General features: G+C 71.9%; 102 protein-coding genes, 3 pseudogenes and 1 riboswitch (1 of these 106 cut by a window edge). Of the genes and pseudogenes, 51 read left to right on the top strand and 54 right to left on the bottom strand.

Annotation, left to right across the window (positions count from 1 at the left end; genetic code table 11):
- Positions 1-513: 513 nt before the first annotated feature.
- Positions 514-1,155 carry a DNA-3-methyladenine glycosylase gene (locus tag ACZ4SW_RS04045; RefSeq protein ID WP_468237617.1) on the bottom strand — a complete coding sequence of 214 codons (642 nt, stop codon included), beginning with the start codon at positions 1,153-1,155 and terminating at the stop codon, positions 514-516.
- A gap of 196 nt (positions 1,156-1,351) precedes the next feature.
- Between ACZ4SW_RS04045 and ACZ4SW_RS04050 the strand changes: the two genes are divergently transcribed.
- The 3 genes from ACZ4SW_RS04050 (at position 1,352) to ACZ4SW_RS04060 (ending at position 3,390) form a co-directional block, all read left to right on the top strand.
- A complete protein-coding gene (locus ACZ4SW_RS04050; RefSeq protein WP_468237619.1) occupies positions 1,352-2,134 on the top strand; it encodes a sporulation protein in 783 nt (260 codons plus the stop codon).
- A 45-nt stretch (positions 2,135-2,179) separates the two neighbouring features.
- The gene (locus tag ACZ4SW_RS04055; RefSeq protein ID WP_468237622.1) at positions 2,180-2,719 is read left to right on the top strand and encodes a YbhB/YbcL family Raf kinase inhibitor-like protein; all 540 of its coding nucleotides are present in this window, start codon (positions 2,180-2,182) and stop codon (positions 2,717-2,719) included.
- Between the two features lie 164 nt (positions 2,720-2,883).
- Positions 2,884-3,390, top strand: a complete 507-nt coding sequence (locus ACZ4SW_RS04060; RefSeq protein WP_468237624.1) for an HNH endonuclease — start codon at positions 2,884-2,886, stop codon at positions 3,388-3,390.
- Between the two features lie 124 nt (positions 3,391-3,514).
- Here ACZ4SW_RS04060 and ACZ4SW_RS04065 read toward each other — a convergent pair whose 3' ends face one another.
- The 3 genes and pseudogenes from ACZ4SW_RS04065 to ACZ4SW_RS04075 form a co-directional block, all read right to left on the bottom strand.
- Positions 3,515-4,486 carry an SPFH domain-containing protein gene (locus ACZ4SW_RS04065; protein WP_468237627.1) on the bottom strand — a complete coding sequence of 324 codons (972 nt, stop codon included), beginning with the start codon at positions 4,484-4,486 and terminating at the stop codon, positions 3,515-3,517.
- A 129-nt stretch (positions 4,487-4,615) separates the two neighbouring features.
- Positions 4,616-5,068 carry an NfeD family protein gene (locus ACZ4SW_RS04070; protein WP_468237629.1) on the bottom strand — a complete coding sequence of 151 codons (453 nt, stop codon included), beginning with the start codon at positions 5,066-5,068 and terminating at the stop codon, positions 4,616-4,618.
- A 325-nt stretch (positions 5,069-5,393) separates the two neighbouring features.
- Positions 5,394-5,924: pseudogene (locus ACZ4SW_RS04075) on the bottom strand (ABC transporter ATP-binding protein); the annotation flags it as partial.
- A gap of 151 nt (positions 5,925-6,075) precedes the next feature.
- Between ACZ4SW_RS04075 and ACZ4SW_RS04080 the strand changes: the two are divergent.
- Positions 6,076-6,858 (top strand): hypothetical protein, encoded by a 783-nt coding sequence (locus ACZ4SW_RS04080; protein WP_468237632.1) that lies wholly within the window; start codon positions 6,076-6,078, stop codon positions 6,856-6,858.
- A gap of 237 nt (positions 6,859-7,095) precedes the next feature.
- On the opposite strand, the gene ACZ4SW_RS04085 is transcribed toward ACZ4SW_RS04080, so the two are convergent.
- The 3 genes from ACZ4SW_RS04085 to ACZ4SW_RS04095 form a co-directional block, all read right to left on the bottom strand.
- Positions 7,096-7,338, bottom strand: coding sequence for a chaplin (locus ACZ4SW_RS04085; protein WP_468237634.1), 243 nt, complete (start codon positions 7,336-7,338; stop codon positions 7,096-7,098).
- A 116-nt stretch (positions 7,339-7,454) separates the two neighbouring features.
- Entirely contained in the window at positions 7,455-8,096 is a 642-nt protein-coding gene (locus ACZ4SW_RS04090) for a response regulator (protein WP_468237636.1), read from the bottom strand.
- Positions 8,089-9,234 (bottom strand): GAF domain-containing sensor histidine kinase, encoded by a 1,146-nt coding sequence (locus ACZ4SW_RS04095; protein WP_468237639.1) that lies wholly within the window; start codon positions 9,232-9,234, stop codon positions 8,089-8,091. Before ACZ4SW_RS04095 ends, ACZ4SW_RS04090 begins: the two co-directional genes overlap by 8 nt.
- A 188-nt stretch (positions 9,235-9,422) precedes the next feature.
- Here ACZ4SW_RS04095 and ACZ4SW_RS04100 point away from each other — a divergent pair, with 188 nt between their 5' ends.
- The 3 genes from ACZ4SW_RS04100 to ACZ4SW_RS04110 all read left to right on the top strand — a co-directional run bounded on the left by ACZ4SW_RS04100 (position 9,423) and on the right by ACZ4SW_RS04110 (position 12,216).
- A complete protein-coding gene (locus tag ACZ4SW_RS04100; RefSeq protein ID WP_468237642.1) occupies positions 9,423-10,118 on the top strand; it encodes an SDR family NAD(P)-dependent oxidoreductase in 696 nt (231 codons plus the stop codon).
- Positions 10,115-11,164, top strand: a complete 1,050-nt coding sequence (locus ACZ4SW_RS04105) for an S-adenosylmethionine:tRNA ribosyltransferase-isomerase (protein WP_468237645.1) — start codon at positions 10,115-10,117, stop codon at positions 11,162-11,164. The genes ACZ4SW_RS04100 and ACZ4SW_RS04105 overlap by 4 nt, the downstream gene beginning before the upstream one ends.
- Before the next feature lie 335 nt (positions 11,165-11,499).
- Positions 11,500-12,216 (top strand): transglycosylase SLT domain-containing protein, encoded by a 717-nt coding sequence (locus ACZ4SW_RS04110; protein WP_468237648.1) that lies wholly within the window; start codon positions 11,500-11,502, stop codon positions 12,214-12,216.
- A 99-nt stretch (positions 12,217-12,315) separates the two neighbouring features.
- Here ACZ4SW_RS04110 and ACZ4SW_RS04115 read toward each other — a convergent pair whose 3' ends face one another.
- Positions 12,316-14,829 (bottom strand): ABC transporter ATP-binding protein/permease, encoded by a 2,514-nt coding sequence (locus ACZ4SW_RS04115; protein ID WP_468237650.1) that lies wholly within the window; start codon positions 14,827-14,829, stop codon positions 12,316-12,318.
- 239 nt (positions 14,830-15,068) lie between these two features.
- Here ACZ4SW_RS04115 and ACZ4SW_RS04120 point away from each other — a divergent pair, with 239 nt between their 5' ends.
- Both ACZ4SW_RS04120 and serB read left to right on the top strand, forming a co-directional pair.
- On the top strand, positions 15,069-16,952 hold the full coding sequence (locus ACZ4SW_RS04120) for a streptophobe family protein (RefSeq protein ID WP_468238495.1): 1,884 nt from the start codon (positions 15,069-15,071) through the stop codon (positions 16,950-16,952).
- A gap of 166 nt (positions 16,953-17,118) precedes the next feature.
- Positions 17,119-18,330 (top strand): phosphoserine phosphatase SerB, encoded by a 1,212-nt coding sequence (gene serB, locus ACZ4SW_RS04125; protein WP_468237652.1) that lies wholly within the window; start codon positions 17,119-17,121, stop codon positions 18,328-18,330.
- 67 nt (positions 18,331-18,397) lie between these two features.
- Here the strand turns inward: serB and ACZ4SW_RS04130 are convergent, their stop codons facing one another.
- The 4 genes from ACZ4SW_RS04130 to ACZ4SW_RS04145 all read right to left on the bottom strand — a co-directional run bounded on the left by ACZ4SW_RS04130 (position 18,398) and on the right by ACZ4SW_RS04145 (position 20,934).
- Positions 18,398-18,916, bottom strand: coding sequence for a SixA phosphatase family protein (locus ACZ4SW_RS04130; RefSeq protein ID WP_468237654.1), 519 nt, complete (start codon positions 18,914-18,916; stop codon positions 18,398-18,400).
- A 148-nt stretch (positions 18,917-19,064) separates the two neighbouring features.
- Positions 19,065-19,277: a hypothetical protein gene (locus ACZ4SW_RS04135; protein ID WP_468237657.1), complete on the bottom strand. Its 213-nt coding sequence runs from the start codon at positions 19,275-19,277 to the stop codon at positions 19,065-19,067.
- Between the two features lie 168 nt (positions 19,278-19,445).
- Positions 19,446-19,562, bottom strand: coding sequence for an SGM_5486 family transporter-associated protein (locus ACZ4SW_RS04140; RefSeq protein WP_468237659.1), 117 nt, complete (start codon positions 19,560-19,562; stop codon positions 19,446-19,448).
- Between the two features lie 55 nt (positions 19,563-19,617).
- Entirely contained in the window at positions 19,618-20,934 is a 1,317-nt protein-coding gene (locus ACZ4SW_RS04145) for a CynX/NimT family MFS transporter (protein ID WP_468237661.1), read from the bottom strand.
- 88 nt (positions 20,935-21,022) lie between these two features.
- Between ACZ4SW_RS04145 and ACZ4SW_RS04150 the strand changes: the two genes are divergently transcribed.
- The gene (locus ACZ4SW_RS04150) at positions 21,023-21,712 is read left to right on the top strand and encodes a FadR/GntR family transcriptional regulator (protein ID WP_468237664.1); all 690 of its coding nucleotides are present in this window, start codon (positions 21,023-21,025) and stop codon (positions 21,710-21,712) included.
- 7 nt (positions 21,713-21,719) lie between these two features.
- Here ACZ4SW_RS04150 and ACZ4SW_RS04155 read toward each other — a convergent pair whose 3' ends face one another.
- The 3 genes from ACZ4SW_RS04155 to fabG all read right to left on the bottom strand — a co-directional run bounded on the left by ACZ4SW_RS04155 (position 21,720) and on the right by fabG (position 23,823).
- Positions 21,720-22,088, bottom strand: coding sequence for a hypothetical protein (locus ACZ4SW_RS04155; RefSeq protein ID WP_468237666.1), 369 nt, complete (start codon positions 22,086-22,088; stop codon positions 21,720-21,722).
- A 242-nt stretch (positions 22,089-22,330) separates the two neighbouring features.
- The gene (fabI, locus tag ACZ4SW_RS04160) at positions 22,331-23,098 is read right to left on the bottom strand and encodes an enoyl-ACP reductase FabI (RefSeq protein ID WP_389001674.1); all 768 of its coding nucleotides are present in this window, start codon (positions 23,096-23,098) and stop codon (positions 22,331-22,333) included.
- Positions 23,099-23,103: 5 nt separating this feature from the next.
- Entirely contained in the window at positions 23,104-23,823 is a 720-nt protein-coding gene (gene fabG / locus ACZ4SW_RS04165) for a 3-oxoacyl-[acyl-carrier-protein] reductase (protein WP_468237668.1), read from the bottom strand.
- 219 nt (positions 23,824-24,042) lie between these two features.
- On the opposite strand from fabG, the gene ACZ4SW_RS04170 reads away from it, so the two are divergent.
- Together ACZ4SW_RS04170 and ACZ4SW_RS04175 are read left to right on the top strand one after the other, a co-directional pair.
- On the top strand, positions 24,043-25,605 hold the full coding sequence (locus ACZ4SW_RS04170; RefSeq protein WP_468237670.1) for a TldD/PmbA family protein: 1,563 nt from the start codon (positions 24,043-24,045) through the stop codon (positions 25,603-25,605).
- Positions 25,602-26,996, top strand: a complete 1,395-nt coding sequence (locus ACZ4SW_RS04175; RefSeq protein WP_468237673.1) for a metallopeptidase TldD-related protein — start codon at positions 25,602-25,604, stop codon at positions 26,994-26,996. The genes ACZ4SW_RS04170 and ACZ4SW_RS04175 overlap by 4 nt, the downstream gene beginning before the upstream one ends.
- Before the next feature lie 67 nt (positions 26,997-27,063).
- Here the strand turns inward: ACZ4SW_RS04175 and ACZ4SW_RS04180 are convergent, their stop codons facing one another.
- Positions 27,064-27,339, bottom strand: coding sequence for a GlsB/YeaQ/YmgE family stress response membrane protein (locus tag ACZ4SW_RS04180; RefSeq protein WP_468237676.1), 276 nt, complete (start codon positions 27,337-27,339; stop codon positions 27,064-27,066).
- A 267-nt stretch (positions 27,340-27,606) separates the two neighbouring features.
- Between ACZ4SW_RS04180 and ACZ4SW_RS04185 the strand changes: the two genes are divergently transcribed.
- Together ACZ4SW_RS04185 and ACZ4SW_RS04190 are read left to right on the top strand one after the other, a co-directional pair.
- Complete coding sequence (locus ACZ4SW_RS04185) at positions 27,607-28,005, top strand: DUF3099 domain-containing protein (RefSeq protein ID WP_468237678.1); 399 nt, start codon at positions 27,607-27,609, stop codon at positions 28,003-28,005.
- Positions 28,006-28,218: 213 nt separating this feature from the next.
- Entirely contained in the window at positions 28,219-28,437 is a 219-nt protein-coding gene (locus ACZ4SW_RS04190) for a hypothetical protein (protein ID WP_468237681.1), read from the top strand.
- 15 nt (positions 28,438-28,452) lie between these two features.
- On the opposite strand, the gene moaA is transcribed toward ACZ4SW_RS04190, so the two are convergent.
- The 3 genes from moaA to ACZ4SW_RS04205 form a co-directional block, all read right to left on the bottom strand.
- Entirely contained in the window at positions 28,453-29,442 is a 990-nt protein-coding gene (moaA, locus tag ACZ4SW_RS04195; protein ID WP_468237683.1) for a GTP 3',8-cyclase MoaA, read from the bottom strand.
- A 155-nt stretch (positions 29,443-29,597) separates the two neighbouring features.
- Positions 29,598-31,217, bottom strand: a complete 1,620-nt coding sequence (locus ACZ4SW_RS04200; RefSeq protein WP_468237685.1) for a solute symporter family protein — start codon at positions 31,215-31,217, stop codon at positions 29,598-29,600.
- Complete coding sequence (locus tag ACZ4SW_RS04205; protein WP_468237687.1) at positions 31,214-31,570, bottom strand: DUF485 domain-containing protein; 357 nt, start codon at positions 31,568-31,570, stop codon at positions 31,214-31,216. Before ACZ4SW_RS04205 ends, ACZ4SW_RS04200 begins: the two co-directional genes overlap by 4 nt.
- 288 nt (positions 31,571-31,858) lie before the next feature.
- Between ACZ4SW_RS04205 and ACZ4SW_RS04210 the strand changes: the two genes are divergently transcribed.
- Positions 31,859-33,385 carry a S8 family peptidase gene (locus ACZ4SW_RS04210; RefSeq protein ID WP_468237690.1) on the top strand — a complete coding sequence of 509 codons (1,527 nt, stop codon included), beginning with the start codon at positions 31,859-31,861 and terminating at the stop codon, positions 33,383-33,385.
- Between the two features lie 120 nt (positions 33,386-33,505).
- Complete coding sequence (locus ACZ4SW_RS04215) at positions 33,506-34,933, top strand: CoA transferase (RefSeq protein WP_468237693.1); 1,428 nt, start codon at positions 33,506-33,508, stop codon at positions 34,931-34,933.
- A gap of 86 nt (positions 34,934-35,019) precedes the next feature.
- On the opposite strand, the gene ACZ4SW_RS04220 is transcribed toward ACZ4SW_RS04215, so the two are convergent.
- The 3 genes from ACZ4SW_RS04220 to ACZ4SW_RS04230 all read right to left on the bottom strand — a co-directional run bounded on the left by ACZ4SW_RS04220 (position 35,020) and on the right by ACZ4SW_RS04230 (position 37,353).
- Positions 35,020-35,655, bottom strand: coding sequence for a lysoplasmalogenase (locus ACZ4SW_RS04220; protein ID WP_468237696.1), 636 nt, complete (start codon positions 35,653-35,655; stop codon positions 35,020-35,022).
- Positions 35,652-36,533, bottom strand: coding sequence for a sterol desaturase family protein (locus ACZ4SW_RS04225; RefSeq protein ID WP_468237698.1), 882 nt, complete (start codon positions 36,531-36,533; stop codon positions 35,652-35,654). Before ACZ4SW_RS04225 ends, ACZ4SW_RS04220 begins: the two co-directional genes overlap by 4 nt.
- A gap of 109 nt (positions 36,534-36,642) precedes the next feature.
- Positions 36,643-37,353: a VIT1/CCC1 transporter family protein gene (locus ACZ4SW_RS04230; RefSeq protein WP_468237701.1), complete on the bottom strand. Its 711-nt coding sequence runs from the start codon at positions 37,351-37,353 to the stop codon at positions 36,643-36,645.
- Positions 37,354-37,638: 285 nt separating this feature from the next.
- Here ACZ4SW_RS04230 and ACZ4SW_RS04235 point away from each other — a divergent pair, with 285 nt between their 5' ends.
- The 5 genes from ACZ4SW_RS04235 (at position 37,639) to ACZ4SW_RS04255 (ending at position 42,428) form a co-directional block, all read left to right on the top strand.
- On the top strand, positions 37,639-38,616 hold the full coding sequence (locus ACZ4SW_RS04235; protein WP_468237704.1) for a DEDDh family exonuclease: 978 nt from the start codon (positions 37,639-37,641) through the stop codon (positions 38,614-38,616).
- 80 nt (positions 38,617-38,696) lie between these two features.
- Positions 38,697-38,930: a hypothetical protein gene (locus tag ACZ4SW_RS04240; RefSeq protein ID WP_103845200.1), complete on the top strand. Its 234-nt coding sequence runs from the start codon at positions 38,697-38,699 to the stop codon at positions 38,928-38,930.
- Positions 38,931-38,977: 47 nt separating this feature from the next.
- Entirely contained in the window at positions 38,978-39,802 is an 825-nt protein-coding gene (locus ACZ4SW_RS04245) for an SURF1 family cytochrome oxidase biogenesis protein (protein WP_468237706.1), read from the top strand.
- A gap of 80 nt (positions 39,803-39,882) precedes the next feature.
- A complete protein-coding gene (locus ACZ4SW_RS04250) occupies positions 39,883-41,667 on the top strand; it encodes a glycoside hydrolase family 15 protein (RefSeq protein WP_468237709.1) in 1,785 nt (594 codons plus the stop codon).
- Between the two features lie 5 nt (positions 41,668-41,672).
- Positions 41,673-42,428 carry an SDR family oxidoreductase gene (locus ACZ4SW_RS04255; protein ID WP_468237711.1) on the top strand — a complete coding sequence of 252 codons (756 nt, stop codon included), beginning with the start codon at positions 41,673-41,675 and terminating at the stop codon, positions 42,426-42,428.
- A 448-nt stretch (positions 42,429-42,876) separates the two neighbouring features.
- Here ACZ4SW_RS04255 and ACZ4SW_RS04260 read toward each other — a convergent pair whose 3' ends face one another.
- The 3 genes from ACZ4SW_RS04260 to ACZ4SW_RS04270 form a co-directional block, all read right to left on the bottom strand.
- Complete coding sequence (locus ACZ4SW_RS04260) at positions 42,877-43,668, bottom strand: enoyl-CoA hydratase/isomerase family protein (RefSeq protein WP_468237714.1); 792 nt, start codon at positions 43,666-43,668, stop codon at positions 42,877-42,879.
- A gap of 163 nt (positions 43,669-43,831) precedes the next feature.
- Positions 43,832-44,053, bottom strand: a complete 222-nt coding sequence (locus tag ACZ4SW_RS04265) for a helix-turn-helix domain-containing protein (RefSeq protein ID WP_030578326.1) — start codon at positions 44,051-44,053, stop codon at positions 43,832-43,834.
- Positions 44,054-44,420: 367 nt separating this feature from the next.
- Positions 44,421-46,019, bottom strand: a complete 1,599-nt coding sequence (locus tag ACZ4SW_RS04270) for an ABC-F family ATP-binding cassette domain-containing protein (RefSeq protein WP_468237716.1) — start codon at positions 46,017-46,019, stop codon at positions 44,421-44,423.
- A 426-nt stretch (positions 46,020-46,445) separates the two neighbouring features.
- Here ACZ4SW_RS04270 and ACZ4SW_RS04275 point away from each other — a divergent pair, with 426 nt between their 5' ends.
- On the top strand, positions 46,446-46,859 hold the full coding sequence (locus ACZ4SW_RS04275; RefSeq protein ID WP_468237719.1) for a VOC family protein: 414 nt from the start codon (positions 46,446-46,448) through the stop codon (positions 46,857-46,859).
- 6 nt (positions 46,860-46,865) lie between these two features.
- On the opposite strand, the gene ACZ4SW_RS04280 is transcribed toward ACZ4SW_RS04275, so the two are convergent.
- From ACZ4SW_RS04280 to ACZ4SW_RS04290, 3 genes are all read right to left on the bottom strand, one after another.
- Positions 46,866-48,275 (bottom strand): hypothetical protein, encoded by a 1,410-nt coding sequence (locus ACZ4SW_RS04280; RefSeq protein ID WP_468237722.1) that lies wholly within the window; start codon positions 48,273-48,275, stop codon positions 46,866-46,868.
- 201 nt (positions 48,276-48,476) lie between these two features.
- Positions 48,477-49,604, bottom strand: coding sequence for an alpha/beta hydrolase (locus ACZ4SW_RS04285; RefSeq protein WP_468237724.1), 1,128 nt, complete (start codon positions 49,602-49,604; stop codon positions 48,477-48,479).
- A gap of 99 nt (positions 49,605-49,703) precedes the next feature.
- Positions 49,704-50,429 (bottom strand): class II aldolase/adducin family protein, encoded by a 726-nt coding sequence (locus ACZ4SW_RS04290; protein WP_468237727.1) that lies wholly within the window; start codon positions 50,427-50,429, stop codon positions 49,704-49,706.
- Between the two features lie 256 nt (positions 50,430-50,685).
- Here ACZ4SW_RS04290 and ACZ4SW_RS04295 point away from each other — a divergent pair, with 256 nt between their 5' ends.
- Together ACZ4SW_RS04295 and ACZ4SW_RS04300 are read left to right on the top strand one after the other, a co-directional pair.
- On the top strand, positions 50,686-51,996 hold the full coding sequence (locus tag ACZ4SW_RS04295) for an inorganic phosphate transporter (RefSeq protein WP_468237730.1): 1,311 nt from the start codon (positions 50,686-50,688) through the stop codon (positions 51,994-51,996).
- Positions 51,997-52,009: 13 nt separating this feature from the next.
- Positions 52,010-52,225, top strand: coding sequence for a hypothetical protein (locus tag ACZ4SW_RS04300; protein ID WP_468237732.1), 216 nt, complete (start codon positions 52,010-52,012; stop codon positions 52,223-52,225).
- 85 nt (positions 52,226-52,310) lie between these two features.
- On the opposite strand, the gene ACZ4SW_RS04305 is transcribed toward ACZ4SW_RS04300, so the two are convergent.
- Positions 52,311-52,619: a hypothetical protein gene (locus ACZ4SW_RS04305; protein ID WP_468237735.1), complete on the bottom strand. Its 309-nt coding sequence runs from the start codon at positions 52,617-52,619 to the stop codon at positions 52,311-52,313.
- Positions 52,620-52,876: 257 nt separating this feature from the next.
- A riboswitch (cobalamin riboswitch) is annotated at positions 52,877-53,017 on the top strand.
- Between the two features lie 100 nt (positions 53,018-53,117).
- On the opposite strand from ACZ4SW_RS04305, the gene ACZ4SW_RS04310 reads away from it, so the two are divergent.
- From ACZ4SW_RS04310 to cobI, 7 genes are read left to right on the top strand one after another with little or no spacing between them, the layout of a single operon-like run.
- Entirely contained in the window at positions 53,118-54,074 is a 957-nt protein-coding gene (locus ACZ4SW_RS04310; protein WP_468237737.1) for a cobalamin biosynthesis protein, read from the top strand.
- The gene (locus ACZ4SW_RS04315) at positions 54,071-55,579 is read left to right on the top strand and encodes a cobyric acid synthase (RefSeq protein WP_468237739.1); all 1,509 of its coding nucleotides are present in this window, start codon (positions 54,071-54,073) and stop codon (positions 55,577-55,579) included. Before ACZ4SW_RS04310 ends, ACZ4SW_RS04315 begins: the two co-directional genes overlap by 4 nt.
- Entirely contained in the window at positions 55,576-59,229 is a 3,654-nt protein-coding gene (gene cobN, locus ACZ4SW_RS04320; RefSeq protein ID WP_468237742.1) for a cobaltochelatase subunit CobN, read from the top strand. Before ACZ4SW_RS04315 ends, cobN begins: the two co-directional genes overlap by 4 nt.
- Positions 59,226-61,298 carry a putative cobaltochelatase gene (locus ACZ4SW_RS04325; protein WP_468237744.1) on the top strand — a complete coding sequence of 691 codons (2,073 nt, stop codon included), beginning with the start codon at positions 59,226-59,228 and terminating at the stop codon, positions 61,296-61,298. Before cobN ends, ACZ4SW_RS04325 begins: the two co-directional genes overlap by 4 nt.
- Complete coding sequence (cobO, locus tag ACZ4SW_RS04330) at positions 61,298-61,906, top strand: cob(I)yrinic acid a,c-diamide adenosyltransferase (RefSeq protein WP_468237747.1); 609 nt, start codon at positions 61,298-61,300, stop codon at positions 61,904-61,906. Before ACZ4SW_RS04325 ends, cobO begins: the two co-directional genes overlap by 1 nt.
- Complete coding sequence (locus tag ACZ4SW_RS04335; protein WP_468237749.1) at positions 61,903-63,447, top strand: cobyrinate a,c-diamide synthase; 1,545 nt, start codon at positions 61,903-61,905, stop codon at positions 63,445-63,447. The genes cobO and ACZ4SW_RS04335 overlap by 4 nt, the downstream gene beginning before the upstream one ends.
- Positions 63,444-64,175 carry a precorrin-2 C(20)-methyltransferase gene (gene cobI / locus ACZ4SW_RS04340; RefSeq protein WP_468237750.1) on the top strand — a complete coding sequence of 244 codons (732 nt, stop codon included), beginning with the start codon at positions 63,444-63,446 and terminating at the stop codon, positions 64,173-64,175. Before ACZ4SW_RS04335 ends, cobI begins: the two co-directional genes overlap by 4 nt.
- An 11-nt stretch (positions 64,176-64,186) precedes the next feature.
- Here the strand turns inward: cobI and ACZ4SW_RS04345 are convergent, their stop codons facing one another.
- The gene (locus ACZ4SW_RS04345; protein WP_468237752.1) at positions 64,187-64,918 is read right to left on the bottom strand and encodes a ZIP family metal transporter; all 732 of its coding nucleotides are present in this window, start codon (positions 64,916-64,918) and stop codon (positions 64,187-64,189) included.
- A gap of 95 nt (positions 64,919-65,013) precedes the next feature.
- Between ACZ4SW_RS04345 and cobM the strand changes: the two genes are divergently transcribed.
- From cobM to ACZ4SW_RS04385, 8 genes are all read left to right on the top strand, one after another.
- Positions 65,014-65,832, top strand: a complete 819-nt coding sequence (gene cobM / locus ACZ4SW_RS04350; protein WP_468237754.1) for a precorrin-4 C(11)-methyltransferase — start codon at positions 65,014-65,016, stop codon at positions 65,830-65,832.
- The gene (gene cbiE / locus ACZ4SW_RS04355) at positions 65,829-67,076 is read left to right on the top strand and encodes a precorrin-6y C5,15-methyltransferase (decarboxylating) subunit CbiE (RefSeq protein ID WP_468237756.1); all 1,248 of its coding nucleotides are present in this window, start codon (positions 65,829-65,831) and stop codon (positions 67,074-67,076) included. The genes cobM and cbiE overlap by 4 nt, the downstream gene beginning before the upstream one ends.
- Positions 67,073-68,755: a precorrin-3B C(17)-methyltransferase gene (gene cobJ, locus ACZ4SW_RS04360; RefSeq protein ID WP_468237758.1), complete on the top strand. Its 1,683-nt coding sequence runs from the start codon at positions 67,073-67,075 to the stop codon at positions 68,753-68,755. The genes cbiE and cobJ overlap by 4 nt, the downstream gene beginning before the upstream one ends.
- The gene (locus ACZ4SW_RS04365) at positions 68,752-69,336 is read left to right on the top strand and encodes a precorrin-8X methylmutase (RefSeq protein ID WP_468237761.1); all 585 of its coding nucleotides are present in this window, start codon (positions 68,752-68,754) and stop codon (positions 69,334-69,336) included. Before cobJ ends, ACZ4SW_RS04365 begins: the two co-directional genes overlap by 4 nt.
- On the top strand, positions 69,333-70,280 hold the full coding sequence (locus ACZ4SW_RS04370) for a sirohydrochlorin chelatase (RefSeq protein ID WP_468237763.1): 948 nt from the start codon (positions 69,333-69,335) through the stop codon (positions 70,278-70,280). Before ACZ4SW_RS04365 ends, ACZ4SW_RS04370 begins: the two co-directional genes overlap by 4 nt.
- Entirely contained in the window at positions 70,270-71,343 is a 1,074-nt protein-coding gene (cobC, locus tag ACZ4SW_RS04375) for an Rv2231c family pyridoxal phosphate-dependent protein CobC (RefSeq protein WP_468237766.1), read from the top strand. The genes ACZ4SW_RS04370 and cobC overlap by 11 nt, the downstream gene beginning before the upstream one ends.
- A gap of 238 nt (positions 71,344-71,581) precedes the next feature.
- Positions 71,582-72,196 carry a DUF1326 domain-containing protein gene (locus ACZ4SW_RS04380; RefSeq protein WP_468237769.1) on the top strand — a complete coding sequence of 205 codons (615 nt, stop codon included), beginning with the start codon at positions 71,582-71,584 and terminating at the stop codon, positions 72,194-72,196.
- Positions 72,193-72,942, top strand: a complete 750-nt coding sequence (locus ACZ4SW_RS04385) for a DUF2182 domain-containing protein (protein ID WP_468237771.1) — start codon at positions 72,193-72,195, stop codon at positions 72,940-72,942. The genes ACZ4SW_RS04380 and ACZ4SW_RS04385 overlap by 4 nt, the downstream gene beginning before the upstream one ends.
- Positions 72,943-72,981: 39 nt before the next feature.
- On the opposite strand, the gene ACZ4SW_RS04390 is transcribed toward ACZ4SW_RS04385, so the two are convergent.
- From ACZ4SW_RS04390 to ACZ4SW_RS04405, 4 genes are read right to left on the bottom strand one after another with little or no spacing between them, the layout of a single operon-like run.
- Positions 72,982-74,073, bottom strand: a complete 1,092-nt coding sequence (locus ACZ4SW_RS04390) for an amidohydrolase family protein (protein WP_468237773.1) — start codon at positions 74,071-74,073, stop codon at positions 72,982-72,984.
- A gap of 21 nt (positions 74,074-74,094) precedes the next feature.
- On the bottom strand, positions 74,095-74,889 hold the full coding sequence (locus ACZ4SW_RS04395) for an amino acid ABC transporter ATP-binding protein (RefSeq protein WP_468237775.1): 795 nt from the start codon (positions 74,887-74,889) through the stop codon (positions 74,095-74,097).
- A complete protein-coding gene (locus ACZ4SW_RS04400) occupies positions 74,886-75,731 on the bottom strand; it encodes an amino acid ABC transporter permease (RefSeq protein ID WP_468237778.1) in 846 nt (281 codons plus the stop codon). Before ACZ4SW_RS04400 ends, ACZ4SW_RS04395 begins: the two co-directional genes overlap by 4 nt.
- Positions 75,728-76,579: a transporter substrate-binding domain-containing protein gene (locus tag ACZ4SW_RS04405; RefSeq protein WP_468237780.1), complete on the bottom strand. Its 852-nt coding sequence runs from the start codon at positions 76,577-76,579 to the stop codon at positions 75,728-75,730. Before ACZ4SW_RS04405 ends, ACZ4SW_RS04400 begins: the two co-directional genes overlap by 4 nt.
- Positions 76,580-76,800: 221 nt before the next feature.
- On the opposite strand from ACZ4SW_RS04405, the gene ACZ4SW_RS04410 reads away from it, so the two are divergent.
- The 5 genes from ACZ4SW_RS04410 (at position 76,801) to thpD (ending at position 81,469) form a co-directional block, all read left to right on the top strand.
- On the top strand, positions 76,801-77,916 hold the full coding sequence (locus ACZ4SW_RS04410; RefSeq protein ID WP_468237783.1) for a pyridoxal-phosphate-dependent aminotransferase family protein: 1,116 nt from the start codon (positions 76,801-76,803) through the stop codon (positions 77,914-77,916).
- Between the two features lie 329 nt (positions 77,917-78,245).
- Complete coding sequence (gene ectA / locus ACZ4SW_RS04415) at positions 78,246-78,794, top strand: diaminobutyrate acetyltransferase (RefSeq protein WP_468237786.1); 549 nt, start codon at positions 78,246-78,248, stop codon at positions 78,792-78,794.
- Between the two features lie 55 nt (positions 78,795-78,849).
- Entirely contained in the window at positions 78,850-80,121 is a 1,272-nt protein-coding gene (gene ectB, locus ACZ4SW_RS04420; protein WP_468237790.1) for a diaminobutyrate--2-oxoglutarate transaminase, read from the top strand.
- A gap of 39 nt (positions 80,122-80,160) precedes the next feature.
- On the top strand, positions 80,161-80,559 hold the full coding sequence (locus ACZ4SW_RS04425; RefSeq protein WP_468237793.1) for an ectoine synthase: 399 nt from the start codon (positions 80,161-80,163) through the stop codon (positions 80,557-80,559).
- Between the two features lie 13 nt (positions 80,560-80,572).
- A complete protein-coding gene (thpD, locus tag ACZ4SW_RS04430) occupies positions 80,573-81,469 on the top strand; it encodes an ectoine hydroxylase (RefSeq protein ID WP_468238497.1) in 897 nt (298 codons plus the stop codon).
- 204 nt (positions 81,470-81,673) lie between these two features.
- Here the strand turns inward: thpD and ACZ4SW_RS04435 are convergent, their stop codons facing one another.
- The 4 genes from ACZ4SW_RS04435 to ACZ4SW_RS04450 form a co-directional block, all read right to left on the bottom strand.
- Positions 81,674-82,759 carry an aminotransferase class V-fold PLP-dependent enzyme gene (locus ACZ4SW_RS04435; protein WP_468237796.1) on the bottom strand — a complete coding sequence of 362 codons (1,086 nt, stop codon included), beginning with the start codon at positions 82,757-82,759 and terminating at the stop codon, positions 81,674-81,676.
- A gap of 63 nt (positions 82,760-82,822) precedes the next feature.
- On the bottom strand, positions 82,823-83,539 hold the full coding sequence (locus ACZ4SW_RS04440) for a DsbA family oxidoreductase (protein WP_468237798.1): 717 nt from the start codon (positions 83,537-83,539) through the stop codon (positions 82,823-82,825).
- Between the two features lie 77 nt (positions 83,540-83,616).
- Positions 83,617-84,129: a GNAT family N-acetyltransferase gene (locus ACZ4SW_RS04445; protein WP_468237800.1), complete on the bottom strand. Its 513-nt coding sequence runs from the start codon at positions 84,127-84,129 to the stop codon at positions 83,617-83,619.
- Positions 84,126-85,121 (bottom strand): GlxA family transcriptional regulator, encoded by a 996-nt coding sequence (locus ACZ4SW_RS04450; protein WP_468237803.1) that lies wholly within the window; start codon positions 85,119-85,121, stop codon positions 84,126-84,128. The genes ACZ4SW_RS04445 and ACZ4SW_RS04450 overlap by 4 nt, the downstream gene beginning before the upstream one ends.
- Before the next feature lie 88 nt (positions 85,122-85,209).
- On the opposite strand from ACZ4SW_RS04450, the gene ACZ4SW_RS04455 reads away from it, so the two are divergent.
- Positions 85,210-86,571: an MFS transporter gene (locus tag ACZ4SW_RS04455; protein WP_468237805.1), complete on the top strand. Its 1,362-nt coding sequence runs from the start codon at positions 85,210-85,212 to the stop codon at positions 86,569-86,571.
- Here ACZ4SW_RS04455 and ACZ4SW_RS04460 read toward each other — a convergent pair.
- On the bottom strand, positions 86,566-87,174 hold the full coding sequence (locus ACZ4SW_RS04460; protein ID WP_468237808.1) for a DUF1349 domain-containing protein: 609 nt from the start codon (positions 87,172-87,174) through the stop codon (positions 86,566-86,568). The two genes, ACZ4SW_RS04455 and ACZ4SW_RS04460, sit on opposite strands and share 6 nt — an antisense overlap.
- Positions 87,175-87,321: 147 nt before the next feature.
- On the bottom strand, positions 87,322-88,851 hold the full coding sequence (locus ACZ4SW_RS04465) for an aldehyde dehydrogenase (NADP(+)) (RefSeq protein ID WP_468237811.1): 1,530 nt from the start codon (positions 88,849-88,851) through the stop codon (positions 87,322-87,324).
- A 132-nt stretch (positions 88,852-88,983) separates the two neighbouring features.
- Between ACZ4SW_RS04465 and ACZ4SW_RS04470 the strand changes: the two genes are divergently transcribed.
- From ACZ4SW_RS04470 to ACZ4SW_RS04480, 3 genes and pseudogenes are all read left to right on the top strand, one after another.
- A complete protein-coding gene (locus ACZ4SW_RS04470) occupies positions 88,984-89,757 on the top strand; it encodes an IclR family transcriptional regulator (protein ID WP_200423233.1) in 774 nt (257 codons plus the stop codon).
- A gap of 3 nt (positions 89,758-89,760) precedes the next feature.
- Positions 89,761-90,266: pseudogene (locus ACZ4SW_RS04475) on the top strand (GNAT family N-acetyltransferase).
- 99 nt (positions 90,267-90,365) lie between these two features.
- Positions 90,366-91,826, top strand: a complete 1,461-nt coding sequence (locus ACZ4SW_RS04480; RefSeq protein WP_468237813.1) for a peptidoglycan D,D-transpeptidase FtsI family protein — start codon at positions 90,366-90,368, stop codon at positions 91,824-91,826.
- A gap of 112 nt (positions 91,827-91,938) precedes the next feature.
- On the opposite strand, the gene ACZ4SW_RS04485 is transcribed toward ACZ4SW_RS04480, so the two are convergent.
- Entirely contained in the window at positions 91,939-93,390 is a 1,452-nt protein-coding gene (locus ACZ4SW_RS04485; protein ID WP_468237816.1) for an NCS2 family permease, read from the bottom strand.
- A 255-nt stretch (positions 93,391-93,645) separates the two neighbouring features.
- Here ACZ4SW_RS04485 and ACZ4SW_RS04490 point away from each other — a divergent pair, with 255 nt between their 5' ends.
- The 3 genes from ACZ4SW_RS04490 to ACZ4SW_RS04500 all read left to right on the top strand — a co-directional run bounded on the left by ACZ4SW_RS04490 (position 93,646) and on the right by ACZ4SW_RS04500 (position 97,383).
- On the top strand, positions 93,646-94,203 hold the full coding sequence (locus ACZ4SW_RS04490; protein WP_468237818.1) for a SigE family RNA polymerase sigma factor: 558 nt from the start codon (positions 93,646-93,648) through the stop codon (positions 94,201-94,203).
- Complete coding sequence (locus ACZ4SW_RS04495; protein WP_468237821.1) at positions 94,200-95,048, top strand: hypothetical protein; 849 nt, start codon at positions 94,200-94,202, stop codon at positions 95,046-95,048. The genes ACZ4SW_RS04490 and ACZ4SW_RS04495 overlap by 4 nt, the downstream gene beginning before the upstream one ends.
- A gap of 124 nt (positions 95,049-95,172) precedes the next feature.
- Complete coding sequence (locus ACZ4SW_RS04500) at positions 95,173-97,383, top strand: glycoside hydrolase family 43 protein (protein WP_468237824.1); 2,211 nt, start codon at positions 95,173-95,175, stop codon at positions 97,381-97,383.
- On the opposite strand, the gene ACZ4SW_RS04505 is transcribed toward ACZ4SW_RS04500, so the two are convergent.
- From ACZ4SW_RS04505 to ACZ4SW_RS04565, 13 genes and pseudogenes are all read right to left on the bottom strand, one after another.
- The gene (locus tag ACZ4SW_RS04505; protein WP_468237827.1) at positions 97,376-98,170 is read right to left on the bottom strand and encodes an HAD family acid phosphatase; all 795 of its coding nucleotides are present in this window, start codon (positions 98,168-98,170) and stop codon (positions 97,376-97,378) included. The two genes, ACZ4SW_RS04500 and ACZ4SW_RS04505, sit on opposite strands and share 8 nt — an antisense overlap.
- Positions 98,171-98,270: 100 nt before the next feature.
- Positions 98,271-99,383 carry a right-handed parallel beta-helix repeat-containing protein gene (locus ACZ4SW_RS04510; RefSeq protein ID WP_468237829.1) on the bottom strand — a complete coding sequence of 371 codons (1,113 nt, stop codon included), beginning with the start codon at positions 99,381-99,383 and terminating at the stop codon, positions 98,271-98,273.
- Between the two features lie 45 nt (positions 99,384-99,428).
- Positions 99,429-100,463 (bottom strand): pectinesterase family protein, encoded by a 1,035-nt coding sequence (locus ACZ4SW_RS04515; RefSeq protein ID WP_468237831.1) that lies wholly within the window; start codon positions 100,461-100,463, stop codon positions 99,429-99,431.
- 1 nt (position 100,464) lies between these two features.
- Entirely contained in the window at positions 100,465-101,586 is a 1,122-nt protein-coding gene (locus tag ACZ4SW_RS04520) for a pectinesterase family protein (RefSeq protein ID WP_468237834.1), read from the bottom strand.
- A gap of 2 nt (positions 101,587-101,588) precedes the next feature.
- Positions 101,589-102,911, bottom strand: coding sequence for a pectate lyase family protein (locus ACZ4SW_RS04525; RefSeq protein WP_468237836.1), 1,323 nt, complete (start codon positions 102,909-102,911; stop codon positions 101,589-101,591).
- A 30-nt stretch (positions 102,912-102,941) separates the two neighbouring features.
- Positions 102,942-103,739, bottom strand: a complete 798-nt coding sequence (locus tag ACZ4SW_RS04530; protein ID WP_468237839.1) for a rhamnogalacturonan acetylesterase — start codon at positions 103,737-103,739, stop codon at positions 102,942-102,944.
- Between the two features lie 109 nt (positions 103,740-103,848).
- The gene (locus ACZ4SW_RS04535) at positions 103,849-105,186 is read right to left on the bottom strand and encodes an ABC transporter substrate-binding protein (RefSeq protein ID WP_468237841.1); all 1,338 of its coding nucleotides are present in this window, start codon (positions 105,184-105,186) and stop codon (positions 103,849-103,851) included.
- Between the two features lie 62 nt (positions 105,187-105,248).
- Positions 105,249-105,407, bottom strand: a pseudogene (locus tag ACZ4SW_RS04540) (DUF6807 family protein); the annotation flags it as partial.
- Complete coding sequence (locus tag ACZ4SW_RS04545) at positions 105,404-106,615, bottom strand: Gfo/Idh/MocA family protein (RefSeq protein WP_468237843.1); 1,212 nt, start codon at positions 106,613-106,615, stop codon at positions 105,404-105,406. The pseudogene ACZ4SW_RS04540 and the gene ACZ4SW_RS04545, both read right to left, overlap by 4 nt.
- Positions 106,612-107,484, bottom strand: coding sequence for a carbohydrate ABC transporter permease (locus tag ACZ4SW_RS04550; RefSeq protein WP_468238500.1), 873 nt, complete (start codon positions 107,482-107,484; stop codon positions 106,612-106,614). The genes ACZ4SW_RS04545 and ACZ4SW_RS04550 overlap by 4 nt, the downstream gene beginning before the upstream one ends.
- A gap of 8 nt (positions 107,485-107,492) precedes the next feature.
- On the bottom strand, positions 107,493-108,428 hold the full coding sequence (locus ACZ4SW_RS04555; RefSeq protein ID WP_468237846.1) for a carbohydrate ABC transporter permease: 936 nt from the start codon (positions 108,426-108,428) through the stop codon (positions 107,493-107,495).
- Between the two features lie 211 nt (positions 108,429-108,639).
- The gene (gene araD / locus ACZ4SW_RS04560) at positions 108,640-110,361 is read right to left on the bottom strand and encodes an L-arabinonate dehydratase (RefSeq protein ID WP_468237849.1); all 1,722 of its coding nucleotides are present in this window, start codon (positions 110,359-110,361) and stop codon (positions 108,640-108,642) included.
- Positions 110,358-111,079, bottom strand: partial view of a dihydrodipicolinate synthase family protein gene (locus ACZ4SW_RS04565; protein WP_468237852.1) — the 3' portion only. Its footprint extends 187 nt past the window's final position; the window shows 722 of its 909 coding nt (coding positions 188-909); the start codon falls outside the window, past its right edge; the stop codon is at positions 110,358-110,360. The genes araD and ACZ4SW_RS04565 overlap by 4 nt, the downstream gene beginning before the upstream one ends.

Raw genomic sequence — 111,079 nt, forward strand, 5'->3', positions numbered from 1 at the left:
GGGCTATCCCGGTGACACACACGGGAGCGGAACAATCGGAGGAATGATCCGACTGTTCACAGCGTCCTCGCTGTGTTTTCTTCAAAGGAACCTCGCCCCAGCCATCTCGGCTGGAGACGGGGTATCAACATATCTGGCGTTGACTTTTGGCACGCTGTTGAGTTCTCAAGGAACGGACGCTTCCTTCGTACTCACCCTCTCGGGCTTTCCTCCGGGCGCTTCCCTTCGGTGTTTCCGACTCTATCAGATCTTTTCTCGATCCGATTCCCGGTCGGCGGGATTGTCTCGGGCCTCGGCCTTTTCGGCCCCGGCCTTTCGACATTCACTACGTTAGCCGATTCCCGTCGTAACTCATAATCGAGTTCTCCGAGTTCGAATTCCGGGCATGCAGGCACGCCGAAATCCGCCCTCTGAGAGGGAGTCGCAGGTAGTGGGTTGGCCGCCTCGGCTGCTGGCTGAACGCCGTAACCGTTCCAGCGGCTCGGGCTACATTACGCATCCTCCAGGGACGCGTCAACTCCGCCGCCGCCGGGGCGTATGGGCCCGATAGGGGCTCACCGTCGGGTCGTCGGCCACCCAGAAGCGCCACGGGTGGACGGCTCCGTCGCCGGCGACGCCGGTGCGTGGGCCGTTTCGTACCTGGTCAGAAGGCACCGGCGCACCGGTCAGCATGCGCAGTGGAGTCTCTCCGGTGGTGCAGGCGTCCGTGCCGTCGAGAGCTCGGTCCACGCCCAGGGCCGTGGCCAGGCGGGCCGGGCCTTTGGCCAGTTCTTTGTCGTTACGGGCCGAGAGTCGTCGCTTCCGGGCGAGCTCGGCGCCCTCGACGATCTCGCCGGCCCGGAGCAGTACGGCACTCGCCCTGCCCACCGGACCGCACACCAGGTTCATGCAGTGCCACATGCCATAGGTGAAGTAGACGTACACATGACCGGGCGGACCGAACATGACGTCGTTGCGGGGTGTGCGGCCGCGATAGGCGTGGGACCCCGGGTCGTTCGGGCCGTCGTACGCCTCGACCTCCGTCAGGCGCAGCGCGATCGGGCCGTCGGGTGTGGTGCGGACGAGGATGCGCCCCAGGAGGTCGGGCGCGACCTCGAGTACAGGCCGGTCGAAGAACTCCCTGGGGAGGGGCGTACGGTCGGGGGTCGCGATCATGGCGTACGAGCGTAGTCCAGATGGGTGTGTGCCCAAGGGTGGTCGAGGGTCCTCGTCCTTGGAAGGGTTGGACGGTGGGACGCGGAACCGGCTCCTGGCCGGATCGCGTGTCTACGGATCCACGGATCGCACAGGTCTGCGGATCGCACGGATTACGAGGCTACGGGGCACGACGTTGCCTGGGAGGGAAGATTTCATGGGGTTCAAGCGGCTGCTCGCGAGCCTGGGGGCCGGCGGGGCGTCGGTCGAGACGGTGCTGACCGAGGTCAATGTCGTGCCGGGCGGTGTCGTCCAGGGCGAGGTGCGGATCCAGGGCGGCTCCGTGAATCAGGCGATCGAGGGCCTCAACGTCGGTCTCCAGGCCAAGGTCGAGGTCGAGAGCGGCGACGAGGAGTACCGCCAGAACATCGAGTTCACCAAGGTGCGGCTCGGTGGTGCCTTCGAACTCCAGGCGGGGGCGGTGCACGCCGTGCCGTTCGGGCTGGAGATTCCGTGGGAGACCCCGATCACCATGATTGACGGGCAGGCGTTGCGCGGGATGCACATCGGGGTGACGACCGAGCTGGAGATCGCGCGGGCCGTGGACTCCACCGACCTGGACCCGATCAACGTGCATCCGCTGCCCGCGCAGAAGGCCATCCTGGACGCGTTCATCCAGTTGGGCTTCCGCTTCAAGAGCGCGGACATGGAGCGCGGGCACATCCGGGGGACGCGGCAGTCGCTGCCGTTCTACCAGGAGATCGAGTTCTTCCCGCCGTCGCAGTACCGTGGCCTGAACCAGGTCGAGTTGAGCTTCGTGGCCGACGGGTACGAGATGGACGTCGTCCTGGAGATGGACAAGAAGCCGGGGCTGTTCAGCGAGGGCAGCGACTCGTACCGGGCCTTCAAGGTCGGTCTGAACGACTTCCAGGGCACCGACTGGGCCGCGTACCTCCATCAGTGGCTGTCGGAGGTCGGAAGCAAGCGCAGCTGGTTCTAGGCTCGGATGTGGAATCGGTTGATCCACTGACTGGGAGGTACCGAGGTGACCGAGCTCAAGAGGCCGCCGCTGCCGCACGACTTCCATCCGCCCGTGCCCTCGTTCACGGTGACGAGCGAGGACGTCGAGGCGGGTGCCAGGCTCAAGGACGCTCAGGTCCACTCCGCCGGGAACACCTCGCCGCAGTTGCGCTGGGAGGGCTTCCCACCGGAGACCAAGAGCTTCGCCGTGACGTGCTACGACCCGGACGCCCCGACGGGGAGCGGGTTCTGGCACTGGGTGCTGTTCGACATCCCGGCCTCGGTCACCGAGCTGCCGGCGGGTGCGGGCAGCGGGAAGTTCGAGGGACTGCCCGAGGGTGCGGTGCACGCGCGCAACGACTACGGGACGAAGGACTTCGGCGGTGCGGCGCCGCCGCCCGGGGACGGACCGCACCGGTACGTGTTCACGGTGTACGCCGTGGACCGGGAGAAGCTCGGCCCGGACTCGGACGCCTCTCCCGCCGTGGTCGGCTTCAACCTGCGGTTCCACGCGCTGGCGCGCGCCCAGCTCATCGGTGAGTACGAGAATCCCGCCGAGGGCTGACGCAGGCCCCCGTAAGACTGACGTTCATTGAACGTTTGCCCGCCTCTGGTCTTGGAAGTGATCAGAGGCGGGCATTTTTTATTTCGTTGTCCATCTCGGCGTGCCCGGCCAGAGTTGATCCAGCCCGCCACGGGGTGGGCAGGTGCACACAGGAGGTGGGCTGGATGCGTGACACGCTGGTGCTGAACGCGAGTTTCGAGCCGCTGTCGACGGTGACGCTGAACCGAGCCGTCGTTCTGGTGCTGCAGGCCAAGGCCGTGGTCGAGCAGGCCCACCCCGAACTCCGTATGCGGGGCGCGGATGTGGACATACCGGCGCCCCGGGTCATCAGGCTGTGCAGATACGTACGGGTGCCGTTCCGAAGACAAGCTCCGTGGTCGAGGCGGGGTGTCCTGGTGCGGGACAGGCACAGGTGCGCCTACTGCGGGAGGCGGGCGACGACCGTGGACCACGTGGTGCCGCGGTCGCAGGGTGGTGGCGACACCTGGCTGAACACGGTCGCCGCGTGTGCCGAGGACAACCACCGCAAGGCGAACCGGACTCCGGAGGAGGCCGGGATGACACTGCTGCGGCAGCCGTTCGAGCCGACGCCGGCGGACGCGATGCTCTTGGCGCTCGGGCAGGACGACTTGGAGGCGCTTCCGGGGTGGCTGTCGCAGAGCGCGGCGTGAGCGCTCCGCCGGCCGAACCGGCACTCCGCGGGTGGTTCGTGGGCTGCGGTCAGTACGTGGTCGGTCGCGCAGTTCCCCGCGCCCCCTTCGGGGCGCGGGACGCCGCCGACCGGCCGGACGCCGCTCAGTCGATGGACGGCTTCTCGCGGCGTTCCGTGCCCGTGCCGCCGTTGGTGGCCGAGGATCCCGAGGAGCCGCTGTTGCCACCGGATCCGCCTGCGAGGGGACCGAAGTTGCCCATGGCGCCGGACAGTCCCTTGAGGGCGTCGCCGATCTCGCTGGGGACGATCCAGAGCTTGTTGGCGTCGCCTTCGGCGATCTTCGGGAGCATCTGCAGGTACTGGTAGGAGAGCAGCTTCTGGTCGGGGTCGCCGGCGTGGATGGCCTCGAAGACCGTACGGACGGCCTGGGCCTCGCCCTCGGCGCGCAGGGCGGCGGCCTTGGCCTCACCCTCGGCCTTGAGGATCGCGGACTGCTTCTCGCCCTCGGCGGTGAGGATGGCCGCCTGGCGCGTGCCTTCGGCGGTGAGGATGGCGGCGCGCTTGTCACGGTCGGCGCGCATCTGCTTCTCCATCGAGTCCTGGATGGAGGTCGGGGGCTCGATGGCCTTCAGCTCGACGCGGTTGACGCGGATGCCCCACTTGCCGGTGGCCTCGTCGAGGACTCCGCGCAGGGCCGCGTTGATCTCCTCGCGGGAGGTCAGGGTGCGCTCGAGGTCCATGCCGCCGATGATGTTGCGCAGCGTGGTGACGGTGAGCTGTTCGATGGCCTGGATGTAGCTGGCGACCTCGTAGGTGGCGGCCCGGGCGTCGGTCACCTGGTAGTAGATGACGGTGTCGATGTTGACGACCAGGTTGTCCTGGGTGATCACCGGCTGCGGTGGGAACGGCACGACCTGTTCACGCAGGTCGATGCGGTTGCGGATGGAGTCGATGAACGGGACCACGATGTTCAGGCCCGCGTTCAGTGTCCGTGTGTAGCGGCCGAAGCGCTCGACGATGGCCGCGCTCGCCTGGGGGATGACCTGGATCGTCTTGATCAGGGCGATGAAGACCAACACCACCAGAATGATCAGGACGATGACGACCGGTCCCATCGTGATTCCCTGCTTCCTTCTCCGCCTCGGCGCCTGTGGGATCTTACGGTTGTTGAAGATCTTGCTGGTCGAGTGTGACAGACCGTCGTGTACCTCGTGGGCTGTTCGGCGCAGTTGCGTCGTTCGAGGTCACATGATGATCGCCGTGGCCCCGTCGATGTCCACGACGTCGACTTCCTGGCCCACGTCGTAGGCGAGTTGGCCATCGAGCGGCCGGGCGGACCAGACCTCGCCGGCGAGCTTGATGCGGCCGCCGCTCGCGTCGACGCGCTCCAGGACGACGGCCTGCCTGCCCTTCAACGCCTCGATGCCGGTGGCGAGTTGGGGCCGCTGGGCGTTGTGCCGGGCTGCGATGGGCCGGACCACGGCGATGAGCGCGACCGAGACGACGGCGAACACGGCGACCTGGAAGACCGCGTCGCCGCCGAGGCCACCGACCACGGCCGCCGCGACGGCGCCGACCGCGAGCATTCCGAGCTCCGGCATCGCGGTGATCACCAGTCCGATGCCGAGCGCCGCCGCGCCGATCAGCCACCACACCCACGCGTCGATGTCCACACGGTCATGGTAGGCCGCGGACATGGTCGCGCACAGGGCGCACAGTGGGGCGGAACCGGCTCCTCGCGGAGGTTTCGGAAGGTCAGGACAGGGGCAGGCCCTGGGCGGTCCAGCGCTCGCCGACCTGCTCGACGACGAGCGGGAGGCCGAAGCAGAGGGAGAGGTTGCGCGAGGTCAGCTCGAGCTCCAGGGGGCCGGCCGCGAGCACCTTGCCCTGGCGGATCATCAGGACGTGGGTGAAGCCGGGGGCGATCTCCTCGACGTGGTGCGTGACCATGATCATGGAGGGGGCGATCGGGTCTCGGGCGAGGCGGCCGAGCCGGCGTACGAGGTCCTCGCGGCCGCCGAGGTCGAGGCCGGCGGCGGGCTCGTCGAGGAGCAGCAGCTCGGGGTCGGACATCAGGGCGCGGGCGATGAGGGTGCGCTTGCGTTCGCCCTCGGAGAGGGTGCCGAACTTGCGGTCGAGGTACTCGCTCATGCCGAGGCGGTCGAGGAAGGCGCGGGCGCGCTGCTCGTCGACGTCCTCGTACTCCTCCTGCCAGCCGGCCGTCATGCCGTACGCGGCGGTCAGCACGGTCTGCAGGACGGTCTGCCGCTTGGGGAGCTTGTCGGCCATGGCGATGCCGGCCATGCCGATGCGGGGGCGCAGCTCGAAGACGTCGGTGCCGGGCCTGCCGAGGGTCTCGCCGAGGATGGTGGTGGTGCCCTTGCTGGGGTAGAGGTAGCTGGAGGCGACGTTCAGGAGCGTGGTCTTGCCGGCGCCGTTGGGGCCGAGGATGACCCAGCGCTCGCCCTCCTTGACCGACCAGGAGACCTGGTCCACCAGAGCCCGGCCCTCGCGGACCACGGATACGTCCTGAAGCTCCAGAACATCGCTCATGAGCGCGTTGTCTCCCCTTGCAGTGTGGCCTGTGTCGGCTCTCGCGTACGCCTGTGGGCGCGGTCCGCCACGCCGGTGGGCGCAGCCCCCACGAAATCTACGCCACCGGCCGCCCGGCCTATTCCATAGGTCGGCTCCTTAGGGTGGGGGCATGCTCTCGGAACCACGCTCAGGACGGCTGGCCGCATGGGGAAATGCCCTTTTGGCCGGACTTGTTTCGCCGGACGACGCCGCGTCCGCCATCGTCGAGGAGGATGCGGTGCACCGGGTGGAGGGGCTGCCGGGTGAGGCGTCACCCGTCGGTCTCACGCTCGCGCTGGGGCGGCTGCGCACGCTCGGGGTGACCGGGCTGCGGGTGGCGCTGCCCGCGCCGGGGCATCCGCTGGGGCTGAGCGGGCCGCCGGAGTTCAATGCGCGGGCGTTGGAGGCCGAGGAGGCGGTGGTCTGCTACGGGGCCGCCTTCGGGCTGGTGCCTTCGGTGGCCGGGGCGGGGCCGGAGGGCGATCGGCATGTGGAGGTCCTCTGGCACTGTCTGCCGGTGCGGGAGGCGCCGCCCGCCGACGTGCCCTCGCTCGGGGAGGCCGAGCGGGAGCTGGCGGAGGCGTTGCGGGAGGCGACGGAGGTCTTGTCGCGCCTGGATGTGGCGGGGTCGGGGCCGGTGGCGGAGGCGGCGATCGACGCGTACCGGGCGCGGGCCGAGCACGGCCGGGAGGTGCTGGCGCCGGGGTATCCGCCGCGGGCTGTGCGGGTGCTGGAGCTGGCCCGGCGGGTGGCGTTGCTGCTGTCACTGGCGTACCGGAACGGGCACGGCGGGGCGGTGAGCGCGTCGGAGATGGCGGCGCGGGCGCAGGCGCTGCGGCCGGTGGAGCGGACGGCTCGGCGGGCGCAGGTCGCGGCGTACAACTCCATCGTGGAGCAGCGGGAGCGGGGGTGACCGCCGGGTTGTCGGCGCCCCCGGGGTGGGCGGGCGTCCCTGAGGGCTCCGCCCCCAGACCCCCGTCGGCGTGAGCGGCCTCGTCCTGAGCGCCGGACGGGCTGATCTCGCCTCCCCCGGCCGCAAGGAGCCGGTGCCCGGGGAGGAAGGCGGAACGAGGGGGAGGGCATCAGGATGCGCCGAAGCCTCCCGGGCATGGGCCGGGAGGCTGGGTGATGCGCGGCGGGTTTGCGGAGCTCAGTGGTTGAGGCCGAGGTTGCCGAAGGCGGGGTTGAGGGCGCCGATCACGTTGACCGTGTTGCCGACCGCGTTCACCGGGATGTGGACCGGGGCCTGGACGACGTTGCCGGAGACGACACCCGGGGAGCCCACCGCCTTGCCGTCGGCGTGGGCCGAGTGGGCGGAGGCCATGCCCGTGCCGGCGGCGAGCAGGCCGCCGGCCACCATCGTCACGGCTGCGGCCTTCTTCAGGTTCTTCACTTCCGAGTCCTCCTTGCGATCACTGCGGCAGGTCCGCAGCACGCCTTGGAGAACGGCCGAGATCCACTGAGGATGCGCCACCCGGGTGACATACACCCGACGGTATGAAGATCCGTTCAGCCGTTAACGCCGTGCCGGACCGCCCACAGCGCCGCCTGCGTACGGTCCGCCAGGTCGAGCTTCATCAGGATGTTCGACACATGGGTCTTGACCGTCTTCTCCGACAGGACCAGCGCGCGGGCGATCTCCCGGTTCGAGCGGCCGTCCGCGATCAGGGCCAGGACCTCGCGCTCCCGCTCGGTGAGGGAACCCGCTCTGCCCTGGCCCGCCGTGGCCTCCTCCTGCGACAGCAGCGCGCCGGCGACCTCCGGCTGAAGGAGGATGTGGCCCGCGTGCACCGAGCGGATGGCTCCGGCGAGCGCGTCGGGGTCCACGTCCTTGTACACGTACCCGGCGGCGCCCGCGCGCAGTGCGGGGACCACCGTGCGCTGCTCGGTGAAGCTGGTCACGATCAGCACGCGCGCGGGGTTGCCGAGCTCGCGGAGCTTGCGCAGGGCGTCGATGCCGTCCATCCCCGGCATCTTGACGTCCATCAGGACCACGTCCGGATGCAGTTCCTGGGCGCGGGCGACCCCTTCCGCGCCGTCGGAGGCCTCTCCCACGACCTCGATGTCGTCCTGTACCTCCAGGAAGGTGCGCAGCCCGCGGCGGACCACCTGGTGGTCGTCGACGAGCAGCACCTTGATTGCGTCAGCCACCAGGGACCTCCATCTCGATCGTGGTGCCCTTCCCGGGCTCCGACTCCACGGTCAGCGTGCCGCCGACCCCGCTCGCCCGGTCGCGCATGGAGACCAGGCCGAGGTGGCGCCCCGCCCGGCGTGTCGCCCGGGGGTCGAATCCGCTGCCGTCGTCCGTGACGCGCAGCACGGCGCCCGCGCCGCGCTTGTCCAGCGTCACCTCGACCCGCTCGGCGCCGGAGTGCCGCAGGGCGTTGTGCAGGGCCTCCTGGGCGACGCGCAGCAGCGCCTCCTCCTGGGCGGCCGGCAGGGCGCGTACGCCGTGGCTGGAGAAGGTCACGCGCGCGGTGTGGGCGCGGTGCAGGACCTGGACCTGGGTGCGCAGGGTGGCGACCAGGCCGTCCTCGTCGAGGGCGGCCGGGCGCAACTCGACGACGGCGGCGCGCAGTTCGTCGGCGGCCTCCGCGGCGAGCGCGGCGACCTGCTGCAGCTCGCCCTTGGCCCGTCCGGGGTCGCGGTCGACCAGGGCGGCCGCCGCCTGGGCCGTCAGGCGCAGGGAGAACAGCTTCTGGCTGACCGCGTCGTGCAGCTCATGGGCCAGCCGGGAGCGCTCCTCGGCGATGGTCAGCTCGCGGCTGCGCTCGTACAGCCGGGCGTTGGTGAGGGCGATCGCGGCGTGCTGGGCGAGGATCGACAGCAGTTCCTCGTCGTCCTCGGTGAAGCCGCAGCCTCCGTCCGGCTTCGGGCACCGCTTGTTGGCCAGGAAGAGCGCGCCGATGACCTCGTCGCCGTCGCGGATGGGCAGGCCGAGGAAGTCGGACATCTCGGGGTGGGCGCTCGGCCAGCCCTCGAAGCGGGGGTCCTTGCGGACGTCGGCGAGCCGCTCCGCCTTCGCCTCGTGCAGCATCGCGGCCAGGATGCCGTGCTGGCGCGGCAGCGGGCCGATGGCCTTCCACTGCTCGTCGGAGACGCCGTCCACGACGAACTGGGCGAAGCCGCCGTGGTCGTCCGGCACACCGAGCGCCGCGTACTCCGCGTCGAGCAGCTCGCGGGCCGAGGCGACGATCGTCTTCAGGACGTCGCGCACCTCCAGGTGCCTGCTCATGGCCAGCAGCGCGGAGCTGACCGCGTACAGGCCCGACCGGGGTCCATGACTCATGACCTCACCGTACCGGTGAGATGTGACACTGCGTATCCGACGCGTGGCGGCCGTGCCCTGGTCCCCCGGCCCTAGGGCGAAGGGCCCTGGTTCTCTGCGGCCCGCGTCCGAGGCGGCGGCGCGGACGGCGTTCCTACGGTGAGGCCACCGCCGATCACCGGCGGCCACGGAACCAGGGGACGGTCATCATGCCGGTTGCGATCATCACGGGGGCTTCCAAGGGGCTGGGCCGGGCGCTCGGCGCGGCGCTGGCGCGGCGCGGCTGGGATCTGGTGCTGGACGCCAGGACCGCGCCCGTCCTGGCGGAGGCGGCGAAGGTGCTGGCCGGGTACGGGACGCGGGTGGAGGGCCTGCCGGGGGACGTCTCGGACGCGGGGCACCGTGCGGACCTGGTGGCGGCGGCCCGGAGGCTGGGCGGTCTCGACCTGCTGGTGCACAACGCGAGCGCGCTGGGCGCGGAGCCCCTGGTCCGGCTGGAGGAGCTGAGCCTGGCCGGACTGCGGCGGGCGCTGGAGGTGAACGCGGTCGCCGCGCTGGGCCTGGTGCAGGAGGCGCTGCCGCTGCTGCGGGCGTCGGAGGCGGGCACGGTGATCGCCGTCAGCTCGGACGCGGCGGCCGAGGCGTACGAGACGTGGGGCGGGTACGGGGCGTCGAAGGCGGCGCTGGACCATCTGGCGGCGGTGCTCGGCGTGGAGGAGCCGGGGCTGCGGGTGTGGACGGTGGACCCCGGGGACATGGCGACGGACCTGTACGCGGCGGCCGTACCGGACGACGTCGGTCCGCGGCCGGCGCCGGAGAGCGTGGTGCCCGCGTTCCTGCGGCTGCTGGACGAGCGCCCGGCGAGCGGCCGCTACGGTGCACCGTCCCTGCTGGAGACACGGTGAGGACGGCGCTGCGGGTCCCCGAGGAGCTGTCGGCGCGGATTCCGGCCGAGCAGCGGGGCCCGGGCCGGGACCGGGACTCGGTGCGGCTGCTGGTCTCGCGGGGCACCGAGGTCACGCACCACGCGTTCCCGGAGCTGCCGCGGCTGCTGCGGGCGGGGGACCTGCTCGTCGTGAACACCTCGCCGACGCTGGCGGCCGCGGTGGACGGGAGGATCGGGAACGCGCGCGTGGTGGTGCACTTCTCGACGCGCGGCGACGACGGACGGTGGGCCGTCGAGCTGCGGGATCCGGACGGCAGGGGCACCACGCGCGCGCGTGCGGGAGGGCCCGCGGGGATCGAGGTGTCCCTCCCCCAGGATGTGCGGCTGGTTCTGGAGGAGCCCCTGTCGGGGCGGAGCGACCGCCTGTGGTGGGCCCGTCCGTCGGATGGGGACATGTCCGGGCTGCTGGGCCGGCACGGGCGGCCCATCCGTTACTCCTATACGGACGGGGACCAGCCGCTCGCCGCGTATCAGACGGTGTTCGCGCTGCCGTCCGCCGACGGCGCCGGCAGTGCGGAGATGCCGAGTGCGGCGCGGCCCTTCACCGCGCGGACGGTGACGGAGCTGGTGAGCCGGGGGGTGGGGTTCGCGCCGGTCAGTCTGCACACCGGGGTGGCGTCCGCGGAGGCGCACGAGCCGCCGTACCCGGAGCGTTTCGCGGTGCCGGAGACGTCCGCGTGGCTGATCAACGCGGTGAAGGCGGCGGGCCGGAGGGTGATCGCGGTCGGTACGACGGCCGTGCGGGCCGTGGAGTCGGCGGCCGGTGCCGACGGTGTCGTACGGGCGCGGGAGGGCTGGACCGATCTGGTGGTGACGCCCGCACGCGGGGTGCGGGTGGTCGACGGGCTGCTGACCGGTCTGCACGAGCCGGGGGCCTCGCATCTGCTGATGTTGGAGGCGGTCGCGGGGCGGGCGGCGATCGACCGTGGCTATGAGATGGCGCTGGCCGGGCGGTATCTGTGGCACGAATTCGGTGACGCGCATCTCATCCTGCCGCCGAATTAGCCTCACCCAGAGCATTGCTCCAGCAACTCTTTGTAAGAGTCGCGTCGGGCGAATGTGAGGACGCGCATAGGGCCCACGTCACATACGAAGACGCATAGGAGACGACGAAGGACCTTTTGAGCGGGGTAGGTGGGTCGATCTGCCCGGTTTTGCCCCTCCTCGGAGCACTATCCGGCGTAGTAGGTCACACCTTTGCCGAGACATTTTGCGGCCGCTAAGAATTGCTTCCGTCGCTCGGCGCCGCGGTCTCGTACCCGCGGCGCTTGTGCTGGAAACACCTGTTCTTCCGCCGGCGCCAGAGCGACCTCCGCGCAATTCGAAGAGGTCAATCAGTAATGCCCAAGAACATTCTCGGTCGCGCTCGCGCGCTCACCCAGGCCCATAAGCTCGCCATCGCCGGTACGGCCACTCTCGGTGCCGCGGCCCTCGCGTTCACCGCCGTGCCGAGCGAGGCGCAGACCCCCGCGCACGAGGCGCCCGTCGCCGCGGCGGTCCCGGCGACGGTCGGCAACCAGCCGGTCAAGACCCTCAAGGTCGCCGTCACCGACCAGATGGCCGCCTCCGGCCTGAAGGCCGAGGCCATCGCCGCCAAGCAGAAGGCCGCCCAGGACGCCGTCAAGAAGCAGGCGCAGCACAAGACCCAGCAGGCCGCCCCGCAGCGCCCGGCGCAGCAGCCCGCGAGCCGCTCCGCGCAGCGTCCCGCAGCGCAGCCGGTCGCCGCGAAGGCCTACGCGAACAACCTGGACGGCTGGATCCGCCAGTCCCTGGACATCATGCGGCAGCACGGCATCCCGGGTTCGTACAACGGCCTGTACCGCAACATCATGCGGGAGTCGTCCGGCAACCCGGCGGCGATCAACAACTGGGACATCAACGCCCGCAACGGCATCCCCTCCAAGGGGCTGCTCCAGGTCATCGACCCGACCTTCCGCGCCTACCACGTGTCCGGCACCTCGTGGAACATCTACGACCCGGTCGCCAACATCACCGCCGCCGCCAACTACGCGGCGCACCGCTACGGCTCGATGGACAACGTCAACAGCGCGTACTGAGGCCGCGCGGACCTCGGTCGCACATGTCGCACGTGGTCACATGGAGCCAGAAGGGCGGCACCCTGCCGGGTGCCGCCCTTCCCCGTTGCGTGCGACCGGTTACTTGCGCATGACCTCGGGTTCGTGGCGGCGCAGGAAGCGGGCCACAAGGAAGCCGCAGGCCACACCGAGGGCGATCAGGGCGATCATGTCGAGGGTCCAGGCCCCGGCCGTGTGGTTCCACAGCGGATCCGTGCTGGTCGGGTCGTCCGTGTTGGGCGCGATGTTGTTGAAGTCCAGCGTCGCACCGGCGGCGGCGACCGCCCAGCGGGACGGCATCAGGTACGAGAACTCGTTGACGCCGAGCGTGCCGTGCAGGGTGAAGAGGCAGCCGGTGAAGACGACCTGGATGATCGCGAACATGACCAGCAGCGGCATGGTCTTCTCGGCGGTCTTCACCAGGGCGGAGATGACCAGGCCGAACATCATCGAGGTGAAGCCCAGGGCCATGACGGGCACGCACAGCTCGAACAGCGTGGCGTCGCCGAGGACGACGCCCTGGGCGGGGATCTCCCGGCTGGAGAAGCCGATCAGGCCGACCATGAGGCCCTGCAGCACCGTGATGACGCCCAGGACGAACACCTTCGACATCAGGTACGCGGAACGGGACAGGCCGGTGGCGCGTTCCCGCTCGTAGATGACCCGTTCCTTGATCAGCTCACGGACGGAGTTCGCGGCGCCCGCGAAGCAGGCGCCGACCGCGAGTATCAGCAGGACCGTGGTGGCGGTGCCGTTCGGGACGTGGATGCCGGTCCTGGGGTTGACCGGGTTGACCAGCAGGCCCCTGTTGTGGTCGATGAGCAGGCTCACCGCGCCGAGCACCGCCGGGAGGATCACCGTCAGGGCCAGGAAGCCCTTGTCGGAGGCGATCACCGCGACGTACCGGCGGACCAGGGTGCCGAGCTGGGAGAGCCAGCTCTGCGGCTTGGGCGGCTTGATCGCCTGCGGCGGCGGCATGTGCACCGACTGCGGGGCGACCGCGTCGATGTCCGCGGCGTACATCCGGTAGTGCTCCGAGCCCTTCCAGCGGCCCGCCCAGTCGTAGTCGCGGTAGTTCTCGAAGGCGGAGAACACATCGGCCCAGGTTTCGTAGCCGAAGAAGTTCAGCGCCTCCTCCGGCGGCCCGAAGTAGGCGACGGCGCCGCCCGGCGCCATCACCAGCAGCTTGTCGCACAGGGCCAGTTCGGCCACGGAATGGGTCACGACGAGGACGGTGCGGCCGTCGTCGGCGAGGCCGCGCAGGAGCTGCATGACGTCACGGTCCATGCCCGGGTCGAGACCGGAGGTCGGCTCGTCCAGGAAGATCAGCGACGGCTTGGTGAGCAGCTCCAGGGCGACCGAGACGCGCTTGCGCTGACCGCCGGAGAGTGAGGTGACCTTCTTGTCCTTGTGGACGTCCAGCTTCAGTTCGCGCAGCACCTCGTCGATGCGGGCCTCGCGCTCGGCGGCCGTGGTGTCGGCGGGGAAGCGCAGCTTGGCCGCGTACTTGAGGGCCTTCTTGACGCTCAGCTCCTTGTGCAGGATGTCGTCCTGCGGGACCAGGCCGATGCGCTGGCGCAGTTCGGCGAACTGCTTGTAGAGGTTCCGGTTGTCGTAGAGGACGTCGCCCTGGTTGGCGGGCCGGTATCCGGTGAGCGCCTTCAGCAGCGTGGACTTGCCGGAGCCGGAGGGGCCGATGACCGCGATGAGCGACTTCTCGGGGACGCCGAAGGAGACGTCCTTGAGGATCTGCTTGCCGCCGTCGACCGTGACGGTGAGGTGGCGGGCGGAGAAGGAGATCTCACCGGTGTCGACGAACTCCTCGAGCCGGTCGCCGACCAGACGGAACGTCGAGTGGCCGACGCCGACGATGTCGCTCGGGCCGAGCAGCGCCGAGGCGCCCTTGCCGATCGGCATACCGTTGACGAACGTGCCGTTGTGCGAGCCCAGGTCGCGGATCTCGAAGCGGCCGTCGGGCGTGGCGTGGAACTCGGCGTGGTGGCGGGAGACCTGGAGGTCGGAGACGACCAGGTCGTTCTCCAGCGCACGGCCGATGCGCATCACCCGGCCGAGGGCGAGCTGGTGGAACGTGGTCGGGCTGCGGTCGCCGTAGACCGGCGGCGCGCCCGCACCGCCGCCGTGACCCTGCTGCTGCGGGATCTGCGGTGCCGCCTGCTGCGGCTGCTGCCGGGCCGGCTGGGGTGCCTGCGGCTGCGGGGCCTGCTGGGCCCACCCGGGGCCGGCGGCCTGGGCCGCGTACGGCTGCCGCTGGGGCTGGGCCTGCGGGGCGGCGACGGCGGCCGGGGCGCCGGACAGGGTCAGGCGCGGTCCGTCGGTCGGGTTGCCCAGGTGCACGGCCGAGCCGGGGCCGATCTCCGTCTGCTGGATCCGTCGGCCCTGGATGAAGGTGCCGTTGGTGCTGCCGTGGTCGTCGATGACCCAACTGCGGCCGGTGAAGCTGATCGTGGCGTGGCGCCAGGAGACCCTGGCGTCGTCGAGCACGATGTCCCCCTGCGGATCACGCCCCAGGGTGTACGTCCTGGACGCGTCGAGCGTCCAGCTGCGTCCGTTCAATTCCAGTACGAGTTCAGGCACTCCATGCCCCAGTGAGTTGTCCCCCGAATTGCCCCCATCACGGGGAGTCTAGGGATGTCGAACATCGTGGGGAACTATTTCAGGCTCTGTCCCGTGACCGAAAGTCGGGCCTCCTGGAAGGGGCGTAGACGCACTGGTACGCGCGCCGTTGACGGAGCGGAAACCCGGTCGGAGAGTGGTAATCCACGCGAGGCGGGACATCCACGGTGGATTGCCGCGGCGTGGATCGGGGGCTGACCATGGGCATCGAGGCCGTGCGGAACGGTGGGAGGCTGCCGTGGACGGATGTCCTGCTGTCCGCGATCGCCTCCGTGAGCTGGGCTTTGATCGGGATGGCGGGGACGGCGGCGCTCGGTCTGCATCTGCTGCGGGCGGACGCGGCGGGCTCGCTCGGGCCGATGACCGCGGCGGTCGTGGCCCTTGGGGCGAACGGGACGGTGACGCCGTCCGGGAACGTGTCGGCGTTCGGGCTGGAAGGCGCCGAGGCGACCACCGCCATCGAGATCACGCCACTCGGTGTGAGCCTGGTGGGGGCGCTCCTGCTGTGCTGGTTCTTCCTCAGGTCCTTGCGCGCTGCGGGAATTGTGGTCGGCCTGTCCGAACTCCTCGTGCGGGCGGGCACGGTGGTCGTTCTCTTCGTGGCGATGCTGGGCGGTCTGGCGTGGGCCGGGCATGACGTCATCACCATCGACGGGGGCGCTCTCGGGCTCGATCCCCTCCCGGGCGGAGGTGGCGGCGGCCTCGGCGTACCCGGCCTCGGGGACGTCGGCGGCCTGCTGCCGGACCGGCTCGGCGACCTGGTCGACGCCAAGGCCGCGGTCGGCTTCACCGTGGATACGGTGCCCACGCTGCTGGGGGGCGCCGCGTGGGCGGCCGGTGTGCTGGTGATCGCGCTGCTCGCGTCGCGGCGCACCCCGCTGCCGCGTGGCTGGGACGCGGTGCACCGGGTGGTGCGTCCCGCCGCGTCCGCGCTGGTGACGGTGTTGCTGGTGGCGGTGGTCGCCGGGCTCGCGGCGGCGGCGTACGCGGCGGTCGGCGACGGTCATCCGGCGCGGATCGCGGGGGCCGCGCTGCTCGGGGCGCCCAACGGCACGTGGCTGGGCGTGCCGCTCGGCCTGTTCGTGCCGTGGGACGGCAGGGCCGCAGGCGGCCTGCTGAAACTGCTGCCCGCTCCGCTGGACCGGCTGCTGAGCGTGGGGACGGACCAGCGCGTCACGGTGGGACGCCTGGCCGGTCTGGACGGCAGGGCCTGGCTGCTGGTCGTCGCCGCGGTGCTCATGATGCTCTTCGCGGGCGTCCTGACGGCGGCGCGTACGCCCGTCGTAGGAGCCCGGGGTGGAGCGCGTGGCCCCGGTGCGCCCGGTGCGGTCGTACGGCCGGTGGGTCCGCTCGGCTTCGCAGGGCGCTGTGCGCTGCGGCTCGGGGTCGTGACGGCGCTGGCGCTGCCGCTGCTGGCCTGGTTGACGGAGGTGTCGGTGGACGCCTCGCTGTCGGTCCTCGGGTTCGACGCGTTCGGCGCGGCGGTGCAGTTGCACGGGCGACTGGGCACGGCACTGCTGCTGGGTGCCGTGTGGGGGGCGGGGGCGGGGGCCGCCGGGGCGCTGCTGGCGTACGGGACGGGGGCGGCGGGGAGCCGGGCGGCACGACTGGCGACGGGTCAGGTGGGGCTGCCCGAGCCACCGCGGTACCCGCCGGTCCCGCAGTCACCGGGCCCCTACGCCCCGAGCAGGCCCCACCGGCCCCCGAACCCGGACACGAACCCCTATCTACGGCTGCCGGACGGGCTGGGCGAGCCGGAGGACGCGCGGCCGGGTGGCGCCCCGCGGGACGGCGGGCGGCGCGGCGGCGTGCCGCGCGTGGCCGGGCCGTCCGGCGGCGCGCCACCGGACGGTGCGGAGGGCGGGAGCGTCCCGGCGGGAGGTGCCCCGCCCGACGGGCCCCGTGCCGAGTCCGCGCCGTCCCCTCCCGCCGATGTCCATGGCGCGGCCACCGTGGTCCGGCCGATCGAGCCGCCCAAGCGGCCGGGCCGGCGGACTCCGTCGTCCTCCGACCGGTGGCCTCCCCCGCCGCCGCCTCCGCCGCCTCCGCCGCCTCCGCCCGACCGGCCCCGCGGGCGGCGCTGACCCGGCGGCCGTCCACGTCGGGTCCGCAGCGCTCACGCCGCGCCGGTGGCCTGCGCTTTCGCGGCCGTGCAACGCCTACGCCATCTGGGCGCAACCGAGTGTTCCCCGTCCGCTGGGCGGACCGGGCGGGCGGGGCGCAGGGGGCGCCGGATACGGTGGAAGCACCATGAGCGCTGTGCAGACCTCCGACGCCCCCACTCTCCTTGTCAAGATCTTCGGCAAGGACCGGCCCGGCCTGACCGCGGGCCTGTTCGACACCCTGGCCGCCTACCACGTCGACGTCGTCGACATCGAGCAGGTCGTCACCCGGGGCCGGATGGTGCTGTGCGCCCTGGTGACCGTGCCCCCGTCCGGCCTCGAGGGCGATCTGCGGGCCACCGTCCACACCTGGGCCGAGTCGATGAAGATGCAGGCGGAGATCATCTCCGGCATCGGCGACAACCGTCCGCGCGGCCTCGGCCGCTCCCTCGTCACCGTCCTCGGCCATCCGCTCACCGCCCACGCCACCGCCGCGATCGCCGCTCGCATCGCGGCCGCCGGCGGCAACATCGACCGTATCTTCCGGCTCGCCAAGTACCCCGTGACCGCGGTCGAGTTCGCCGTGTCGGGCGTGGAGACGGAGCCGCTGCGCACCGCCCTGGTGACCGACGCGGCGGCACTCGGTGTCGACGTCGCCGTCGTCGCGGCCGGTCTGCACCGGCGGGCCCAGCGGCTGGTCGTGATGGACGTGGACTCCACGCTCATCCAGGACGAGGTCATCGAACTGTTCGCCGCGCACGCCGGCTGCGAGGCGGAGGTCGCCGAGGTGACGGCGGCCGCCATGCGCGGCGAACTGGACTTCGAGCAGTCGCTGCACGCGCGTGTGGCGCTGCTGAAGGGGCTCGACGCGTCCGTGGTGGACAAGGTGCGCGCGGAGGTCCGGCTCACGCCGGGCGCGCGCACCCTGATCCGCACGCTGAAACGACTCGGCTTCCAAGTGGGCGTCGTCTCGGGCGGCTTCACCCAGGTCACGGACGACCTGAAGGAGCGGCTCGGGCTTGATTTCGCGCAGGCCAACACCCTGGAGATCGTCGACGGGAAGCTGACCGGCAAGGTCGTCGGGGAGATCGTGGACCGCGCGGGCAAGGCGCGACTGCTGCGCCGGTTCGCCGCCGAGGCGGGGGTGCCGCTGGCGCAGACCGTGGCGATCGGGGACGGGGCCAACGACCTCGACATGCTGAACGCGGCGGGTCTGGGGGTCGCCTTCAACGCCAAGCCCGTCGTCCGCGAGGCCGCGCACACCGCGGTGAACTTCCCCTTCCTGGACACCGTCCTGTATCTGCTCGGTGTCACCCGGGAAGAGGTCGAGGCGGCGGACGCGCACGACGACGACCGCTGACGCGGCTTGGACGCGACGGGGGGCCGGCACCGTCTGGTGCCGGGCCCCCGTCGCGATGCCGGGGTGTTTACTCGCTCGGGGCCCAGTAGTCGAGCAGGGTGGCCGTGCCCGGTTCCAGCGCCTTCCAGGAGCCGTCGAAGGAGAGTACGACGAAGGCGGCGGCCGGGAAGCCGCGTCGGCTCAGCCGCTCACGGGCATCGCCCTCGGTCTCGCCGGACAGGACGTCCGCCAGGCCGTGGATGCCGGGGTTGTGACCGATCAGCACCACGTTCCGCACGTCGTCGGCGGTTTCGTTGAGCACGGCGATGAGCTCGCCGGGCGAGGCCTCGTAGAGCCGCTCCTCATAGACGGTTTTCGGCCGGTGCGGCAGCTCCTGGACGGCGAGCTTCCACGTCTCGCGGGTGCGGGTGGCGGTGGAGCACAGGGCCAGGTCGAGGGTGATGCCGGTCTCGGCCAGCTTCAGTCCGGCGGCGGCCGCGTCCTGGCGGCCCCGGTCGGCGAGCGGACGCTCATGGTCGGGAACCTGCGGCCAGTCGGCCTTCGCATGCCGGAAGAGGACAATCCTGCGGGGTTCTGCGGAGCTCATGAGTCCCAGCTTCGCACGAAACAGGCCAAGGGGCGCAGGGAGTTGGCAGCGCCGCGATCCGCCCGCTCACCGGCCTCCGCACCGCCGCCGTCCCGCGCGGGGCCCGCCCCGTACGCCGCGCGCCGGTGTCACCGTCCGTCGCCCCGCATCACTGTGCGTGGTGCGTCACCGCGTGCTGCACGCGCTCGAGGAGGTGGCTGAGTGCGGGGTCGCCACCGGCCCCGGTGTCCGCCGGGTTGAGTATCAGCGTCAGCAGGGCGACGAAGGCGAGCGTGGGCAGGACGAGGGCCCACCAGGGCAACCGCATGTCGACGCCGCCCGTGGTCGCCGGGTGGGGCCGGGTGTGCGTACGGGCCGACATGACTGCCTCCGTGGGTCCTCGAGTGGTCCAGGGGCCGCGTCTCGCGGCCACATCTCGAAGGTACGGAGGCGGCGACCCTCAACCCATCCGGTGACCCACCCACTTGACCCTGACACTCACCCCCTAGGGGATGGGGGGCCAGCACCACCATGGGGCGTCGCCGGTCCGTCACGGTGAGGCGAGCGTCGCGATGACGGCGATGATCGCGAAGATGGCGAAGAACGCGCCGAAGACGAGCAGCATCTTCTTCTGGCCGTTCTGGGGATTCGGTTCGAGCACGGGCATACGCCCAGTTTCGCACCCTCCCCCGCCCGGGCCGCGGCGGGGGCGGTCCCGTCGTTCAGCGCGCCGCCTCGTCCTCCACGATCCGGTCACGGCCCGCCAGGACGCCCACCGCGATCTGCGGGATCATCAGCCCGGCCATCAGCGCGAGCGGTCCGCCCCAGCCGCCGCTGTGCTGGTAGAGGACGCCGACCAGCAGCGGCCCGGGGATCGACAGCAGATACCCGGTGCTCTGCGCGAACGCCGACAGCTTGGCCACGCCCGCGCCGGTGCGGGCCCGCATCCCCACCATGGTGAGCGCGAGCGGGAAGGCGCAGTTGGAGATGCCGAGCAGCACCGCCCACGCCCAGGCGCCGCCCGCCGGGGCCCAGTACAGACCCGCGTATCCGGCCAGACCGCAGACGCCGAGCACGATCACGATGGGGCCCTGGTGCGGGAGCCGGGCGGCCAGCCGTGGGATGGCGAACGCGAGGGGCACGCCCATCGCCATGGTGACGGCCAGGAGGACACCGGCCCGGCCGGCGGGCACCCCGGCGTCGCGGAAGATCTGCGCCATCCAGCCCATCGTGATGTAGGCCGCCGTGGCCTGGAGACCGAAGAAGACGGCCAGCGCCCACGCGGTACGGCTCCGGGTGATCCGCAGCCCGCCGGGCTCCACGCGCGCGGAGGCGGTGTCGCCGGCCGCGGAGGCGGTGTCCCCGGCCGCGTCACCGGCACCGCGGGCGCGGACGAACGGGATCCACGGCAGGACGGCCACCGCCGCCAGTGCCGCCCACAGGGCGAGCCCGGACTGCCACCGTCCGCCCAGGCCGTCGGTCAGGGGGACCGTGAGGGCCGCCGCGGCGGAGGTGCCCAGGGCGAGCGCCATGGAGTACAGGCCCGTCATGGAGCCCACCCGGTGGGGGAACCAGCGCTTGACGATCACGGGCATCAGGACGTTGCCGACCGCGATGCCCATCAGGGCGAGCGCGCTGGCGGCCAGGAAGCCGGCGGTGCTCCCGGCGTACGGGCGGATCACCAGGCCGGCGGTGATCGCGGCCATTCCGGCGCAGACCACGGCGCCCGGCCCGAAGCGTCGGGCCAGCCGTGGCGCCATGACGCCGAAGACGGCGAAACAGAGGGGCGGCACGGAGGTGAGCAGACCCGCGACGCTGCCGCTCATGCCGAGACCGTCGCGCACCTCTTCGAGGAGGGCGCCGAGGCTGGTGATGGCGGGCCGCAGGTTGAGCGCGCTGAGGACGATGCCGACGACCATCAGACGCGTCCGCCACGCGCGCGTGGCCGGGGCCTCGGCATCGGCCGGCGTTCCCTGGGAACCGCGTATCGGTGCGGTCGTCGTCGTCCCGGTCTCTTCGGTTGCCATGCGCACCATCATAGAATCATAGGATGATTCGCCGTCCACTCCGGCCGCGTTACGCTCCCGGTCATCCGGCCTCGCTCTCGGGCCCGCACGAAGGACCGTCATGCCGCTGAGCCACCCCCGCCGATCCGCGCTGTCCGAGCAGGTCATCGCCGAGCTGCGGAACCAGATCACCTCGGGTGAATGGCCGGTGGGCTCCCGCATCCCCACCGAACCCGAGCTGGTCGAGCAGCTCGGAGTCGCCCGCAACACGGTCCGTGAGGCCGTCCGCGCACTCGCGCACAACGGTCTGCTCGACATCCGCCAGGGCTCCGGCACCTACGTCGTGGCGACCAGCGAGCTGGCGGGCGTGATGCACCGGCGGTTCGCCGACGCCGACCCGAACCACATCGCCGAGCTGCGCGCCACCCTGGAGTCGAGCGCCGCCCGGCTCGCTGCCGAGCGGCGCACCGAGCGCGACCTCAAACAGCTCGACGCCCTCCTTCTGCGCCGTGCGGAGGCGTGGGAGTCGGGCGATGCGGAGGCGTTCGTCACCGCCGACGCGACGTTCCACCTGGCCGTGGTGGCCGCCTCGCACAACGACGTGATGACCGCGATGTACGCGGACCTGGGCGAGGTGCTGCGGGACTGGCTGCGCGGCGACGTCGGCGAGGAGCTGACGCCTGGGACGTTCATGGACCACGCGCCGCTCGTGGACGCGATCCGCGCGGGCGACGCCGACACGGCTGCCGCGCGGGCGGCGAGCTATCCCCTGATGTGCGCTCCGGGGCGCCCGCACTCCGCCGGCCGCTGAGGCCCGCTCACCGCTGGTGGGTGACCCACGCCGAGCGCACCGCCTCCCAGCACCGCCCGGTCAGCCGCACGGTCATCGCGGGTCCCGCCTCGAGCGGGGCGGTGTCGGTGTCGATGTCCCACCACTGGGCGCACTCGATGTGCAGGCTCACGTGATCGGTGTCCGGATAGGGGTTGTGGCAGTACGCGACGACGTGGGCGCCGGTGGCGGTCACCCGGCACTCGGAGCCGAAGGGCTCCGGGTCGGCTGACTTTCCGCCGTCCTCACGCGCGTGCGCCGCGTCGTGCTTCCCGTGCGGCGGCAGGGCGTCGTACGGCAGGACCGTCACCAGGGCGAGGGACAGGAAGGCCGGGGCGAAGCGGTGGGACAAGCGCACAAGGGAACCTCCTCGGCCGTGCGGCGTGCGGGGCGGTGCGTCCTCCCAGCGTGTGTCCCGGACGGACCGGCACGCCCGGCCAGGTGCTCCGAACGGGCGACGCCCCGCTGCCCGCGCGGAGCGGGAAGCGGGGCGTCGGCCTCGTACGACCGGGCGATGCGGGTGCGTCAGCGATTGCGCAGTCGCTGACGCGGGCCGGGAGTGCACGTTCACGTGCCCCGCGGCGCACCCGCGGCGCGGGCTCAGGCGCCGATGGCGTGCAGCCCGCCGTCCACATGGACGATCTCGCCGGTGGTCTTCGGGAACCAGTCGCTCAGCAGGGCGACGATGCCCCGGCCGGCCGGCTCCGGGTCCTTCAGGTCCCACTCCAGCGGGGAGCGGCTGTCCCACACGGAGGCCAGCTGGTCGAAGCCCGGGATGGACTTGGCGGCCATGGAGCCGAGCGGGCCCGCGGAGACGAGGTTGCAGCGGATGTTCTGCTTGCCCAGGTCACGGGCGAGGTAGCGGCTGGTGGCCTCCAGGGCGGCCTTGGCCGGGCCCATCCAGTCGTACTGCGGCCAGGCGAACTGGGCGTCGAAGGTGAGGCCGACGACCGAGCCGCCGTTCTGCATCAGCGGCAGGCAGGCCATGGTCAGCGACTTCAGGGAGTACGCCGAGACGTGCATGGCCGTGGCGACCGACTCGAACGGGGTGTTGAGGAAGTTGCCGCCGAGCGCGTCCTGCGGGGCGAAGCCGATGGAGTGCACGACTCCGTCGAGGCCGCCCAGCTCCTCGCCGACGACGTCGGCCAGCCGCCCGAGGTGCTCGTCGTTGGTGACGTCCAGCTCGACGACCTTGGTGGGCTTCGGCAGCTTCTTGGCGATGCGCTCGGTCAGCGTGGGCCGCGGGAACGCGGTCAGGATGACCTCGGCGCCCTGCTCCTGGGCGAGCTTCGCGGCGTGGAAGGCGATGGAGGCCTCCGTCAGCACACCGGTGATCAGGACGCGCTTGCCCTCGAGAATTCCGCTCATGGTGATCAGTGACCCATTCCCAGTCCGCCGTCAACGGGGATGACGGCTCCAGTGATGTACGAGGCGTCGTCGGAGGCGAGGAACCGCACCGCCGCGGCGATCTCCTCCGGCTGCGCGTACCGGCCGAGCGGCACCTGCGACACGATGTTCTCGCGCTGCTCGTCGCTGAGCACCTTGGTCATGTCCGTGTCCACGAAGCCGGGGGCGACGACGTTGAAGGTGATGTTGCGCGAGCCCAGCTCACGGGCGAGGGAGCGCGCGAAGCCGACCAGGGCGGCCTTGGAGGCGGCGTAGTTGGCCTGCCCCGCGGAGCCGAGCAGCCCCACGACCGAGGAGATCAGTACCACGCGGCCCTTCTTGGCGCGCAGCATGCCGCGGTTGGCGCGCTTGACGACGCGGAAGGTGCCGGTCAGGTTGGTCTCGATGACGGAGGTGAAGTCGTCCTCGGACATCCGCATCAGAAGCTGGTCCTTGGTGACGCCGGCGTTGGCGACGAGGACCTCGACCGGGCCGTGCTGGGCCTCGATCTCCTTGTAGGCCTGCTCCACCTGCTCGGTGTCGGTGATGTCGCACTTGACCGCGAGGCAGCCCAATTCCGTCAGGGCGGCCGGCGGCTCACCCGAGCGGTACGTGATCGCGACCTTGTCGCCGGCGTCGGCGAACGCGCGGGCGATGGCGAGGCCGATGCCCCGGTTGCCTCCAGTGACGAGAACCGAGCGGCTCAACGGATCACCCTTTCCATAGCGGTCTGGAACCCCTGCGAGACAGGCGCCTTCAGCGAAAACCTATCGGTCCGGCCGCCCGCGCGGACAATCGGGCACCGACAGTGACGTAGGGGACTCACTGTCGGGTCTCTACAGAAGGGTCCGCCCGGAAGACGGCCCCGGGCGCCGGGGCCGGCCTCCGTCAGGCAAAGGTGTGGTCCGCGCCCCGGCCCGCGCGACATGATCGGACCGACAGGCCACGACAGCAGGGAGACCTCCGTGCCTCATTCCATCGACGAAGCCTTCACGGCACTGCCGTTGCGGGCCCTGGCCGACGCCGCGCTCGCCCGTGCGCGGTCGCTCGGGGCCGAGCATGCGGACTTCCGGTTCGAGCGGGTGCGCAGTGCCGCCTGGCGGCTCAGGGACGGAAAGCCCGCCGGGTCCTCGGACACGACCGACCTGGGGTACGCGGTGCGCGTCGTGCACGGCGGGGCCTGGGGGTTCGCCTCGGGGGTCGATCTGACCCCGGACGCCGCCGCCAAGGTCGCGTCGCAGGCCGTGGCGATGGCCAGGCTGTCGGCCCAGGTGATCAAGACGGCGGGGTCCGACGAGCGGGTGGAGCTCGCGGACGAGCCCGTGCACGCCGAGAAGACGTGGGTCTCGTCGTACGAGATCGATCCCTTCACCGTGCCCGACGAGGAGAAGACGGGACTGCTGGCCGAGTGGAGCGGGCGGCTGCTCGCGGCTGACGGCGTCAACCACGTGGACGCCTCGCTGCTCACCGTGCACGAGAACAAGTTCTATGCCGACACCGCCGGGACCGTCACCACCCAGCAGCGCGTGCGGCTGCACCCGCAGCTCACCGCGGTGTCGGTGGACGAGTCCACCGGTGAGTTCGACTCCATGCGCACCCTCGCGCCGCCGGTCGGGCGCGGCTGGGAATATCTGAGGGGCACCGGCTGGGACTGGGACTCGGAGCTGGAGCAGATCCCGGAGCTGCTCGCCGAGAAGATGCGCGCGCCGAGCGTCGAGGCCGGGGTGTACGACCTGGTCGTCGACCCGTCCAACCTGTGGCTGACCATCCACGAGTCCATCGGGCACGCCACCGAGCTGGACCGTGCCCTCGGTTACGAGGCCGCCTACGCGGGCACGTCCTTCGCCACCTTCGACCAGCTCGGCAAGCTGCGGTACGGCTCCGAGCTGATGAACGTCACCGGGGACCGCACGGCGGAGCACGGGCTCGCGACGATCGGCTACGACGACGAGGGCGTCGAGGCCCAGTCCTGGGACCTGGTCAGGGACGGGACGCTCGTCGGCTACCAGCTCGACCGGCGCATCGCGCGGCTCACCGGCTTCGAGCGGTCCAACGGCTGCGCGTACGCCGACTCCCCCGCGCACGTACCGGTGCAGCGTATGGCGAACGTGTCGCTGCAGCCGGACCCGGCCGGGCTGTCGACGGAGGATCTCATCGGGGGTGTGGACCGGGGCGTCTATGTGGTCGGGGACCGGTCCTGGTCGATCGACATGCAGCGGTACAACTTCCAGTTCACCGGGCAGCGGTTCTTCCGGATCGAGAACGGGCGGATCGCCGGTCAGCTCCGGGATGTCGCCTACCAGGCGACGACGACGGACTTCTGGGGCTCCATGGCGGCGGTCGGCGGTCCGCAGACGTACGTCCTCGGCGGCGCCTTCAACTGCGGCAAGGCCCAGCCGGGTCAGGTCGCGGCCGTCTCGCACGGCTGCCCGTCGGCCCTCTTCCGGGGCGTCAACATTCTGAACACCACGCAGGAGGCCGGCCGATGAGCGCCCGTACGAACAAGCCGCACGAGATCGTCGAGCGCGCCCTCGAGCTGTCCCGCGCGGACGGGTGTGTCGTCATCGCCGACGAACACTCCACCGCCAACCTGCGGTGGGCGGGCAACGGGCTGACCACGAACGGTGTCACGCGCGGGCGCACCCTCACCGTCATCGCCACCGTCGACGGCAAGGACGGCACGGCCTCCGGGGTCGTCTCCCGGGCCGCGGTCACGGCGGAGGACCTGGAGCCGCTGGTACGGGCCGCGGAGACCGCCGCGCGCGGCGCCGGGCCGGCCGAGGACGCGCAGCCGCTGGTGACGGGGGTGGCCGAGTCGCCGGACTTCACGGACGCGCCCGCCGAGACCTCCTCCGCCGTCTTCACGGACTTCGCGCCGGCGCTCGGCGAGTCGTTCGCCCGCGCGCGGGCGGGCGGCCGTGAGCTGTACGGCTTCGCCAACCACGAACTCGTCTCCACATACGTGGGCACGTCGGCCGGGCTGCGTCTGCGCTACGACCAGCCGAACGGCACGCTGGAACTCAACGCGAAGTCCCCCGACCGTACGCGTTCGGCGTGGGCGGGCCGTTCGACCCGGGACTTCAAGGACGTCGACCCGGCGGCGCTGGACGCGGAGCTGGCCCAGCGGCTGGCGTGGGCGGAACGCAGGATCGAACTGCCCGCGGGCCGCTACGAGACGCTGCTGCCCCCGACGGCGGTCGCCGACCTGCTGATCTACCAGATGTGGTCGGCGTCGGCGCGGGACGCGGCCGAGGGCCGCACGGTCTTCAGCAAGCCGGGCGGCGGCACCCGTATCGGCGAGAAGCTCTCCGAGCTGCCGCTGACGCTGCGCAGCGATCCGAACGAGCCGGGTCTGGAGACCGCGCCCTTCGTCGTCGCGCACGCCTCCGGCGACGACTTCTCGGTGTTCGACAACGGGCTGCCGCTGCAGGCCACCGAGTGGATCGGCGAGGGCGAGCTGAAGCACCTGACGACCACCCGGCACACCGCGGCCCTGACCGGCCTGCCGCTCGCGCCCGCGATCGGGAACCTGATCCTGGACGGGGGCGCCGACCGCTCCCTGGAGGAGATGGTCGCGGACACCGAGCGCGGGCTGCTGCTGACCTGCCTGTGGTACATCCGCGAGGTCGATCCGGCGACCCTGCTGCTCACCGGCCTGACCCGGGACGGCGTCTACCTGGTGGAGAACGGCGAGGTCACCGGCGAGGTCAACAACTTCCGGTTCAACGAGTCCCCGGTCGATCTGCTGGGCCGCGCCACCGAGGCCGGCCGCACCGAGCGGACGCTGCCGCGCGAATGGAGCGACTGGTTCACCCGGGCCGCGATGCCGCCGGTGCGGGTTCCGGACTTCAACATGAGCTCGGTCAGCCAGGGCGTGTGACCCCGTAGGGCGCCCGTGGGCATAACGGTGGGGCGGTCCCGTCGGGGGCCGCCCCTGCGCCGTGCCGTCAGGCTCGCTGTCTGCTGCCCCTGCGCGTCATGTACGCCATCTCGCCGAGGAAGACGAGGAGGACCGCGGCGGCGACCTGGAGGCCGTGGCGGCCCCAGTCGATGCCCGGGGTGGCGGCGATGCCGATGGCGCGGGCGACGGCGTTGCCGACGAGGCCGCCGATCGTGCCCATGAGGGTGGTCAGCCACAGCGGGCTGTGCTGCCTGCCCGGCAGGATGAGCTTGGCCAGCAGGCCCAGTACGAAACCGACGATGATCGCCCACAACCAGCCCATGGCTGCCTCCTCGCACCCCTCGTACGTCCGTACGGCTCGACGTGAGTCGTGAGCAGTACGCCCAGTGTCCGGCCGCCCGCCGTACGCCGCACGTCGGGATCACCCGTACGCGGGGTGCGCCGCGCGTTCGCGCAGGCAGGCGGTGACCCGGTCTCGATGGCGGCCGTGGCGCGGCGTAACGTGGTGAGTGTTCGGGCTCGGGTCCTGACCGGCTACGGGGCAGGTGCGGGCCGGGGAGAGTCCGGGGCAGGCGGGTGGTGCAGTGTGATGCGGAAGCGGAGCGGCGGCGGCAGCAACGTCCAGGTGTTCCGGATCACGGGCGCCCGGCAGGGGCTCGAGGCGGACGTGCGTGGCCGGCAGCGCCGCTATGTCGTGTCGATGAGCATCCGTACGGTGTCGGTGATCCTCGCGGCCACCCTGTGGAACGTGGAGCGGCCCGTCGCGATCATCGCGTTGGTGCTGGGGGCCGTGCTGCCCTACATCGCCGTGGTCGTCGCGAACGCCGGACGTGAGAACGCGCCGTCGCTGCCGTCGACGTTCATCGACGTCCCGGTGCGTCCCATGATCACGCCGCCTGCGGCGGACGACTCGAAGGAATCCGGCCAGGACGACGCGGCGGCGTGGCCGGCGGCCGGAGTCCCCGGCGAGCCGCGCGAGCGGACCTGAGCACGGCGGATGCCCGGGAAGCGGAATCGCACCCAGTGCCAAGCTCAGGAAAAGCTCAGATCAATCATGTTGTTCCGGTGCCGGGTACTGGGTTACCCGTGACATACTTCGTACGCGCTCCGCATCCCCCGTCGGAGCGACAGACCGACGCCGGGCAGCTCCCCCCGTGGCTGCTCGGCGTCGCCTTGTTTGCCGTGGTTGTGAGACGAAGCCGTGACTGACGAAACCCCGATCTGCTCCGCCAAGGGCTGCCGCGCGGACGCCGTGTGGGTGCTGGCGTGGAACAACCCGAAGATTCACACGCCGGAGCGCCGCAAGACGTGGCTGGCGTGCGAGGAGCACCGGGAGCATCTGACGCAGTTCCTCGGTGTGCGGGGGTTCCTCAAGGACGTCGTCGGGCTGCGGGACTGGGAAGCGCCCGAAGGCGCCTGATCCCCGGCCGGGCGCTCAGCCCCCGATCGCCGACATCGGGCGGTCCGGCTGGACGAACGACGGGTCGTCCAGGCCCGCGCCCGCCTTCTTGCCCCACATCGCGAGCCGCCAGATGCGGGCGATCTCCTCGTCGGGAGCGCCGGAGCGCAGCGCGCCGCGCAGGTCGGTCTCCTCGGTGGCGAACAGGCAGGTGCGTATCTGGCCGTCGGCCGTCAGGCGGGTGCGGTCGCAGGCCGCGCAGAACGGGCGGGTGACGGAGGCGATGACGCCGACGCGGTGCGGGCCGCCGTCGACCAGCCAGCGTTCGGCCGGGGCCGAGCCGCGCTCCTCGGCGCCCTCCGGGGTCAGCTCGAACCGGGTGCGCAGCGAGGCGAGGATGTCCCCGGCGGTGACCATGCCGTCGCGCTTCCAGCCGTGCTGGGCGTCCAGCGGCATCTGCTCGATGAAGCGCAGCTCGTAGTCGTGCTCGACCGCCCAGGCGAGCAGGTCGGGGGCCTCGTCGGCGTTCAGGCCCGGAATGAGGACCGCGTTGACCTTGACCGGGGTCAGGCCGGCCTCGCGGGCGGCGGTGAGGCCGTCGAGGACGTCCTTGTGGCGGTCCCTGCGGGTGAGGGTCTTGAAGACGTCCGGGCGCAGGGTGTCCAGCGAGACGTTCACCCGGTCCAGGCCCGCGGCCTTCAGTGCCGCCGCCGTGCGCCTGAGGCCGATGCCGTTGGTGGTGAGGGACATCTGGGGGCGGGGCCGAAGCGCCGCGACCCGCTCCACGATGCCGACCAGGCCGGGACGCAGCAGCGGCTCGCCGCCGGTGAAGCGGACCTCCTCGATGCCCAGCGACGTGACCGCGACGTCGATCAGGCGGACGATCTCGTCGTCCGTGAGCAGGTCGGGCTTGGCCAGCCACTGCAGGCCCTCCTCGGGCATGCAGTACGTGCACCGCAGATTGCACCGGTCGGTCAGCGAGACCCTGAGGTCGGTGGCCACCCGGCCGTAGGTGTCGATGAGCACGTGGGCCCCCTCCCTCGTCGCGGATCACGGGTTTCCCGTCACCTGCGAGCCTACGTGACGGCACCGACATCGACAGCGGCCGATCTCACCAGGTGGAGCGCGGCCGCGTCGCAGGCCCCTGCGGATCCGGACGACGCGGCCGTCGCCGCGCGGGCTCAGTGGGCCCCGGTGCCGGTCAGCGAACGCACCTCCAGCTCGGCGTACTTGCCGGTGTCGGGCTCCTCCTTCGACAGGAGGGTGCCCAGCCAGCCCAGCAGGAAGCCGACCGGGATGGAGATGATGCCAGGGTTGTCCAGCGGGAACCAGTGGAAGTCGACGTGCGGGAACATCGACGACTCCTTGCCGGAGACCACGGGCGAGAACAGCACCAGGCCGACGGCGGTGACCAGGCCGCCGTAGATCGACCACAGGGCGCCGGACGTGGTGAACCGCTTCCAGAACAGGCTGTAGAGGATCGTCGGCAGGTTGGCGGAGGCGGCGACCGCGAAGGCCAGGGCGACCAGGCCGGCGACGTTGAGGTCGCGGGCCAGGGCGCCGAGGACGATCGAGACCGCGCCGATGCCGACCGTCGCCCAGCGGGCCGCGTTCACCTCCTGCTTCTCGGTGGCGGTGCCCTTCTTGATGACGTTGGCGTAGATGTCGTGGGCGAAGGACGAGGAGGAGGCCAGGGTCAGGCCGGCCACGACCGCGAGGATGGTGGCGAAGGCGACCGCGGAGATGGTGGCCAGCAGGATCGCGCCCCAGTTGGAGTCCACCCCGCCCAGGTGCAGGGCGAGCAGGGGTGCGGCGGTGTTGCCCGCCTTGTTGGAGGCGATGATCTCGTCCGGTTTGATCAGCGCGGCGGCGCCGAAGCCGAGGGCGAGGGTCATCAGGTAGAAGGCGCCGATGAGGCCGATCGCCCAGTTCACGGACTTCCGGGCGGCCTTGGCGGTGGGCACGGTGTAGAAGCGGATCAGGATGTGCGGCAGGCCGGCGGTGCCCAGGACCAGGGCGATGCCGAGGGAGATGAAGTCCAGCTTGGTGGTGCCGGTGGCGCCGTACTTCAGGCCGGGCTCCAGGAAGGCGGACCCCTTGCCGCTGTTGTCGGCCGCCCTGCCCAGCAGGTCGGAGATGTTGAAGTGGAACTTCAGCAGCACCAGGAAGGTCAGCAGCAGGGCGCCCGCGATCAGCAGCACGGCCTTGACCATCTGCACCCAGGTGGTGCCCTTCATGCCGCCGATGGTGACGTAGACGATCATCAGCACGCCGACCAGGGCGACGATGCCGATCTTGCCGCCGTCGCTGGTGATGCCGAGCAGCAGGGAGACGAGGACGCCCGCACCCGCCATCTGGGCCAGCAGGTAGAAGATCGACACGACGATGGTGGAGGTGCCGGCGGCGGTGCGGACCGGCCGTTGGCGCATGCGGTAGGCGAGGACGTCGCCCATCGTGTAGCGGCCGGAGTTGCGCAGCGGCTCGGCGACCAGGAGCAGGGCGACGAGCCAGGCGACCAGGAAGCCGATGGAGTACAGGAAGCCGTCGTAGCCGAAGAGGGCGATGGCGCCCGCGATGCCGAGGAAGGACGCCGCGGACATGTAGTCGCCGGACACGGCGAGGCCGTTCTGGAAGGCCGTGAACTGCCGTCCGCCCGCGTAGAAGTCGGCGGCGCTCCTGGTCTGCCGGCCCGCCCAGACCGTGATGACGAGGGTGGCGGCGACGAACACCGCGAACAGGGTGATGATCAGCGGCCGGTGCTTGCTCGCCTCACCGGCGGCCAGGACGAGTGCGGGGCTCATGCGCGGCCCTCCATCCGGGACTTGATGGCCTCGGCCTTGGGGTCGAGCTTGGCGGCGGCGTGCCGCGCGTACCACCAGGCGATCAGGAACGTGGTGAGGAACTGGGCGAGGCCGAGCACGAGGGCGACGTTGACGTTGCCGAAGAGCTTGGTGCCCATGAAGTCGCCCGCGTAGTTCGAGAGCAGGACGTAGACCAGGTACCAGGCGATGAACGCCACGGTCAGCGGGAAGGCGAACGAACGGTGGACGCGGCGCAGTTCGGAGAATTCGGCGCTCTGCTGGACCGCGCTGAACTCCTCGGCGGACGGCAGGACGTGTTCGGTACTCGAGGGGGGAGGTGCGTCGGTGGCCACGGTGTCTCCTCGCGTTGCGGGTGGGGTGACGGCGATCACGTAACCGGTTGCGACCGTAGCGCTCCCGAGTGTGATCCGACAGAGGCCCTCCTGCCGTGTGAGGGCCTCCTGTCCTGGGTCACGGCGCCGCGCGGGGGCCGGTTCAACTCGGTTTTTTTCTTTCGCTTGAACTTGTTGCTGGCCGACGGGCGCGGCGGATAGCTTCACCCTGCACCACTCGTCATGTACCTGCCGGTCACGTCACCCGTGGTCCGGCCGGTTCACGTTTCCGGATGATGTGGAGAACCCATGGCTCATCGCCGTTCGAGACGCCGCCTCGCCCTCGCCGTACCCGTCGCCCTGTCGCTGACCGCCTCACTGGGCTTCCTGCCGGGGACCGCGTCCGCGGCGCCGACGGCCCCTGCGGCGGCGACGGCCGGGGCGGCGGACGCGACCGCCCTCAGCTACGTCGTCAACGTCCGTCCCGGGCACGGCACGTCGGCGCGCGTGAAGAAGGCCGTCGCCGACGCGGGCGGCACCGTGGTGATCGCGTACGACCAGATCGGCGTGATCGTCGTCCACTCCTCGAACCCGGACTTCGCCAGGACGATCCGCACCGTGCCGGGCGTGCAGTCGGCGGGTGCCACCCGCAACGCGCCCCTGCCCGCGCAGTCGACGACCGACGTGGGCACGCCGAAGGTGCTCACCTCCCGGGAGGTGGCGAGCGCCAAGGCCGCCGACGGGCAGGACCCGCTCGAGCCGCTCCAGTGGGATCTGCCCGCCATCAAGGCGGACAAGGCGCACGAGAAGACCCTCGGCAGCCGGAACGTCACCGTGGCCGTCATCGACACGGGCGTGGACGACACCCACCCCGACATCGCGCCCAACTTCAACCGGGACGCGTCCGTCAACTGTGTGTCGGGCAAGCCGGACACCACCGACGGGGCCTGGCGGCCGAGCGCGCAGGAGAGCCCGCACGGCACCCATGTCGCGGGGGAGATCGCGGGCGCGAAGAACGGCGTCGGCATCACCGGGGTCGCGCCGGGCGTACGCGTGGCCGGCATCAAGGTGGCCACGACGGCGGGCTACTTCTACACCGAGGCCGTGGTCTGCGGCTTCGTGTGGGCGGCCGAGCACCACGTCGACGTCACCAACAACAGCTATTACACCGACCCCTGGTACTTCAACTGCACCGACGACCCGGACCAGAAGGCGCTCGTCGACGCCGTCACGCGGGCCTCGCGGTACGCGGAGGGCAAGGGCACGGTCAACGTGGCGGCCGCCGGCAACGAGAACTACGACCTGGACGCCGACTCGATCACCGACCCCGTCTCCCCCAACGACGGAACGCCGAGCGACCGCGTGATCGACCCGCACCGGTGCTTCGACATCCCGACCCAGTTGCCGGGCGTGGTGACGGTCGCCGCCACCGGGGCCAAGGGCGTCAAGTCGTCGTTCTCCAACTACGGTTACGGCGTCATCGACGTCGCCGCGCCCGGCGGCGACTCCACCAAGTACCAGACCCCCGCCCCGCCGGCCACCAGCGGTCTGATCCTCGGCCCGCTGCCCGGCGGCACCTGGGGCTACATGGCGGGTACGTCGATGGCGACCCCGCACGTCGCGGGCGTGGCCGCCCTCATCAAGTCGACCCATCCGCACGCCCCGGCGTCCCTGGTGAAGGCACTGCTGTACGCCGAGGCGGACGCCACACCGTGCACGGATCCGTACGACATCGACTCCGACGGCAAGGTCGACGCGGTGTGCCGGGGCTCGAAGAACCGCAACGGGTTCTACGGCTGGGGAATCGTGAACGCCCTGAAGGCCGTGACGAAGTGAGCGCGTAGACGCCGTGTGCGCCGAGCGGGCCCGCGGGCCCCGCGGGCGCGGGCGGGGTCCGGGTCGTCACCCGGGCTCCGCCCCTCGCGCCGATCCCGTCCGTACTGCAGAGTGCTGCCCATGACGGACACGGTGACGGACACGGAAGTGGCGTGGGCGGCTCTGGGCGGCGCTCCGGCACTGGTGCGGAGGATCACGGCGGTCGTGCGGGAGGGGGCGCTGCCCGCGCGCCTGCCCGTGCGGGAGATGGCGCGGGCCTGTGTCGGGGCGTGCGCGCTGGCCGCCGCCGAGTGGACGGCGCGGCGGGCCGGGCTGCCGGAGGTGCCCGAGGTGCGGGTCGACGACGGAGCCGTGGCGACCGCCTTCCACAGCGAGCGGCATCTGCTGGTCGACGGACGGGAACCGGTCAACTTCGCGCCGCTGTCCCGGTTCTGGCGCACGGCGGACGGCTGGGTGCGCACGCACGCGAACTACCCGCACCACCGGGAGCGTCTGTTCTCCGCTCTGGGACTGGCGGCGGACGCGTCCGTGGACAGCGTGGCCACCGCGCTCGCCGAGCGGTCGGCCGCCGAGGTGGAGGAGCGCGTGTACGCGGCCGGCGGGCTCGCGGTCGCGCTGCGCACGCCGGGCCAGTGGGCGGCGCACGAACAGGGTCGCGCCGTCGCCGCACACCCGCTGGTGGGCCGCGAGCGGCTCGACAAGGCGCCCGTACGCCCCCTGGTGCGGCTCGACGGTGCCCCGCTGCCGCCCCTGGCCGGAGTCCGCGTCCTGGATCTCACCCGGGTCATCTCGGGCCCCGTGGCCACCCGCACGCTGGCGCTCCTCGGCGCGGACGTCCTGCGCATCGACAGCCCGCGTCTGCCCGAACTCGCCGACCAGCACGCCGACATGGACATCGGGAAGCGGTCCGCCACCCTGGACCTGGCGGCGCCCGCGGACCGGCGGAGCTTCGAGGAACTGCTGACGCGGGCGGACGTCGTCGTGACGGGCTACCGCCCGGGCGCGCTCGACCGGTTCGGGCTCTCCCCGGAGGAACTGGCCGAGCGGCGGCCCGGCCTCGTGGTGGCGCAGTTGTCGGCGTGGGGCGCGTACGGGCCGTGGGGCGAGCGGCGGGGCTTCGACAGCCTGGTACAGGTCGCCACCGGCATCGCGGCGACCGAGGGGTCGCCGGAGCATCCGGGCGCGCTGCCCGCCCAGGCCCTCGACCACGGCACGGGATACCTCCTGGCCGGCGCGGTCCTGCGGTCCCTCACCGAGCAGACGGAGGAGGGCGGGACCCGGCTGGTGCGGCTGGCGCTGGCCCGGACGGCGGCCTGGCTGACGGGCGGGACCGCCCGGGACACCGGAGGCGCCCGGGACAGGGGGGACGCCGGCGAGGCGTATGACGGCCCCGAGCCGTGGCTCGCCGAGGCCGACAGCCCGCTGGGCCGGCTGCGGTACGCCCTGTCGCCGGTCCGCTTCGCGGGCGGGCCCGTCGACTGGGCGCGGCCGGCGGGACGGTGGGGGCAGGACCCGGCGCGGTGGCAGCCGGACCCGCTCGGCAACTGAGTCAGCGGCCGCGGGAAGCGCACCGTCCGGTGGCCGCGGTCTCGGTCCTGCTGACGGCGCTGCCGCTGCCGATCCGCTGGTCGTGATCAGCGGGCGGTGGCGAGCGTGCCCCGGACCAGCAGGAACTGCGCCGCCGCATAGGTCAGCATGATCCAGAAGTCGGGCCGCGGGAGCTGCGGCCAGGCGGCGACGCCGGTCGCGATGAGCGTGTCCGAGAGCATGAAGAGCGCCCCGCCGAGCGCCGCCGGACGGCCGAGCCTCGTCGCGCGGTACGCCATCGCCGTGAGCAGCAGGCTGTACCCGGCGACGGGGATGCGCAGGCCGGCCGGGAGATCCGGCCACAGCAGGGCGACGGTGACGACGAGGGCGGCGCCGTAGATCCCGGCGATCCGTGCTCCCCGCGCACGGGGAGCGCCGTACCGCCCGAAGAGGGCGAGGTAGCAGACGTGTCCGGCTGCGAACGAGGCCATCCCGGCGAGGAAGGCGGGGCCGGCGTGGGACAGCAGCAGCACGTCGCCGCCCCAGCCGAACAGCAGAGCGGCGACCAGGGGGCGCGGCGCGCCCCGCACGCGCGCGTGGAGCGCGAGCAGGGGCATCAGGAGGGGCTTGGCGAGGACGTGGCCGGGGGACCAGCCGGCGGCCAGGGAGGCCAGGTCGACGACGACCGCGCACCAGAAGACGACGAGCGCCACGCGTGCGTGGCGCTCGCTGCCGGGTCTCACGCGGCGGACTCCTCGGCCGTCGGCACCGCGGTGACCGCTGCCGTGCTCACCGGGGGCTGCCAGCCGGGACCGCGGAACACCCGTCCGGCCCGCTCCCGCCAACTGCGCGCCTTCTTCAGGTCCTTGGCGATGGCCACGTACTCGTGCGTGGCGACCTTCAGCGGGTTGTAGGTGTGGATGTTCTTGGTCAGGCCGTACACGGGCCGCCGGGTCTCGGGGACGAAGGAGCCGAACAGCCGGTCCCAGACGATGAGGATGCCGCCGAAGTTGCGGTCCAGGTAGCCGCCCTGGGAGGCGTGGTGCACGCGGTGGTGCGACGGGGTGTTGAAGACGAACTCGAACCAACGGGGCATCTTGTCGATGCGCTCGGTGTGGATCCAGAACTGATAGACGAGGTTCGCCGAGGAGCAGAACGCGAGCGCCGCCGGGTGCACGCCCGCGGCGACCAGGGGCACGTAGAAGGGCCAGACGGTCAGCGACGTCCAGGGCTGGCGCAGCGCGGTGGTGAGGTTGAACTTCCGGCTGGAGTGGTGGACGACGTGACAGGCCCACAGGAGCCGGATGACGTGGTGCTCCCGGTGGGACCAGTAGTAGAAGAAGTCCTGGGCGAGGAGCATCAGCGGCACGGTCCACCACAGGACGGGAACGCGCAGCGGGGTGAGGGCGTGGATCCCCGTGTAGATCGCGACGATCGGGATCTTCCAGAGGAAGTCGAAGAAGAGGCTGCCGAGCCCCATGCTGATGCTCGTCGCCGCGTCCTTCGCGTCGTATCCCTCCTCCTCGTCGTCGGGATGGATCCGGTAGCTCACCACCTCGATCACGGTGAGCAGTACGAAGGCGGGTATGGACCACAGCACGACATCGGGCAGGTTCGGCATGGGTGCACCGTAGAACCGCCGGTCGGATGGGACCAGACGTTGTTACCCACAAGTATTACCTGCGGTACGCGCTTGCTTCTTGGCGATCTCCGCCAATGGCCGGGCCGGGTCACACCCCCGCCGCTCCCAGCAGTGTCCCGGCGCCGTACGTGATCCCCATGGCCAGGGCCCCGCCCACCACGTTCCGCACCACGGCCCGTCCCGGCTGCGCCGCGCCCAGGCGGGCGCTCGTCCAGCCGGTGATGACGAGCGCGGCGAGGACGGACGCGACCGTCACCGGCAGGCGCGTCCCGGCCGGCGGCAGGACGATCGCCAACAGCGGGAGCAGGGCGCCCACGGTGAACGCCAGGAAGCTCGCCCATGCCGCGTGCCAGGGGTTCGTCAGTTCGTCGGGGTCGATGCCGAGTTCCACGCGCGCGTGGGCGCGCAGGGCGTCGCGCGCCGTCAACTGCACCGCCGCCTCGCGGGCCACGTCCCGGGACAGGCCACGCTGCTCCAGTATCTCCGTCAGTTCCTCGAGTTCCGCCTCCGGTTGCTCCCGCAGTTCCCGCCTCTCCAGGGCCAGCGCGGCCTTCTCCGAGTCCCGTTGGGTCGACACCGACACGTACTCGCCCGCCGCCATGGACAGGGAGCCGGCCAGCAGTCCGGCCAGACCGGCCGTCAGCAGCGTGCCGCGGTCGGTCGTCGCCCCGGCGACGCCGACCACCAGGCCGGCGGTGGAGACGATGCCGTCGTTGGCGCCGAGGACCGCCGCCCGCAGCCAGTTGAGCCGCGAGCCGAGCCCGCCGCCGTGTGCCTCGTCGTGCGTGGGTTCCATCACAAGGCCGAGGATGGCACTCGGGGCACGCTCGGCGCCGTACCGACTCGTCCACCGGACGCGTACCGCGGCCCCCTGAAACCCGCCCCCACACGCCCCTGACGCCCCCTCGGGCAGGCGCCCGAACAGCCCACGGGCCCGCGCCCCGGCTCCTGGGCGGTATGGCAGGTCGTGAACTGTCGTCGCGTGCCGCCCCGTTGTGCGCCCCCCGCGCGAATGCAGCGCGGACCGCTGCCGGATGCGGGTGGCGCACGGGGCTGTCAGTCGCGGCCCGTATCCTCAGTGACCATGCTCGAAGACCCTACGATCGCAGCGTCCCCGGCCGCCTGGCCGGCCGCGTATCCGGAGGGGTACGCGGTCGTCGACGTGGAGACCACCGGCCTGGCCCGGGACGACCGGATCATCTCGGCCGCCGTCTACCGGCTGGACGCGCGCGGCGAGGTCGAGGACCACTGGTACACGCTGGTCAACCCGGAGCGCGACCCGGGCCCCGTGTGGATCCACGGTCTGACGAGCGAGGCCCTCGAAGGGGCGCCCCTGTTCCAGGACATCGCCGAGGAGTTCGCGGCCCGGCTCGACGGCCGCGTGCTCGTCGCGCACAACGCGGTGTTCGACTGGCAGATGATCGCCCGGGAGTACGCGCGCGCGGAGCGCGAGGCGCCGGTCCGTCAGCGGCTGTGCACCATCGCGCTGTCCAAGGAGCTGCGCCTGCCGCTGGCCAACCACAAGCTGGAGACGCTGGCCGCGCACTTCGGGGTGGTCCAGCAGCGGGCGCACCACGCGCTCGACGACGCGCGCGTGCTCGCCGAGGCGTTCCGGCCGAGTCTGCACACGGCCGCCCGGCAGGGCGTACGGCTGCCGCTGCTGGAGTGCCGCCCGCTGACGGAGTGGTCCGCCGCCCCCGCGGTGCCCCGCCAGTCCTCCGGGGGGTACCGCCCGGGCAGTTGGCGCCCCTCCCGCAAGCGCCCCGCCTGCCCCTACCCCAACCCGGGGCGGTACGAGGAGGGCAAGCGGCTCAAGCAGGGCATGCGGGTGGCCTTCTCCGGGGACACCTCGGTCGACCGGGAGCTGCTGGAGGACCGGGCCGCGGAGGCCGGGCTGCACGTGGCGACGAGCCTGTCCCGGCTCACCAGCCTGCTCGTCACCAACGACCCCGACTCGGGCACGTCCAAGACGGTGAAGGCGCGGCAGTACGGCACACCGGTGATCGACGAGGCGGCGTTCGGGCAGCTCCTGCGGGATGTGGAGCCCGCATCGGGGGAGTGACCCGTGCGGACGGGTGATTGCCGCGCGACTCGCCCGGCGCCCGCTCGCCCGCGCCACGGCGACGGCCCACGCTGTGGCGCATGGCACGTTGCGAGGTCTGCGGAAACGACTACGGCATGACGTTCGAGGTGCACGCGCAGGGCGCGGTGCACGTCTTCGACTGTTTCGCCTGCGCCATCCATCGGATGGCGCCCATCTGCGAACACTGTCGCGTCCAGATCATCGGCCAGGGCGTCGACGTCGACGGCCACTGGTACTGCGGCGCGCACTGCGCCCGCGCGGAGGGGCAGGTGGGGATCGTGGACCGGGTCTGAGGCACCCCCGTGCGGGCGCGGCCCGGTCCGAGATGTACCGTCGTGGGGTGTACCGCTTCCTGTTGTCCCGGCAGTGGGTGATCCTCACCCTCGTGGCTGTCCTGCTCATCCCGACGATGATCTGGCTGGGTTTCTGGCAGCTCCACCGCCACGACCACAGGCAGGCGCTGAACAAGCTGATCAACGAATCGCTGGCGGCGCCGCCCGTGCCCGCCGAGTCGCTCACCTCGGTGGGCGGGACCGTCCGGCATGAGGACCTCTACCGCCGGGTGACCGCGAAGGGCCACTTCGACACGGCGCACGAACTGGTGGTGCGCCGTCGTACGAACGCCGACGGCGACGTCGGCTACCACGTGGTGACTCCGTTCGTGCTGAACGACGGCAGGACGCTCCTCGTCAACCGCGGCTGGATCGACTCCCCCGCCTCGCAGACCGTCTTCCCGAAGATCCCGGCACCCGCCCAGGGCGAGATCACGGTCACCGGCCGGCTGATGCAGGACGAGACGACGGCCGCGAGCGGCATCAAGAACCTCAAGGGGCTGCCGGACCGCCAGATCATGCTGATCAACAGCGAGCAGATCGGCACGCTGCTGCGCGACGGGGGCGACACGTCCGCCAAGGAGGTCCTCGGCGGTTACGTCGAACTGGTCTCCCCGGCCCCCAAGGGCGGCAGCCCCGAGCTGATCCCGTCGCCCAAGGAGGACAGCAGCTGGATCGGGCTCGGCGACATCAACCTGCCGTACGCGGTCCAGTGGTGGCTCTTCGCGGCGGGCGTCCCCTTCGGCTGGGTGATACTGGCCCGCCGCGAGGCCCGGGAGCGGGCGAAGGCGGCCCAGGAGACGACCAGGGAGGAGGAGCCGGCGTCGGTCTGACCCCGGCCCCGGCCGGAGAGCCGTCACTCCCCCGGCCCACCCCCTGATTGCCCCGCCGCCCCATCGGGAACCCGCTCCCCGTGCGCGCGCGGATCGAGGACTACGCACTCATCGGCGACGAACAGACCGCCGCCCTGGTCGGCCGGGACGGGTCCATCGACTGGCTGTGCCTGCCCCGTTTCGACTCGCCCGCCTGCTTCGCCAGGCTGCTCGGCACCGAGGAGCACGGTCACTGGCGGATCGCACCCAAGGGCGCCCGCCTGTGCACGCGCCGGGCCTACCGTCCCGACACGCTCGTCCTCGACTCCGAGTGGGACACCCCGGACGGCACGGTCCGCATCACCGACTTCATGCCCCAGCGCGACCGCGCCCCCGACGTCGTACGCGTCGTCGAGGGCCTCAGCGGCCGGGTCACCGTGCACGGCGAGCTCCGGCTGCGCTTCGACTACGGCTCGATCGTGCCGTGGATGCGCCGGACCGACGGTCACCGCGTGGCCGTGGCGGGACCCGACTCGGTGTGGCTGCGCAGCGAGCCCCCGGTGCCCACCTGGGGCGCGGACTTCGCCACCCACTCCGAGTTCACCGTACGCGCGGGGCAGAAGGTCGCCTTCGTCCTCACCTGGCACCCCTCCCACGAGCCGCGCCCCGCCCTCGTCGACCCGTTCCAGGCGCTGGACAGCAGTGTCGTGGACTGGCGCTCCTGGGCGGCACGATGCCGTTACCGCGGCCCGCACCGGGATGCCGTGGTGCGCTCCCTGATCACCCTCAAGGCCCTCACCCACGCGCCCACCGGCGGCATCGTCGCGGCCCCCACCACCTCCCTGCCGGAGTCGCCGGGCGGCGGACGCAACTGGGACTACCGCTACTGCTGGCTGCGCGACTCGACGCTCACCCTGGAGGTCATGCTGGCGGCCGGCTACCACGAGGAGGCCGAGGCCTGGCGCGACTGGCTGCTGCGCGCGGTCGCCGGCAACCCGGCGGACCTGCAGATCATGTACGGCGTCTCGGGCGAGCGGCGGCTGCCCGAGTACGAGCTGCCCTGGCTGCCCGGATTCCACGGCTCGGCGCCGGTCCGGGTCGGCAACGACGCGGTGAGACAGCTCCAGCTCGACGTGTACGGCGAGGTCATCGACTCCCTGTCCCTGGCCCGCAGCGCGGGCCTGCCGGTGCGACCGCACATGTGGCGGGTGCAGTGCGCGCTGATGGAGTTCCTGCGGACGGCCTGGCGGCAGCCGGACGCGGGACTGTGGGAGGTGCGCGGGCCGCGCCGGCACTTCGTGCACTCCAAGGTGATGACGTGGGTGGCCGCCGACCGCGCCGTGCGCACCCTGGAGGAGTACGCGCACCTCGACGGCGACCTCGACGGCTGGCGGGCCATGCGGGATGAGGTGCACCGGGAGGTGTGCGAGCGGGGCTACGACCCCGAGCGGAACACGTTCACTCAGTACTACGGCTCCCGGGCGCTCGACGCCTCGCTGCTTCAGATCCCCCTCGTCGGCTTCCTGCCGCCGGACGACCCGCGGGTGACCGGCACGATCGACGCGGTGCGCGCGGAGCTGTCCTGCGACGGTCTCCTGCTCCGGTACGACCTGCGGACCACGGACGTGGACCCGCTGCCGGGCGCGGAGGGCGCGTTCCTCGCGTGTTCGTTCTGGCTCGCCCACGCCCTGCACCTCACCGGCCGCACCGACGAGGCCCGGGAGCTGTTCGAGCGGCTGGTCGGGCTCCGCAACGACGTCGGGCTGCTCGCCGAGGAGTACGACCCGCCGGCCGGCCGGCAGCTCGGCAACTTCCCGCAGGCGTTCAGCCATCTCGGCCTCGTGGGGACCGCCCTCGCCCTGTACGGGGGCCGGAAGGCAGGATAGGGGCCATGGATCTTGGACTGAAGGACCGGGTGTACGTCGTCACCGGGGCGACCCGTGGGCTGGGCAACGCGGCCGCGCGGGAACTCGTCGCGGACGGGGCGAAGGTGGTGATCACCGGCCGGGACGCGAAGCGGGCCGAGGACGCGGCGGCGGAGTTGGGCGCGCACGCGGTGGGCGTGCAGGCCGACAACTCCGACCCGCAGGCGGCCGCCCGGCTGATCGCCACGGCGCGTGAGCACTTCGGCGGCTTCGACGGCATCCTCATCAGCGTCGGCGGGCCGCCGGCCGGAGGGGTCGCCGACAACACGGACGAGCAGTGGACGGCGGCGTACGAGTCGGTGTTCCTGGGCGCGGTGCGGCTGGCCCGCGGGGCCGCGGCGGAGCTGGGCGAGGGCGGTGTCATCGGGTTCGTGCTGTCCGCTTCCGTGCACGAGCCGATCCCGGGGCTGACCATCTCCAACGGTCTGCGCCCCGGCCTCGCGGGCTTCGCCAAGTCGATCGCGGACGAGCTGGGCCCGCGCGGTATCCGGGTCGTCGGCCTGCTCCCGTCCCGTATCGACACCGACCGGGTGCGCGAGCTGGACGCCCTGTCCCCCGACCCGGAGGCGGCCCGCGCGGCCAACGAGTCCCGCATCCCGCTGCGCCGCTACGGCACCCCCGAGGAGTTCGGCCGCACGGCCGCGTTCCTGCTGTCCCCGGCGGCGTCGTACCTGACGGGCATCATGCTGCCGGTGGACGGCGGGGCACGCCACGGCTTCTGAGCCGGGCGCGGCCCCCTCCCCCGTCCTCCGCCCGGGACGTGTCCCCGGCCTCTCGCGACGCCCCGCACGCGGCCTCGGCCTCGATGCGGCTTCACACGGCGCGGGGGCGCCCTGTTCGCCGCACCGGGCGGGGCCCCGGTGCCTCCGGTGCCTCCGGTGCCTCCGGTGCCTCCGGTGCCTCCGGTGCCTCCGGTGCCTCCGGTGCCTCCGGTGCCTCCGGTGCCTCCGGTGCGAGGGTTTCCGCCCGGCATGCCGACTGCACGCCCCCGACACCGCGAGGCCCGTCCTACAGGCCCGCCCTACGGGCGCACGACGACCGTTCGCGTCACACGCCGGGGCCGGTGGCGGACGCGGTCACACCGCGGGGCCGGTGGCGAACGCCGCGGAGGCGTACCCGGGCGGGCGGGGCCGACGCGCCCCCGCGTCGTGGGCCCGGATCGGGGTGCGTCTACTCGCCGACCCCCGCCAGGTCCCGCAGCCGCCGGGCCTGGGCGGCCCGCTCGGCCGCGCGCTGGTCCTCGTACGTCCGTTCCTGCGCGCCGCGCAGGAGCGCCTTCGTCTCGATCACGGCATCGCGGGGAGCCGCGAGCAGCGCGGACGCCAGGTCCCGGACGGCGTCCTCGAGTTGGTCGCCCGCGACGGCGACGTTGGCGAGCCCGGTCGCCACGGCCTCCTCGGCGCGCACGAAGCGGCCCGTCACGCAGATCTCCAGCGCGCGGGCATAGCCGACCAGACCCACCAGCGGATGCGTGCCGGTGAGGTCCGGTACCAGGCCCAGGCCGGTCTCGCGCATGGCGAACTGCACGTCGTCCGCGACGACGCGCAGGTCACAAGCGAGGGCGAGCTGGAACCCCGCCCCGATCGCATGCCCCTGGACCGCGGCGATCGACACGATGTCGCTGCGCCGCCACCAGGTGAACGCCTCCTGGTATCCGGCGATGGTCGCGTCCAGCTCCGCGTCGCTGCTGCGCGCGAGGTCGATGAAGGTCGGTTCCCCGTCGATCCCCTCGGGCGTGAACATCTGACGGTCCAGCCCTGCGGAGAACGACTGGCCCTCGGCGCGCAGCACGACCACGCGGACGGAACCGGGCAGCGCACGTCCGGCCTCCGTGAGCGCCCGCCACAGAGCGGGGCTCTGCGCGTTGCGCTTGGCCGGGTTGGTCAGCGTCACCGTGGCGATCGCCTCGTCGACGGTGAGCCGTACGCCGTCCTTGTCGAGTACCGGGTCGAGCGAAACCATGGGGCCCTCCGATGGGTGCAGTCAGCCGAGGATGCCGTGGCACGGCATCCCTAAGTGACTGCACAGTAACCACCCGGTCGGGTGAGGGCACCCCCAGGCCCTCAAGGCACTGGGGCACCGACCGACCGGGTGGCCACCACCGAAACCGATGGGCCGCCCGGCGTCAGGCCGACTGGGCCTTCTTGCCCCGTGTCGCCCCGCCACGCCCTCGCAGCGTGACGCCCGACTCGCTGAGCATCCGGTGAACGAAGCCATACGAGCGGCCGGTTTCCTCGGCCAGCGCTCGGATGCTCGCACCGGAGTCGTACTTCTTCTTCAGGTCTGCCGCGAGCTTGTCGCGCGCGGCGCCGGTCACCCGGCTGCCCTTCTTCAGAGTCTCGGCCACCCGTGCCTCCTCATGGGAAGTGCGCTCTGGTCTCCTCATGATCACCCCTCCGGAGCGTGATGGCCACCCATTCGGCAAGGTCCGTGCGACAAGGTTGTGACGACAGGAGCGCATCCCCACGAGCGGAATCCGGTATTCCGCCCGGTGGCGTCCGTACACCCGAACGGGTTCATCGGAGAATCACCAGGTCAGCGACGCGCGACGGCCGAGCCCCGCGCGTGGAAGGGCTCGGCCGTCGAATCGGCGGAGGACACACCCCGGTATGAGGAGATCTCACACAGATGATGGATCACGGATCGGCCGAATGATCCATACGCAGTGGATCATTCGTTCGATCAACTGACCCTGACCGCCCGGCGGGGTGTGCTCAGGCGAGCGTGACGAGGTCGGCGTACTCGGCACCCCACAGGTCCTCGACCCCGTCCGGCAGCAGGATGATCCGCTCCGGCTGGAGCGCCTCGACCGCGCCCTCGTCGTGGGTGACGAGCACGACCGCGCCCTTGTAGGTGCGCAGCGCGCCGAGGATCTCCTCGCGGCTGGCCGGGTCGAGGTTGTTGGTCGGCTCGTCGAGCAGCAGCACGTTCGCGGACGACACCACCAGGGTCGCCAGGGCGAGGCGGGTCTTCTCGCCGCCGGAGAGGACCCCCGCCGGCTTGTCGACGTCGTCACCGGAGAACAGGAACGAGCCGAGCACCTTGCGGACCTCCACGAGGTCCATGTCGGGCGCGGCCGAGCGCATGTTCTCCAGCACCGTGCGGTCCGGGTCGAGGGTCTCGTGCTCCTGGGCGTAGTAGCCGAGCTTGAGGCCGTGGCCGGGAACGACCTGGCCGGTGTCCGGCTTCTCGACGCCCGCGAGGAGGCGCAGCAGGGTGGTCTTGCCGGCGCCGTTGAGGCCGAGGATGACGACCCGGGAGCCCTTGTCGATGGCCAGGTCGACGTCGGTGAAGATCTCCAGCGACCCGTACGACTTCGACAGGCCCTCGGCCATCAGCGGGGTCTTGCCGCAGGGCGCGGGCTCCGGGAAGCGGAGCTTGGCGACCTTGTCGGACATCCGGACCTCTTCGAGGCCGGCGAGCAGCTTCTCCGCGCGGCGGGCCATGTTCTGCGCGGCGACCGTCTTGGTGGCCTTGGCGCGCATCTTGTCGGCCTGCGCGTTGAGGGCGGCGGCCTTCTTCTCGGCGTTGGCGCGCTCGCGCTTGCGGCGCTTCTCGTCGGCCTCGCGCTGCTGCTGGTAGAGCTTCCAGCCCATGTTGTAGACGTCGATCGTGGAGCGGTTGGCGTCCAGGTAGAACACCTTGTTGACGACCGTCTCGACCAGGTCGACGTCGTGGGAGATCACGATGAAGCCGCCGCGGTACGTCTTGAGGTAGTCCCGCAGCCAGACGATCGAGTCCGCGTCGAGGTGGTTGGTCGGCTCGTCGAGGAGCAGGGTGTCCGCGTCGGAGAAGAGGATCCGGGCCAGCTCGATACGGCGGCGCTGACCACCGGAGAGGGTGTGCAGCGGCTGGCCGAGCACACGGTCGGGCAGGTTGAGCGCGGCGGCGATGGTGGCGGCCTCGGCCTCGGCGGAGTACCCGCCCTTGGTGAGGAACTCGGTCTCCTGGCGCTCGTACTGCCTGAGGGCCTTCTCGCGGGTGGAGCCCTTGCCGGTGGCGATGCGCTGTTCGTTCTCGCGCATCTTGCGGATCAGCACGTCGAGGCCGCGCGCGGAGAGGATGCGGTCGCGGGCGAGGACGTCCAGATCGCCGGTGCGCGGGTCCTGCGGGAGGTAGCCGACCTCACCGGAGCGGGTGACGGTGCCCGCGGCCGGGATGCCCTCGCCGGCGAGGACCTTGGTGAGGGTGGTCTTCCCGGCGCCGTTGCGGCCGACGAGGCCGATGCGGTCGCCCTTGGCGACGCGGAAGGTGGCGTTCTCGATGAGGATGCGGGCACCGGCGCGCAGCTCGATGCCGGAGGCGGAGATCACGGACAGACTCCTGGGCTGGGGTCCCCCGGTTCGAGCGGAGTCGAGACCTCGGGGAAGCGTGGCGGGATGGGCGGCTGAGGACGTTCCGCCGTCTAATGCGCGAGGAGAATGGCCATGGGCCACAGTCTAACGGGGCGGCGCAAGCGCTTTTCTCCGCACGCGGGCGCCCCGGGCTGTGGCACCCGTCGGTGCGCTGGGGTGACGGCGGCGTTGTGACGCCCGCTACGCGGCGCGGAGGGTACGCGCCCGAGCGGCGCACGGAGACCTGACGCGGCCGGTGTGTCCCCCGTTCGGGCCACGGCCCGGTGTCGCGGCGCGGCGCGGTACGAGGATGGGCGCTCCCGGCGCGAGGGGCGTTGTCAGTGGCCGGTGCCAGACTGGGCGACGGGTCGGGATTCCGGCCGGACACCGGAGGGAGTGACCGCGATGGCGGGCATGGACGGCAGGCGTCCGAGCATCTGCCCGACGCTGCTGTACGCCGACGCGAAGGCGGCGATCAGGCAGCTCACGGAGGCCTTCGGGTTCACCGAGCTGTCGGTGTACGAGGGCGAGGACGGCTCGGTGCTGCACGCCGAGCTGGTGCAGGGCAACGGCGTGGTGATGCTGGGGTCGAAGGGCCGCGGCGGCCCCTTCGACGAGGCCATGCGCGGGGCGGGGCCCTGCGGGGTGTACGTCGTGGTGGACGACGTCGACGCACACCACCAGCGGGCCGTGGAGCACGGCGCGGAGATCCTGATACCCCCGACGGACCAGGACTACGGGTCGCGGGACTACATGGCCCGGGACGCCGAGGGCAACATCTGGAGTTTCGGCACGTACGCCCCCGAGGCGGCCGTCTGACGCCGGTCAGATGCCCCCGGTGTGGACCTGGAAGGCGGCGCGGCGCACGGCCTTGGCGAGCGCCGGGTCCGGGTGGGCGGCGGCGAGCGCGACCAGGACCTGGACGGTACGGGGGTGTCCGACCGCGCGCACCTCGTCGAGCAGCGCGGGCACGGTGGGCTGCACGGCGGACTCCAGGTGGCGGACCAGGAGCGGTGCCTCACCGTGGTCGGCGACGGCGGCGGCGGTGTCCACCCACAGCCAGGTGGCCTCCTCGCGGGTGAGCACCTCGTGGGCGTCCTCCGGGTCGATGCCGTCGTGCTCGGCGAGCCAGAGCAGGGCGTAGGGGCGCAGCGTGGTCTCCTCGGCGGCGCGGCGCACCTCGGGCTCGGCGGGGGCGCCGACCACCCGCAGCGCCTCGAAGGCCAGGCCGCGCAGCAGGGCGTCCTCGCCGCGGGCGGCGCCGAGGAGTTCGGTGACGGCGCTGCCGACGGGGCGGGCGGCGAGCCAGGCGCGGTACTCGGCGCGGGCCGCGTTCGGGCGGAGCCGGGCGCAGCCGCGGAGCATGTCCTCGGCGTTCTGCTCGATGTTCCCGGCGGGGCTCTGCGCGGCGACGCAGATCTGCTCCAGCTTGACCCAGACCGCCCAACTGCCGAGCGGGGTGAGGGTGGCCTGCCCGTCGGCGCAGGTGAGGGCGCCGACGTAGGCGAGCGCGTCGAGGGCCCAGTCGAGCAGCGGTGCGAGCTCGGTGTCGTCGGCGGGGTCGGCGGCCGGCGGCTGGACGGGCTCGGGCTGGGGCCCGTAGGGGACTTCGCAGCGCTCGGTGCGCAGTTCGGTGACCCGCTGCTGGAGCAGGTCCAGGAGCTGCTCGACGGGGACGGGCCCGGCGGAGAGCTGGAGGAAGGAGAGCACCTGCGGCATGGCCGAGACGACCTCGGCGACGGCGGCGTGCTCGCGGTCCGCGGGCTCGGGGCAGGCGAGCGACCAGGCGTCGAAGAGGGCGACCCAGCCGCGCAGCACGGCGGAGTCGTCCCGGTCCCAGGCGCGCAGGCGCCAGCCCGGGCGGGCGCTGTCGCCGTGCACTTCGACGAGGCCGGCCAGGCGCGCGGTGTCCCAGTCGGCGCGCACCTGAGCGACGGTCAGGCGCAGGTCGGCGGCGGCCCGTTCCGCGGTGGCGTCGGACAGGGTGCCCCTGCCGTCGGGGGACGCGCCCTCGCGGCCGGGTCCGAGCGCTGCGTCGGCCCAGTGCGCGACACGGGCCGCGCCGGCCAGGCGGGCGCGGGCCATTTTCGCCAGTTCCGCGGGCGGGGGCGTGCCCTCCGGCGGCCGGGGTGCGGGGCGGCGCGTGCGGCGCTGAGTCACCGCTCGGGGGGCGGCGGCCAGCGGCCGCGGTCGGACGAGTCGGAGCCTGGAGTCGCGCGGAGTACGGGACGTCACGAGTGCAGTCTTCCGGTTGACGGTCCGAAAACCCAAACGGAATGCCGCGAGGGGCGCCGACGGGAGCCGACGGGAGGTCGCCCAACGGGCCTGGAGAGGGGTGCGTCGCTGGTCGGCAGGGCTAAGCGGAAGGAGGGGGAAAGGGGTCACCGCACTTGTGTCGCCGACGCGGGCCGTCCCTCGACGCGTCCCTCGACGCCGCTACATCAGCGGCGTGAGGAAGCGCCGCATCGCCTCCTCGTAGGCCTCGGGGTCCGCGTTCCACATGGCGCCGTGCGGGGCGTTCTCCACCGTGTGCAGGCTGACCAGGTTCGCACGCCGCTCGGCGAGACGGCGTGAGAGGCCCCAGGGGGCGATCGCGTCGTCGGGACCGTGGAAGATCAGCACCGGCACCCTGAGGTGCTGGGGATCGGCCGCTTGCCGGGTGCGGTCGCCGTGCACACCGGTGCGGCCCTGCGCGGCACGGACGGCCAGCGGCAGCAGGGCGCCGGGGGTGCGGCGGGCGGCGGCCAGCGCGCGCAGCGTGGCCTCCCAGCTCAGCACGGGCGAGTCCAGGACGAGCCCGGAGATCCGCTCGCGCACCGCCGAGTGCGCCGCGGCGCGCAGTGCCATGGCGGCGCCGGTGGACCAGCCGTGCAGGACGACTCGCTCGGCCCCGGCCCGAACTGCGTAGCGGATCGCCGCGTCCACGTCGCGCCATTCGGTCTCGCCGAGGTGGTTCAGGCCGTCCGGGGAGCGGGGCGCCCCGGGGTCGCCGCGGTAGGCGACGTCGAGGACCGGGAAGTGGTGGCGCTGCAGGAACCCCATGATGTTCATGGGGTGTTCGCGGGTGGTGCCGAGCCCGTGCACGGTGATCACCCAGGTGTCCCGGGCGCCCGGCAGGAACCAGGCGGGCAGGGCCCCGAGTTCGCCGGGCACCTCGACGTCGCTGTGGTCGAGGCCCAGCGCGGTACGCGGGTCGCCGGTGTACAGGGCGGGGCTGAGCCAGACCTTGTCACCGGGCTCGAGCGTGCCGTGGGTGACGCGTTCCAGACGGCGTACCACGGTGTCGACGGTGTGCGGGGCCGAGTCCAGGACGGGGCCGACGACCGCGTGCGATCCGTCGCCGGCCAGCCCGTAGGTGCCGGGCCGCTGGGAGGCCAGATCGCGGGTGAGGGTGATCCGGCCGGCCGCCAGGGAGTGCACGGTGAGGCGGGGTTCCGTGGGCAGCGGACGGCCCGGCGGTGCCTTCAGCGCGGCGTCGCTGGCGAAGCGGCCCGCGGCGACACCTGCGGCGCCCGCGGCGATGGCTACGGTGACGGCTGCGGCCGCCGCTTTGACAGTGCGCATCCATCCAGTCTCCCGGTGGAGCCCGCCCCCGGCCAGTGGGAGAAGGGCGCGGTGTGACCCACGGGGCGCGCCCGAGGGCGGCCCCGGCCGGCCGGTCCGTCACCGCTGCCCGTACCCCCGCAACCGCTCCCCTACCTCCGCCACCTGCTCGGGGCCGAGCAGGTGCGGGGTGAGGCCCGGTACGGACGACGCGGTCAGCCACACGCGGCACATCCACTCCAGCTGGGCCGTGCGGTCGTAGGCCTGGTCCAGCGAGGACCCGTACGCGACCGTGCCGTGGTTCTGCAGCAGGCAGGCGCTGCGGCCGGCCAGGGCCCGGAGCATGTTCTCGGCCAACTCCGGGGTGCCGTAGGTGGCGTAGGGGGCGACCCGCACCGCGCCTCCCAGTGCGGCGGCCATGTAGTGGATCAGCGGCAGCTCCCGTACCAGTGCGGAGACGGCCGTGGCGTGGACGGCGTGGGTGTGCACGACGGCCCGGGCGTCCGTCGTGCGGTAGACGGCCAGGTGCATGGGCAGTTCACTGGTCGGGCGCAGCGTGCCGAGCACCTGCCGGCCGTCGAGGCCGACCCCGACCACGTCGCCCGGCGTCAGCCGTTCGTACGGCACTCCGGTGGGGGTGACCAGCACGGTGTCGCCGACGCGCAGGGAGACGTTGCCGGAGGTGCCGACGACCAGTCCGTCGGCGACGGTGCGGCGGGCGGTCGCGACGAGCTGCTCCCAGGCCCGTGCCAGGTCCGGCCCCGCTGCCGGGGTCTCCGGCCCCCGCCCGTCCGGTACGTCCTGATGTGGGTCCCCCGCGTCGGGTCGCGGTCGCTGATCGGCCATGCGGTGATCCTGCCAGGGGGTGACGGAAATCTCTCCGCCCGGCCCGGGACCGGCCGGAGCGGGGCCCCTGTGGGTACCGGCCGGGCCCTGGTGGCCGCCGCGGGCCGCAGGTGATGCCGCGGCCGGCGCCACCCGGTCACAAACGGAACGTCGGCACGCCGATTGGTACACCCTCCAGCCCGTCTCAGTTCATCTTCTGTTCACCCAGGTTGCCTACGGTCCAACAGCCACTGACCTCCCACAGAAGCCTGGGTAAATGGAACACATCACGCTCCTCCTCGGAATCGTGATCGTCACCGCTCTCGTGTTCGACTTCACGAACGGTTTCCACGACACAGCCAACGCGATGGCGACCACCATCTCGACCGGCGCCCTGAGGCCCAAGACGGCGGTGGCGATGTCCGCCGCGCTGAACCTCCTCGGCGCCTTCCTCTCCGTAGAGGTCGCCAAGACCATTTCCGGCGGCATCATCAACGAACAGGGCATACGCGTCGAAGTGATCTTCGCGGCCCTGGTGGGCGCCATCCTGTGGAACCTGCTGACCTGGCTCCTCGGTCTGCCCTCCAGCTCCTCCCACGCCCTCTTCGGCGGTCTGATCGGTGCCGCCGTCACCTCCGCGGGCTGGTCCGCGGTGAACGGCTCGACGATCGTCACCAAGGTCCTGATCCCCGCGGTCGCCGCGCCGGTCGTGGCGGGCCTCGCCTCGATGCTCGCCACCCGCCTGTCGTACGTGATCGGCAGCCGCGCCGACGACAAGGCGACCGCGAAGGGCTACCGCGCCGGGTCGATCGCCTCGGCCGGCCTGGTCTCCCTGGCCCACGGCACGAACGACGCGCAGAAGACGATGGGCATCATCACGCTGGCCCTGGTCACCGGCGGCGTCATCGCCCCCGGCTCGAACCCTCCCACCTGGGTCATCGTCTCGGCCGGCCTGGCCATCGCGCTCGGCACCTACCTGGGCGGCTGGCGCATCATCCGCACCCTCGGCAAGGGCCTGACGGACCTGGCGCCGCAGCAGGGCTTCGCCGCCCAGACCAGCGCGGCGACCGCGATCCTCGCCTCCTCGCACCTCGGCTTCTCCCTCTCCACCACCCAGGTGTGCTCCGGCGCCGTCATGGGCGCGGGCCTCGGCCGCAAGGGCGGCGTGGTCCGCTGGTCCACCGCGACCCGGATGCTCGCCGCGTGGGTTCTGACGCTCCCGGCGGCCGGCCTGGTCGGCGCGGGCGCCGAACTCCTCACCAAGCAGGGCACCTGGGGCACGGCCACCACCGGCGTACTGCTGGTCGCCGGCGCCGGCGTCATCTGGACCCTGTCCCGCCGCAAGCCGGTCACGGTCGACAACGTCAACGACGTCGAGACGGAGCCCGCGGGTGTCGTCACCGCGGCGATCGCCGCGGTCATCCCGCCCCCGGCGGGTCCGGTCACCACGGCCGACGCCCCCGAGGTCACCGTCGAGGCGCCCGGCACCGTCGTGGCGGACACGGACGCCACCACCGACCTGCAGACCACCATCCCGGCCCCGGACTCCGGCACCTCCGCCGAGCCGGCTCCCGCCGCCACGGTTTAAGGAATCACCACTCATGAAGATCGACTGGGCAGCCCTCGGCTCCGTCTTCGGCGTCAGCCTCGCGGTCACCGTGGCCCTGGTGGGCCTGTTCACCCTGGGCGTCGTCGGCCTCACCAAGAAGGACTCGGCCCGGGGCGGCACGGCCGCCCTGGCGGCCACCGGCGCCTACGCCTGCTTCGCGGCGTGCGCGGCGGCGGTCGCGTACGGGATCCACCTGATCGTCGCCTGACGGCGGGAGCAGTCCGCAGTCGCCCCCGCAGCGGTGTGCTGCGGGGGCTTCTCACGTCCCCGGGCTCAAAGGGCCGCCCCCGCGGTCAAGGGGTCCGCGAGTCCCGTTGCCGGACGGCCGCCCTCGCCCGGCCCAGTACGCGCAGGCGCTCCGTGACCGGGGTGAGGCCCCACCACAGCCCCGCGCAGGTGGCGGCCGCGATGGTGACCACCAGCCAGACCAGGGCCCGCGCCGGGGTTCCGGGCACCAGCAGTGCCGCCAGCGCACCGATTCCGACCGCGAACATCCCCGTCGTCAGCGAGAAGAGCGCCAGCGGAGCCGCTGCCGCCAGCGAAGGGTGCGGCGCGTGGGGACCTCCCGCGCCGGACGAGAATTCCTTGGCCCTGTCCCCCATGCGGGTCCCTCCCGTCCTCCGGACGGTTCGCTCGGACGCCGTCCACTGCCGGGTTTCTCGAGTCCCGCCAGCAAAGCACACCCCGCCGGGCGGCGAAAGACGAGCACCGGGCCGGTGCGCCGTTTCGCGTCATGCGCCGGAACGCGCCCCCTGCGACCGCCACTTCGCCACGAAAGCACCGATTCGGGTGACTGACGTGATTTCAGCGGTGTGGAACTCAGCACACCGCAGCACCGCAGGTCAAGAGCAAGTTGACGGCTGTTCTGGGCGCGTGGTGGACTGCCGGAGCCAGTACGGCGGCAGGAGAGGAAGCCGGTGCGAGTCCGGCGCGGTCCCGCCACTGTCACCGGGGAAGAGGTCCCCGGGAGCCAGGAACTCTCGCCGCCGGTCTCGTCGAACCAGGGCGTGGACACCCTGAGTGAGGACATATCGCCATGCGCGGCTGCCGATTGAGGTTCTGTCACCGGGCCCTGACCGACCCCACGGTCGGCTGAGCCGATGGGTGCCGATCGCGTCTTCGCGTACGGCGCCGCCGCCGGACTCCTCGGTGACCTCCTGCTGGGCGATCCTCGCCGCGGGCATCCGGTCGCCGCGTTCGGGCGGGCGGCGGCGGCCGTGGAGCGGGTGCTGTGGCGGGACCACCGCGGCTGGGGCGCGCTGCACACCGCCGTGTGCGCCGGGGGCGCCGTGACGCTGGCGGCGCTCGCCTCGTCCGCCGTACGCCCCTCCCGTACCGCCGCCACGGCCCTGACCGCCGCCGCCACCTGGGCCGTGGTCGGAGGCACGTCGCTCGCCCGGGAGGCCCGGGCCATCGGGCGCGCCCTCGAAGCGGGGGACGTCGAGGCCGCGCGCGCCCGGCTGCCGCATCTGTGCGGGCGGGATCCGCAAGCGCTGGACGCGGACGGGATCGCCCGGGCGGTCGTCGAGTCCGTCGCCGAGAACACCTCCGACGCCGTCGTGGGCGCGCTCACCTGGGGAGCCGTCGCCGGGGTGCCCGGCCTCGCGGGTTTCCGCGCCGTCAACACGCTCGACGCCATGGTCGGCCACAAGTCGCCCCGCTACCGGCGCTACGGATGGGCCTCGGCCCGCCTCGACGACGTCGCGGGCTGGCCGGGGGCACGGCTCACCGCCATTCTCGCGGCACTGGCGGGCCCCGACCCGCGGGGCGCGGTGCGGGCCTGGCGTTCCGACGCCGCGAAGCACCCGAGCCCCAACGCAGGCCCCGTGGAGGCGTCGTTCGCGGGCGCCCTCGGCGTGCGGCTGGGCGGGACGCTCTCGTACGGGGGGCGCGTGGAGCACCGGCCCGTGCTCAACGCGGCGGGGCGCGCCGTCCGTACGGACGACATCGAGCGGGCCGTACGGCTCTCCCGGCGCGTGAGCGGGCTGGCGCTCGGCATCACGGTCGCCGGGCGCCTGGCGGCCCGAAGGCTTCTCGCGAAGGGACGGACGTCATGAGCGGCGGACTCCTCGTCGCCGGTACCACCTCCGACGCCGGCAAGTCCGTCGTCACCGCCGGGATCTGCCGCTGGCTCGTACGGCAGGGGGTCGAGGTCGCGCCGTTCAAGGCGCAGAACATGTCCCTCAACTCCTTCGTCACGCGCGAGGGCGCCGAGATCGGGCGGGCGCAGGCCATGCAGGCCCAGGCGTGCCGCATCGAGCCGACCGCGCTGATGAACCCCGTGCTGCTCAAGCCGGGCGGCGAGCAGAGCAGCCAGGTCGTGCTGCTGGGCAAACCGGTCGGCGAGCTGAGCGCGCGCGGGTACCACGGAGGGCGGCAGCAGCAGCTCCTCGGCACCGTGCTGGACTGCCTGGCCGAGCTGCGGGGCACGTATGACGCGGTGATCTGTGAGGGGGCCGGCAGTCCGGCGGAGATCAACCTGCGGCGTACCGACATCGTGAACATGGGGATCGCCCGCAACGCCAAGCTGCCCGTCCTCGTCGTCGGCGACATCGACCGCGGGGGTGTCTTCGCCTCCTTCTTCGGGACCGTCGCGCTGCTGTCGCCCGAGGACCAGGAACTCGTCGCCGGGTTCCTGGTGAACAAGTTCCGCGGGGACGTCAGCCTGCTGGAACCGGGCCTCGACATGCTGCGGGACCTCACCGGGCGGCGCACCTACGGCGTCCTGCCCTTCCGGCACGGGCTCGGGATCGACGAGGAGGACGGACTCAGGGTGTCCCTGCGGGGGGCGGTCCGCGAGTCCGAGGTGACCGCGCCCGTCGGCGAGGACGTGCTGCGCGTCGCCGTCTGCGCGATTCCCCTCATGTCGAACTTCACGGACGTGGACGCGCTGGCCGCCGAGCCGGGTGTGGTGGTCCGGTTCGTGGACCGGCCGGAGGAACTGGCGGACGCCGACCTCGTGGTGATCCCGGGGACCCGGGGCACCGTTCGCGCCCTGGAGTGGCTGCGCGAGCGCGGTCTCGCGGACGCCCTCGTCCGAAGGGCCGCGGAAGGGCGGCCGATCCTCGGCGTCTGCGGCGGCTTCCAGATCCTCGGCGAGCACATCGAGGACGAGGTGGAGAGCCGCAGGGGGCATGTGGACGGGCTCGGGGTGCTGCCCGTGCGGGTGCGGTTCGCGCGGGAGAAGACGCTGACCCGGCCGGCGGGGGAAGCCCTCGGCGAGCCCGTCGAGGGGTACGAGATCCATCACGGGGTCGCCGACATCACCGGCGGCACCCCCTTCCTGGACGGCTGCCGGGTCGGGCAGACCTGGGGCACCCACTGGCACGGCTCCCTGGAGTCGGACGGCTTCCGGCGGGCCTTCCTGCGCGAGGTGGCGGCCGCCGCGGGCCGCCGCTTCGTGCCGGCCGCCGACACCTCGTTCGCCGCGCTGCGCGAGGAGCAGCTCGACCGGCTCGGCGACCTGATCGAACAGCACGCGGACACGGACGCGCTGTGGCGGCTCATCGAGTCGGGCGCGCCGCAAGGACTGCCTTTCATCCCCCCGGGAGCGCCCGCATGAGCACAGTGTTGTTGTTGTCGACCGCCGACACCGATCTGCTGGCGGCCCGTGCCTCCGGCGCGCCCTACCGGATCGGCAACCCGACCCGGGTGGACGTCGCCGAGGAGCTTCCCGGGCTGATCGAGGGCGCGGACATCGCCGTCGTCCGTCTGCTGGGCGGCAAGCGCGCCTGGGAGGACGGGCTGGCCCGGCTGAAGGCGTCCGGCATCCCGACCGTGCTGCTCGGCGGGGAGGCCGTGCCCGACGCCGAGTTGATGGCGGAGTCGTCCGTACCGGCCGGGGTGGTGGCGGAGGCGCTGAAGTACCTCGTCGAGGGCGGCCCGGCCAACCTCACCGAACTCGCCCGGTTCCTGTCCGACACGGTGCTGCTGACCGGCGAGGGGTTCGACGGGCCGAGCAAGATGCCGGAGTACGGCCTCCACGGCGACCGCCCGTTCGCCGAGGGGCGCCCGACCGTCGGTGTGCTCTTCTACCGGGCCCACGAACTCAGCGGCAACACCGCCTTCGTGGACACCCTGTGCGAGGCGATCGAGGCGCAGGGCGCCAACGCCCTCCCGGTGTACTGCGGTTCGCTGCGCGGCGCCGACGACGGGCTGTACGAGATCCTGGGCCGGGCGGACGCCCTGGTGGCCACGGTCCTCGCGGCCGGCGGCACGCACGCCTCGCAGGCCTCGGCCGGCGGTGACGAGGAATCCTGGGACATCGGCGCGCTCGCCGAGATGGACATCCCCGTCCTGCAAGGGCTGTGCCTGACCTCCTCACGGGCCGCGTGGGAGGAGTCCGACGCCGCCCTGTCCCCCATGGACGCGGCGATGCAGGTCGCCATCCCGGAGTTCGACGGCCGTCTGATCACCGTGCCGTTCTCCTTCAAGGAGCAGGGCCCGGACGACGTCCCGGTGTACGTCGCCGACCCGGAGCGGGCCGCCCGGGTCGCCGGGATCGCCGTACGACACGCGCGGCTGAAGCACAAGCCGAACGCGGAGAAGAGGATCGCGCTCGTCTTCACCGCCTACCCGACCAAGCACTCGCGTGTCGGCAACGCCGTCGGCCTGGACACGCCCGCGTCGGCGGTACGCGTGCTGGACGCGCTGCGGGACGCGGGGTACGGCCTGACCGAGTACCCGGCGGGCGGTGACGAGCTGATCCACCGGCTCATCGAGGCGGGCGGTCACGACGTGGAGTGGCTGACCGAGGAGCAGTTGGCCGCCGCCCCCGCGCGGGTGCCGCTCGCCGACTACCGGGCGTGGTTCGACAAGCTCGACCCGGAGCTGAGGGACGCGATGACCGAGGCGTGGGGCGAGCCGCCGGGCTCGCTGTACGTCGACGGGGACGACATCGTGCTGGCGTCCCTGCAGTTCGGGAACGTCGTGGTCATGATCCAGCCGCCGCGCGGCTTCGGCGAGAACCCGATCGCCATCTACCACGACCCCGACATGCCGCCGTCGCACCACTACATGGCGGCCTACCGCTGGCTGGAGAACAGTTTCGGCGCCGACGCGATCGTCCACATGGGCAAGCACGGCACGATGGAATGGCTGCCCGGCAAGGGCCTGGGGCTCGGCAAGGGGTGCGCGCCGGACGCCGTCCTCGGCGACCTCCCCCTGGTCTACCCGTTCATCGTGAACGACCCAGGAGAGGGCACCCAGGCCAAGCGGCGCGGTCACGCGACCGTGGTCGACCACCTCGTACCGCCGATGGCACGCGCCGACACGTACGGCGATCTGGCGAAGCTGGAGCAGCTCCTCGACGAGTACGCGCTCGTCTCCGACCTGGACCCGACCAAGGCGCCGGCCGTGCGCGCCCAGATCTGGACGCTCGTCAAGGCGGCCGAGCTGCACCACGACCTGCATGTGGACGAGCAGCCGGACGACGACGAGTTCGACGAGTTCGTCATGCACATCGACGGCTATCTGTGCGAGATCAAGGACGTGCAGATCCGCGACGGCCTGCACATCCTGGGCGGCGGCCCGGTCGGCGAGCCGCGTGTGAACCTCGTACTGGCCGTGCTGCGCGCCTCCCAGGTGTGGGGCGGGCAGGCGAACGCGCTGCCGGGTCTGCGGGCCTCGCTGGCCGGGCACTTCGGCCTGGTGGAGAAGGACCTGCTGGCGGAGCCGGGGGCACCGGTGAAGGTGCCGGTGGAGCTGACCGACCTGGTGGACGGGCCGTCCCGTACGGCGGCGGACGCCATCGACCTGCTGGAGCAGCTCTGCCGGCGGATCGCGGAGGGCATGGAGACGCGCGGCTGGGCGGCCTCCGAGGCCGGCGCTCTCGTACGGGAGGTGCTGGGCACCGAACTCCCGGACGCGATCGCCGTGCTGGAGTTCGCGTGCACCGAGGTCGTGCCCCGTCTCGCCCGCACCACCGACGAGATCGGCCACATCCTCAGGGCGCTGGACGGCGGCTACGTCCCGGCGGGCCCGTCCGGCTCCCCCACCCGCGGCCTGGTCAACGTCCTGCCGACCGGCCGCAACTTCTACTCGGTCGACCCCAAGGCGATCCCGTCCCGGCTGAGCTGGGAGGTCGGCCAGTCCCTCGCCGACTCCCTGGTCGCCCGCTACCTCCAGGACACCGGCGAGTACCCGAAGTCCGTGGGCCTGACGGTGTGGGGCACGTCCGCGATGCGCACCCAGGGCGACGACATCGCCGAGATCCTCGCGCTGCTGGGCTGCCGCCCCGTCTGGGACGACGCCTCGCGCCGCGTGACCGGGTTCGAGGTGATCCCGCTGGAGGAACTGGGCCGCCCCCGCATCGACGTCACGGTCCGCATCTCCGGGTTCTTCCGGGACGCTTTCCCGCACGTCGTGGCGCTGATCGACGACGCGGTGCGCGCGGTGGCCGAGCTGGACGAGCCCGCCGACCGCAACTTCGTGAAGGCGCACGCGGACGAGGACACCGCCGAGCACGGCGACCGGCGCCGCGCCACGGCCCGTGTCTTCGGCTCCAAGCCGGGCGCGTACGGCGCCGGTCTGCTGCCGCTGATCGACGCCCGCAACTGGCGCTCGGACGCCGACCTCGCCGAGGTGTACGCGGTGTGGGGCGGCTACGCGTACGGGCGCGGGCTCGACGGGCGGGCGGCGCGCGGGGACATGGAGACGGCGTTCAAGCGGATCGCCGTCGCCGCGAAGAACGTGGACACCCGCGAACACGACCTCGTCGACGCCGACGACTACTTCCAGTACCACGGCGGCATGGTCGCCATGGTGCGCCACCTGACGGGGGCCAGCCCCGAGGCGTACGTCGGCGACTCGGCCGTGCCCGACCAGGTGAAGACCCGCACACTCGGCGAGGAGACCCACCGGGTCTTCCGCGCCCGCGTGGTCAACCCGCGCTGGATGGCGGCCATGCGGCGCCACGGCTACAAGGGCGCCTTCGAGATGGCGGCGACCGTGGACTACCTGTTCGGCTACGACGCCACGGCCGGGGTCGTCGACGACTGGATGTACGAGAAGCTCAGCGCGGAGTACGTCTTCGACGCCGAGAACCGGGACTTCATGAAGAAGTCCAACCCGTGGGCGCTGCGCGGGATCACGGAACGGCTCCTGGAGGCCGCCGACCGCGGCCTGTGGGCGGAGCCGGACGCGGACACCCTGGAGCGGCTGCGAGCCACCTACCTCGAGCTGGAGGGCGACTTGGAGGGCGACGAGAAGTGAGTACCCCGTTCCCGTTCACGGCCGTCGTCGGCCAGGACGACCTGCGGCTCGCGCTGCTGCTGAACGCCGTGTCGCCGGCGGTCGGCGGTGTGCTCGTGCGCGGCGAGAAGGGCACCGCCAAGTCGACGGCCGTGCGCGCCCTGTCCGCGCTGCTGCCCGAGGTGGCGGTCGTCCCCGGGTGCCGTTTCTCGTGCGACCCGGCGGCACCGGACCCGTCGTGCCCGGACGGGCCGCACGAGCCCGGTGCGGGGGCCTCGCGTCCGGCCCGCATGGTCGAGCTGCCCGTCGGCGCCTCCGAGGACCGGCTGGTGGGTGCCCTCGACATCGAGCGGGCGCTGGCCGAGGGCGTGAAGGCGTTCGAGCCGGGCCTGCTCGCGGACGCGCACCGCGGCATCCTCTACGTCGACGAGGTCAACCTCCTCCACGACCACCTGGTCGACCTGCTCCTGGACGCCGCCGCGATGGGCGCCTCGTACGTCGAGCGCGAGGGCGTGTCCGTCCGGCACGCCGCCCGGTTCCTGCTCGTCGGCACCATGAACCCCGAAGAGGGCGAGCTGCGACCGCAGTTGCTCGACCGGTTCGGCCTGACCGTCGAGGTGTCCGCCTCCCGGGAGCCCGACCAGCGCGTGGAGGTCGTCCGGCGGCGGCTGGCCTACGACGACGACCCCGCCGGTTTCGCGGCGCGCTGGGCCGAGGAGGAGTCGGCCGTACGGGCACGGATCGTGGCCGCGCGCGAGTTGCTGCCGTCGGTGCGGCTCGGGGACGGGGCACTGCGGCAGATCGCGGCGACCTGTGCCGCGTTCGAGGTGGACGGCATGCGCGCCGACATCGTGATGGCCCGGACGGCGACGGCGCTGGCCGCCTGGGCCGGGCGCACCGACGTGCTCGCCGAGGACGTGCGGCAGGCCGCGCTGCTCGCGCTGCCGCACCGCAGGCGGCGCAACCCCTTCGACGCGCCGGGGCTCGACGAGGACAAGCTGGACGAGACACTGGAGCAGTTCGGGGATTCCGGGGATTCCGGGGATTCCGGGGATTCCGGGGAGGAGGACGACCCTGATCCCGACGGTCCCGGCGGGGGCGGTGGCCGTCCGCCGCAGGACGGTCCGGCGGGCGACGGCGACACACCGGCGCAGGCGGAGCCCGGCGAGGGCGGGCCGTCCCAGGCCCCAGGAGCCGGCGAGCAGGCTCCCGCACGCTCTTCCGAGCCGTTCCGGGCCAAGGTGCTGACCGTGCCGGGGCTCGGCGAGGGCGCCGCCGGACGGCGGTCGCGGGCGCGGACCGAGCACGGGCGGACCACCGGGGCGCGCCGGCCCCAGGGGGCGCTCACCAAGCTGCACCTGGCGGCGACCGTGCAGGCGGCGGCGCCCCATCAGCGGGCGCGCGGGCGGTCGGGGCGCGGGCTCGTGGTGCGCCGGGACGATCTGCGGCAGGCGACCCGGGAGGGGCGCGAGGGCAACCTCGTGCTGTTCGTGGTGGACGCCTCCGGGTCGATGGCGGCCCGGCAGCGGATGAGTGCGGTGAAGGGCGCCGTGCTGTCGCTGCTGCTGGACGCCTACCAGCGGCGGGACAAGGTGGGGCTGGTGACCTTCCGGGGAGCGACGGCCGAGGTCGCACTGCCGCCGACCTCGTCGGTGGACGCGGCGGCGGCCCGGCTGGAGTCGCTGCCCACCGGGGGCCGTACGCCGCTGGCCGCCGGGCTGCTCAGGGCGCACGACGTGCTGCGGGTGGAGCGGCTGCGGGATCCGGCGCGGCGGGCGCTGGTGGTCGTGGTGACGGACGGGCGGGCCACGGACAAAGGAGCGGCGCGAAGCGCCTCCGGCTGGGGTGGTGGTCGGGCGACGGGTGGGACGGAGCCGGTCGCGCTGGCGGGGCGTGCGGCCCGGCTGTTCGCGGCCGAGCAGGTCGCGTCCGTGGTCGTGGACTGCGAGTCGGGGCCGGTGCGGCTGGGGCTGGCGGGGCGGCTCGCGGATGAGCTGGGCGGTACGGCCGTCACGCTGGACGAGTTGCGGGCCGACTCGATCGCGGGGCTGGTCAGGGATGTGCAGGGGACTTCGAGGAGGGCCGCGTAATGCCGCAGGGACAGCCGAGTGTCGTACCGGACGACGGACTGACGACCCGTCAGCGCCGTAACCGTCCGCTCGTGGTCGTGCACACGGGCGTCGGCAAGGGCAAGTCGACCGCGGCCTTCGGGCTGGCGCTGCGCGCCTGGAACCAGGGGTGGCCGATCGGGGTGTTCCAGTTCGTCAAGTCGGCGAAGTGGAAGGTCGGCGAGGAGAACGCGCTCAAGGTGCTGGGGGCCTCCGGGCAGGGCGGGACCGTCGCCTGGCACAAGATGGGCGAGGGCTGGTCCTGGGTCCAGCGGGACATCCAGGGTGACAACTCGACCAACGAGGAGAAGGCCCGGGAGGGCTGGGCGCAGGTCAAGCGGGACCTGGCCGCCGAGACGTACAAGCTGTACGTGCTCGACGAGTTCGCGTACCCGATGCACTGGGGCTGGATCGACACCGACGAGGTCGTCGACGTGCTCCGCAACCGGCCCGGCACCCAGCATGTCGTGATCACCGGGCGGAACGCTCCGGAGAAGCTCGTCGACTTCGCCGACCTGGTCACCGACATGTCCAAGGTCAAGCACCCGATGGACGTGGGGCAGAAGGGCCAGAGGGGCATCGAGTGGTGACACGTTCCGTCCCACGGTTGGTCATCGCCGCGCCGTCGTCCGGCAGTGGCAAGACCACCGTCGCCACGGGGCTGATGGCCGCGTTCGCCGCGCGGGGGCTCGCCGTGTCTGCGCACAAGGTCGGGCCGGACTACATCGACCCGGGCTATCACTCGCTCGCCACCGGGCGGGTGGGACGGAACCTCGACGCGTACCTGTGCGGACCCGAGTTGATCGGTCCGCTGTTCGCGCACGGTGCGCGCGGGTGCGACATCGCTGTCGTCGAGGGCGTGATGGGGATGTACGACGGGGCCGCGGGGGAAGGTGAGCTGGCCTCCACGGCCCATGTCGCCAAGCTGCTGCGGACGCCGGTCGTGCTGGTCGTGGACGCGTCCTCGCAGTCCCGGTCGGTGGCGGCTCTGGTGCACGGGTTCGCCTCGTGGGATCCGGAGGTGCGGGTCGGGGGCGTGATCCTGAACAAGGTGGCGTCCGACCGGCACGAGGCGTTGCTGCGGGAGGCGTTGGAGTCGGCCGGGGTGCCGGTGCTCGGCGTCTTGCGGCGAGTTCCGCAGGTCGACACGCCGTCGAGGCACCTTGGGCTGGTACCGGTTGCCGAGCGGCGGGCAGAGGCCGTGGCGGCGGTGGCCGCGATGGCCGCGCAGGTGCGCGAAGGGTGCGACCTGGAGGCTTTGCTGGGGCTGGCGCGGAGTGCGGGCGCGTTGCCGGGTGCGGCTTGGGATGCGGCTCGGGCCCTTGGTGTTGCGCCCCCGCCGCACCTGCCCTCCCCCGAGCTCTCGGCTTCGCTCGAGCAGGGGGGACCCCCATCGTCCCCGGGGGCCGCGCTCCCGGACCCCCTCGATCGGCCTGAACGGCCTCGTCCTCAATCTCCCCCAAGCTCTTCGGGCAGGGGGTGCCCCCAGGACGGGCCGGGTGGTGCCGGAGTGGGCCTGAAGGCCCCGGCCCCGGTGGTCGCCGTCGCCGGAGGCGCGGCCTTCACCTTCTCCTACGCCGAGAACACCGAACTCCTCGCCGCCGCCGGCGCCGAGGTGATCCCCTTCGACCCCCTTCGCGACGAGCAACTGCCCGAAGGGACCCGTGGGCTGGTCATCGGGGGCGGCTTCCCGGAGGTGTACGCCTCCGAGCTGTCCGCCAACGAGCCGTTGCGCAAGGCCGTCGCCGACCTCGCCCTCAGCGGTGCGCCCGTCGCCGCCGAGTGCGCCGGGCTGCTGTACCTGTGCCGGGAGCTGGACGGGCAGCCCATGTGCGGGGTGCTCGACGCCACCGCGCGCATGACCGAGCGGCTGACCCTCGGCTACCGCGACGCCGTGGCCGTCGGCGACAGCGTGCTCGCCGCCGCCGGGAGCCGGATGCGGGGGCACGAGTTCCACCGGACCGTCGTCGAGCCCGGTGCGGGGGCGGCCCCCGCCTGGGGGGTGCGCGCTCCTCGGCCGCGCGTGGAAGGTTTCGTGCAGCAAGGGGTGCACGCGAGTTATCTGCACACGCACTGGGCCGCCGCGCCCGGTGTGGCCCGTCGGTTCGTGGAGAGGTGCCGGACGTCATGAGCAACAGGCTGATCGGAGTCGGGGTGGGCCCCGGCGACCCCGAGCTGGTGACCGTCAAGGGCGTCAACGCTCTGCGGGCCGCCGACGTCGTGGTCGTCCCGGTGATGGACACCGGGGAACGGGGGCGTGCGGAGGCGACCGTGCTGCACTACGTGCCCGAGGAGAAGGTCGTCCGCGTCGTCTTCGCGCTCAACGAGCGGACCGACCGGGCGCGGCGCGAGGCCGCCTGGGACGCCGCCGGTGAGCGTGTCGCCCGGCTGCTTCGGCGGCACACGGCCGTCGCGTTCGCCACCATCGGCGACCCCAACGTGTACTCGACGTTCACGTACCTCGCGCAGACCGTCCAGGAGCTGGTGCCCGGGACCGTCGTCGAGACCGTGCCCGGTATCACCGCCATGCAGGACCTCGCCGCACGCTCGGGTGCCGTGCTGACCGAGGGCACCGAGCCGCTCACGCTGGTGCCCGTCACCGCCGGGTCGGCCGTGCTCAAGGATGCGCTCGCCGGTCCCGGGACGGTCGTCGCGTACAAGTTCGGGCGGCAGGCGCGGGAGGTCGCCGAGGCGCTGCGGGAGACCGGGCGGATCGAGGACGCGGTGTGGGGATCCGCGCTCGGGCTGCCGGAGGAGTCCATCCGCCCGGCCGCCGACCTCGACGGCGGTTCGCTGCCCTATCTGTCCACCCTGATCGCGCCCGCCCGGCGCGACGGCACCCGCGGCGGCAAGCTGTGACCGGCGGCAGATCAGCCGGCGAGGCCCACCACCAGCCAGATGAACGCCGTGCCCGCGAGCGTGCACAGCAGGGTCGAGTGGGCGGGGTGCTCGTGGTGGGCCTCCGGCAGGATCTCGGCCGCCGCGAGGTAGAGCAGCACACCGCCGAAGAGGCCGAGGTAGCCGCCGAGGAACCACTCCGGGATGGCGAGGAACGCGGTCGAGGCCGCGCCCAGCACGGGCGCCAGCGCGTCCGCGAACAGCATCGCGACCGCCTTGCGGCGGGCGTTGCCGTACAGGCTGGTGAGCGTGAACGTGTTGAAGCCGTCCGCGAAGTCGTGGGCGATGACGGCCAGCGCCACCGCGAGACCCATGCCGCCGCCGACCTGGAACGCCGCACCGATCGCCACGCCGTCCATGGCGCTGTGGCCCACCATGGCGGCCGCCGCCGTGAGGCCCACCTCGGGCGCGCGATGGTGATCGTGCTCCGCTGCGCCGTGCGCCGCCCGGCGGGCGGCGAGCAGCCGCTCCACCAGGTGGGCCAGCAGGAAGCCGCCCACGAACAGCAGCAGGGCCGCCGGCACGCCGAACACCTCGGTGCCCGCGGCACGCAGCGCCTCCGGCAGCAGGTCGAGGCCGACCACACCGAGCATCAGTCCGCCGGCCAGGCCCAGGACCAGATGGCGACGGTCGGTCACGCGCTGTGCCGTCCAGCCGCCGGCCAGCGTCATCAGGAACGCGCCGAGCGCGACGAAGACCGCCATGTGCCCTTGCTATCCGATAAGGCCCCCGTCGCGCACATCCGGCCCCGATTCCACCCGCACACATCGTGACATTCCGTACGAGAGGATCCGATCCCATGGCCGATGCCCCCACCGGCAAGGTGACCTTCGTCGGTGCCGGCCCCGGCGCCGCCGACCTGCTGACGTTCCGTGCCGCGCGCGCCATCGCCGAGGCCGACGTCGTGATCTGGGCGGCCAGCCTGGTCCAGGCGGAGGTCCTGGAGCACGCGCGTGCGGACGCGGAGGTGCTGGACTCGGCGGCCATGTCGCTGGAGGACGTCGTCGCCGTCTACGAGCGGGCCCGCACCGAGGGGCTGAAGGTGGCCCGTATCCACTCCGGCGACCCGGCCCTGTGGGGCGGCACGCAGGAGCAGCTCGACCGGTGTGCGGAGATCGGCATCGCGACCGAGGTCGTCCCCGGGGTCTCCGCGTTCTCCGCCGTCGCCGCGCTCGCCCAGCGGGAGCTGACCATCCCGGAGGTCGCGCAGTCCGTGGTCCTCACCCGGCTCGGCGGCGGCAAGACGCCGATGCCGCCCGGTGAGGAGGTGCGCGAGTTCGCCCGCCACGGCACCACCATGGCGATCTTCCTGTCGGCGGCCCGCAGCGGGCAGCTGGTGCGGGAGCTGCTGGAGGGCGGCTACCCGACGAGCACGCCGGTCGTCGTCGCCTACCAGGCGACCTGGCCGGAGGAGCTGGTCGTCAGGTGCACGATCGGCACGCTGGAGGAGACCGTCAAGGAGCACAAGCTCTGGAAGCACACCCTCTTCCTGGTCGGCCCGGCGCTCGACGCGCACGGCACCCGCTCGCACCTCTACCACCCCGGTCACTTCCACGGCTACCGCAAGGCGGACCCCGAGGCCCGCAAGGCCCTGCGCGCACGGGGTGCGAGCACGTGATCACGGTCGTCGGTACGGGCACGGGGGCGCCGCTTTCCGAGGAGGTCCTCGCGGGGGCGGACCTCGTGGTGGGCGGGCGGCGGCACCTGGACGCCGCCCGGCTGCCCGAGGGCGCCGAGCGGATCGTGCTGGGGCCGCTCGCACCCGCGCTGGACGTCATCGAACGCCACCTGGACAAGGAGCGGCGGGTCGTCGTGCTCGCCTCCGGCGATCCCGGGTTCTTCGGGATCGTCCGGGCGCTGGCCGAGCGGTTCGGGCCGGACCGGCTTCAGGTGCGGCCCGGTGTGTCGTCGGTGGCCGCCGCCTTCGCGCGGCTCGGGCTGACCTGGGACGACGCGGTGGTGGTGAGCGCGCACGGACGCGAGATGCGCACCGCGGTGAACGTGTGCCGGGCGCATCCGAAGGTCGCCGTACTGACCGGGCCCGGGGCCGGTCCCGCCGAGCTGGGGGCGGCGCTCGCCGACGGCCCGGCCGACCGGGTCCTCGTCGTGGCGAGCGCGCTCGGCGACCCGGAGCGCGAGCGCGTGGCGCGGGTGACGCCCGCCGAGGCGGCGGAACGCGACTGGGGGCCGGCGGTGAGCGTGGTGCTGTGCCTGGACCCGGCGCGGGCGCCGGGGCCCGGGCCCGCGCGCACGGTCGCGGGCGCGCCGCCGGGTCCCTCCGGATGGGCCCTGGACGAGAGCGCCTTCGCCCACCGGGACTCGATGATCACCAAGTTCGAGGTGCGCGCCCTGGCCCTGGCCCGGCTCGGCCCACGGCTCGGCGACCTGGTCTGGGACGTGGGCGCGGGCTCCGGCTCGGTCGCCGTGGAGTGCGCACGGCTGGGTGCCGCCGTCACCGCCGTCGAGAAGACGGCCGACGGGGTGGAGCGGATCCGCGCGAACGCCTCCGCGCACGGCGTGGACGTGCGGGTCGTGCACGGGGCCGCACCGGACGCGCTGGACGGGCTCGACGACCCCGACGCCGTGTTCGTCGGCGGCGGCGGGCGGGAACTGCCCGCCATCGTCACCGCGTGCGCGCAGCGCGCCCGGCGTGCGGTGGTGATCGCCATGGCGGCACTGGACCGCGTACCGGCGGCGCGCGAGGCGCTCGTCGCGGCCGGGTTCTCCTGCGACGGCGTTCTGCTGCAGTCGTCGCGCCTCGCGCCGCTGCCGGGCGATGTGACCCGGCTCGCGGCGACCAACCCTGTTTTCCTGCTGTGGGGCACGCGGGCCCCGGCACTGCACGAAGGAGTAGCTCAGTGATCGGCCTCATTTCCGCCACCGCGGCGGGGGCGGCTGCGCGGGACCGGCTGGCCGCGGCGTGGCCGGACCGTACGCGGGTGTACGACGGGCCCGTGGGGGACGCCGTACGGGCCGCCTTCGCGGAGTGCGGGCAGCTCGTGTGCTTCCTGGCGACCGGTGCGGTCGTACGGCTGATCGCGCCGCTGCTGGGCGAGAAGGCCACCGACCCGGGTGTGGTGTGCGTCGACGAGGGCGGGCGGTTCGCGGTGTCCCTGGTGGGCGGGCACGCGGGCGGCGCCAACGAACTGGCCCGCGCGGTGGGCGAGGTGCTGGGCGCGGAACCGGTCGTGACGACCGCCACGGACGCGGTGGGGCTGCCCGGGCTCGACACGCTCGGGTTCCCGGTGGAGGGCGATGTCGCCGCGGTCTCCCGGGCGTTGCTCGACGGGGAGCCGGTGGCGCTGGAGGCGGAGGTGAGCTGGCCGCTGCCGCCGCTGCGGGTCGCCGCCGAGGGCGCGTACACGATCCGGGTCACCGACCGGGCCGTCGAACCCGCCGAACGGGAGGTCGTGCTGCGGCCGCCCACCCTCGTGGTGGGCGTCGGCGCGTCCAAGGGGGCCCCGGTCGAGGAGGTGCTGGAACTCGTCGAGGGCGCGCTGCGGGACGCCGGTCTCTGCGGGGCGTCGCTCGCCGAGCTCGCCACCGTCGACGCCAAGGCCGGGGAGCCCGGCATCGTGGAGGCGGCCCGGCGGCTCGGGGTGCCCCTGGTGACGTACGCCGCCGAGGAGTTGGCGCAGGTCGACGTGCCCAACCCGTCGGAGGCGCCGCTCGCCGCCGTCGGCACGCCGTCCGTCGCGGAGGCCGCCGCGCTGGTGCGCGGGGGCGAACTTCTCGTGCCCAAGCGGAAGTCGGCCATGGCGACGTGTGCCGTCGTACGCCGGCCGGGGCGGGGGCGGCTCGCGGTCGTCGGGCTCGGGCCGGGCGCCCGGGACCTGCTGACGCCGCGCGCCAAGGCCGAGTTGCGGCGCGCGTCCGTGCTCGTCGGGCTCGACCAGTACGTCGACCAGGTCCGGGACCTGCTGCGGCCCGGCACCCGGATCCTGGAGTCGGGGCTCGGCGCCGAGGAGGAGCGGGCGCGCACCGCGGTCGCCGAGGCGCGTCGCGGCCACGCGGTCGCGCTGATCGGCAGCGGGGACGCCGGGGTGTACGCGATGGCCTCGCCCGCGCTCGCCGAGGCGTCCGACGACATCGACGTGGTCGGCGTGCCCGGCGTCACGGCGGCGCTCGCGGCCGGGGCGATCCTGGGCGCACCGCTCGGCCACGACCATGTGTCGATCAGCCTCTCCGACCTGCACACGCCCTGGGAGGTCATCGAGCGGCGAGTACGGGCCGCGGCCGAGGCGGACCTCGTCGTCACCTTCTACAACCCCCGCTCCCGGGGCCGCGACTGGCAGCTGCCGAAGGCCCTCGCGATCCTCGCCGGGCACCGGGAGCCGACGACACCGGTCGGTGTCGTACGCAACGCGTCACGGCCGGACGAGTCCAGTCGCCTCACGACCCTGGCCGAACTGGACCCGGCGACGGTCGACATGATGACGGTGGTGACCGTGGGCAACACGGCGACCCGGCAGATCGCGGGCCGCATGGTCACGCCGCGCGGATACCGCTGGCAGGACAACCGGCAGGAGGAGGCGAAGTGAACCGTGTGGTGCACCCGATCGAGCAGGAGTCCTTCCGGCGGCTGCGGGCCCGCCTCGACACCTCGCACTTCCCGCCGCTGACCCGGGCGGTGGTGGAGCGGGTCATCCACTCCGCCGCCGACCTCGACTACGCCGACGACCTCGTGATGGACGAGAGCGAGTTGGACAAGGCGCACACGGCGCTGCACGCCGGGGCGCCGGTGGTGGTGGACGTGGAGATGGTGGCGGCCGGGATCACGCGCCGCGAGACGGTCTGCCGCCTCAAGGACGCCAGGTCCGGCCCCGGCATGACGCGGTCGGCACATGCGATCCGGCTGGCGTACGAGGACGTCGGCCCGGGCGCGCTGTGGGTGATCGGCTGTGCGCCGACCGCCCTGGAGGAGCTGTTGAAGCTGGACGCCTCCCCCGCGCTCGTCATCGGTCTGCCCGTCGGATTCGTCGGCGCGGCCGAGTCCAAGGCCGCGTTGCGCGAGAGCGGGCTGCCCGCCGTGAGCAACGTGTCCGAGAAGGGCGGTTCGGCGGTCGCCGCCGCCGCGCTCAACGCCCTGCTGTACCACCCCGTTTCGAAGGAGACCCTGTGACCACCCCGCCGCCCGCCCTGCTCATCGCCGGCCACGGCACCCGGGACGAGGCCGGAGCCGAGGCGTTCCGCGACTTCGTGCGGGAGCTGGGGCGCCGCAACCCCGAACTGCCCGTCGCGGGCGGATTCATCGAGCTGTCGCCGCCGCCGCTGGGCGAGGCGGTGACCGAGCTGGTGGAGCGTGGGGCGCGCCGGTTCGCGGCCGTGCCGCTGATGCTGGTGTCCGCCGGGCACGCCAAGGGGGACATCCCGGCGGCGCTGGCCCGGGAGAAGGAGCGGCACCCCGGGATCTCGTACACCTACGGGCGCCCGCTGGGCCCGCACCCGGCGCTGCTGAAGGTGCTGGAGCGGCGCCTGGACGAGGCGCTGGCCGGGGCGGCGCGCACGCCCGAGGAGCGCGCCGAGGTGACGGTGCTGCTGGTGGGCCGCGGCTCCACCGACCCCGACGCGAACGCCGAGGTGTACAAGGCGGCGCGGCTGCTGTGGGAGGGGCGCGGGTACGCGGGCGTGGAGACGGCGTTCGTGTCGCTGGCGGCGCCGGACGTGCCGAGCGGGCTCGACCGGTGCGCGCGGCTGGGTGCGCGGCGGATCGTCGTGCTGCCCTACTTCCTGTTCACCGGGATCCTGCCGGACCGGGTGCGGCAGCAGGCGGAGGACTGGGCGGCGGCGCATCCTCAGGTCGAGGTGCGGTCGGCGGACGTCATCGGGCCGGAGCCGGAGCTGCTCGATCTGGTGATGGAGCGGTACCGGGAGGCGGTGAAGGGCGATCTGCGGATGAACTGCGACTCGTGCGTGTACCGGATCGCGCTTCCCGGCTTCGAGGACAAGGTGGGAATGCCGCAGCAGCCGCACTTCCACCCGGACGACGACGGGCACGGGCACGGGCATCACCATCACGGTCATGGACACCAGCACGGGGGGCACGCGCACTCCCATGCGCACTGAACGGGACGGGGCACAGCACGACCTGCGGCACCACGGGGACGCCGAGGTCCGTGACGACGGGGCAGGGCTGACCGACCTCGCGGTGAACGTGCGCGCCGAGACGCCTCCGGCGTGGCTGCGGGAGGTGATCGCCGAGTCGCTGGGCGGGCTCGCGGCCTACCCGGACGGGCGGGCGGCGCGGGCGGCCGTGGCGGCGCGGCACGGGGTGCCGGCCGAGCGGGTGCTGCTGACGGCGGGGGCGGCGGAGGCGTTCGTGCTGCTGGCCCGCGCCCTGAGGGTGCGGCGGCCGGTCGTGGTGCACCCGCAGTTCACGGAGCCGGAGGCGGCGCTGCGGGCTGCCGGGCACGCGGTGGAGCGGGTGCTGCTGCGGCAGGCGGACGGTTTCCGGCTGGATCCGGCGCTGGTGCCCGAGGAGGCGGACCTGGTGGTGGTCGGCAACCCGACGAACCCCACGTCCGTGCTGCACCCGGCGTCGGTGATCGAGGAACTGGCCCGTCCCGGGCGGACGGTGGTGGTCGACGAGGCGTTCATGGACGCGGTGCCGGGCGAACGGGAGGCGCTGGCGGACCGGACGGACGTGCCCGGCCTGGTCGTCCTGCGCAGTCTCACCAAGACCTGGGGGCTGGCGGGGCTGCGCATCGGCTACGTCCTGGCCCCGCCGGAGACGATCGCGCAACTGGAGCGGGCGCAGCCGCTGTGGCCGGTGTCGACGCCGGCGCTCGCGGCGGCTCAGGCCTGCCTGTCGCCGCGGGCGCTGGCTGAGGCGGCGCACGCGGCGTACCGGGTGGCGGCAGATCGGGAGCATCTGGTGGCGGGGCTGCGGGAGTTCGGGCCGGACGGGCTGTATGTCGCGGAGCCGGCGGAGGGGCCGTTCGTGCTGGTCCGCCTGGCCCGGGCGGCCGCCGTGCGGCGTCACCTGCGGGACCTCGGTTTCGCGGTGCGCCGCGGGGACACGTTTCCGGGGCTGGACGAGGAGTGGCTGCGGCTGGCGGTGCGGGACCGGGTGACGGTCAACCGTTTCCTGCAGGCGCTGGACCGGGCGATGGCCCTGGCGCAGGGCTGAGCGGGGCGGGGGGGGACAGGGCCCGTGGCGGTCACCGGGGCTAGTGCCGCGGCAGGCAACGTTCGCCCGTCACGGAGCGGCGTCCGGTGCGTGCTCTCGGCGTGCCGGGCGTCGCGACGGGGCGAACGTCGCCTGTCGGGGCACTAGGCTGGGAGAGGCCCGAGCAACCGCGCCGGAACCAGCGGTCCGTGCCGATGGGCGCCCTCGTGGTCCCGGTGCCCGCACCAGTGAGGCCGTCATGCCCTGGAACCTGAGCGGGACCTATCTGGAGAGCTGCAACTGCGACACGGTGTGCCCGTGCACCACCTCGGGTCTGACCGCGCCCGCCGACCACGAACGCTGCCAGGTGACCTTCGCGTTCCACGTCGACCGCGGGGAGGTCGACGGCGTGGACGTGTCGGACCGCGGCGTCGCCGTCTTCATCGACGCGCCCCGGGTGATGGCCGACGGCGGCTGGCAGGTGGCGCTGTATGTGGACGCGGCGGCCGACGACGGCCAGGCGGAGGCACTGGGCAGGGTGTTCTCCGGGCAGGCGGGCGGGCCGATGGCGGGGCTCGTCCCCCTCATCGGCGAGGTCCTCGGCGTCCAGCGCGTCCCCATCGACTACCGGGACGACGGGCGCCGTCACGCGGTGCGCGTGGCCGACGCCATCGACATCGAGATCGAGGACCAGGTCGCCCCGCAGTTCGGCGCGGACGGCCCGGTGATGGGACTGACCGGCCTCTTCCACCCGGTGAGCAGCACACTGACGGTCGCCCGCTCCACCCGTGCGACCGGCAGCGGGGTGTACGGCCGGTCATGGGACTTCACCGGTGGCAACGGGCACTCGGCGCCCTTCGCATGGTCCGCGTGACGGCCGGTCCGTTTCCCGGGCGCGGCGGACTCGGCTCCGCCGGACTGCTGCTGCTCGTGCCGGCGGCCGCCTGGGCCTGGGTGGTGGGGCGTGGGCGCGGTATGGGGGGCATGCCCGGGACGATGGGCTTGGGCCTGCCGGCCTTCCTGCTTGTGTGGACGGTGATGACGGCCGCCATGATGCTGCCCGCCACGGCGCCCGTGGCGTCCTTGTACGCGCGCACGATCACCAGCCACCGGGGTGCGCGCATGGTCGTGTTCACCGTCGGTTACCTGCTGGTGTGGGCCGCCGCCGGGCTGCCCGCCTACGCCCTGGCGGACCTCGCCGGGCGGGCGGCGAACGCGTACGCGGCCACGGCCACCGCGGTCGCCGCCGCCGTCTTCGCGGTGAACGGCGTCTATCAGCTCACCCCCCTCAAGGACCGCTGCCTCGCCCGGTGCCGCTCGCCGATCGGGATGATGCTGCGCTATGCGTCGTACCCGGGACGGTCCCGCGATCTGCGCGCAGGCGCCCACCACGGCGCCTTCTGCCTGGGCTGCTGCTGGTCGCTCATGGCGCTGCTGGCGGCGTTCGGCATGATGAACCTGTGGGCCATGGTGGGCCTGGCGGCCGTGCTGAGCACCGAGAAGCTCGCCCCGGCGGGTCCGGTGGTGGCCCGGGTCGTGGGGGTGGTGTCCCTCGCCCTGGCCATCGCCGTCTTCTGGGTCCCGGGCCTGGCCCCCGGACTGGTCAACAGTCCCATGTAGCCGCCGAGCCGGCTGATCCGGAAGACCTCTGCCCGGGTTCTAGCCGACCACCCGCCCGTTGAGAACGATCCGCCGCGGCGCCGCCAGCACCCGTACGTCCTTGCGCGGGTCCGTCTCGTACACCACGAGGTCGGCGGGGGCTCCCTCGTCCAGCGCGGGGCGTCCGAGCCAGCTCCGGGCGGCCCAGGTGGCCGCCGACAGAGCCTGAAGGGGCGGGATCCCCGCGGTCACCAGTTCGGCCACCTCGCCGGCGACCAGGCCATGGGCCAGCGAGCCCCCGGCATCGGTGCCGACGTACACCGGGACACCGGCGTCGTAGGCCGCGCGCACCGTGTCGTAGCGCCGCTCGTGCAGCCGTCGCATATGGGCCGACCAGCGGGGGAACTTCGACTCGCCCCCGTCCGCCAGCCTCGGGAACGTCGCGATGTTGACCAGCGTCGGCACGATCGCGACGCCCCGCTCCGCGAACAGCGGGATGGTCTCCTCGGTCAGCCCCGTCGCGTGCTCGATGCAGTCGATGCCCGCCTCCACCAGGTCCCGCAGCGAGTCCTCGGCGAAGCAGTGCGCGGTGACCCTCGCGCCGAGCCGGTGTGCCTGGGCGATCGCGGCTTCCACGGCCTCCCGCGGCCAGCACGCCGACAGGTCCCCCAGGTCGCGGTCGATCCAGTCGCCCACCAACTTCACCCAGCCGTCGCCGCGCCGCGCCTCCTGGGCGACATACGCGACCAGGTCCTCCGGTTCGATCTCCCACGCGTAGTTGCGGATGTAGCGACGCGTGCGCGCGATGTGCCGGCCCGCCCGGATGATCTTCGGCAGGTCCTCGCGGTCGTCGATCCACCGGGTGTCCGACGGGGAGCCCGCGTCCCGGATCAGCAGGGTCCCGGCGTCCCTGTCGGTCAGCGCCTGTTTCTCCGCCACGTCCTCGGGGACCGGGCCGTGCGCGTCGAGGCCGACGTGGCAGTGCGCGTCGACCAGGCCGGGCAGCGCCCAGCCCTCGACGGTACGGATGTCGCGGGCGCCGGCGGGGCGGTCGTAGGAGATCCGGCCGTCGACCACCCACAGTTCGTCGCGCACGTCCTCGGGTCCGACCAGCACCCGTCCCCTGATGTGCAGCACCGCGTGATCGCTCATGTACCGCACCTTAGTTCGCGGCTACCGTTTGCGGCCCACCTGGTCGGAGGTCTCCTCCTCGACCTCGGCCCCGGCGGGGTCCAGGAGCCGGGAGAGGAAGTGCCGGGTGCGCTCGTGGCTCGGGTCGCCGATGACCTGCTCGGGCGTGCCGTCCTCGACGATCACGCCGCCGTCCATGAAGACGACCCGGTCGGCGACCTCGCGCGCGAAGGTCATCTCATGGGTGACGACCATCATCGTCATGCCCTCCTGCGCCAGCCTGCGCATCACGGCGAGGACGTCGCCGACCAGCTCCGGGTCGAGCGCCGAGGTCGGCTCGTCGAACAGCATGACCTCGGGCCCCATGGCGAGGGCGCGGGCGATGGCGACGCGCTGCTGCTGGCCGCCGGAGAGGGAGGCCGGGTAGGCGTCCGCCTTCTCGGACAGGCCGACCCGCTCCAGGTTCTCGGCGGCGATCTTCGCGGCCTCGGCCTTGTCCCGCTTGAGCACCCGGCGCTGCGGCAGTGCGAGGTTCTCGGTCACCGTGAGGTGCGGGAAGAGGTTGAACTGCTGGAACACCATGCCGATACGGCGACGTACGGCGTCGATGTCCACATCGGGGTCGGTGACCTCGGTGCCGCCGACGAAGACCTGGCCCTTGGTGGGTTCCTCCAGGAGGTTGACGCAGCGCAGCAGGGTGGACTTGCCGGAGCCGGAGGGGCCGATGACGCAGACCACCTCGCCCTGGCCGATCTCCAGGTCGATGCCGCGCAGCACCTCGTTGTCACCGAAGGACTTGTGCAGGTCGCGGATGCGGATCTCGGCGGTGCTGCTCACTTGGCGGCTCCCTGGGCCTTGGCCTCCATACGGCGGACGACGAAGCCGAGCGGGATGGTGACCAGCAGGTAGCACAGGCCGGCGACCAGGATCGGCGTGGAGTTGGCGGTCGTGCTGGCCAGGTCGCGGCCGAACTTGGACAGTTCGCGCTCCTCCAGGGTGACGCCGAGGAACAGCACCAGCGAGGAGTCCTTGAAGAGGAGGACGAGTTCGTTGGTGAGCGGCGGGAGGATGATCCGGAACGCCTGCGGAACGATGATGGAGATCATCGCGCGGGCGGGCGAGAAGCCCAGCGAACGCGCCGCCTCCATCTGGCCCTTGGGCACGGCCTGGATTCCGGCGCGGATCGTCTCCGCCATGTAGGCGGCCGACACCAGGCCGAGCGCGAGGGCGACCTTGCCGTAGGTGCCGCCGATGATCTCCGTGCCGGGGAAGGCGAGCGGTACGGCGACACCGACGAAGATGAAGATCAGCAGGGCGGGCAGGCCGCGGAAGATCTCGATGTAGACGCCGGCGACCCAGCGGTAGGGGCCGACGGACGACAGCCGCATCAGGGCGAGGAGCATCCCGAGCACCAGGCCGACGACGAAGCCGGACAGGGTGTACAGCACGGTGTTCTTCAGCGCCAGCGTGATGACGTCCGGGAACATCTGCCGGGCGATGTCCACCTGCGCGAACTGGTTCTGCAGCCGTCCCCAGTCGGCCGTGACCGCGAAGGCGATCACGGCGGCGGCGAAGACGGCGTACTGGACGCCGCGCGACACCCTGCGCTTCTGGGTCCGGGTCAGCCCCTTCCTGCGGGGCTGCACGTCGGCCCCGGCCGTGTCCGTCGTGTCGGTCATGAGGCGGCGGGCGAGGCGACGGACGGGTTGTAGGGGCCGATCCACTGCTCGTACAGCTTCTTGTACGTGCCGTCGGCCTTGGCGTCCTTGATGGCCTTGTTGATGGCGGCGAGGAGCTTGGTGTTGCCCTTCTTCACCGTGAAGCCGTACTGCTCACCGGTGTTGATGTTGCCGACCAACTTGAAGGCGCCGGCGTTGGCCTTGTCCTTGAGCCAGCCCTGGACGACCGGGTAGTCGATGACGACCGCCTGGACCTGGCCGGTGCGCAGACCGTTGAGGACCGCGTCGGAGGACTCGAAGGAGATCGGGTCGAAGCCCTGCTTCTTCGCGTAGTCCTCGCCGGTGGTCTGCGCCTGGGTGCCGAGCTTCCTGCCCTTGGCCTTGACGTCGGCCAGCGAGGTGATGCCGCTCTTCTTGTCGACCAGGACGGCCTGGGTGGCGTCGAAGTACGGGTCGGAGAAGTCGACGTGCTTCTTGCGCTCGGCGGTGATGGTCATGCCCGCCGCGGCGAGGTCGCACTGGCCGGAGTTGAGGAACGCGCCGGTCTTGAAGTTCTCGAAGGGCGTGTCGACGATGGCCTGCTTCACCCCGAGGTCCTTGGCGACCAGGTCGATCATCGAGACGTCGAAGCCCTGCACCTTGCCGTTGATCTCCGACTGGAAGGGCGGGTACGGCAGGTGGGTGCAGGTGGTGAGCTGACCGGCCTTGACGAGGTCCACCCCGCCGGCGGCCGACTTGCCGGCGCTGCCGCCGCTGCCGCTCGAGGTGCAGCCGGCCACGAGCACGACACCGGCCGTCGCGGTGGTGGCGGCCAGGATGCGGGCCCGGCGCCCGAGGAGCGTGTTCACGGTGGACCTCTCTGTGGGGAATCTCGGCCTCCACTGTGGGGGACGAGCGGCTTCCGATTATAAGGAGGAGTTTGGGTTCCTCAAATCAAACCGATGGCTGGAGGGGCTTCTCACCTCAGAAGTGATCGGCAAACGGGGGATGACAGCCGCCGGATACCCTCAAGACCGTCATCGACACCGTGACCTGGACCGCCGCTTCCGCGAACGAGGAGAGCACCGCCGTGACCCACCCCCTCCTGGACCTCCCTCCGCTGAGCGCCGCTCGCTTCGCCTCGATCGAGGACCGGGTGGCACGGTTGCTGTCCACCGAGCAGGACGTCGTGATCATGCAGGGTGAGGCGCTGCTGCCGCTGGAGGGTGCGATCCGCGGGACGGCCGGGCCCGGGACGACGGCCCTGAACGTGATCACGGGCCCGTACGGGCAGACCTTCGGCGACTGGCTGCGGGACTGCGGGGCGACGGTGCACGACCTGGCCGTGCCGTTCCACACGGCGGTCACCGCGGCGCAGATCCGTGAGGCCCTCGCCGAGCACCCGGAGATCGACTTCGTGTCGCTGGTGCACGCGGAGGCGGCGACCGGCAACACGAACCCGGTGGCGGAGATCGGGGCGGTGGTGCGGGAGCACGGCGCGCTGTTCTACCTGGACGCCGTGGCCTCGATCGGCGCCGAGCCCGTGCTGCCGGACGCGTGGGGGGTGGACCTGTGCGTGATCGGGGCGCAGAAGGCGATGGGCGGGCCGGCGGGGGTGTCGGCGGTGTCGGTCAGCGAGCGGGCGTGGGCGCGGATGGCGGCGAACCCGAGGGCGCCGCGCCGGTCCTACCTCTCCCTCCTCGACTGGAAGGAGCGCTGGATCGACGGCGGACGCACGGCGCTGCTGCACGCTCCGGCGCAGCTCGAGATGCTGGCACTCGAGGCGTGCCTGGAGCGGATCGAGGCGGAGGGCCTCGAGACGGTGATGGCCCGGCACCGGTCCGCGGCGGCGGCGACGCGGGCGGGTGCGATCGCGCTCGGCGGCGGTCTGGAGCCGTACGTGCACGAGGCGGCCGAGGCGGCGCCGGTGGCCACGACGTTGCGGGCACCGTCCGGTGTCGTCGCGGCGGAGGTGGTCGCGCGGGCGCTGGAGTGCGCCCCGGGGGTACCGCTGGCGGCGGGCGGAGGTGCGCTGGCGAAGGAGATGATCCGGGTGAACCACTACGGGTCCGACGCGACGGCCGAGGCGGTGACGGCGAGCCTGGCGGCACTGGGCGCCGCGCTGCGGGAACGCGGGATGGACGTGGATGCGGAGGGGGCCCGCAGCGCGGTCTTGGAACATATCGGCGAAGTTACCGGCGACTGAAATCAACATTGACCCGCAAGCCGATTCCACGTAATTCTCGAATTCCTGATCCGGGTAGTTCCCCGTCTTCTTCTGCCCGCTCATCCCCGACCTAAACGCAAAGATTCTGCGAACACCGTCCGAGGTAATTCGGGCAGATCTCGTGTGGGTTACCGTCATGTGACCGACTCCACAAGGCGAGCGTTTTGTCCGGTAATTTCCGTACATGGCGCCTGTAATCGCCACCGGTTCGCGCGTATGTACGCGCCCGCGTGATAACACATCTGCAGCTCGTCCGTAACCCCAACCGGCGGTGCAATTTCAAATTTCCATGGGTAAATTGAATCCGCATGACCGCCGCACAAGCAGACCTGTCAGCGGAATTCCTTGAAACGCCTCAGGGGCTGCGGATCGACCGTCCGGAGGTGGCGGACGGTGCCGCACTCTGGCGCATCGCCAAGGACTCCGAAGCCCTCGACCTGAACTCCTCCTACAGCTATCTGCTCTGGTGCCGTGACTTCGCCGGCACCTCGGCGGTGGTGCGCGCCGAGCCCGGCGGGCGCCCCGTCGGCTTCATCACCGCGTACCTGCGGCCCGAGCGCCCCCGCACCCTCCTCGTGTGGCAGGTCGCCGTGGACACCGCGTACCGCGGACGCGGTCTCGCCGCCCGCCTGCTCGACGCGGTCACGGCACGGGCCGCCGCCGAGCACGGCGTCACCGGCGTCGAGACCACCATCACCCCGGGGAACACCGCCTCCGAGCGGCTGTTCACCTCGTTCGCCGACCGGCACGGCGCCCGTGTCGAGCGCGAAGTCCTCTTCGGCGCCCACCAGTTCCCGGACGGGCCGCACGACCCCGAGGTCCTGTACCGCATCGGTCCGCTCCGGCACTCCGCCTGACCCCCACCCGCAGACCGACTCCCCTCTCCCCCACACACCGAGGAGCGTTTTCGCCGTGACCATCACCCAGCCGGATCTCAGCGTCTTCGAGACCCTGGAGTCGGAGGTGCGCAGCTACTGCCGCGGCTGGCCCACCGTCTTCGACCGCGCGCAGGGCAGCCGCATGTACGACGAGGACGGGCACGAGTACCTCGACTTCTTCGCCGGTGCCGGATCCCTCAACTACGGCCACAACAACCCCGTACTGAAACGGGCGTTGATCGACTACCTCGAGCGGGACGGCGTCACCCACGGGCTGGACATGTCCACCGTCGCCAAGCGTTCGTTCCTGCAGACCTTCCAGGACGTGGTGCTGCGCCCGCGCGATCTGCCCTACAAGGTCATGTTCCCGGGGCCGACCGGCACCAACGCCGTCGAGTCCGCCCTGAAGCTGGCGCGGAAGGTGAAGGGCCGCGAGGCCATCGTGTCCTTCACCAACGCCTTCCACGGGATGTCCCTGGGGTCGCTGGCCGTGACCGGCAACGCGTTCAAGCGCGCCGGCGCCGGGATCCCGCTGGTGCACGGCACCCCGATGCCGTTCGACAACTACTTCGACGGCACGGTGCCGGACTTCCTGTGGTTCGAGCGGCTGCTGGAGGACCAGGGCTCCGGTCTCAACAAACCCGCCGCCGTGATCGTGGAGACCGTGCAGGGCGAGGGCGGGATCAACGTCGCCCGGCCGGAGTGGCTGCGCGCGCTCAAGGCGCTGTGCGAGCGCCAGGACATGCTGCTGATCGTCGACGACATCCAGATGGGCTGCGGCCGCACCGGCGCCTTCTTCTCCTTCGAGGAGGCGGGGATCGTGCCGGACATCGTCACCGTGTCCAAGTCGATCAGCGGCTACGGCCTGCCGATGTCGCTGTGCCTGTTCAAGCCCGAGCTCGACGTCTGGGAGCCGGGCGAGCACAACGGCACCTTCCGCGGCAACAACCCCGCGTTCGTCACGGCCACCGCCGCCCTGGAGGCCTACTGGAGCGACGGGTCCGCGATGGAGAAGCAGACCCGGGCGCGCGGTGAGCTGGTCGAGCGGGAGCTGGCCTCGATCACCGAGGAGAACCGCGCCGACGTCAAGGAGTACCGCGGCCGCGGGCTCGTGTGGGGCCTGGAGTTCCACGACAAGGAGCGGGCCTCCCGGGTCGCGCACCGCGCCTTCGACCTGGGGCTGCTCGTGGAGACCTCGGGCCCCGAGAGCGAGGTCGTCAAGCTGCTGCCCGCCCTCACCATCACCCCCGATGAGCTCGACGAGGGTCTGGGCATCCTCGCCCGTGCCGTCCGCGAGACCGCCTGACCAACCCGCAACCCCCGCTGAAGAGGAGTACACCGCACAGTGATCGTCCGTTCGTTCAAGGACATCGAGGGCACCGACCGGCATGTGAAGGCCGCGTCGGGCACCTGGGAGAGCAAGCGCATCGTCCTCGCCCGGGAGAAGGTCGGCTTCTCCCTGCACGAAACGGTCCTCTACGCGGGCACGGAGACGTCGATGTGGTACGCGAACCACATCGAGGCCGTCGTGTGCGTCGAGGGCGAGGCGGAGCTGACCGACCAAGAGACCGGGAAGACGTACACGATCACCCCCGGGACCATGTACCTCCTGGACGGTCACGAGCGGCACACGCTGCGGGTCAAGGAGGACTTCCGCTGCATCTGCGTGTTCAACCCGCCCGTGACCGGCCGCGAGGACCACGACGAGAACGGCGTCTACCCCCTGCTCACCGAGGAGGTGTGAATCACCGATGACCATGACCACCGGTACCGCCGTCACCGATCTCTATCCCAGCCGCGGCGCCACCGAGGTGTCCGTCCCGCGCCAGGACCCCGTCGTCTGGGGCGCTCCCGGGACGCCCGGACCGATCTCGCTCACGGACCTCCAGGCGTACGAGCGCGACGGCTTCCTCGCCATCGACGAGCTGATCACCGAGGACGAGGTCGCCGTCTACCGGCGGGAGCTGGAGCGGCTCGTCACCGATCCGCAGATCCGCGCCGACGAGCGGTCGATCGTGGAACCGAAGTCGAAGGAGATCCGCTCCGTCTTCGAGGTGCACAAGATCAGCGAGGTGTTCGCGGATCTCGTGCGCGACGAGCGGGTCGTCGGACGGGCGCGGCAGATCCTCGGCTCGGACGTGTACGTCCACCAGTCGCGGATCAACGTCAAGCCCGGCTTCGGGGCCAGCGGCTTCTACTGGCACTCCGACTTCGAGACCTGGCACGCGGAGGACGGCCTGCCGAACATGCGCACGGTGTCCGTCTCGATCGCGCTGACCGAGAACTACGACACCAACGGCGGCCTGATGATCATGCCGGGGTCGCACCGGACGTTCCTCGGCTGCGCCGGCGCCACGCCGAAGGACAACTACAAGAAGTCGCTGCAGATGCAGGACGCGGGCACGCCGTCCGACGAGGCGCTGACCAAGATGGCCTCCGAGTACGGCATCAAGCTGTTCACGGGCAAGGCCGGTTCGGCGACCTGGTTCGACTGCAACTGCATGCACGGCTCGGGCGACAACATCACTCCGTTCCCGCGCAGCAACGTGTTCATCGTGTTCAACAGCGTGGAGAACGCGGCGGTCGAGCCCTTCGCGGCTCCGGTCCGGCGGCCGGAGTTCATCGGGGCGAGGGACTTCACTCCCGTGAAGTGAGCCGACCCCGGCCGGTGGTCCGGGGGGCGGCCGCCGGAGACCACAGCATCGGGGCGAGGGACTTCCCTCCCGTGAAGTGAGCCGACCCCGGCCGGTGGTCCGGGGGGCGGCCCCCGGAGACCACAGCATCGGGGCGAGGGACTTCCCTCCCGTGAAGTGACCACCGGGCGCCTGGAGCCTGCAAGGGCTCCAGGCGCCGCCGTGTCAGCCGGACAGCACGTCCAGCAGGCGGTCGACGTCGGCGGGCGTGTTGTACAGGTGGAAGGCCGCCCGCAGGTTGCCCGCGCGGTCCGAGACCTCGACGCCCGCACGGCTCAACTCGCCCTGCCGGTGGCCGAGTCCGGGCACCGACACGATCGGGGAGCCCGGTGCCGGGATCGGTTCGTGACCGAGTCCGTCCAGGCCCTTGCGGAACCGGTCGGCGAGGGCGAGGTCATGGGCCCGTACCCGCGCCACGCCCAGCTCCTCCAGCAGCTCCAGGGAGCGGCGGGCGCCCGCGTACGAGAACAGCGCCGGGCTCTCGTCGAAGCGCCGCGCCGAGTGGGCGAGTTCACCGACCGGCCCGTAGCAGCTGTCCCAGGGCTCCTCCCCCGCGACCCAGCCGGCGAAGAGCGGCGTGAGGGAGCCGAGGTCCTCCGGGACCACCAGGAAGGCGACGCCGCGCGGGCAGAAGAGCCACTTGAAGGCGACGGCGGCGACGTAGTCGTACGCGTCCGCGTCGAGGTCCAGCCAGCCTGCCGCCTGGGACGCGTCCACGTATGTACGGGCGCCGTGCTCCCGGGCCGCGGCGCGGATGGCGGGCAGGTCGGCGATCCGGCCGTCGGCGGACTGCGCCGCGCTGACCGCGACCAGGGCCGTGCCGGGCCGTACGGACTCGGCGACCCGCTCCAGCGGGACGGCGCGGACGCCGAGGTCGCGGCGCACGTGGAAGGGATTCACCACGGAGCTGAAGTCGCCCTCGGCGGTGAGGACTTCGGCTCCCTCGGGCAGCGAGGCGGCGATCAGCCCGGTGTAGACGGCGACCGAGGCTCCGGCCGCCACCCGGCGGTCGGGAACCCCGGTCAGCCGGGCGAAGGAGGCGCGGGCGGCCTCCACGTCGGCGAACATGTCGGTGGGCTGTCCGACGGCGGCCGACTCCACGGCGGTGCGCAGGGCCTCCACCGTGCGGGTCGGCAGCAGCCCGGTGCTGGCGGTGTTCAGATAGGTGTTCTTCGGGGCGAACTCGGCGCGGACGAGGGTCTCGAAGGTTTCCATGTGACCACTGTGCGGCCCGGAGAAACCCGAGTCCATCGCCTATTGGTGCGTGGTTCCATCAAGCACCGCTTATGTGTTCGCCCCGGCCCGCGCGCTTCCTCAGCGCTGGGGCACCGCGCAGCCGTCCGGGCCGCAGGCGTCCGCGTCGCCCCGGTCGATCAGCGTGAGCGGCGAGCGCTCGCCCCAGGCCTGGGTGAGCGCCTGCGCGAAGACCTCCGCGGGCTGGGCGCCGGAGACGCCGTACTTCCGGTCGAGGACGAAGAAGGGAACGCCGTTCGCCCCCAGCTCGGCGGCCTCGCGTTCGTCGGCGCGCACGGCGTCGGCGTACGCGGTGGGGTCGGCGAGGACCTTGCGGGCGTCCTCGGCGGCGAGCCCGGCCTCCACGGCCAGCTCCACCAGCCGCTCGGCGCCCTCGGTGAACAGGGAGCGCTCCTCGGCGAAGTTCGCCCGGTACAGGATCTGGATCAGCTCGTCCTGCCTGCCCTGCTCCTTGGCGAAGTGCAGCAGGCGGTGCATGTCGAAGGTGTTGCCGTGGTCACGGCCGGTGGTGCGGTACTCCAGGCCCTCGGCGGCGGCCTGCGCGCCCAGGTTGTTCTCGCCCGCCTGCGCCTGCGCCTCGCTCATCCCGTACTTCTTGGCGAGCATCGTGAGGACCGGCTGCACGTCGTCCTTGGCGCGGTGCGGGTCCAGCTCGAAGGAGCGGTGCACCACCTCGACCTCGTCCCGGTGCGGGAAGGCCTGGAGCGCCTTCTCGAAGCGGGCTTTTCCGACGTAACACCAGGGGCAGGCGATGTCGGACCAGATCTCCACGCGCATGTCTTCGGCTTCTCTCCAGGTCGTACGGGTACGGAGCCTCCCTCCGCAAGCTGTGTGAACGTTCAAGCGCTCCGGTTTCATTCCCGGGGGACACCGGGGACGGAGTACCGGAGGTGGAGGTGGTGGTCGCCCTCGGCGGGCGGGTTCTCCGGGTCGGGGACCCAGCCGTGGCGGGCGTAGAAGGCCTGGGCGCGTCGGTTGTCCGTGTGCACGTCGAGGACGGCCGTCCGCCTGCCGTCCGCCTGCCACTCCTCGACACAGGCCGCGTGCAGCCCGGCGCCGATGCCGCGGCGCCAGTGATCGGGGTCGACGTGGAACTGGAAGAGCTTGACCGTGTCGGCGGGGGCTCCCTGCGGGGTGCGGAAGCACGCGACGCCGACGATGCGGCCGTGTTCGACGGCGCACAGCACATGCCCGTCGGGCCGTTCGATGGCGGCCCGCCAGGCGGCGAGCGGGTCGGTACCGTCCTGCGGGAGGCCGTCCGGGTAGTACGTCGCCCGGGCCCGCGCATGCAGCTCGGCCACGGCCGGCGCCTCTGCGGGCAGGGCGGTACGGATCACCCGGCTCCCGGTCACACGCTCTTCGATCATGCAACGGAGGACGTGGCCGCGTCGGGAGCGGTTCCGAGGCGGCTGAACTGGGCGCGGTAGGCGCTCGGCGTCAGGCCCGTCCGCCGGACGAGGTGAGCGCGCAGCGAGTCGGCGGTGCCGAGGCCCGAGGCCTGGGCGATCCGGTCCATGGGCAGGGTGGTCGTCTCCAGGAGTTCCTTGGCCCGCTCGATGCGCTGGTGGAGCAGCCACTGCAGTGGGCTGACCCCGCTCTCGGCGTGGAAGCGGCGGGTGAGGGTGCGCACGCTGACGCCCGCGTGCCGGGCCAGATCGGTGAGCGTGAGCGGCTTGTCGAGGTTGCGCATGGCCCAGCCGCGGGTGTCGGCGCAGGCGTTGCCCCGTTCGGGTGGCAGCGGCGTCTGGGTGAACTGGGTCTGGCCGCCGGGACGCACGGGGGCGACCAGGGCCAGCCGGGCGACCCGGTTGGCGGCGGCGGCGCCGTAGTCGGTGCGGATGATGTGCAGGCACAGGTCGATTCCGGCGGCGTATCCGGACGATGTCACGACCTGGCCGTCCTGGACGTACAGAACGTCTCCCTTGAGGTCCACCTCCGGGTACCGCGTGCGCAGCTCGTCGGCGTGCTCCCAGTACGTCGTGGCGCGGCGGCCCGCGAGCAGGCCCGCCTCGGCGAGCAGGAAGGCGCCGGTGCAGATGGAGGCGATGCGCTTGTTCGCGGCGCCCGCATCGCGCAGGGCGGCCACGACCCGCGGGTCCGGAGCGTACGCCGACCCGGTCCCCGCGACGAGCACCGTGTCGGCCGCTCGCACGGCCTCGAGGCCGTGGCGCACGTACAGGTCGAGGCCGCCGGTGGTGGGGACGGGACCGGGCTCCGCGGCGCAGATGACCACCTCGTAGCCCGGGTGTCCGTCGACCTCGGTCTTCGTGAACAGCAGCTCGGGGATGGCGAGGTTGAACATCGAGACGGGGGACGCCGCGATGACGGCCACCCGGCGGGCCCCTCGCTCGTCGGCCATGGCCAAAACCTCCGGACGTATGGCATTCGGGCCACTACTCTACGCCGCCGGAGATCCGCAGAGTGAAAACATGTCAACGAATCAGGCGATGACGAAGACTCACATAGACGGCTCGGAAGGGACCTTGGGATCGGCTGCGGCCGCGCTCACCCTGACCGCCGCCCTTCTCGGCTTCGCGATCACCACGCTCGACGCCTCCGTGGTGAACGTGGCCCTCCCGGCCATCGGGACCGAGCTGAAGTCCGGTCTGTCGGGGCTCCAGTGGGTCGTCGACGCCTACACGCTGGCGTTCGCGGCGCTCATGCTGTCGACGGGGGCCTTCGCGGACCGGGCCGGGGCGAGCCGGGCCTTCGGGGCGGGCATCGCCGTGTTCACTCTGGCGTCGGCGGCATGCGGAGCAGCACCGGACCTGGCGCTGCTGATCGGGGCACGGGTGGTGCAGGGCGCGGCGGCGGCCGTGGTCCTGCCGGCCTCCCTCGCGCTCGTGCGGCAGGCGTACCCGGACGCGGCGCGGCGGGCGCGCGCCGTGGCCGTGTGGGCGGCGGGCGGTTCGGTGGCGGTCGCCCTGGGCCCGGTGGCCGGCGGGGCGCTGACGACGGCGTGGGACTGGCGCTGGATCTTCTTCATCAATCTGCCGGTGGGCGCACTGGCGCTGCTGTCGCTGCTCCGCACACCGCGCTCGCCGTCACGGCCGGCGCCCTTGGACGTCCCCGGTCAACTGACGGCGGTCGTGGCTCTCGCCGCGTTGACGTTCGCGGTGATCGAGGGCGGTACGACAGGCCTGGCGGCGCTGGCGGTCGCCATCCTCGCGGGTGCGGCGTTCGTACGGATCGAGACCCGGCAGGCACACCCCGTGGTACCGCTCGGGCTCTTCCGCAGCCGGCACGTCCGCGTGGCCGTCGCGGCGGGGGCGGCGTGCAGCGTGGCGTTCTACGGTGTGGTGTTCCTCTTCTCCTTGTTCTTCCAGCAGGTCCAGGGGCGCTCCGCGCTGTCCGCCGGGCTGCTGTTCCTTCCGATGACGGGGCTGATCCCGGTGGCCAACATCCTGTCGGGCAAGCTGGCGGGGCGGTACGGCGCCCTGGTGCCGATGCTGCTGGGGCAGGGGCTGGCGGTGGCAGGGCTGCTGCTCCTGCTGTCCGTCGACACGTCGACGCCGTCCGCCGCGGCGGCCGTCCTGCTGGTCCCGACGGCCCTGGGATGCGCCCTCACGGTGCCGCCGCTGACGGCGACGATGATGGAGGCGGTTCCCCCGGACCGTGCGGGTCTCGCGGCGGGCGTACTGAACTCGGCCCGACAGGTGGCCGGGGGCCTGGCCATCGCGGTGTTCGGTGCGCTGGTGGGCGGGGGCTTCGAGGCCGGGATGCGGTGGGGGCTCGCGGTGTCGGCGGTGCTGTTCACCACGACGGCCGTGGCCACGCTGCGCCTGCGGCGCTCGGCCGGTTCCTCATGAACCGTCCCGCAGGTCCTGCGGCCAGTGCGGACGGTACTCGATCCGGTCGTACGTCACCACGCACCCCTCCCCCATCGGCGACTGGGTCATGAAGCCGACCAGCGCCGCATCCGTCTCCTTCTCGTCGCCCAGGGTGAACAGCCGGACGAACGTCCACCGCTTCCCGTCCCGCGAGGCGTGGAAGGCGAAGGCCCGGCCGGTCCGGCTGATCCGGAGCCAGACCGAACTCCCCTCCACGGTGAAGGAGTTGGCGTCGTCGGAGTGCCCCCGCGTCACCACGGTGCACACGGTGGGCACGTCCGGCGAGTACTCCAGGCACAGCTTCGCCCACGCCCGCTCCCCCACGTGGACGTAGAGCACACCGGCGTCGAAGGCCGCGGCGAAACCGACGGTGACGCGGGCGATGAGCTGGAAGTCCCCTTCCGGCGCCCCGAGCAGCCGGGGCGCGTCGGAGGCGGCGTCCAGGGACTCGCCGGTGGGCGGCACGAATCGATCCTGCCGGGCTCCCGCCCAGCCGGTGAGCACCCCGTCCTCGTAGGACCAGTCACCGTCGGGCCCGTATGTGCGGAGGATGAAGGGGAGTTCGGGAAGTTCGAAGTCCATTGGCGCAGTGTCCCAGGTCCGGGGGCAACGGGCGGCTGTTTTCGGGGGCGCGGGGCTGTGACGGCCTGTGGTTCCGCGACGGGCGCGAACGGCCACGGAGCCGCCGCGCCCCCGACGCCCCCTACGGCGTGACGCGCGAGGAAACCGTCACCGCTCCAGACGGCCGTTGAACCGCCGGGGCAGCCCCAGCGGGTTGTCGTCCCGCAGCTCCGGCGGAAGGAGCGCCTCCGGCGCGTTCTGGTACACGACCGGCCGCAGCCACCTCTCGATGGCGGTACCGCCGACGGACGTGGACGTGGACGTGGTCGCCGGGTAGGGACCGCCGTGGTGCTGCGCGGGCGCGACCGCCACCCCGGTGGGCCAGCCGTTGACGAGCACGCGGCCGGCCAGCGGGGTCAGCTCCTGCAGGATCTCCGCGCCTCGGCCCTCCCCCGCCGCCTCCTCGCTCGACATCTGCACCGTCGCGGTGAGGTTGCCGGGGAGCCGGCCCAGGACGCGCTTGGCCTGCTCCTCGTCCTCGTAGCGGGCGACGACCGTGATCGGGCCGAAGCACTCCTCCAGGAGCAGGTCGTGCTCGCCCTCGGTGGTGAGCTTCTCGGCCGGGACGGTGAGGAAGCCCGCGCTCACGCCGTGCTCACCTCCGGGGCCGGGGGTGACCGGGGCCTCCACCTCGGGGAGGGCCGCACGCTCGGCGACCCCGGCGATGAAGTTGTCGCGCATGCGGTGGTCGAGCAGGACACCGGCCTCGGTGTCGCCGACCGCCTCGGTCAGGGACTTCACCAGGCGGTCGCCCGCCGCACCCGTCGGGGCCAGGACCAGGCCCGGCTTGACGCAGAACTGGCCGACGCCCAGCGTCATGGAGCCCGCGAGCCCCGCACCGATCTGCTCGGCGCGCTCGGCGGCTGCGGCCTCCGTGACGACCACCGGGTTGAGGGAGCCGAGTTCCCCGTGGAACGGGATCGGGACGGGGCGGGCCGCCGCCGCGTCGAAGAGGGCGCGACCGCCGCGGACGGAGCCGGTGAACCCGGCGGCGGCGACCAGCGGGTGCTTGATCAGCTCGATGCCCGCCTGGAAGCCGTGGACGAGCCCGAGCACGCCCTCGGGGATGCCGTGCCGCTCGGCGGCGCGGCGCAGGGCCGCGGCGACCAGTTCGGACAGCGCCGGGTGGTCGGGGTGGGCCTTGACGACGACGGGGCAGCCCGCGGCGAGCGCACTCGCGGTGTCGCCGCCGGCCACCGAGAAGGCGAAGGGGAAATTGGAGGCCGAGTACACGGCGACGACGCCCAGCGGGACCTTGTAGCGCCGCAGGTCCGGGATCGGCGGGGTCGCGGTGTCGTCGGGGTGGTTGATCACGACGTCGAGGAAGGCGCCTTCGTCGACGATGTCCGCGAAGGCGCGGAGCTGGTAGCAGGTGCGGGCGAGTTCACCCTTCAGCCGGACCGGGCCGAGCGCGGTCTCCGCGTCCGCCGCCTCGACGAGCTGGTCCTCGGCCGCCTGAAGCTCCTCGGCCGCGGCGCGCAGGAAGGCGGAGCGGACCGTGCGGTCGGCGAGGGATCCGCGTGCCTCGTGGGCGGCCCGGACAGCGGCGTCCACCTCGTCGGCTGTGGCCTCCACCGCAACCTGTTCACGCTGCTTCCCGGTACGGGGGTCGACACTCCAGACTGGTGCTGCTGCCACCGCGGGTCCCTCCAGATGTCATGCCGCAGTTCTTACGCCGTCCTCAGAGGTGTTCGATATACTGAACGCTGTCTCTGATGATGAATATGCTGCTCGGAGACTATTTCCCGGCGAACGAAGGGGTCAAGCGCGATGTCGGCAGGCGAGACAGGCGGCGGGGCGCAGGTCAAGTCCGCGGTGCGGACGGTCGAGTTGCTCGAGTACTTCGCCGGCCGTCCCGGTATGCACTCGCTGGCCTCCGTGCAGGAGGCCGTCGGGTACCCCAAGTCCAGCCTGTACATGCTGCTGCGCACACTCGTGGAGCTGGGCTGGGTGGAGACGGACGCCACGGGCACGCGCTACGGCATCGGGGTGCGGGCGCTGCTGGTCGGCACGTCGTACATCGACGGCGACGAGGTGGTGGCGGCGGCCCGGCCGACGCTGGACCGGCTGTCGGACGACACCACGGAGACGATCCACCTGGCGCGGCTCGACGGCACGAACGTGGTGTATCTGGCGACCCGCCAGTCGCAGCACTACCTGCGGCCCTTCACCCGGGTGGGGCGCCGGCTGCCCGCGCACTCGACGTCGCTGGGCAAGGCGCTGCTGAGCACGTACACGGACGAGCAGGTGCGCAAGATGCTCCCGGAGACGCTGCCGGCGCTGACCGAGCACACCATCACGGACCGTGAGAAGCTGATCGAGGAGCTGCACCAGGTCCGGGAGCAGGGCTTCGCCGTGGACCGGGAGGAGAACACGCTGGGGCTGCGCTGCTTCGGCGTCGCGATCCCCTACCGCACCCCGGCCCGCGACGCGATCAGCTGCTCGGTCCCGGTGGCCCGGCTGACCCCGGCCCACGAACAGATGATCAAGGACGCCCTGTTCGACGCGAGGGACCGTCTGACGCTCGCCACCCGGAGGCTGTGAACCATGGAGGTCGTGCTCCGCGAGATCCAGGACAGCGACCTGCCCGTCTTCTACCGGCACATGAGCGATCCCGAGGCGGTCCGGATGGCCGCGCTCACCCCCGGCGACCCTGCCGACCCGGACGTCTTCAACACCCACTGGCAGAAGATACGGTCCTCGTCCGACGTCCTCGCCCGCACGGTCCTGGCGGACGGCGACGTGGTGGGGAGCACGGCTGGGGGTACCCCCTGCTCGAAGAGCTCGGGGGAGTATGGGGAACCGGGCGAGCGCGAGGTCACGTACTGGATCGACCGCGCCTACCGGGGCCGGGGCGTGGCGACGGCCGCGCTGCGGGGACTGGTGGCCGAGGTGCCGGACCGCCCGCTGTACGCACGGGCGGCGGCGGACAACGCGGGGTCGCTGCGCGTCCTTCACAAGTGCGGGTTCCGCGAGAGCGTGCGGGCCAGGGGGTACGCGAACGCGCGGGGGGGGCGGAGATCGACGAGGTGGTGCTGACGCTCGAGGGGTGAGGCCGGGCCGGTGGGATCCGGGCGGCGCATCATGAGCATCCGATGAGAAGTGGGACGTTCGGGAACGATCAGGACGGTCCCGTTCGTCTTTCCGGCGGGATGAACAAGACGATCAGGCGCGCCTCCGTCTTCGTGCTGTTCCTGGTGTTCGCCCTGCTGGTGAGGGCGACCTGGGTGCAGTTCTACGACGGCAAGGCGCTCGCGGACGACAGTGACAACCGGCGCAACGCGATCGAGACGTACTCGCGGCCGCTCGGGAACATCATCGTGGCCGGACGGTCGATCACCGGATCGGCGCCCTCGGGCGGCGGCAGCGACCTCGCGTACAAGCGCACCTACACCGACGGCAAGCTGTACGCGGCGGTGACGGGATACGCCTCGCAGAGCTACGCCCCGACCCAACTCGAAGGCATCTACCAGGACCTGCTCAACGGCACGGACCCCCGCCTGAAGACGGCCATGGACACGATCACCAACCAGCGGGCCGAACCGGGCAACGTGGTCACGACGATCGACCCGGACGTGCAGAAGGCGGCGTACGACGCGCTCGGCGACAAGAAGGGCGCGGCCGTCGCGATCGACCCGAAGACCGGCCGGATCCTGGCGGTCGTGTCGACCCCGTCCTACGACCCGTCGTCCCTGACCGACGCCGACACCGCCGCCGCGGCCTGGAAGGCGCTGGGCGCCGACCCGGACAAGCCGCTCACCAACCGCGCGCTGCGCCAGCCCCTGCCGCCGGGCTCGACGTTCAAACTGGTGGTGGCGGCCGCCGCGCTGGAGGACGGGCTCTACTCGTCGGTGGACCAGAAGACCGACAGCCCCAACCCGTACCGGCTACCGCTGTCGACCGACAAGCTGTCCAACGAGAACCCCTCCGCCCCCTGCGGGAACGCTTCGATCCGGGTCGCCCTGGAGTACTCGTGCAACAACGTCTTCGCCAAGATGGCCGTCGACCTCGGCCAGGACAAGGTGAAGGCGATGGCCGAGAAGTTCGGCTTCAACGACGACCGGTTGGACGTGCCGGTACGGGCGTACGCGAGCGTGTACCCCTCGAAGATGGACCAGGCGCAGACGGCTCTGTCGGGCATCGGCCAGTTCGATGTGACCGCCACCCCGCTCCAGATGGCCATGGTCTCCGCGGCCATAGCCAACGGGGGTGAGCTGGTCAGTCCGCATATGGTGTCGCAGATCACCGACAGCGGTGGCGATGTGCTGAAGAACTACGACAACGACACGTCCACGAAGCGGGTCATCAGCCCCTCGACCGCCGCGCAGCTCCAGTCGGCGATGCAGACGGTCGTCAAGGAGGGCACGGGCACGAACGCCCGGATCCCGGGCGTCACCGTGGGCGGCAAGACCGGTACCGCGCAGCACGGCGAGAACAACAGCCAGGTGCCGTACGCCTGGTTCACGGCGTACGGCGCGTCCGGCACGACGGGCAAGCAGGTCGCGGTCGCGGTGGTGGTCGAGCAGTCGGACGCGGCACGTTCCGAGGTGAGCGGCAACGGGCTGGCGGCGCCGGTGGCCAAGGCCATGATGCAGGCGGCGCTCAAGAGCTGAGTGCCACAAGCCCCCGGCCGGCGATGCCCCGGCCGGGGGTTCGGCCCGCGGCGCAGCCGCAATCGAATGCGGCGTTCCCGGACGCCGCAATCGAACGCGGCGTCCCCCGGAATCACCGCACGCCGAGGATCTGCTCCACCGGATCGATCGCGAAGTACACCAGGAACAGCGCCGAGACGCCCCACAGCAGCCAGTTGACCTCCTTGGCCTTGCCGAGGACCGTCTTGATGACGACGTAGGACAGGAACCCGGCGCCGATACCGTCGGTGATCGAGTAGGTGAACGGCATCGCGGCGATGGTGAGGAACGCCGGGATGGCGATCTCGTACCGGTCCCAGTCGATGTGCTTGACGTGCGTCATCATCAGGAAGCCGACGGCGATCAGGGCAGGTGCCGCGGCCTGGAGCGGGACGATCGTCAGCAGCGGGGTGAGGAACAGCGCGAGACCGAACAGGCCGCCGGTGATCAGGTTGGCGAACCCGGTGCGCGCGCCCTCGCCCACGCCGGCGGCGGACTCGATGTACGCGGTGTTGGACGAGGCGGAGCCGACGCCCCCGGCGACGGCGGCGGCGCCGTCGATGAACAGGACGCGGCCGATGCCCGGCACCTGGCCCTGTTCGTCGAGCAGCCCGGCCTCCGCGCTGATGCCGACGATGGTGCCCATGGCGTCGAAGAAGTCCGACAGGATCAGTGTGAAGATCAGCAGGACGACGGTGATGGCGCTCGTCTCGCCGAAGGCGCCGAACAGACTGAAGTGACCGACGAGTCCGAAGTCGGGGGTCGCCACGACCTTGTCGGGGACCTTCGGGGTGGTCAGGCCCCAGCTCTTGATGTCGGCGACGGCGTTGACGACGATCGCGACGATCGTCATGGTCACGATGCTGATCAGGATCGCGCCCTTCACCTTGCGGGCGAGCAGCGCGATGGTCAGCAGGACGCCGAGACAGAAGACGAGGACGGGCCAGCCGGTCAGCCGGCCCACGGCGCCGAGCTGCACGGGCACGGTGGTGTTCGCGGCGTCCGGGATGCGGCTGACGAACCCGGCGTCGACGAAGCCGATGAAGGCGATGAACAGGCCGATGCCGACGCCGATGGCCTGCTTGAGCTGCTGCGGGATCGCGTTCATGATCGCTTCCCGTAGTCCGGTGAGCACCAGGACGCAGATCAGGACGCCCTCGATGACGACGAGGCCCATGGCGTCGGACCAGCTCATCAGCGGGGCGAGCTGGAAGGCGACGACGGCGTTGAGGCCGAGGCCCGCGGCGATGGCGAGCGGCAGGTTGCCGCCGACACCCATGATGATCGTCATCACGCAGGCCACCAGTGCCGTGGCCGTGACCAGTTGGCCGGTGTCCAGGTGGTGGCCGAACTTGTCCTTGGCGCTGCCCAGGATGATCGGATTCAGGACAAGGATGTAGGCCATGGTGAAGAACGTGGCGAAGCCGCCGCGTATCTCACGGCCGAAGGTGGAGCCGCGTTCGGAGATTCTGAAGAACCGGTCGAGACCGTGCACCGCCGAGGGCGCGGCGCTCGGCCGGGTGACCACCTTCTGTGGGTCGGGCATGAGGAGACTCCTTGGCTGCCTGGCGAACGGGTGCGGATGCTGGCTGGATTGTTCCCCTGGTGAATCGCTTTCAGGTTTTCCCCGTGTTACGGAATCGGAGAGTTCGGCCCGCCATACGACGTTCGAAGCTCCGTACGAACGCTGCTACGCTTCCGGATCTCGTCCCGGACCGCACTCCGGACGTCCACATGGCACTTACACGACACACACAGGTGCCCGCAGAGGTGCCGGAGCCGCAGCGAGGAGAGGTCGCCCGTGGGCACTGTCGTCGACGACGCCGCCTCCGCGGAGTTCCACGCCTTCTTCGAGAGGCACCACGCCGAGCTGGCCCGGCTCGCCCATCTGCTGACCGGCGAGGCGGACGCCGCCGACGACCTGGCCGCCGATGCGCTGCTCGCGCTGTGGCACCGCTGGGACCGGGTGCGCGCCGCCGACCACCCGGTGGCCTACGCCCGCGGGGTGGTCGCCAACCTGGCCCGCACCCGGATCCGCAGCGCGGTGCGCGAACGCCGCCGGATCACTCTCTTCTGGTCGCAGCGCGAGGAGAGGGCCGAGAACCCGGACGTGCCGGCGGTCGTCGACGTCCAGGAGGCCCTGCGCCGCCTGCCGTTCCGCAAACGGGCGTGCGTCGTGCTGCGGCACGCCTTCGACCTCTCCGAGAAGGACACGGCGCTCGCGCTGGGCATCTCGGTGGGTACGGTGAAGAGCCAGACGTCGAAGGGAATGGCCGAATTGCAGCGGCTGCTGGGCACCGCCGAAGCCCCTCGGCGTGTTCAGGCCGCGGTGGTGCGCACCGGAGGAAGGGACCGATGAGGGACGTGCACGACGAGCTGCGCGCCCGGCTGCACACGGCGGCGGAGGCGCACGAGCCCGACCGCGCGCGCATCCTGGCCCGCGTCGAGCGCGGCATGGCCGCGCCGTCACGTCCCAGCCGCCGGGCGACGCGTCCGCCGCTGTGGGGCTGGGTGCGGGTCGTGGGCGCCACGGCCGGGGTCGCGGGCGTCCTCGCGGTGGGCGGCTATGCGGTCGCCTCGGCGGTGAAGGACGACACCCCCGCGCGGCAGACGGTCGCGGTCTCCCCCACGCCGGCCCCGTCCCCGGACGCGACGAGCCGCGCACCCGTCCGCCCGGCCGAGCCGTCGCCCACCGCCGGCCCCCGCGCTTCCGGGCAGCCGACCGCTCCCGGCTCGAAGGCCCCGACGGCCTCCGCGACCGCCACCGCCCCGCCGCCCGCCTCCGGTGTCCAGGACGGCCCGCTGTGGTCGGACGGCTCGGTGGACCCGCACAGCAACGACTTCTGGTCGCAGAGCGACCTGACCCTGAAGACGAGCGAGGAACTCACCGCGCTCACCGTCGAGTTGAAGGTGGCGCAGACCGGCGGGGTGTCCTCGACGGGCGCCTGGCGGTCCCTGCCGGAGCAGGACTTCACGTTCACGGTCGCCGAGAGGGACGGCTTCCTCGTCTACACCTGGGCGCTCAAGGCGGGCCGTACGGTCCCGGCGGGCCAGTGGGTGTTCGCGGGGCAGTACGACCACCGCCGCGGCGGCCGGGACGCCGGGAACGACAGCTACACGATGACTGCGACGGCGGGCGGCGAACAGCTCGCGGTGAAGGGCGGCTTCGCGGCGCACCAGGGCAGCGCGGGCGACGCCTCGTAGGAACCGATCGAAAGTTTCGGTCCCCTCGGATCCCTCACGCACCGATTGACGTGCTGTCCCCCACTGGTGACACTCCGAAGGCAGCCTGACCAACAGAATCCATCAGACTCCCACAGGATGTGTCATGCGACGCCGCACCGCCCGCACGCTCCTGCTCCCCTTCCTCGCCCTCCTGCTGGGCCTGCTCGCCGCGCCACCCAGCCCCGCACACTCCGGAGCACCGCCCGTGAACCACCCCAAGTACGCCGGCTACCTGTTCGCCTATTTCACCGGCGAGGGCACCGCCGACGGAGAGCAGATCCGCTACGCGCTCAGCCGCGGCGACGACCCCCTGCACTGGCGTGAACTGAACGGCGGCAAGCCGGTCCTGACGTCCACGATCGGCGAGAAGGGCCTGCGCGACCCGTTCGTCATCCGCTCGCCCGAGGGCGACAGGTTCTACCTCATCGCCACCGACCTCAGGATGTACAAGAACAGCAGCGGCAGTTGGGACTACGTCCAGCGGCACGGCAGCAAGTCGATCATGATCTGGGAGTCGACCGACCTGGTCCACTGGACGGACCAGCGTCTGGTGAAGGTCGCGCCCGACAACGCGGGCAACACCTGGGCGCCGGAGGCCTACTGGGACGACTCCCTCGGTGAGTACGTGGTCTTCTGGGCGTCGAAGCTGTACGCCGACGACGACCCGGACCACACGGGCTCGACGTACAACAAGATGCTGTACGCGACGACGAAGGACTTCCGCACCTTCAGCGCGCCCAAGGTCTGGGACGACCCCGGCTACTCGGTGATCGACTCGACGGTCGTCAAGTACCAGGACACGTACTACCGCTACACCAAGGACGAACGGGACCCGTCCTCCAGCTCCCCCTGCTCGAAGTTCATCACCGCCGAGAAGTCGACGTCGCTGACCTCGACGAAGTACGACTTCGTCGCCGACTGCATCGGCAGCGGCGCGATCAGCCAGGGCGAGGGCCCGACGGTGTTCAAGTCCAACACCGAGAAGAAGTGGTACCTGTTCATCGACGAGTACGGCGGCCGGGGCTACGTCCCCTTCGAGACGACCGACCTGGACTCGGGCAAGTGGACCCCGTCCACGGACTACCAGCTCCCGGCGAGCCCGCGGCACGGCACCGTGCTCCCGGTGACGCAGGCGGAGTACGACCGCCTCCTGGCCGCGTACCCGGCGACCGGCACCTCGGTCGTGGACGCGACGGCGCCCGGCCAGAAGGGGTACGCGGTCGTCACCGACGCCTCGAGCAAGGTGGTCCTGCCGATGGACCCGCACGCGGACCTGCGCCACCTCGCACCGAAGCTGTGGGTCGGCGAGGGCGCGACGGTCACCCCGCCGTCCGGGACCCGGCGCGACTTCCGCACCCCGCAGGCGTACACCGTGACGGCCGCCGACGGCACGAAGCGCACCTGGACGGTGGAGGCGGTGCCGACCCGCAGCCCGGTCCTGCCCGGCCTGAACGCGGACCCGGACGTCGCCTACCTGGACGGCCAGTACTGGATCTACCCGACCAGTGACGGCTACAACGGCTGGAGCGGCACCAGCTTCAAGGCGTACTCGTCGAAGGACCTCGTCCACTGGAAGGACCACGGGGTGATCCTCGACCTGGGCCCGGACGTGACGTGGGCGGACAAGTACGCGTGGGCGCCGACGATCGCCGAGAAGAACGGCAAGTACTACTTCTACTTCTGCGCCGAGCAGCAGATCGGCGTGGCGGTGGCCGACTCGCCCGCGGGCCCGTTCAAGGACGCGCTGGGCAGGCCGCTGGTCGCCAAGGGCGGGAGCCTGAAGGGCCAGATGATCGACCCGGCGGTCTTCACGGACGACGACGGGCAGTCGTACCTGTACTGGGGCAACGGCCACGCGTACGTCGTCCCGCTGAACGCGGACATGACGTCGTACGACGCGTCCAAGGTGAAGGAGATCACCACGGACGACTTCCGTGAGGGGTCCTTCATGATCAAGCGCAAGGGCACGTACTACTTCATGTGGTCCGAGGACGACACCCGCAGCGAGAACTACCACGTCGCCTACGCCACCGGCCCGACCCCGCTCGGCCCGTGGACCAAGCGCGGCACGATCCTGTCCAAGCGCCCCGAGTACGGCATCCTCGGCACCGGCCACCACTCCGTGGTGAACGTGCCCGGCACCGACGACTGGTACATCGTCTACCACCGGTTCGCGCTGAACGGCCCCGGCAGGCCGGGCGGGGACGGCATGCACCGGGAGACGACCGTCGACCGCATGGAGTTCGCGGCCGACGGCACGATCAAGCCGGTGGTACCGACCCTGCGGTCGGTACCACCGGTGCGGCCTAGCTGACGAAGTACGTCGGGTTGGGCAGCTTGTACGTCCGGTCGGCGTGGCCGCCGTCGAGGTCGGAGTACTGGTCGCCGAAGTTGGCGATGATGTCGTACCCCAGGTCCTCGATGTGCTCGCGGGTGCCGGACTTGTACTGGACGGTGGTGCACTTCCAGGCGCCCGGGGTGGCGCAGCCGCTCAGGTAGGACGGCGGGTTGGCCGCGTCCTTGAGGAACATGTGGTCGGCGTCGAGGTTCACATCGGCGCCGACCTTCTTCAGGTTCTGCACCGCGGCGGAGCGCTGGGCCTCGCTCAGGCCCGAGTTGTAGAAGACCTCGACGCCCTTGGACGCGGCGTACCGCACGAGTTCGGGGCTGCCGAAGACCTCCGGGCGGTCGGCCCGGTTCACGTAGGCGGCCCAGGTGGCCGAGTTGTACGTGTAGTTGTAGCGCTTCTCGTAGTCGAGGCTGAGCAGCAGCGTGTCGTCGATGTCGAAGACGACGGCCGGCTTCTCGCCCCGGTGGTGCGCCTTGCGGGCCGCCTTGTCGATGTAGCGCTTGGCGTCCGCGTCGATGCGCGCCAGGTCCTTGGCGTACGGGCTGTCCGGGGACGCCTGGTAGACACCGTCGGCGTCGGCCGTGGTCCCGTAGTAGGTGTCGATGTCCTTCACCAGGAGCCCGATGTTGTAGGGCTCGTGGGTGGAGTTCGCGGTCGACTGACCGGCGGTGGCCGCGCCGGCGCCGTAGAGGGCTCCACCGGCGACGGCACAGGCGGCGACGAGGGCCGCGATGCGAAGTGGCTTATGCATGACAGGTTTTCTACGCGCGTCACCGCTGGGAGCGCGAGGCCCGTTGCCCGATCGATACCTTCCCGACCGGCCAACGGGCCCCCGCCGTCACCCTTCCGGGTCAGTTCATGGTCGCGCCGATGGTGGTGCTGCCCGTGGTCAGGAACGTGGTGTCGGGCAGGGAACCGTCCGACTTCCGGGCGTTGTACGTGCTCGACGCGTCCGTGGACCTGAAGGCGGGCGTCGAGATGCCGGAGTCCCAGTTGTTGCCTGCCGACGTCACCTTGGAGCCCTTGTTGACCAGGCCGCCGCCGTTGCCGACCGCCAGGTTCTTGCCGAGCTTCGCGGAACTGGTGGCGAAGTAGTAGCCCCACTTGGCGTTGGCGTAGGCGGTGGTGCGGTTGATGACGATCGCGCCGGTGTTGGAGTTCTCCGTGAAGCCGTTGCCCGCGTTGTCCCAGGCGGCCGAGTTGTTGACAACGTGGGCGACCGTCACGCCGTTGCCGCCCAGTTTGTAACCGTTGCCGTTGCCCTCGAAGGCGGGGTCGTTCCAGCGGTTCTTGCCGTTGCCGAAGGACCAGGTGTGCTCGATGGTGACCGGCGAGGAGAAGGACCACAGGTCGATGCCGTCGTCCGAGTTGTTGTAGAGCCGGGCTCCGGTGACCAGGTTGCCGGTGCCCGAGCCGAACTTGATGGCGACACCGTCGGCGTTCTGTCCGTGGTCGGCCGGGTCGTAGTTGCCGTAGGAGTCGAGGTTCTTCACCGTGTTGTTCACGGTGCCGTCGCCGGTGAGCGTGAAGCCCGAGTCGCCGCCGTTGATGGTCTTGATGTCGTTCCAGTGGGTGCCGGTGCAGGACTGGCAGACGACCGCGCTGTCCGGGGAGTTCTGGAAGGTGATGTTCGAGACGTTCCAGTAGTCGGCGGTCAGCTTGAAGATCCAGGAGCCGGAGGGCAGCTTCGACCCGTCGATCTTCACCGTCTCCGAGCCGTACGCGGTGAGCGTGATCGGCGACGAGGACGTGCCGTTGGCCGTGGACTGAAGGGTCGCCGTCGGGTAGTAGGTGCCGCCGCGCACCTGGATGACGGTGCCGCCGGTGGCGTTCTTGATGGCGTCGGCCAGGTCGGTCGAGTTGCCGACGACGACCGTCGCGGCCTGCGCCTGGGTGGGGAGCACGGCGAGACCCGCGCCGAGCGCCAGGGCGGCGCCCAGGGTGAGAGCGGTGCGACGAGACATGGAGTGCGGTCCTTTCGTCTCGGGGAAGGGGTGGGGGGTGGTGCGTCAGCGGGGCGGGCGGGGGCTCCAGTCGCCGAGGTAGGCGGTGCGCGTGTGGAGCCGCGCTTCCTCGTCCGTGAGCTGGGGGCGGTTGTCCGGGGCGCTGATCACGGCGCCGGGTCCCGAGTTCCGGTACTCGCGAAAGCGCATGGACTGCCAGGGGTAGGCGTCCCGCATGTCGGTGTAGGGCGCGACCGCGTCGATGCCGGGCCCGAGCCAGGTGTCCCGGACGACCAGCGAGGGCCGGGCGGTCGTCTCGTACGACGGCACCCACGGCCGGGCCAGCTTGTACGCCCCGTCCTCGGCGCCGGAGGTCACCCGGCAGCGGACCGCGAGGAGTCCGTGCGGGTTGGCGCGGGCCGTGGAGGGCGCGAAGACCATGCCCTTCGGTGTGAAGGCGACGTCCCGGTCCAGGGTGTGGAAGTGACAGCCCTCGAAGACGGCGGCGGCCCGCCCGAACACGAAGTCGACGTCGCCCTCGATGTAGCAGTCCCGGTAGTACTGCCGGTCGAACGACGTGAGCGCGGTGGTGTCCGCGAACAGGGTGTCCTGGTGGGCCAGCAGCCGGACGCGGTGGAAGAGGGAGCGGTCCCCGGTGACGTGGGCCGCGACCGCCTGCGTGCCGGTGATCTCCGGGTGGTCGGCGCGCAGCCAGTCGTTGGCGAGGGTCAGGTCGCCTACGGTCAGACCCGGCGCCGCGGAGGTGAAGGTGGCGGAGCCGGCCGTGCCGTAGCTGCCGGAACCGTCGGGTTTGGGGGTCCCGTTGGCGTTGTCGTAGACGATGACGGCGTCACGGGGGTCGCCGGTGGCGCCGCGCAGGGTCAACTCGCCCGCGGTGGCGGGTACGTCGACGACTTCGCGGTACGTGCCCGGGTGGACGACGATCGTCCACCCGGGCCCGGTGACCGCGTCCACCGCGGCCTGCACCGAACCGCCGGGGCGGACGTGCAGCACGCGGCGTCCGCCGGACGCGAAGGCGGGAGTGGTGCCGACGGCCGGCAGGCCGCCGGCGAGCCCGGTCAGCAGGGTGCGCCGGTCCACGTCAGCACCCCTTCCGCCAGGGGGACCAGTCACCGAGGTAGGCCTCGCGGGTGGCCGACCGGGCTTCCGTGTCGGAAAGCTGGGGCCGGTTGGCGGGGACGGTGACCGCGGCTCCCGGACCCGTGTTGCGGTACTCCGCGAACCGCTGGTTCTGCCACGGGTAGGTGTCGGACATGTTGGCGTAGGGCGCGGCCGCGTCGATGCCGGCGCCTAGGTGGGTGTCCCGGACGGTCAGCATCGGGCGGGCGGTGGGGTCCGAGCCGGGCACCCACGGACGCGCGAGCTTGTAGTACGCGTCCGGGGCCGCGCTGCTGATGCGGCTCCTCGTCACCAGGTAGCCGCGGGGGTCGGCGACCGCGGTCGACGGCGCGAAGACGAAGCCGTAGGGGGCGGCGGACAGGTCCGTCCGGTTCAGGGTGCGGAAGTGGCAGCCCTCGAAGACCGCGGTGGCCCGCCCGAACACGAAGTCGACGTCGCCCTCGACGTAGCAGTCCCGGTAGTACTGTCGGGCGAACGTGCCGAGCGCCGTCGAGTCGGCGTACAGCGTGTCCTGGTGGCCGAGGAACCGGCACCGTTCGAAGGCGCTGCGGTCGCCCTGCACCTTGATCGCGACGGCCTGCGTGCCGGCGGTCTCCGGGTGGTCGGCGCGCAGGAAGTCGTTGGCGAAGGTGAGGTCGCGGGCGGCGAAGCCGTCGGCCTGCACGGTGGTGGTCGCCGAGCCGGTCGTGCCGTAGGTGCCGCCGCCGGGCTTGGGCGTGCCGTTGGCGCGGTCGTACACGACCGCCACGTCCCGCGCGTTCCCGGAGGCACCGATCCACGTCATACCGGTGCGGGTGGAGTCCACGACGACGGTCTCCCGGTACGTCCCCGGCGCGATCACCAGCGTGCACCCGTCGCCGTCGGCCGCCGTGACGGCGGCCTGCACGGTGGTGAAGTCCCCCGCCCCGCCCGGGTGGACGTACAGGGTCTTCTCGGTGAGGCGGGCGGACGGCGAGCCGTACCGGCCGAAGCCGGAGCCGAAGCCGGAGCCGGAGCCGGCCCGTGCGGGGGCCGCGAGGCCGAGCGCCAGGGCGGCGCCGGCGCTCGCGGCGAGGAAGGCTCTGCGTCCCACGGTGGCCGTCACGGTCAGCAGACCTTTCCGGCGCCCGCGCGGTGGTCGACGATCCCGGGTACCGCCCGGGCCGGGTCGACGTCGGTCCGCAGGGTCGGGGTCCAGCCGGCGCCGGACTGGAGGATCTCGCCGGGGACCTGCGCGTTGTGCACGGCGATCAGGTCGGTGAGCCTGCCGTTGACGTAGTTGTCGCCGGCGGTGAGCGGCGCCTCCTTCCACTTCTTCAGGATCAGGCCGGGCTGCACCCCCTCCGGCAGGGTGAACGCGTTGTGCTCGGCCACGAGCTGGGACTCCATGCCGATGCCGTAGCTGTAGCCGTAGCCGTCACCCGCGACGAAGTGGTTGTCGTAGGAGTCGACCTGCCCGAAGCGGACGCGCGGGGCGCGCTCCACCAGGTTCGAGAACAGGTTGTGGTGGAAGGTGACCTTCAGGTGCCCGCGGTCCACGGCTGCGGTGGAGGCGCTGTCGCTGTTGCCGATGAGGATCGTCTTGTCGTGGTCGGCGAAGACGTTCCAGGAGGCGGTGACGTAGTCGGAGCCCTTGACGATGTCCATCTCGCCGTCGTGCTGCTCGTAGATCCGCCCGTAGTAGTACGGCAGCGTGCTGTCGGGGTGGTCGCCGTCGGTGAAGGTGTTGTGGTCCATCCACACATGGGTGCCGCCGTAGACGTCCACGCTGTCGTACTCGGAGTTCCAGTTGCCGTCGGCGGTGTCGGTGGGGTCCCACTGCGGGAAGCAGTCCAGGGGGCTCTCGAAGCTCAGATTGCGGACGATGACGTTGTCCACGCCCTGGATCTGCAGGCTCGCGCCCTTGAAGCCGGCGTCCTTGCCGATGCCGATGATGGTGGTGTTGGCGGGCACGAAGGCCTTGATGTACTTGTCCTGGTTGGCCCCGGAGGCGCGGCGCAGTCCCTCGGGGCTGTCGGCGGGCTCGCCGTCCAGGTTCTCGGTGCGGCCCCACACCGCCGGGTCGTAGGTCTTGAGGTAGGTGTCGAAGTCGTAGCCGGGCACCGCGAAGGAGGCGCAGCTCGGCCCGTCCGCGTCGATCGTGCCCCTGACCTTGACGATCTTCGGCGCGGAGCCGCCGTCGGCGAGGGCGGCCTTGAACTGGTCCCAGGTGGTGACGGTGTACACGTGCGCGGCGTCGGCTGCCGCGCCGCCGGTGGTGCCGGTGCCGTAGGAGCCCCAGCCGTCGTGTGCGGCCAGGGTCTGGCGGCCGGGGTCGCGGGGCTGGGCGGCGGATGCGGCGGGGCCGGTCACGGTGAGGACGAGGGCGGTGCAGCCGATCAGCGCGGTCGCCGTGACTATGGCATGCCCATGCCATTTCTGTGAGCGCATGGTGCGGCTCTCCTTGGGGTGGGTGGGTGGTTACGCGGCGGGCGGCGGGGGCCAGGTGATCCAGGACTCGGGGACGTCCTCGTGGAGCCGGCGGACGTCCCGGGGCGCCGGCACGTGCCGGTGCAGCAGCTCGCCCGCGACGAGGCGGGCCACGGCGATCGCGCCGGGCGGGTTGAAGTGGGTGTTGTCCTGCTCGGTCGCCGTCCAGTTGAAGTACTTCTTGGTCTCCTCGACGCCGAGCCGCTGCCACAGCGCGAGCGACAGGGCCTCGATGTCGAGCAGCGGGACGTGCTCCTCCTCGGCGAGGGCGCGCATCGCCGCCGGGTAGTCGCCGTGGGTCGGCAGGGCGTTGCCGCCCGCGTCGAACCTCCTGCGCTCGACGGGGGTGGCGAGCACCGGCCGCGCGCCGTGCGCCCGGGCGCCCGCCAGGTAGCGGCGCAGGTGGTCCTGGTAGGTGGTCCAGGGTTCGGTGTAGCGGGTCGGGTCGTCGGCCTTCTCGTCGTTGTGCCCGAACTGGACGAGAAGGAGATCGCCGGGCCGGGTCACGGCGAGGATGGCGTCGAGCCGCCCCTCGTCGATGAAACTCTTCGAACTGCGCCCGTTGACGGCGTGGTTGGCGACGACCAGCCCCTCCCGCAGGAAGAAGGGCAGCGCCATGCCCCACCCGGTCTCGGGGGCTGCGTCGGCGTACTTCTGAGCGGCGGTGGAGTCGCCGGCGATGTAGAGGGTGCGGCGACGGCCTGCGGCGACGGCGGGACCGGTGGCCGCGAGGGCGAGGGGAACGGCGGCAAGGGCCGCCGCGGAGACTTGTCTGCGCGTAAGAGACACAAGGGTGCCTTTCCAACAGGGGCTGAGAAGTGTTCCCTCGGCGCGCGGGGAACTGCGCGACCGTCCGCGACCGAACGGCAGTCCCCCACGACACCGACCACCCGAGCCGTCAGTGGTTCTTCTTCCACTCGGCCTGCGCCTTGTTCAGCCGGTCGGCCAACGTGTCGAGAAACGCCTTCACGGTCGTCTTCCCGAGCAGCACCTTCTGGAAGTTCGCCTCGTTGTCGGCCTTGGAGATGGTGTTCCAGTCGGGCAGGTAGTACGGCAGTTGCACGATCTTCGTGCTGGAGCCGTTCAACGCCTCGGCCGCCAGCTTCGTGGGCTCGGCCTTCTGGATCCAGGCGTCCTTCGCCGCGTCCACGTTCGCCGGCACCTGCCCCGCCGACTCGTTGAACTTCGAGTTCTCCTCGTGCGAGACGGCGAACTCGATGAACTTCCAGGCCGCCGCCTTGTTCTTGCTGGACTTGAACACGCTCAGCCCGTCGACCGGGTTGGACACCTGCACCCGGGAGCCGTCGTCCAGCGTCGGGTTCGGAAGGCCGCGGAACTTGTCCGCCCCCAGGGCCTTCAGATGGTCCTGGTAGGACCCGAGGTTGTGGCTCAGCATTCCGATGGTGCCGCTGTCCCACTGGGCGACCATCTTGGTGAAGTCGTTGTTGACGTCGGCGGTCGGGGTGTCCTTCTTGTACAGCGCCACGTACTTCTCGAGGGCCGCCACGTTCTTCGGGTCGTTGACGGTGGTCCTGTCGCCGTTCCAGAACGAGGTGATGCCGGTCTGGCTGTACATCGCGTCCAGGGCCGGCGCGATGGAGCCCTTGCCGCCGCGGATGGTGAAGCCGAACTCGTTCTTGCCCTTGTCGGTCAGCTTGTCCGCGGCCTCGTAGAACTTGGCCCAGGTGGTGGGCGCGTCGAGGCCCGCCTTCTTGAACAGGTCGGTCCTGTACCACAGGGTTCCGTTGTTGGCGGAGGTCGGAATCTGGTAGAGCTGATCGCCGCCGCCCGCCGCCTTGCTGCTGTCCAGCAGGTTCTGGCTCAGCTTGCCGTTCAGCGGGCTCTTCTTCAGGCGGCTGTCCAGCGGCTCCAGCGCGCCCTGCGCGGCGACCTCGGCGAGTATCGCGGTTCCCACGCCTCCGACATCGGGCAGGCCGCCGCCCTGGATGGCGGTGTCGTACTTGGACTGGGCGCTCGCGGCCGGGATGCCGACGTAGTCGACCTTGATGTCCGGGTTCTTCTTCTCGAAGTCGGCGATGACCTGCTTCCAGATGTCGGTGCGCACACCGCCGTTGTTGTCCCAGAAGGTGATCTCGCCCTTGCCGGAACCCTCGTCGCCCTTGTTCCCCGCGGCGCCGCTGCCGTCGTCGCCGCACGCGGTGGCGGTGAGGGCGAGCGCGGAACCCAGGGCGACGGCCAGCGCGGCACGCCTGCTTCTGCGGTTGGTGATCTTCATTGATCGGCTCTCTTCTTGCTCGATCCAACGGGATACGGAGGTCAGGACGGGCTGATGCGGAAGTTCGCCGGACTCAGCTCGGTCACCACCGTGCCCGCGAGAGCGGTGACCGGGTGCAGGTAGGGGCGCGGCGAGAGCCGGGCGGGCGGTTCGGGGCGGGTGACGTAACGGCCGACCGGGCGGCCCGCGACCCGCAGGACCGGTGAGTCGCTGTTCGTCATCGGGTGCTCACCTCTTCCGGGAACCGGGCCGGAAGCGCCCAGGGCGTGCCCAGCTCGGAGAAGAGGGCGAGGGTGTCGGCGGCGGCCGCGACCAGCCCGTCGACGCCCGGTACGACACGGCGGTCCTCGCCGGGGACCCGGTGCCAGGCGCCGTGCGGCAGCGGCGCCGGGTCGGGGGCCTGCCGGACGGCCTCCACGACCTTCATGAAGGCGCCGGTGGTGTCCGGGGTGACCAGCAGGTCGGTGCCGTCGGTGAGGTGCCGTACGAGGTTCTCCAGCAGGTCCGTCCTGCCGTACTCGAACTCCTCCGGGCCGTGGCCGGCCCGCTGGAGCAGCACCCGGTCCTGCTTGTACCAGAAGGTGATCCGGCCGCTGCCGCCGTGCACCAGGACGTAGGGCTCGTCGGGGCGTTCGGCGCACAGGGTCGCGGCGACGGTGACCGGGCGGTCCTGGGCGGTGCTGATCCGGACGCAGGAGGTGTCGTCGGACTCGATGGCGTTGGCCCGCCACAGCTCGGTCTCGACCCCGGTGACGTCCTCGGCGCGGGTGGAGCCGCTCAGGGCCAGGGCGGTGGCCACGGCGTGCGCGAGCGGGTTGGTGAGCGCGCCGTCGACGACGTCGACACCGTCCAGTCGGCGCCTGCCGGCCCAGCGGGCGCGCCGGTAGTACGCCTCGTCGCGCGCCCAGGCACCGGCCCCGCCGACGCCGACGACCTCCCCGATCGCCCCTCGTGCGATCAGCTCCCGGATCGCGGGCACGGCGTGCGAGCCCAGCGACTGGAAGCCGATCTGGCAGGCGACACCGGCCCGGGCGACCGCGTCGGCGATACGGCGGAACTCGGCGAACGAGGGGGCCGGCGGCTTCTCCAGCAGCAGGTGGACGCCGTTCGCGGCGGCCGTCAGGGCCAGGTCCGCGTGGGTCGGGATCGGTGTGGAGACGACGGCGATCCGGGCCCCGGTGGCCTGAAGGAGCGCACCGAAGTCGGTGGACTGCCGTGGTGAGCCCAGCCCCCGGGGGATCTCGTCCTCGCTCAGCGGTGTGAGCTCGCAGATGCCCACGAGCCGTACGAGCCCCCGGCGCTGGAGCCGGCGGATGTTCTCCAGGTGCCGGCGGCCGTGTCCGCGGGCCCCGGCGAGTACGACGGGCAGTGCGGTGGTCGCCGTGGGACGCCCCCCGCGGACCGCCTCCGGGCCGGCGGTGCCCCTCATCCCTTCACCGCCCCGGCGCTGAAGCCAGTGATCAGCCACTTCTGGATGAAGGCGAACACGATCACGACGGGCACGGCGGCGACGATTCCGCCCGCGGCGAGCGCCCCGAGGTCGACGCTGTCCGCGCTCATCAGGGTGTTCAGACCGACCGGGATGGTCTGCTTGCTCTGGTCGGACAGGAACATCAGGGCGAACAGGAAGTGGTTCCAGGCGTGCACGAAGGCGAAGGAACCCACGGCGATGAGACCGGGCCGCAGCAGCGGCAGGACGACGATCCGGAAGGCGGCGAAGCGGTTGCAGCCGTCCACCCAGGCGGCCTCCTCCAGCGAGGGCGGCACGTTCCTGATGAATCCGGCGATCAGGATCATCGACAGCGGAAGCTGGAACACGGTCTCGGCGATGATGACGCTGCCCAGCGAGTTGATCATCCGCAGGTTGGCGAAGATCTGGAAGAGCGGGACCAGCAGCAGGGCGCCCGGTACGAACTGCGAGCACAGCAGGGCGAGCATGAAGGCCCGCTTGATCCGGAAGTCGAACCGGGCGAGCGCGTAGCCGCCGGCGAGCGCCACCACCGTCGTCATCACGAGGGTCGCCACGCCGACGAGCACGCTGTTCAGGAAGTAGGTGCCGAAGGACCGCTCCGTCCAGACCTTCTCGAAGTGGTCGAAGGTGACCGGCCAGGGAACCAGCGAGCTCGAGCCGGCCGGGCGCAGGGCGAAGAGCAGGATCCAGTAGAACGGGACGAGCGTGAACAGCAGGTAGATCGACAGGGGCAGGTAGATCTGCCAGCGCGGGACCTCGTCCCAGGCGCGGCGCCTGCCCTTGGTCCGGGCCGGCTCGGACACCACGCGCTCCGGTGCGGGCGCGATCTCGGTGATCACTTCTCCTCACCTCCGAACTTGCTCAGCCGCAGATAGACCATCGAGAAGAAGAGCAGGATCACGAACGCCACCGTGGTCAGCGCCGAGGCGTAGCCGAAGTTGTGGGCGTCGACGCTGGTGTTGGCGATGTAGAGCGGGAGCGTGGTGGTCTCGCCGGCCGGGCCGCCGCCGGTGAGCGTGTAGAGCAGGTCGACGTTGTTGAACTCCCACACCGCGCGCAGCAGTGTGGACAGCACGATGGCGTCCTTCAGATGGGGCAGCGTGATGTGCCAGAACTGCTTGAAGCGGCTCGCCCCGTCGACCTCGGCGGCCTCGTACAGGTCCTTCGAGACGGACTGGAGGTCGGCGAGGATGAGGATCGCGAAGAAGGGGACGCCGCGCCACAGGTCGGCGACGACCGCCGCCGGGAAGACGGTCGAGGTGTCCGACAGCCAACTGGTGCCGTAGGAGCCGATGCCCAGGTCGGCGAGGTAACGGGTGATGCCGGTCTGGGAGTTGTAGAGCAGCACCCAGATCGCGGAGGTCAGCACGCCGGAGACGGCCCACGGGGAGAACACCAGCGCCCGGCCGAGCGCCCGGCCGACGAACGTCTGGTTGACGATGAGGGCGAGGGCGAGACCGAACAGCAGTTGCAGCCCGACCTCGACGACGACCCATTTGACGCTGAAGGTCAGGGTGTCCCAGAACTGCGGGTCCTTGGTGAAGGCCTGGACGAAGTTGTCGAAGCCCGCGTAGCCGTTCCGCCACGGCTTGGTGGGGTTGTAGTTCTGCAGGCTGTAGTAGAAGACGCTGAGGACCGGGTAGGCGATGAAGCCCAGCATCAGCAGGGCCGCCGGGGCGATCAGCAGGTACGGGAGCCTGCGCGGCGTGGCGGAGGCACGGCGCCGCCCGGGTGGCGCGGGCGGTTTCGCCACGGCTGCGGCTTGGGCCATGACTGTTCTCCGTTCGCAAGGGGAGGGGACCGCCTGAAGGGCGTCCGTGAGGGGGCGGTGGTCGGGCGACGGGCGGGCGTGTACCGGCAGTACAGAAAGCGCTTGCTCGATACACGTGGTTGAAGCGCTTCGACAGGGGATGTGGGGTGCTGCGTTCAGCGGCCCGGGCCTGCGGTGGTGCGTGCGCAGGCCCGGGGGGTCCTGCGGTGCGTCAGCCGGCGTACGGGTCGGGGACCTGGCCGGGCCGGGCCAGGAACTCGAAGTCGCAGCCGGTGTCGGCCTGGGTGATCTGGGAGTTGTAGAGCACGCCGTAGCCGCGCTCGTACCGGGCGGGCGGCGGGGTCCACTCCGCCCTGCGGCGCCTGAGCTCCTCGTCGTCCACGTTGAGCTGGAGCGTGCGGGCCTCGACGTCGAGGGTGATGCTGTCCCCGGTGCGCACCAGGGCGAGCGGTCCGCCGAGGTACGACTCGGGTGCCACGTGCAGCACGCACGCGCCGTAACTCGTGCCGCTCATCCGGGCGTCGGAGATCCGCACCATGTCCCGCACGCCCTGCTTGAGCAGGTGGTCCGGGATGGGCAGCATCCCGTACTCGGGCATTCCGGGGCCGCCCTTGGGGCCCGCGTTGCGCAGCACCAGCACGCTGTCGGCGGTGATGCCGAGGGCCGGGTCGTTGATGGTGCGCTGCATGGTCCGGTAGTCGTCGAAGACGACCGCGGGCCCGGTGTGCTTGAGCAGGTGCGGCTCGGCGGCGATGTGCTTGATGACGGCGCCGTCCGGGCAGAGGTTGCCGCGCAGGACGGCGACCCCGCCCTCGCGCGCGACCGGGTTGTCGCGGGGCCGGATGACGTCGTCGTCGTGGACCTGCGCGCCCGCGATCTGCTCGCGCAGGGTGTCGTACGACACCGTCGGCCGGTCCAGGTGCAGCAGGTCCGGGATCCGGGAGAGGAACCCGGGCAGGCCGCCCGCGAAGTGGAAGTCCTCCATCAGGTACCGCTCGCCGCCCGGCCGGACGTTGGCCAGTACGGGGACCGTGCGCGCCAGGCGGTCGAAGTCGTCGAGCGTGAGCTTCACGCCCGCCCGGCCCGCCATGGCGATCAGGTGGATGACGGCGTTGGTGGAACCGCCGAGCCCGAGCACCGTGGTGACGGCGTCCTCGAACGCGTCACGGGTGAGGATGTCGGACAGCTTGCGGTCCCGGTGGACGAGTTCGACGATCCTCAGGCCCGCCGCGGCGGCCATCCGGTCGTGCCCGGAGTCGACGGCGGGGATGCTGGAGGCGCCGGGGACCGTCACACCGAGCGCTTCGGCGGCGGCCGTCAGCGTGGACGCCGTACCCATCGTCATGCAGTGTCCGGGCGACCGGGCGAGGCCGCTCTCCAGTTCGGACATCTCGCAGTCGCCGATGAGGCCGGCGCGCTTGTCGTCCCAGTACTTCCACATGTCGGTGCCGGAGCCGAGGACCTCGCCGCGCCAGTGGCCCGGGAGCATCGGCCCCGCGGGCACGAAGACCGTGGGCAGGTCGACACTCGCGGCGCCCATGAGCAGCGCGGGCGTGGACTTGTCGCAGCCGCCCATCAGCACGGCCCCGTCGACCGGGTAGGACCGCAGCAGTTCCTCGGTCTCCATCGACAGCAGGTTGCGGTAGAGCATCGGGGTCGGCTTCTGGAAGGTCTCGCTGAGCGTGGCGACCGGGAACTCCAGCGGGAAGCCGCCCGCCTGCCACACGCCGCGCTTCACGGCCTGCGCACGATCCCTTAGATGCACATGACAAGGGTTGATGTCGGACCAGGTGTTCAGGATGGCGATGACGGGCTTGCCCAGGTGCTCCTCGGGCAGATAGCCGAGCTGGCGGGTGCGGGCCCGGTGGCTGAAGGAGCGCAGCCCGTCGGTGCCGTACCACTGGTGGCTTCTGAGCTGTTCCGGCTTCTTCATACGGCCCACCCGGCGGCTATGGCGGCGACCTCCGCGCGTTTCTCCTCGGGCAGCGCCCTGCTCGGCGGGCGCACGTCCCGGCGGCACAGGCCGAGGGAGGCGAGGGCCTCCTTGACGACGGTGACGTTGTCGGCGGAGCCGTTCGCGGCGCGGAGTTCCTCGAACCGGCGGATCTGTTCCCAGACCTTCATGGCGGCCGGGTAGTCGCCCGATCGAAGCGCTTCAATCATGTTCAGCGAGACGGACGGGGCGACGTTCACGAGCCCCGAGGTGAAGCCCGTGGCACCCGCGGAGAAGTAGGAGGGGGCGTACGGCTCGGCGAGACCCGCCACCCACACGAACCGGTCCAGGCCGGCGTCCCGGGCGAAGGCCGCGAACCGGGCGGCGTCCGGGACGGCGTACTTGACCCCGATGACGTTCGGGCAGTGGTCGGCGAGCTCGGCGAGCCGGGCGCCGGGAAGCTGGGCGTTGCGGATGTAGGGAACGACGCCCAGTTCGGGTACGGCCTCGGCGACGGCCCGGTGGTAGTCGACCCAGCCGGCGGCGGAGACGTAGGGGTGGACGGGCTGGTGCACCATCACCATTCCGGCACCACGCTCGCGGGCGTGCCGGGCGGAGGCGACGGCGGTCGGCACGTCGTGCCCCACCCCGACCAGGATCGCGGCCCGGCCCCCCGCCTCCTCGACGGTCAGCTCGGTGACCAGGCGCCGCTCCTCGG

Source organism: Streptomyces sp. NPDC028331, from assembly GCF_055565775.1.

Excerpts from the sequence above, each read along its gene's own strand:
- ACZ4SW_RS04045 (WP_468237617.1), bottom strand. The coding sequence starts at position 1,155 with ATGATCGCGACCCCCGACCGTACGCCCCTCCCCAGGGAGTTCTTCGAC.
- ACZ4SW_RS04050 (WP_468237619.1), top strand. The coding sequence starts at position 1,352 with ATGGGGTTCAAGCGGCTGCTCGCGAGCCTGGGGGCCGGCGGGGCGTCG.
- ACZ4SW_RS04060 (WP_468237624.1), top strand. The coding sequence starts at position 2,884 with ATGCGTGACACGCTGGTGCTGAACGCGAGTTTCGAGCCGCTGTCGACG.
- ACZ4SW_RS04065 (WP_468237627.1), bottom strand. The coding sequence starts at position 4,486 with ATGGGACCGGTCGTCATCGTCCTGATCATTCTGGTGGTGTTGGTCTTC.
- ACZ4SW_RS04070 (WP_468237629.1), bottom strand. The coding sequence starts at position 5,068 with ATGTCCGCGGCCTACCATGACCGTGTGGACATCGACGCGTGGGTGTGG.
- ACZ4SW_RS04080 (WP_468237632.1), top strand. The coding sequence starts at position 6,076 with ATGCTCTCGGAACCACGCTCAGGACGGCTGGCCGCATGGGGAAATGCC.
- ACZ4SW_RS04095 (WP_468237639.1), bottom strand. The coding sequence starts at position 9,234 with ATGAGTCATGGACCCCGGTCGGGCCTGTACGCGGTCAGCTCCGCGCTG.
- ACZ4SW_RS04100 (WP_468237642.1), top strand. The coding sequence starts at position 9,423 with ATGCCGGTTGCGATCATCACGGGGGCTTCCAAGGGGCTGGGCCGGGCG.
- ACZ4SW_RS04110 (WP_468237648.1), top strand. The coding sequence starts at position 11,500 with ATGCCCAAGAACATTCTCGGTCGCGCTCGCGCGCTCACCCAGGCCCAT.
- ACZ4SW_RS04120 (WP_468238495.1), top strand. The coding sequence starts at position 15,069 with ATGGGCATCGAGGCCGTGCGGAACGGTGGGAGGCTGCCGTGGACGGAT.
- serB (WP_468237652.1), top strand. The coding sequence starts at position 17,119 with ATGAGCGCTGTGCAGACCTCCGACGCCCCCACTCTCCTTGTCAAGATC.
- ACZ4SW_RS04130 (WP_468237654.1), bottom strand. The coding sequence starts at position 18,916 with ATGAGCTCCGCAGAACCCCGCAGGATTGTCCTCTTCCGGCATGCGAAG.
- ACZ4SW_RS04135 (WP_468237657.1), bottom strand. The coding sequence starts at position 19,277 with ATGTCGGCCCGTACGCACACCCGGCCCCACCCGGCGACCACGGGCGGC.
- ACZ4SW_RS04140 (WP_468237659.1), bottom strand. The coding sequence starts at position 19,562 with ATGCCCGTGCTCGAACCGAATCCCCAGAACGGCCAGAAGAAGATGCTG.
- ACZ4SW_RS04145 (WP_468237661.1), bottom strand. The coding sequence starts at position 20,934 with ATGATGGTGCGCATGGCAACCGAAGAGACCGGGACGACGACGACCGCA.
- ACZ4SW_RS04150 (WP_468237664.1), top strand. The coding sequence starts at position 21,023 with ATGCCGCTGAGCCACCCCCGCCGATCCGCGCTGTCCGAGCAGGTCATC.
- fabI (WP_389001674.1), bottom strand. The coding sequence starts at position 23,098 with ATGAGCGGAATTCTCGAGGGCAAGCGCGTCCTGATCACCGGTGTGCTG.
- ACZ4SW_RS04170 (WP_468237670.1), top strand. The coding sequence starts at position 24,043 with ATGATCGGACCGACAGGCCACGACAGCAGGGAGACCTCCGTGCCTCAT.
- ACZ4SW_RS04175 (WP_468237673.1), top strand. The coding sequence starts at position 25,602 with ATGAGCGCCCGTACGAACAAGCCGCACGAGATCGTCGAGCGCGCCCTC.
- ACZ4SW_RS04180 (WP_468237676.1), bottom strand. The coding sequence starts at position 27,339 with ATGGGCTGGTTGTGGGCGATCATCGTCGGTTTCGTACTGGGCCTGCTG.
- ACZ4SW_RS04185 (WP_468237678.1), top strand. The coding sequence starts at position 27,607 with ATGCGGAAGCGGAGCGGCGGCGGCAGCAACGTCCAGGTGTTCCGGATC.
- ACZ4SW_RS04200 (WP_468237685.1), bottom strand. The coding sequence starts at position 31,217 with ATGAGCCCCGCACTCGTCCTGGCCGCCGGTGAGGCGAGCAAGCACCGG.
- ACZ4SW_RS04210 (WP_468237690.1), top strand. The coding sequence starts at position 31,859 with ATGGCTCATCGCCGTTCGAGACGCCGCCTCGCCCTCGCCGTACCCGTC.
- ACZ4SW_RS04215 (WP_468237693.1), top strand. The coding sequence starts at position 33,506 with ATGACGGACACGGTGACGGACACGGAAGTGGCGTGGGCGGCTCTGGGC.
- ACZ4SW_RS04225 (WP_468237698.1), bottom strand. The coding sequence starts at position 36,533 with ATGCCGAACCTGCCCGATGTCGTGCTGTGGTCCATACCCGCCTTCGTA.
- ACZ4SW_RS04235 (WP_468237704.1), top strand. The coding sequence starts at position 37,639 with ATGCTCGAAGACCCTACGATCGCAGCGTCCCCGGCCGCCTGGCCGGCC.
- ACZ4SW_RS04240 (WP_103845200.1), top strand. The coding sequence starts at position 38,697 with ATGGCACGTTGCGAGGTCTGCGGAAACGACTACGGCATGACGTTCGAG.
- ACZ4SW_RS04255 (WP_468237711.1), top strand. The coding sequence starts at position 41,673 with ATGGATCTTGGACTGAAGGACCGGGTGTACGTCGTCACCGGGGCGACC.
- ACZ4SW_RS04260 (WP_468237714.1), bottom strand. The coding sequence starts at position 43,668 with ATGGTTTCGCTCGACCCGGTACTCGACAAGGACGGCGTACGGCTCACC.
- ACZ4SW_RS04275 (WP_468237719.1), top strand. The coding sequence starts at position 46,446 with ATGGCGGGCATGGACGGCAGGCGTCCGAGCATCTGCCCGACGCTGCTG.
- ACZ4SW_RS04285 (WP_468237724.1), bottom strand. The coding sequence starts at position 49,604 with ATGCGCACTGTCAAAGCGGCGGCCGCAGCCGTCACCGTAGCCATCGCC.
- ACZ4SW_RS04290 (WP_468237727.1), bottom strand. The coding sequence starts at position 50,429 with ATGGCCGATCAGCGACCGCGACCCGACGCGGGGGACCCACATCAGGAC.
- ACZ4SW_RS04295 (WP_468237730.1), top strand. The coding sequence starts at position 50,686 with ATGGAACACATCACGCTCCTCCTCGGAATCGTGATCGTCACCGCTCTC.
- ACZ4SW_RS04300 (WP_468237732.1), top strand. The coding sequence starts at position 52,010 with ATGAAGATCGACTGGGCAGCCCTCGGCTCCGTCTTCGGCGTCAGCCTC.
- ACZ4SW_RS04305 (WP_468237735.1), bottom strand. The coding sequence starts at position 52,619 with ATGGGGGACAGGGCCAAGGAATTCTCGTCCGGCGCGGGAGGTCCCCAC.
- ACZ4SW_RS04310 (WP_468237737.1), top strand. The coding sequence starts at position 53,118 with ATGGGTGCCGATCGCGTCTTCGCGTACGGCGCCGCCGCCGGACTCCTC.
- ACZ4SW_RS04315 (WP_468237739.1), top strand. The coding sequence starts at position 54,071 with ATGAGCGGCGGACTCCTCGTCGCCGGTACCACCTCCGACGCCGGCAAG.
- cobN (WP_468237742.1), top strand. The coding sequence starts at position 55,576 with ATGAGCACAGTGTTGTTGTTGTCGACCGCCGACACCGATCTGCTGGCG.
- cobO (WP_468237747.1), top strand. The coding sequence starts at position 61,298 with ATGCCGCAGGGACAGCCGAGTGTCGTACCGGACGACGGACTGACGACC.
- cobI (WP_468237750.1), top strand. The coding sequence starts at position 63,444 with ATGAGCAACAGGCTGATCGGAGTCGGGGTGGGCCCCGGCGACCCCGAG.
- ACZ4SW_RS04345 (WP_468237752.1), bottom strand. The coding sequence starts at position 64,918 with ATGGCGGTCTTCGTCGCGCTCGGCGCGTTCCTGATGACGCTGGCCGGC.
- cobM (WP_468237754.1), top strand. The coding sequence starts at position 65,014 with ATGGCCGATGCCCCCACCGGCAAGGTGACCTTCGTCGGTGCCGGCCCC.
- cobC (WP_468237766.1), top strand. The coding sequence starts at position 70,270 with ATGCGCACTGAACGGGACGGGGCACAGCACGACCTGCGGCACCACGGG.
- ACZ4SW_RS04380 (WP_468237769.1), top strand. The coding sequence starts at position 71,582 with ATGCCCTGGAACCTGAGCGGGACCTATCTGGAGAGCTGCAACTGCGAC.
- ACZ4SW_RS04390 (WP_468237773.1), bottom strand. The coding sequence starts at position 74,073 with ATGAGCGATCACGCGGTGCTGCACATCAGGGGACGGGTGCTGGTCGGA.
- ACZ4SW_RS04400 (WP_468237778.1), bottom strand. The coding sequence starts at position 75,731 with ATGACCGACACGACGGACACGGCCGGGGCCGACGTGCAGCCCCGCAGG.
- ectA (WP_468237786.1), top strand. The coding sequence starts at position 78,246 with ATGACCGCCGCACAAGCAGACCTGTCAGCGGAATTCCTTGAAACGCCT.
- thpD (WP_468238497.1), top strand. The coding sequence starts at position 80,573 with ATGACCACCGGTACCGCCGTCACCGATCTCTATCCCAGCCGCGGCGCC.
- ACZ4SW_RS04435 (WP_468237796.1), bottom strand. The coding sequence starts at position 82,759 with ATGGACTCGGGTTTCTCCGGGCCGCACAGTGGTCACATGGAAACCTTC.
- ACZ4SW_RS04440 (WP_468237798.1), bottom strand. The coding sequence starts at position 83,539 with ATGCGCGTGGAGATCTGGTCCGACATCGCCTGCCCCTGGTGTTACGTC.
- ACZ4SW_RS04445 (WP_468237800.1), bottom strand. The coding sequence starts at position 84,129 with ATGATCGAAGAGCGTGTGACCGGGAGCCGGGTGATCCGTACCGCCCTG.
- ACZ4SW_RS04450 (WP_468237803.1), bottom strand. The coding sequence starts at position 85,121 with ATGGCCGACGAGCGAGGGGCCCGCCGGGTGGCCGTCATCGCGGCGTCC.
- ACZ4SW_RS04455 (WP_468237805.1), top strand. The coding sequence starts at position 85,210 with ATGACGAAGACTCACATAGACGGCTCGGAAGGGACCTTGGGATCGGCT.
- ACZ4SW_RS04460 (WP_468237808.1), bottom strand. The coding sequence starts at position 87,174 with ATGGACTTCGAACTTCCCGAACTCCCCTTCATCCTCCGCACATACGGG.
- ACZ4SW_RS04470 (WP_200423233.1), top strand. The coding sequence starts at position 88,984 with ATGTCGGCAGGCGAGACAGGCGGCGGGGCGCAGGTCAAGTCCGCGGTG.
- ACZ4SW_RS04480 (WP_468237813.1), top strand. The coding sequence starts at position 90,366 with ATGAACAAGACGATCAGGCGCGCCTCCGTCTTCGTGCTGTTCCTGGTG.
- ACZ4SW_RS04485 (WP_468237816.1), bottom strand. The coding sequence starts at position 93,390 with ATGCCCGACCCACAGAAGGTGGTCACCCGGCCGAGCGCCGCGCCCTCG.
- ACZ4SW_RS04495 (WP_468237821.1), top strand. The coding sequence starts at position 94,200 with ATGAGGGACGTGCACGACGAGCTGCGCGCCCGGCTGCACACGGCGGCG.
- ACZ4SW_RS04500 (WP_468237824.1), top strand. The coding sequence starts at position 95,173 with ATGCGACGCCGCACCGCCCGCACGCTCCTGCTCCCCTTCCTCGCCCTC.
- ACZ4SW_RS04505 (WP_468237827.1), bottom strand. The coding sequence starts at position 98,170 with ATGCATAAGCCACTTCGCATCGCGGCCCTCGTCGCCGCCTGTGCCGTC.
- ACZ4SW_RS04510 (WP_468237829.1), bottom strand. The coding sequence starts at position 99,383 with ATGTCTCGTCGCACCGCTCTCACCCTGGGCGCCGCCCTGGCGCTCGGC.
- ACZ4SW_RS04525 (WP_468237836.1), bottom strand. The coding sequence starts at position 102,911 with ATGCGCTCACAGAAATGGCATGGGCATGCCATAGTCACGGCGACCGCG.
- ACZ4SW_RS04535 (WP_468237841.1), bottom strand. The coding sequence starts at position 105,186 with ATGAAGATCACCAACCGCAGAAGCAGGCGTGCCGCGCTGGCCGTCGCC.
- ACZ4SW_RS04545 (WP_468237843.1), bottom strand. The coding sequence starts at position 106,615 with ATGAGGGGCACCGCCGGCCCGGAGGCGGTCCGCGGGGGGCGTCCCACG.
- ACZ4SW_RS04555 (WP_468237846.1), bottom strand. The coding sequence starts at position 108,428 with ATGGCCCAAGCCGCAGCCGTGGCGAAACCGCCCGCGCCACCCGGGCGG.
- araD (WP_468237849.1), bottom strand. The coding sequence starts at position 110,361 with ATGAAGAAGCCGGAACAGCTCAGAAGCCACCAGTGGTACGGCACCGAC.